Source organism: Amycolatopsis coloradensis, from assembly GCF_001953865.1.
In the GTDB taxonomy this organism is placed as follows: Bacteria; Actinomycetota; Actinomycetes; order Mycobacteriales; family Pseudonocardiaceae; genus Amycolatopsis; species Amycolatopsis coloradensis.
Genome location: NZ_MQUQ01000028.1, coordinates 1 through 114897, shown reverse-complemented (window position 1 = coordinate 114897; position 114897 = coordinate 1). Strand labels below are relative to the sequence as shown.

Here is a 114897-nt window from a genome sequence, read left to right as displayed (position 1 = left end):
CTGGGTGGCACTCGCTTCCGCGCCTACCCCAGTGACGAGGAGGCCGTCAAGGACGCGCTCGACCTGTCGCGCGGCATGTCGTACAAAAACGCGATGGCTGGGCTCGCCTTCGGTGGCGGCAAGGCTGTCATCGTCGGAGATCCGGTCCGGGGAAAGTCCGAGGAGTTGCTGCTGGCCTTCGGCCGGTGCGTGGCCGCGTTGGGGGGCCGGTTCATCACCGGGCCCGACCTGGGCACCGATATACCGGACATGGAGGTCGCTGCCCGCGTCTGCCGGTGGACGGTGGCCCTATCCCGCGAGGGAGGCGACGCGGGCGACACGTCGGGCTTCACGGCGCAAGGGCTGATCCACGCCATGCGTGCGGCGGCCAGGTACCGCTGGGGCTCCACTTCGCTGCAAGGGCGCGTGGTCGGCGTCGCGGGACTGGGTAAGGTCGGCCGCCGGCTGGTGCGACTCCTCGTCCAAGAAGGCGCGAAAGTGATCGTCGCCGACGTGCGGGCGGAGCCGGTACGTCGCGTCGTGAAGGAGTTCCCCCAAGCCATCGCCGTTGAGGACCCCGAGGCCCTGATCCGGTTCGACGGCATGGACGTCTACGCTCCTTGCGCCGTGGGAGGCGTGCTGGACACAGCCGTCGCGTCGGCCCTCACCGCGGAAGTGATCTGCGGAGCCGCCAACAACCAACTCGCTCACCCGGATGTGGAGCGCCGGTTCGCGAGCCGCGGGATGCTCTACCTTCCTGACTACGTGGTCAACGCCGGTGGCGCGATCCGCGCGGCCGGTGAAACGCTCGGGTACTCCCTGCGCGAGAGCGCGGACAAAGTGGAACAGATCTTCGATACGACGCTGCAAGTCCTGGAACACGCGGAGTCGGCGGGCATTCTGCCTGGCGAGGCCGCCGACCGGACCGCCCGCCGGCGCATCACCGCCGCGGCCGAGGATCAGGCGCGCGGGCTGGCCGATCACACGTAGCCGGCGAGGGTCGGCCCGACCTGCCCTCGCCGTGCGGCGGAAGGCACGCAAGCAGAGAGCCCCGTCCGCCACTCTCCGGGTCGTCGGGCACAACGACATCAAGGAGTCGATTCATGATTCTTGACCGGTTTCGTCTGGACGACAAGGTCGCGGTGGTGACCGGCGCCGGTCGCGGCATCGGCGCGGCGAGTGCCATCGCGCTCGCCGAAGTGGGAGCGGATGTCGTACTCGCCGCGCGCACGCAGTCACAACTGCTCGCGGTGGCAAAGGAAGTACGGAGGAGGGGGCGCCGAGCGCACGTGGTGCAAAGCGACCTGTCCGACCCGGATGCCGCAGCGGCGTTGGCCGGTAACGCCATGGACGAATTCGGCCGGCTCGACGTGGTGGTCAACAACATCGGCGGGGGTCGGCCCGGTCCGCTGGGGCGCAGTTCGACGGAATCCCTCGAAAGGGCATTCCGCTTCAACGTGTCCACCACGGACGCGCTGACGCGTGCCGCGGCTGAAGTGATGCTGCGCGGCGACGGCGGCGCGATTGTCAACATCTCGTCCGTGATCGGACGCGTCGCCGGTCGCGGGTTCCTCGCCTACGGGACGGCCAAGGCGGCGTTGACGCACTACACCCGGCTTTCCGCCGCAGATCTGTCGCCCCGAATCCGGGTCAACGCCGTGGCCCCGGGAACCGTGCTCACGTCGGCGTTGCGGAAGCTGGTCGGCGAGGGACCGATGCGCGAGCGTACCGAGGCGTCGACGCCGCTGCGGCGTATCGGCGATCCCCAGGACGTCGCGGCCGCGGTCCTCTACCTCGCTACAGACGCGAGCGCGTACTTGACCGGGAAGGTGATCGAGGTTGACGGCGGATTGCACGCGCTCAACGTCGACCTGGATCTTCCCGACCTGTGAGCGCCCGCCCACGGTGACCGCGGACCGTTCTGCTCAATCAATTTCGTCTTGTACAGCCCGATCGCAGATTCGGCTAGCGCGTCCTGAAGGGAATGTGAGGTTCTGATGCAGCAGACGGAAAGAACAACGACGACCACGCTGTGGCTGAGCTGAAGGTAGGTCCTTTGGCTTCGGCATGCAGGACCTGGTGTCAAACCGCCACGTTCTCCACGAACCCGTCGAGATCGATGTTCCCGCAGCCACCCCGGTCCCAGTCTCCCATGCGTGCGCTCATCGACGAGGTCCCCGTCGAGCACGACGTCTCCGGTACCACCGTCCAGTTGAACGCGAGGATCGTCCGATGAGCACGCCTCTCACCTCGGCAAGAATCGCCGCGACGACGGCACCGCCTTGATCACCGTGGCCGGTGAGATCGACCTGAGCAATGTCAGTACCTTCGCCCGTGCCCTCACCGAAGCCGCGCGGAGCGGCGTGACCACCGTCATCTGCGCAAGGTCGAATACCTCGACTGCGGCGCCATCAACGCGCTGTGCACCCCGTCCTCACCATCAGCGGACTCATCGGAACCGTCCACACCGAGCTGTGATATTGACCCTCCACCCGCCTTTGCTGCCTGTCGACGCCGAGTCACTTCAGCCCGTCGGCGGACCCAAGGCCCGGCCGTACTTCAGTCCGCCCGGCGGTCGTCGCGCGCCTTCTTGGCAAGCGACCTGCTGACGTAGACCAGCCCGCCGGTCAGCACCACGATGTCGTCGAAGTACACCGGGTCAGGCAACAGGTCGAACGGGAACACCGTGTACGCCAGGGAAACCCAGTAGGCGACCTTGGTCGGCACCGGCGTGCCAGGCTGATGGACCCGACGGTGCTTCCGCACCAGCTTGACCACGAGGAACAGCGCGACCAGAACGAGGGCGACGACCACGACCACGGCGACGACGCCCAGTGTCGTCCACAGAGACTCCATGTGATCCTCTCATCACCACGACCCTGCCACCGTTCACCGGCCTGACCGCGCTACGGATTTTGTTGTGCTTTTGACACCCATCAGGCGAACGAACACCTCGGCAGCCGAGAGCAAGGGCAGCATCATGTCATCCTGGCAGCTCTCACGCTGCCACCCACCTGCCTCGACCACCAGTCCCCCTTCGGACCTGTGTCAACGCCTGCCCGTACTGACCATCGACGGAGCCCGCTTTTCCGACTTCGACGGGTTCACTCGCGAGTTCTCACGGCTGCTCCGCGACCACACGTGGCGAGAAAACCTCGACGCCTTCAACGACATCCTCGGCGGAGGCTTCGGAACACCTGACGACGGCTGGGTTTTGAGGTGGCTCAACTCCGGACTGTCCCGGTCCGCGCTCGACTACGAGGCGACCCTCCGGCAACGAGAGCAGCTTCTCCTCACCTGCCACCCGTCGAACCGTCCGAACGCTGTTCGATGAAATCGTCGGGATCATTCGCGATCACGGACTCGACGGAGACGGCATCGGTCTTGAATTGCGCTGACCAGAGAGGGTGACACGCGCTCATGCTTCCTACCGACGGGCTGGACGATGTCGGGGCTCCAGGTCGGTCATCGCGCCGATCTCGGGTGGTAAGCGCACCAGGTTGGTGCCGTAGAGAACCAGGCTCGGGACCGCAGGTCCTGCATGTCCTTGTGGAAGGCGACGGTCATCGGCCGGGTCACCATCAACCGGTCCGGCGGTGCGTCGAGATGCCGTCCACGAAATGCCGTTGGGCGAGGAAGAACACGATGATCATCGGCAACGTGGTGAGCACGCTACCGGCCAGCACTATCTCCCACCGCTGTTCTCCTACCTGGCCGAACTGGTCCGAGAGGGCCTTAAGTCCGCGCGGTAGCGTGTACAACGCCGGGTCCCGCAGGTAGATCAACGGCTTCAGCAGATCCGACCAGCTGGCCTTGAGTTCGAAGACGAAGGTCACCACCATCGCCGGTTTGCACAGCGGTACAGCGATCCGCCAGAACAGCGTCCAGTAGCTCGCACCGTCGATGCGCGCGGCCTCGAAGAGTTCTCTCGGCAACCCGAGGAAGAACTGCCGCAGCAGGAAGATGTAGAACGCGCTGCCGAACAGGTTGCCCGCCCACAACGGCACCTGGGTGCTGGCCAGCCCGGCTTCGTTCCAGATCAGGTAAACCGGGATCATGGTGACCGCGCCCGGCAGCATCATGGTGGCGAGCACCAGTCCGAAAAGCGCGTTGCGCCCGGGAAACCGGAAATAGGCGAAGCCGAACGCGACCAGCGAGCTGGCCACCGTCGCGGTGAGCGCGGCGGCGAGGCTCACCGCCACGCTGTTGAACAGCCAGGCCGCCACCGGTGCCGCGCGCCAGATCTCGGCGTAGTTGCCCAACACCACCTGCTGGGGAAACAGCGCGTTGTCGAAGACCTGTTCGCCCGGTTTCACCGACGCGCTCAGCAACCAGGCGAACGGGTACAGGAACACCACCGACGCGGCCACCAGCGCCACCCACACCAGTGGCCGTCGACGGCCGCGCCGGCGCACCTCCCGCGCCGATCCGGGAAGCGGCTCGGCGGCCGGCGGCAAGTTGCTCGTGACGACCATGCTTCACCGGCCCTCGTAGTAGACGAAACGCTTGCTCAGCCGCACCTGGATCAGGGTGATCACCATGATGATCGCGAACAGCAGCCAAGCCATGGCCGAGGCGTAACCCATGTGCAGGAACTGGAATCCCTGCTGGAACAGATAGATCAGATAGAAGAGGGCGGCATCGCTGCTGTACCCGGCTGAGGACGCATTCCCGTAGAACGCCGTGTACGCCTCGTCGAACGTCTGCAACGCCGCGATGGACTGCACGATGAGTGTGAAGAACAGCGCACCGCTGATCATCGGGACAGTGATGTGCCGGAACCGGCGCCACCGTGACGCCCCGTCGAGTTCCGCGGCTTCGTACAGCTCCGGTGGCACACTCTTCAACGCGGCGAGGTAGATCACCACCGTGCTGCCGACCGACCACAGATGCATCAGCACCAGCCCCGGTTTGACCCACGCACCGTCGGTGCTCCACTGCGGCCCCTGCACACCGAACAGCCCGAGCAGCTCGTTGACCAGGCCGGCCTGCCCGTTGAACAGGAACAGGAACAGCACGCCGACGGCCACTTTCGGGGTGATCTCCGGCAGGTAGAACAGGGTACGGAAGATCCCGGCCGACCGGCGTCCCGTCCTGGCCAGCAGCGCGGCGAGCCCGAGTGAGACGGCCATCGTCGACGGTACCGACATGAGCGCGTAGACCAGGGTGTTGGTCAGGCTTTTGCGGACGTCGGGGTCCTCCATCAACTGGCGATAGTTCGCGAGACCGACCGCGGTCGGTGCCCGCAGGGCGTCGTAGTCGGTCAGTGAGAGCACGAAGCTGGCCACCATCGGGATCAGCATGAAGATCAGGAAGCCGATCATCCACGGCGACAGGAACGCGTACGCGGCCAAGGTTTCCCGGCGCCGGAAGCCCCGCGCCCACTTCCGTGTCCTCGCCCCGCGAGTGGGCAGGGCCGTGCTCATCGGGGTTGCGCTGCGAGGTCGAGTGCCCGCTGGGCCTCCGCCTGTGCCTGGCGCAGCGCGGCGGCGGGGCTCTGGGCACCGGAGAGCACCCGGTTCACCGCGTCCTGCCAGGCCGCTTTGAATTCCGCACCAGCGGGTGAGGACGGCATCGAGAAAGCCGTTTTCTGCGCGTCGAGAACCGCCTTGACAGCGTTGCCGAAAACCGGCTTGTCCTTGAGCTCGACCAAGTCGCCGAAGATCTTCTCGTCGGCGACCCGGTTCCCGGTGTAGACACCGGTGAACGGTTTTCCGGCGGCCTTGCGCGCGTCGGCCCGTGCCCGTGCGGCGGCGATCCAGGAATCCGACTTGGTCATCGTCGCGATCCAGGCGCACGCTTCCTTCTTGTGCTTGCTCGCCGCCGGAATCGCCCATGCGGAACCGGTGACCCAGTCGATCGGCGCGCCGTTCCGGTCCGTGAACGGCCGGACGGAAAGGTCGATCTGCGGCGAGTGGTTGGCCAGCACGTTGAGGTACCAGTCGTCCATTGGCCCGGCGGCGAGCTGACCGGTGGCGAACGGGTTCTTCGCGCCGAAGAAGTCAAAGGTGTCGCGGAACGCTTTCAGCTTGCCCCAGCCACCCTGCGCCTCGATCAGACCGGCCGTGTACTCCAGTATCTCGATCAGCCGCGGGTCGTCGAGATTGGCCTTGAGTCCGTCCTCGCTGAGCATCATGATCCCGTTTGCCTTGGCCCACAACGGAAGGTACTCAGGGAGCTTCGGGTCGAAACCGATCCGGGTGAGCGCTCCGCCTCCGTCGCGACCGGTGAGGACCCGGGTGAGTGTCGCCAGTTTCGCCCGGTCCGCGGTGCCGATCTCCGCCGGGTCGGCACCGGCTTGGCGCACCACCGCGTCATTGACCAAGATCAGGCGGTTGTTGTAGGACTCCGGCAGCCCGTAAAGTTGACCGCGCAGGGTCACCTCGGCCACCGCGGCCTCCCGGAACTCCCCCATCTGCACCTGGCTGTCCCGGACGCATTCGCCCAACGGCGCCAAAGTGCCCCGCGCCGCATAGGTGCCGAGCAGCTGGCGATCGAGGTAGACGATGTCCGGGGGACTCCCCGCGGCCACCGCGGCCAGGAACTGCTGTGCGTCGAAGGCGCTGCCGCCGATCTTGACGGTAGCCGGGGCGATCACCTTGTCCGCCAGCTCGGTCCGGGTCTTGGCGATCTCGTCCCCTGCCCCGAATCCCATCGTGACGAGTGTGGTTTCGCCGGTTTCGACTGTCGAACTGACTCCGCCGCAGCCACTCACCGCCAGCGCGATCACCAGCAGTCCCGCCCGCAGTCGTGCGTATCCGCCGGGCATACGCCACCTCCGCCCCATCGCCGATCAGCCAGCCCCGCATACCCGCCGACGCCGCCACTCAAACCACCTTGACGCTTGAGCCGCGGCTCAGCAGGCCGATAAGACAGCGCCCATGAAGACACACCTGGAGTACCGTGCGCCGCCACGGAACGAATTGATTGCCGGAGTCGCGAACGAACGACCTTCGATCAACGAATTTCTCGGAAAGAAAACGCATAAGTAGGTGTTTTCGGAGCGGCCTTGAGGTGTGACACTTGCAAGCTCGAAGTCACTGCGTGTCTACCCCGGTTCGGAGCCATGGCGGGGAAAACGGCCAAGTTATGTCCACGAGAGCGTCGGCCGTTCGGAACATGAAGCTCGGGCGTCGATCGAAACCACGCTGACCGATCTGTCGCCATGGCACGCGAGGCAATCCGACAGGGCCGATCCGCTCGAAGTCCTTGCGGCCGGCCACCACAACACCACCACACCCGCAGTCAGACCCGTGCTTCCTTCAGACGTAACGACCCAGGGTTTACGCGCTTAGGGAGAGGACACTCAGGTGAGTGGCACGTTCAGAACAGAGCGTGGTCCCGGACCCTGCCGGTTCAGCAGCGTGCCGGCAGGGCGTCATCCGGGTTTCAAGGCGAACCCGTGGCCGAGAACCGATCGACGGGTTTCGGCCAGCACCGCGCTGACGGTCTCGTCATCGAGTGCGTGGCTGGTATTACTGCCCGCGGCGACGATGACGTTGGCGACGTCGTGCAGTTTGACGTTGGAGTTCTGGGAGACCGTCCTCAGCGCGGTGAACGCTTCCTCGGAGGTGCAGCTACAGAGCAACCTGATCATGCCCTTCGCTTGCTCGATCACCGGCATCGTCGCCAGCGCTTCCCGGAGCTGGTCCCGCTCAACGACGGGGTCCTGACCGTTCTTCCGCATGTTTTCCTGCGCCGTCACGTCCGCTCACCTCCGCAGCAACTACTACAACTCCGCGCACGCCGTCGCCGTGATCGGCCGGTTCTCACCGGGCATACTCCTGCTCCGGGGACCGGCCTGCCCTGGGGCGGCCACGGCAGTCACCGTGCGCCCTGCCCAGAGCCGTCACACGGCGTGCGCCACGAAACAGCTCCGGGCAGGAGACCGGCCCTCAGCATGAGCTGCGGTGCCGCGGACCAGATACCACTTTCTCACCTGACTCAAACCGATCCACGACCGTTGCAAGCTCTGAGAGGGCATGCGTGAAGGTTTCGGCTGATCAGTGACCAAGCCGAGGGGTAACGAGCAACGAATAACCAGCGACTTAGGTAGGTAGCCGACGTCCGTAAACAGTGATCCACGGTCCATGCCGGACCGGCGGGGGTCGTCAGCGTGAAACACGAGGAGTAGGGATGTCCACGGTCACGGACTCGTTCGACGACTCCCTGACGTCCGGATCCTCGGCGTCCGAGCCCGTTCTCACCGTGAGAGCTGTCGGGGAACTCGGCGACATCCCAGCGATGACGAGGGCACTCGGTACGGCGACGTCCGCCCCGCCCGGCACGGCCGTCACCGTCGACCTGTCGGCGGTCACCTATCTTTCCTTCGAAGCCCTTCCGCCGCTCGTGGACCTCGTACGTCACGCTGCCGACAACGCCGTTTACCTGTGTGTCATCGCCTCCGGGCCCGTACGGCGCAAGCTCGCGCTGCTGGGACTGGATGTCGTCATTCCCCTCCGGTCCCCCACCGGATGATCACAACACCTTCCACCAAGGCCCGGTCCCGCGCCGGCTCCACCTGCATCACAGCCCTACCTGCGATCGGCGTACGTCGCTCCTGGTTCGGGGAACGGGTTCCGTTCACGCGTTACCGTCTATCGGTGTCGCTCCAGCCGGAACCGGTTTGAGGTAAACCTGGCACGTAGACCATCACCTGTGGCTTCGTGGGCTCGCCGGTAACGACCGAGAGTGCGACGTCGGCAGGCGTACCGTCGGTGATCCGCAACCTTCCCGCTCCTCGCGGACCGGCTTGTTCGACTTGGACGGGCGTGCCGTCGGTGGTATTGATGAGGAAATCGGTGGCGGCCGTGGCGGAAGGAACGCGCCGACCCGGAGCTGTTCGCGGCCAAGGCCCCGATCGCCCAGTCGTGCCCGCGTGGAGCACAGTCGGCGCCGGAATTTCTGTCGCCCTGACGCCGAGGGCATCGAGACCATGCTCGGGTTCTCCGTCTTGCTCATCTCTACCGGAAATGCTCACTTGAGCAGCAGTTGCGCGGCCACGGTCGTTCCATCGGTCCGGATCATGCCCGCCACGGCCCGCGCCCGCTCGCCGGTCTCGGCGGCCAGGGCCTTCTCGAGCGCGGCGGACAGGGATTCGGTGGTCGGCACCGGACCGTCATGGGCCACGCCGATTCCCAATTTCGCCACCCGGCCCGCCCAGTACGGCTGGTCCGTCGCCTGCGGGACGACCACCTGCGGCGCACCGGATCGGGTGGCCGTCAAGGTGGTACCCGCCCCGCCGTGGTGGACCACGGCGGCGGCCCGGGAGAACAACGCGAACTGGTTGACCTCGCCGACGACGAAGCAGTCGTCCCGTTCATCGATCAGGGCGAGGTCCGCCCAGCCGCGGCCCAGGACTATGCGGCGGCCTTGCGCGCGGACCACTTCGATGGCCACCTGGGCGACATCGGCCGCGGCGCGCATCGGCATGCTGCCGAAGCCCACGTAGACCGGCGGCGGGCCGTCGTCCAGAAACGCCGTCAGACCGGCGGACAACGGGCGCTCGTCCGGCATGATCCACGCGCCGGTCTGGACGACGTCGAAATACGACGGCTCCCGCCAGGGGTCCAGAACGGGATCCGTCGCCAGCCACGGCAGGTCACCGATGACGTAGTCACGGACGCCGTCCACCGGTGGCAGGCCGTTGACCACCCGGCTCGTATTCAGTGCGGCCCCGAACAACTCCTCGATGGTCCGCGCGTCCAAGTCCCACAACTCCCGGTTGCCGATCGGTCCCGGCGGAAACGATTTGCCCGGGTATGCCAGCGGTTCGTGATGCGGCGAAGGCAAAGTGAGTTGTTGGAAGGTCACCGACACCGCCTTGATGCCCAGCTTCTCCGCGACCGACAGCGCCCCCGCCGCGGCGGGGAGCATGCCGGTCACCACCATCACGTCGCAGCCTTCGGCGGCCTTGGTGACCGCCTCGAACTGGTCGGCGATCAGGGTGGCCGCGTACTCCGACATGGACGACGGCGGGGGCGCCGCTGCCGTCAGCGCACTCGCCGACGGACCGACCGGAACCATCGGCACCCCGATTCCGGCCAGCAGTTCCGCGAAGTCGGGCGGCGCGCACACCCGCACCTCGGAGCCGAGTTCCCGCACCCGCGTCGCGAGTCCCATGATCGGCTCGACATCCCCGCGCGATCCATACGTCGACAACAGCACACGCACTTCAGTAACTCCTATTTCCGCAGATTTCAGCTTCGGCCGGTGATTCTGCGGCAGCACCGGGGGCTTGCCGCAAGCCCCCGGACACGCTATAAGTTGACCATGGAAGGGATGAGTACGTCCTTCTTCCAACTTGAGGCCGAGCCCCTGCCACCGCGATTGACCGAGTTCGGCCTGAACGTCGCGGAAGTATGCTCGTCACCTCACGCACGCGTGCCATAGCGCGGCAGCCACGAAGCTGCGCAGGCCCGGTGCGGTAATTCTGACGTTGCCGGACCGTCTTGCAGATACAGCTTGTCGTCCATCTGCTCCACGCCGAGGGCAGGTGCGCGTCATCGAACACCCGCCGCGAAACTGCCCTTCGGAATGCCGGCACCGTGTTGATTGGACATGCGTGCATCCGGTAGCGGATGCACGCATGCGCGGCACTGAGTAGGTCGTATCGAGCGCGACGCCGTTGGGAGTTGTCAGTACGGGACGGCGATGTCGGTGGCGCTGGCGGTCTCGTAGACCACGCCGTTTTTGGTGGCGTAGTGGCTGCAGGCGACATGGACAGTGCGCAACACGGCACCGTTGGGAATCCAGGGCGTCTCGAAGTGAACGTCGATGAGTGCGCCGTCGTTCTCCGAGTCGTAGTCGCCCGTGGTGGAGCCGCCCGGGCCGGTGGCGGTGCACCGGACGTTGATGTAATCGGCGTCGCGCCGGTCGTTGCCCGGGGTGGCGAAGCGCGAGTAGCCGCGGATCTTGACCCGTTTGCCGGTCCCGTCGCTTTGGAGACCTTCGTTCTGGATTACGCCTTGCAGGATGTAGGCGGCCGTCGTGCTGCCGCCGGAGCCGCCGCCGGTGCCGGGTTCCTCAGGGTTCGGTTCGCTGATGCCCGGCAGTTGGATGGGGTCCGCCTGGGCGGGGGCGATGGATCCCAGCGACAACGCGGCGACGGCGAGAGCAGTGAAGATTCGTTTACGTGATGGACTCATGCCCGAAGCTTTACCGCACTTTTCACCATTCGCCACGGAACCCCGTGAACGGCCTCGAAAATTGCTACATTCGGACCAATGTTCGCATGCACGTGCAGCACTTATTTCGTCAAGGGAACCCACTTTCGGGGAAAGCACTCGTCAGATGCGCTTAGGGACACTGGCAGCGATTCCACCACGGGATAAATACCGTCATCTCATCGCCGCGAATTCACTCGAACGCCCGCTTTTGTGGTTGCTTCCATTCTTGCGCTGATCTTTCAACAAGACAAGAGCAGTTCTTGTCGATGAAAAACCATTCCGAATCGACCGGCGCGTGCGTGCCGCGGCCGTGGTGCCCATGCCAGCCACGGCGGCGTCGGCAACCCTGGCGTCGACGGCGTCCGACTGCCGGAAGCCAAGGCCGCAGATGGTTGCCGAACCGCGGTGCCAACACCCGGTCGGCCGCTCCGATGCGGATGCGGCAGGCACACACCACTTGCTCGTCGTCCAACGCCCGAAGTGGTTGGCACTGGCTGTGTAGCGGCCGCGGGCCTCTGGCCGCAACTGGCGGCTCCGCGGGCCGACGACAAGATACTCCTCAAACATTCACGAGACTCTACGCGACAGATTGTCGGACAATATGGCAATCTAGTAGGCGTGAGAGACCCGATCACCGGCTTGGGTGCGAGCATCCAGCGGCAGAGCACCACCGAACAGGCCGCCGAAGCCGTCCGGCATGCCATCTTGTCCGGCCGACTGCCGCCGGGCACGCCACTGCGCGAGGCCACCCTCGCCGCCGAACTCGGCGTGTCCCGCAGCACCCTCCGCGAGGCCGCCCGCACCCTCGAAAGCGAAAGCCTGGTCCGATACCAGATGAACCGCGGCATCGTCGTCGCGGAGATCACCGCGCCGGATATCGCCGACATCTACGCTGCCCGCACCGCCGTGGAACTGGCCGCGGCCGACGTCCTGACCAGGACCCGGGACCCGGAGGTCTACGCGAGCCTCACCGATCTGGTCGACCAGATCGAACACGCCTTCGCTCACGGAGACGTCACCGCCGCGCTCGACGGTGACCGGCTTTTCCACGCGACCCTGGTCGCGGCCGCGGGCAGCCCCCGGCTACGCCGCTTTCACGCGCGGCTCCACCAGGAACAGCGCCTCGCCCTGGCGTTGGCCGAGCGGTCCCGCCTTGAACTCGGCCGCACCGTAGACGACCACCGTCAGCTGCTGAACGCGCTGCACCGCGGTCCGGAACAAGCCCGGGCGGAACTCACGGCGCACCTGCAAGCCGGCGCTGCCGAACTGCAACGGCTGCTCGACCTGCTAGCCCACCGGAACGAGAGAGAGACACCTCGTGACTGACCACCGCACCGGCGGTGCCTGGGATCTGATCGTCACGCCCTGGCACCTTGACGAGCACATCCCGGCCTTCCCGATCCCCGCCACCGCGACCCAAGTCATCCGCCCAGCCCTCCCCGCCGGCCCCACCCCCGCCCGGATGAGCCTGCTGCACCGGGCCGCACTCGAAGCGGTGACCCAGGCTGCCAGGCCCCTGGTTCTTTCCGGCGACTGTCCCACCACCCGCGCGGTGGTAGCCGGACTGCAGCGCCACCATCGCGACCTGGCCGTGCTTTGGCTGGACGCCCACGGTGATTTCAACACCCCCGCGATATCGACCAGCGGTTACCTCGGCGGCATGGCACTGGCGATGCTGACCGGCCGCACGCCTGACCTGTTCGACGACACGCTCGGCCTGCGGCCCGTCCCCGATACCAGCGTCGTGCTCGCCGACGCCCGCGACCTCGACCCAGCCGAGCACGAAGCCCTCACCACCAGCCACGTCCGCCGCGTGCCCGCCGACCCCGCCGCGATCAGCTCCGCCCTCGATCAGTTCGGCCCCATTCCCGTCTACCTCCACCTCGACATCGACGTCATCGACGGCGCCCAACTGCCCGGTGCACGCTTTCCCTCCGGCCCCGGCCCCTCCCTCGCCCAGATCGAGGAATGCCTCGCCGCCGCCTGCACCACCGCCGACATCACCGCCGCCTACATCGCCTGCGCCTGGCTCCCCGAGCACGTCAATGACCAGACCAGTCGGCAGACGATCACCCGCCTCACCGCAGCACTCGGCGCCAACCTGTCGTGGCACTAATCCAGCGGCAGCTGAGCGTCCAGCCAGGCGTCCACCGCCTCGCGACCCAGCCCTGAGCAATCGTCTGGGGTCGAGCGGCGTCGATCGTGTCCCTAGCGAAGGGAGGGAGCGTCACGCGGCATGGTCGTGACTTCCGACAGGCCGATAGCGTCGGGCACGCCGTCGATCCGCACGAAGATTCCGAACAATGCGCTGGGTATGACTGGAAGGTTCTGTGCCGCCCACGTCTGAGGAGGCTTTCCAGCCATGCCCGCTCTGGTTCGTACGCTCGGCGGGATCACCGCCGCCTGCAGTGCGATGCTGCTCGCCCGCCTGGTCCCCCGCTGCGACTGGCGGTGCAACGCGGGTTCTGGCCGATATCGCCGACGCAAGAGCACCACCAGCGGAGCGATGGTGACGTCAGGACGTCCCGTATCCATCCTGCCGAAGCGATCCTCAGGACAATGGTCGAGGAAACACCGTGAGCTGGGACGTTGAGCAACCTCCTGTCTTCGGCTGTATTGTCGGGGTCGGCTGTTCCGTGCCGGTGAGCGGATTCGTGATAACGCTGTTGCACCACACAGTCTAATTGCCACCCGACGCCAGTCACGATCGAACATCGTTACGAGTGACACGCAAGGACGGCACCGTAGTAGAAATCGAGAGCTTCTATGCGCCCACCTTGGCGCGCTCGGTGGCAACCCTGTTCGGCCCGGACGTCGAGGTACGGGAAGAACACCAAGGGTTGGAAATCTACAGTTGCGCGTGATCCGCTGCGGCACTTCAGACCATTGGCGGCGAGTCAGGAACCGGTATCGCGGTGAGGTGCGGCGACCGGTTTGGACTGCGAGGAGCCCGCCTGGCGCACCACGATGGTCAGCACCACCAGTACACCGACGACCAGGAACCCGCTTTGCCAGTACACTGCCGGATCTCTCCCGGCAAGCCACTGGTGGGTGAGCAGTGGCAAGCCCTGCCGGGTTTATCGTGGCGGGCGGGTGGTACCAGGTCTGTGACCTCGTTGCTTCGTCCATGGCACCGGGATCACGAATTCACCTACAGCTCGACACCGCCCCGATCGGACCGTACGGGACGAACGTTCACTCGTCCACGCTGACGATGGGGCCCGCAGGAGGCGAACATGACCGAAGACCAGCACAGCCAGGAGACCGCGGAGCGGCATCCGAGCCCGGAAGAGCAATCAGGACAACAGCAGCAACACCCTGGTTCGGGCAAAGCCATGGATCCTCCACCGGATCACGGCGAGGAGTCCTACCGCGGCAGCGGACGATTGCTGGACCGCAGGGCCGTGATCACCGGTGGCGACTCCGGCATCGGCCGGGCGGTGGCGATCGCGTTCGCGAGAGAGGGTGCCGACCTCGTACTGTCCTATCTGGAGGAAGAACAGGAGGACGCCGAACGCACCGCCGAACTGGTGCGCGAAGCCGGTAGGCGGGTCGAACTCGTGCCTGGCGATATTCGCGACGAGCGTCACTGTGGGCACATCATCGACACGGCGGTGTCCAGCCTCGGTGGCATCGACGTGCTGGTGAACAACGCCGCTTATCAGATGAGCAGCCAAGAAGGCCTGCTCGGGATCTCCACCGAGCAGTTCGACCGTGTACTGAAGACCAATCTTTACGCGATGTTCTGGCTGTGCAAGGCCGCGGTGCCGCATATGCCGCGAGGGTCGGTCATCATCAACACGTCGTCCATCCAGGCCTCGCAGCCGTCGCCGGAGTTGCTGGACTACGCCACGACCAAAGCGGGGATCGCGAACTTCACCAAGGGGCTCGCGCAGGACTTGGCCGACAAGGGAATCCGGGTGAACTCGGTCGCGCCAGGTCCTATTTGGACACCGCTGATCCCGGCTACCATGCCGGAGGACAAGGTCGACTCCTTCGGCGAGCAGGTGCCGATGGGCCGGGCCGGCCAGCCCGCCGAACTCGCACCCGCCTACGTGTTCTTCGCTTCGCAGGAATCCAGCTATGTCAGCGGCGAAATACTCGGCGTCACCGGCGGGGTGCCCCTGACCTGAGGACGAGAGCGGCAGGGCTGGCGCGCTTCTGCGGAACACCGGATCAGCCGGGCTGGCCAGGCGCGTCAGTCCGGCGGTTCTTCGCGCGGCGAGGCGTTGGGGCGCCGCCGGGTGTCTTCGTCGTTGAACTGTTGGGGGTCGATGTCGAGGTCCGGAATTTCCGGTGTGCCCGGCGAGATCGGCTGGTCGGGGCTGAGGGGCTGGGTGGTTCCGTCCATGGCTTGCGCCTTTCTTGTGGTGTCCCAGCCTGGCTTATCCCGCCGGTGAGCGCCCGAAACGTGGCTTCCCTCGACCGGGTGGGGCGTCATGGGTCCGGCTCGCCGGAATGCGCCCATCCAGCCGACTCGACACGCCGACGAGCGTGCTCCCGTTGGTCCGTGCCGCTGGTAGATCGATTAGCCGCTGGCGCGCTGGAGCAGCGACGGTGGCGGCGTGACCGCGACCGACAGCTCGATGTATTCAGTGCCCAGCGTCGTGGCGACGACCTCGTCGGTAACCCGCTCACGATCGGCGACAGACGCGAAGGCGTGCGGTTCCGAGCGGCCAGATCGCCTCGGACCGCACGTGATACACCGACCAGGTCGATCGGTGTTGCGAAATGACGTCGACCACCACCTGCCCGGCCTCGACCGGCCGCGCGGACCCTCTTCGCGGCGAGAACCTGATCGAGGTCCTGATCGGGCAGCAGCCTCTCGGCCGCCGCCCCCGGTCAGGCCCAGGCACACGCCGTCGAACACATCCAGGGTTGGCCACGTCGGCACGCCACAGGCGCACTCGGCCCATTGGCCCTTCGGACACTCGCAGCCGCGTGATGCGCCGTTCATCGCAACCTCCGTGCCGAAGTCTTTCAAGGCGTCTTCCTGTCGACCGACCAGCGGCGCTGGCTTGACATTCTCCCAATTCCGCGTTCTGGTGCGTGCGCTATGATCACTACTATCAGCGGTGTACGCCATCGAGAACGCACATGATGAGAATGGGGCGCATTGTGGCGGTGAAACTTCGTAGCGCAATCGCATGCCTTGCCGCAGCCATTGTTTTACTGAGTGGTGACGTGGCTGCCGCACGACCGGCGGAGATTGTTCCTCCGGCGGGGTCGGCCTACTGGACTTGGGGCTGCGGCAATGTTCCCGAGTTCTGTTATTTCAAACATTACGACGCCAATCACGATAACGGAGGCTGGGGGCGAGGCTTCACGTCCACAGGATTCTACAACATCGGCGCACAAGGATACGGCGACCAGACGTCATCCATCTGGAATCGCTTCGGCAAGCCCGTCGTGCTGTACGACTGGAACTTGCACGAACGCTGCTGGATCTTCCTGTGGTACTCGACCGACGGAAACTGGGGTAACCTGCCGACGAATATCGACAACCGCACCGATGGAATCAGTGTTGGCGGAGAAATCCCGCTCGAGGGTATTTGTAAATAGAAACTATGTTGCCCGGTTCGAGGCTAGTTGACCCGCAAGTTGTTCAGACCGGCTGAGATCGCCGGTCGGATTCGCGAGCATGCCGATCACGACGGGAAAGGACCTGGGTCCCACGACCGGGAAGCGCCTGCCGAACCCTCAGGCGGATTCGGCAGGCGCGTCCTGATGGAGGTGATCAGCGCCCACGCTTGGGGCGGAGTTCCTCTGGTTCGAACAGGCCGCGTGTGTAGCTCAAGGTCTTGAAGACCCAATCGTCTTCGATGCCCTTTTTGCCGGTCTTGAGGTCGTACACGTGCGCCACATACCTGGGTTTACCTGCCATCTCTCCCTGGTCGTGAAGGCGTTCGAGTACCAGGTCGGGGCGGCTGCGACCGGGGTAGCTCGCGCTTCCGTTCAGGTTGAACGGGGCTTCGGCGCGCAACCGGTAGGTGCCGGCGTACGGGCCGAGGATTTCTGCCTGCCTGGCGGTGATGATGCGTTCGAAGATCGCGTGGATCTCCGATCCGTCCAGTCGAGCCGTCAGGCCGTTCAGGAATTTGTGCGCAGCGGATTCCTCCTCGCGCAGGGCTTTCAGCTCTTCTTCGTCGGCGCGCCCTGCGGCTACTTCCTCCGCCATGTCCTGGCGGCGCCTGGTCGCCGCTTCGGCGTTTTTCGTGGCTTCGTCGAGCTGCGCGGCCCTTTCACCGGTGTATCGCCGGTCCTCAGGCCGGGCGCGGAATTCAGCGTCGGCGTCATCGACGGCTCGCTGGATTCCGTCTCGAATGTGTTCGCGTACTCGGTTGGCCTCGTGGGCTCGCGGGATGTCCCGTTCCTTCCAGACACGGGCGTCCACCGGAAGCCCGGCCCTGGTCCGGGAATCGGCTGCGGGCTCGGATGCGGGCTCGGATGGAGACTCCTCTCGCTGACGTTCGGGCGTGGATGCCGGTTCGTCACCGGGTTCGGGTCCGGCCTCCGGCTCTTCCGTCTCCACAGACGACTGCTCCCCCTGTGTTTCCCGTTCGGGGAGCCGTTGCGGGTCGTCTGACGGCCGAAGCGGCACGACGGGTGCCAGTGGCGTGTTCGCGGGCGGGCGGTCCGGTTGTTCGGGTGTCGTGGGCGGCTCGGGAACGGCCGGGGGTGCCGGGGCGTCGAGCGGCGTCGACGGATCGGCGGGTTGTGCCGTCGGCTCATCCGGATCCATCGGTCGTCGTCCTGGAATGAAGGGATCGTCCCCCCGATCCGGGCCGCCTGGCAGCCTGGGTCGCTCCGGGGTGCCTGGCTGTTCGGTGATTTCCGGCTGGTCCGGACGGTCCGGCTGGTCAGGTGGCGTGGGTCCGGTGGTGCGAGGCGGCGCCGAGGTCTCGGTTCCCGGGTCGGGCCGGTTCCGATCACTTTCGTCTTCCGGAATCCGTGGGGTCTCAGGATCGCCTTCAGGCGGCGTCCGCTGGTCCGGCGTGTTGTCCGGAAGGCCGGGTAAGACCGGCGGGATCGGACGACCGGGGCCTTGTGGCGACTGGCCGCCGGTTGGTGGCCGGAGGGTCGGTATCTCGGTCGGCGGGGAAGGCGTCACCAGTGCCGGAGGCGCGGGTTGAGCTAGTGCCGTGGGCACGAACGGCGCCGCGGGAGCGGGAGGCGCGGCAGTGACGTGGTACTGCCCCAAGGCGTCGATCATGATCTGCAGTCCACCGATGGTGGTGAGGAGTGCCCCACCGGCCGCGACCACAGCCCCGCCGAGCGCGAGTGGTGCGCCGACGATGGCTCCCGCGCCGGTCAAGGACACGCCACCACCGGTCGCCACCGCCGCGCCACCCGCGCTCATGAGAGCGCCACCAGCGCCGATCGCGGCCATGGCTTCCGGGTTGTGGGCGATCGAGTTCGCCAGCGAAGCGGCGGCGTCCGCCAGAGCTTGATCGACACCACCGTCGTTCTGTGGTGCCCCGGCCAACACCGTCTTCGCGGTCGGCGCCTTCCCGGAAGTGACGGATCGCGGAACGGAAGCGGCGGGAATCGCTTGTGCGGTCCTCGGCCGGCCGGCGCGTTTTCGGGGTTTGTCCCGCGCAGGCTCGGCCTTCTCGTCGTCGTCGTCATCATCGGCGCTCGCGGACCGGCGATCGTTGTCATCCGGCTTCTCTTTGTCGTCTTTCTTGTCTTTCTCGCTGTCGTCGTCTCGCTTCTTCTCGTCGTCAGGCTTCTTGTCGGAGTCGGAGTCGCGGTCTCGGCGCTCCCCGTCGTCGTTTCCCCGCTCGTCGTCGCGGTCGTTGTCGTCTTCGTCCTTTCGTCCCTTGTCGCCGTCGTCATGGTCCTGCGAGGACTTCTTCGACGCACCACCGCTGTCGTCCTTCTTCGTGGTCTTCTTGGTCGGCGGCGGGGCCTTTTTCTTCTGAACCTTCACCTCGGCTTTCGCCCCGACCTTGCCTTTGGCGCTCGCTTTGAACTGGGTCGAAGCCTTTCCGCTCCCCTTGTCCGGGCCGTCGCCACGACTGCTTGGCGCGCAGCCGTCCCCTTGCACCACGCAAGGCGGGTCGGCGTGCGCGGTCCCTGCCCCGGCCAGGCCGAAGAACACCGCCAAGGCCGCTCCACCGGTCACCTGGCCGACCACACGGGGAATATCGACGCCCTTGTCCGACGGCATGCTGCTCTCCCTTGTCTCGGGTATGGACGACGGTGCGCCCGACCGGTTCAGCCGCGGTTCATCGCGGATACAACCGTGACTGTCATCGGATCCTCATAGCGCTCCTCGCATCCTTGGTCCGAACGTCGCGAAGAAGTCAGAAGGGGGCGACCAGATGTTGTTCCAGGTCCTCGGACCGCTCGAAGCCAGGACACCGGCGGGTTCGGAGCTCGCGATCAGGCCGGGCAAGCCGACCACCGTGATGACCGCGCTGCTGCTCGATCGCGGAAAGTGGGTCAGCGTGGACAAGTTGATCGATGTGACCTGGGACGGCGGGCCTCCGCCGGCGTCGGCTTGGGGGAACTTGAAGTCCTACATCTGCGGCTTGCGTACCGCCCTGTCGCCCGTGGAGAACCGCGTGCGGATCACCAGCAGGCAAGGGGCCTACCGGATCGTCGTCGACCGAGGGGAGGTAGACGTCGACGTGGTGGAACAAGATTCCGCCCAGGCCCGCGCGGCCTTGCGTTCCGGTGCGCCGCAACGGGCGTCCGAGCTGCTGACGCACGGGCTGAACCTGTGGCGAGGTACCCCCTTCGAGGGCATGCGCAGCTCCGCTGCCCACACCGAGATCACCCGTTTGGAGCGTCTCCGGACGCGGATGCGGGAAGACCTGGCCGAGAGCTGGCGCGTGCTCGGCAGACACCTCGACGCGCTGGCCCAGCTGTACGGCCTGCTCGACGAAGACCCCCTGCGCGAACACATCTGGGCTCGCTTGCTGCTGGTACTGAACGAAACCGGCCAGCGAGGCGAAGCGCTGGCCGCCTATCGCCGGGCGCGCGGAATCATCGTCCGCGAACTCGGTGTCGAACCGGGCGCGGTCCTTTCCGGCGCTCACCGCGCTGTTCTCCGGGGTGAGTCGACGCTCGACGGCGTTCCGCAGTTCTGCTGAAAATCGGATCCGGAAACGGGTGGCCGCCCGGCGTACTCGCCGGGCGGCCACTCTGTCATTTCACCGTGACCGTCGCACTCGACCAGGACGAGCCGTCCGGGCTCGACGTGCTGACGGTACGGGTCTGACCTGGCTTCATCCCCTTGCTGCTCACCGATACGTGGCCGACATGGGGGCGCTTGCCGTCGTCCTTCTTCCCGGCCTTCTCCGGATGATGCCTGTGCTTACCGGACTTGAGCTTCTTCAGCTCGCCCTTGGCCTTGCCGACTTCTCCCTTGGCCTTCTTCACCTCGGCGTTCGCCTGATCGATCAGTTTCTCCGCCTTGTCGAGCGAGCCGGTGGCCTTGTCGACGGACTCGGTGATCTTCTCGAGGTTCTTCGGTACCGCCGCGGCAGGCCCGGAGACGACGTTGACGCGCGGTGAGAGCCGGAGGATGCGGAGTTCGCGGCTGTCCGTTGTGGTGGCCGGTTTGGCGACGGCGGTCTTGACCACGAGTGGCCGCGCCGCCGGGCGAGACACCTTCTTCTTCGGCGTGCTGGCGGGAACGACTTTGGCGACCTTCTTGACAGGGGCCGCTTGCGCCGCGGGCACGACGGGAACCACGGCGGGTGGCACCACGTTCTGGACGACCGGCGCGACCGTCGATTTCGGTGCCCCGGCGGGTTTCTGCGCAGCGGCCGCGACCTGCCCGCTGGGCGCGGCGACGGCCGGTTCGTCGGCGCCCCCGAAGGCGCCGAAGGTCCACGCGCCGACGGCCGCGGTCGTCAGACCGGCCACGCCGATCACACCTGCTCGCTTGATGTTCATGAAGTTCCTCGGTTTTGTGTTGGCGCCGTGACCGTCACGGCTGCGTTTCGTCCTCGTGGCGGCGCTCGTAGAACTCTTCGGCCAGTGAGTGCCCCATCAGTCCGCCCAAGATCCCCGTGGCCACGCCGACGGCGATTCCGAGCGGGCTCGCGATCACCAGGCCGGTGGTCACCCCGAAGACGAGCGACGCGGTTCCGCCGCCGAGTCCGGTGACCGCGCTCCTCGCGAGCGGTTTGTCTTCGTGCCGCAAGTAGTAGTCGTACTCGACACGCTCGACGGGGCCGCTGTCGGGAAAGGACGGAGCCTGGCCGAGCCACACCGTCTCCGGGACGACGAGATACCGGGGCTGCGGGATGGCAGGCCGCCGCGGCGTGGCGAACTTGCGGAAGGCGGTACGGGCCGACAGTTTCGGGCGTTCAGCGAGACTGATGGTCATGGCCACTCAGTCCCGATCACCGTGCATGATCTTGACCGGCCTGTCGCGGTCCTCGCGCTTCCCGTCGTCGTCTCGCTTCTCGCCGTCTCTGCGCTTTTCGACGCTCTTGCGCAGCTTCTCGAGTTCTCCCTTGGCCTTCTTGAGGTCGACCTTGGTCTTCTCCAGCGCCTTCGCCGCCCGCTCGACCGCTTCCTCCGCGGTATCGACCGCCTTGGCCGCGTCGCGCACCCGCTGCTGGATCGGTTTCGGCGCCGGCGCGGGTGGCGGGACGACAAAGGCGGTGCGCGGGAACGGGCTGCGCGCGAGCGCTTCCGACGTGACCGCCTTCACCGAGCGCGGCTTGACCGTCGCTGCCTTCTTGACCATCGGCACCGACGTGGAAAGCTTCTTGACCGCCGGAACGGCTTTCACCGGCCGCTGCACCGGCGCCGTCCGCTCGCCGACGGAAGCGACCGGTGCCCGGACCGGCAGCACCGGTTTCACGAGCGGCGCCGGAGTCACCTGTTGCGGCGCGACGGGTGCCGTCCACGGTGTGGCCGACCGGGTTTGCGGCGCCGGCGTTTCCCTTTTCTCCGGTATCGGCGCGACCTGCGGGTTCGCGCCCTGAGCGGTGTCCTGCACCGCCTTGTCCTCGGAACGGTCGTCCACGAGCGCGTTCGCGGTGGAGGCGCCGATGGCCGCGGTGGCGAGTCCGGCGATGCCGTACACGGCGGCCCGGCGGAGATTGTTCCTCTGTTTCATCCGTCCCACCTCGTTGCTCCGGTGCGCTGTCAAGGTGCAGCGTGTGATGCGCCGGTTCAGCGGCGGTACATCGGTGGTTCATCGGTGGTTCATCGGTGGCAGGAAGCTGTCAACACCTCGCCCTCGCGTTTCCCGCGCATACCCTGGGGCGATGCGACCGGAGAACGGGGAAGCGCTCGGCGGGGGTTCGACCGGTGACGTGTTCGCGTTCGAAACCGCCGCCCGCAAAGTGTTCCCCGGCCGGCTGGACGAACGAACCCGGCTGCTCCTCGAACAGGAACTCGAGCGGCTTTCGTCCTTGGACGGGCAAATTCTCGTACCGGAGGCCGTCGAGGAGCTGCCCGACGGCCGGTGCGCACTGCGGAGCGAACTCTGCACAGGGTCACTGCCGCAGCTCGTGGGATCCGCCGGACGCCTGCCGGTTTCGGATACCCTCGTGCTCGGTTCCGCGCTCGCTTCGACACTGGCCACTGCGCACGGGGCCGGTGTCGTCCACGGCAGGCTGACCCCGGCCAACGTGCTGTTCCGCGCGTCGGGTGAGCCCGTGGTCAACGACTTCGAACACACCCCGCGGCTGGTCTTCGTCCGCGATCCGGACCACGGAAGCCACCTGCTCGCACCGGAACGAGCGGTGAGCGAAGGCGCGGATCTGTACGGGCTCGGTGTCGTGCTGTACCTGGCGTTGACCGGGGTGCTGCCGCGGCCGGACCGGCCGCCGCTGCACCGGGAGGACGCGCCGATCGACCTCCTCGCGCTCATCGAGAACCTGCTCGCGGACAGTCCGGCGTCGCGTCCGCCCGGCGCGGCAGTGGTGGCGGACGTTCTGGCCGGGCTGGCGGACGAACACAGCGCACCGGAGCCGCCCACCGGGGGCACGCCCCCGCCGATGGGTGCACCGCTCGCCATGACCGGCCCGGTCCGAAGGAGCGCGCGGTCACGGAAGCCCGGCTGGCCGATGCTCGCCGCCGGCGCCGCGTCCGTGCTCGCCGCCGCCGCGTGGATCCTCCTGCCGGGTTCATCCGACCAGGCGCCTCAGGCGCTCGCTCAGCCCACTTCTGCGCTCCCGGAGCCGATCGGCGAATCCCCGCCGCGCATCGAGCAGGCCCCGCCGATCGATCGCGGCTCAGCCGTGGAGCTGTCCTGGCGTGCGCCGCAAGGAATGGACTCCGCCGTGGTCGTCACGAGCGAGACCGGTGAGGCGAGAACCACGCTCGTCCGGCGACTGCGGACGGTATCCGTCCCCGTCGAACCGGGACGGAAGTACTGCATTCGGATTCAGGTGACCGACGCACGCGGGATCGAGGAAAGCGCCGCGTACCCCATCCGGGGCGCTGTCTGCCGGAAGTGACCCGCGGCCTGTTGTAGCGTGAACGCCGTCTCCAGCCGCGCGGTGAAGAGGGGATGGGGCCGACCCATGAGCAGTGCCTCCTGCCACGGCCCGGCCGCCATCATCGTGGCGGGCCCCGACGACACGGTCCTCAAGGTGTACCCGGGTTCGCTGGACCGCCGGACCAGAGCGGCAGTGGACCGGGAGCAGGCCGCTCTCTCGGCCGCCGCCCACGTTCGGGCGATCCTGCGAGTGGAGGAGGTCGGCGCACTCCCCGACGGCCGGACCACCTTGCTGATGCCGCGCTGCGAACGATCCCTCGCCGGACTGACCGAGCCCCTGCCCGTCCGTGACGCGCTCCTCGTCGGCGAAGCCGTCGCACGAGCCCTCGCCGCCGCGCACGCGGCCGGCGTCGTGCACGGCTCGGTGACTCCCGGGAACGTTCTGCTCCGGCACACGGGGGAACCGGTCTTAGCCGACTTCGGGGTGACGCTACGGAGAAGATTCCCCCGCGACCCGCTCCACGATCTGGAGTTCGTCGCCCCGGAGACCGTGCGTGACCAGACGATGGACGAGCGCACCGACCGCTACGGCCTCGGCGCCGTCCTGCACCTGGCCCTGACCGGGGAGTCTCCGCACCGCGCGGTCGTCGGCGAACAACCCGCCGAGCGGCTGCACCGGGTGCTCACCGAACCGGTCCCGCGGATCACCCGGCCCGACGTCCCGGGCGACCTCGCGGCGCTCGTCGCCGAACTGCTGAACAAGGACCCGGAACAACGCCCGGCTGACGCCGAAGTCAAGCTGGGCCGACTGCTGGACGCGGCTCCGCCCGCTATCCCGCTCGACCTGCCCGCCGAACCGATCCTCGTGCTGGAGCCGTCCCGGGCGGAGGCGCCGCCACGGGAGACGGCGAGCAGGAAACGGACGTACGGCGTGGTGGCCGTCGTCCTCGCAGGGGTCTGCGCGGCTGTCGCCGTGCTGTGGTTTCTCACCACCACGAACGACGACGACGCGGCGCCGCGGCCCCAGGTTCCGACGGCGACACCGGTCGCGATCACCCTCTCCCCGCCCGTCGACCGCGAAACCCACGTCGAGCTGTCGTGGACGTCCAACGCCGTGCTGGACTACGCGATCGTGCTCGCCGAGGAAGGTCGCCGGGAACCGCAGGTGATCATGGTGCAACGGAGCAACCAGCGGCGGGTCGAGGTGCGGCCGGGCCTGCGGTACTGCTTCCTGGTCCAGGGCATGAATCCCCAAGGCACCTACGAAAGCAGGCCACAGCCGATCCGCGGTGCCGTTTGCGCTCCGTGACTCAGTCGCCGCGCGGCGGGAACAGGATTCCGGCGTGCACCGCGGCACGCAGCCGCGCGCGCCACGGCCGCCTCCCGAGTCCTTTTCGGACGGTCGAGACCGAGGCCCACGCCTCATCGGCGACGTCCGGCGCGGCCCCGGACCACAGTGCGGCGTCCACCGATCGCGCCAACGCGTCCAAACCGTCCACTATGGACTTCTGCCCGAAGGCGGCGGCGGACGCGGCCAGATCGCGCACGGTCATGCCGGCGGTCACCGGGACACCGTGTGCCCGCAAGCGGTCCCTCGCTTCCGCCCAGGCGGCGATCACCCCGGCCTTGCCGTTCCGGCGCCGCCGTCGCCAAGCGCGGAAACCGGTCACGGCGGGCACACCCGCGCCCCAGAGCACCAGGAAGCCGCCGAGCCCGATCCCGGTCACGATGGCGATCGCCGCCCAATCGGTGCCGTCCACCGGTTCGTCCTCCTCGGACTCACCCGGAGGAAGTTCTGGATTCCGCAGGTTCCGCTCTGGTGGAAGCTGCGTTCGTACCTCCGCCACGGCGGCGGTGATCCCGCTCGCGGAGCCGGATCCACTCTGCTTCGCGGCACCGGCCGGATCCAGCGGCACCCAGCCGACCTTGTCCACCGCGACCTCCGGCCACGCGAGGATGTCGGCGTTGCGGACCACCCGCGCACCCTCCGCCTCGGCGCGTTCCGGCGCGCGGTAGCCGACGACGAGCCGGGCAGGGATTCCCTTGAGCCGCGCCAGAACCACATACGCGGCGGCGAACTGCTCGCTCGTGCCTCGTTTGTCGGCGAGCAGGAAACGGCTCAGTTGCGGCCAGCCGTGCCCGGTCGGCAGGTCGTCGCCGGTGGCCTGCCGGTAATTCTCGGCGAGGTGGCGTTCGAGCGCGACGGCGGTCTGGAACGACGGCCGCAGCTCCGGCAGCACCCGGTCGGCGAGTTCGTCGATCGCCGGGGGGACGGTCGCGAGGCCGCCCAGCCCACCCTGGAGCCCGGCAGCCATTCCCGCGCCCCTCAGCACATCCGCACCGACTTCGGGCTCCCACCAGGCCAGGGTGTAGTGGATCGACGGCATGGGCCGACCGGCGACCAGGGTCCCTCGTGCCTCGTCCACGAGCGCGTCGATCCCGGTGACGGAGGCGGGTGACGGCTGGCCGGGAAGCCAGGGCCCGGACGTACCGGTCAGCTCGATGGCCGCCTGCCGCCGGGTCACCGGGACTTCGATGCCCGGGCCCGGCGTGATCTCCGCCCCCATGCGCCGGAAACCGCCGCCGGGGAACCAGTTCGAGCCGTCGAAACCGTCCAGCACGGCCAGCGGCCAGCGGCGTGCCGCCGGGGTGTCCCCGGTGTAGCGGAAGACCTGCGGCGCCGGGTTCTTGCTCCGATACGCGACTTCGGAGAGCGGGCTGACGACCGAATCCTCCGTCAGCGGCACGGGTTGGTCGTCCTTCAACGAGTACGCCGGGTTCGCCAGTGGATCGGTGACGGTGAGCGCGAGCGCGCCGACGGTGCCCAGCACGACGGCGGGCATGATCAGTTTGAGCAGGCGCGGCCACGCGATGCTTCCGCCGCCTGCCAGCGCCAGACCGGCGATCGCCGCGTATCCGAGACCGGTCGCGACCGCGGCGACACCGGTCACCGCGACATAGGCCTGGCTCAGTACCAGAACGAGCAGTCCCGGCACGAGCGCGAGCAGTGGACGCCGGAGCCGGTGCAGTATCTCGATCCCGAGCACGGCGGCGACCAGGACGGCCAGCGGCACGAACGCGAGCAGCCGCGGTTCCGGCCGGGCAGGCCAAGTCGACTGGAGGGTCAGCTGCCAGCCGTGGACCGCCCCTTCGGCGAGCACCGCCACCGACTCCCCCGTCGGGATCCCGGCGACCGTGGTCCCGGGCAGCGCCGTCTCGACGACCGCGAGCAGACCCGCCACCACGGCGATCACCGGCCGCCACGGGATCAGCCGTGGTATCCGCCTGCCGAGCTCGGTGACCCCATAGGTCACCAGGACCATGGCCCCGATCGGCACCAGCAACGGCAGGAGACCGAAGACCGGCGCGAACAGCAGTCCGCCGAGCGACGCCGCGGTGAACACGGCGACGTCGCCGCTCCGCGCGGTCAGGTCACCAGGTCGTTCCACCGGCTCACCGCCTCGGCCGCGTCGGCCGCACTGATCCGGCGCGCTCGCGGCACTCCTTCGACACCGTGCACCCCGAGGCCGTCCATGCCCAGCCCGTGGGTGCCCACGCCGAGCACGAACATCGAGGAGAAATGCGGCCGGACGAGCGCGAGCCCGCGCAGTTCCGGGCCTGCCCTGCCGGTGACGACCACCAGGCAGCCACCACGGACTCCCTTGCGCGACAACGCCACGGGGATCATCGGCCGGTCCGCGGCCGGGTCCTGGCCGACTTCGGACAGCACGTCCAGCAGTCGCCGCGCGGCCTGCACTCCGCCGAAAGTGGTCAGGTCCTCGCCCGTCGAGGTGATCAGGCGACACCGATGGCCCGCCGCCGCCGCGGCGTTCACCAGCGAGGCCGCCAGCTCGGCGGCTTCTTCGAAATCGTCCCCGGACAAGACCTTCGAACGGGTGTCCAGCAGCAGCGTGAACCGCGGATGATCGGGGTCGACGTAGTCCCGCACCATCAGCTGCCCGGTCCTGGCGGTCGCTTTCCAGTGCAGGTGCCGGACCTCGTCACCGACGACGTACTCGCGCACGTCACGCAGATCCGCCGAACCGTGCAGCGAATCGTCGGTGGTCGGCCCTTCGTGATGGTGACGGGGATGTCCGGTGGCCGGCGCGCGCATCGGATGCAGTTTCGGGTAGACCCACAGTGTCGCGGTGTCCCCGGCCGGGAGTGGCCGCCGCACGAGACCGAACGGGTCCGCGCGTTCGAGGATCAACGGCCCCACGATGAACCGGCCGCGCCGCCGCGTCGGCAGCTCGTAGTGGTGGATCGCCTCGCCGCCCGGTGCCAGCGGCCGCACCGACACGGCCAGTTCGGCTCCGTGTTCCCCGTGTTCCCGCGCGGTGAACCCGGGCTGTCGCCGTGTTCCCGGATTACCGACCAGCAGCCTGGCCAGCGCCGGCCGTCCCCTTTCCACCCGGTCCGGGAACACCTCACGCCGTACCTCTACCTGCGGTCGCCGGATGGCCAGTGCCACTCCGGCGAGCAACGCGCCCGCCGCGGCGCCTGCCACGGCCCGCAGCAGCGGATACCCGGCCAGCTCGCCCACGCCGTACAGCAGCACGGCGACGGCCAGCAGTCCGGCGCCGCGTCCAGTGAGTCGCATCCGCTACTTCCAGACCAGCTTCTTCGATTGGACACTTTCGGCGCTGATCCAGACAGCGCGCCCGACGGTGCCCTGCGGGAATTCGTCGAAGGACAGTTTCCCGTCCGGACCGACCTGCCTCGACACGCTGTCGTGGACGCCTTCTTCGGTGTGGCAAGAGATCGTCAGTGTCTTGCCAGGGGTGAAGCCGGACATCACGATGTGCACGAAGGCGCAAGCGGGCGGAGAACAGCCGGTGGCCGTCGTATCGGCACCCCGGGAGATGGTGATGCTCCGGTCCGAGGGTTCGTCGCCCCGCTGTTTCGTGACCGTCACGGCCGCGCCCCGGCCCGCGGAGTTCTCGGCGAGCACGGTGACAGTGAGCGGCTGCGTGATCCCGATGTCTTCGATGAGATGCGCCCTGGCCGATCCCGCGACCCGCCGGGAACCGGCACCCGAGCCGTCGGCCCGCCGCCACGACACGTGATAGGCGGTGATCGGTGAGCCGTTCGCCGCCGCGGGCCGCCAGGTGACGTTCGCGTCGGTGTCGCCGGTCTTGATCCGGACGTTGAGGCCCACCGGCGCGCCAGGGACCTTGATGCTCGCCTGCGGGGTCACCGGGTTCGAGGCGGCGGCGGGGCCTGCTCCCGCGCGGTTGAGCGCCGACACCGTGAACGTGTAGGCCATCCCGTTGGCCAGACCGGTGATCGACGTGGTCAGAACTCCCCCGCCGACCGTCTTCTCCCCACCCGCCCAGGTGATCCGGTATCCGGTGAGCGCGGCGCCGTTGGTCGCGGCCGCGGCCCACTTCACCGACGCCGAGGCGTCTCCCGGCGTCGCGCCGACCGAACGCGGCGCGCCCGGCGGACTCGCGGGGACGGCCACCTGCGGCTGGGGTTGGGGTTGGGGCTGGGGTTTCGGCTTGACCGGTACGACCGGCCTGCCGGCAGGCTCATTCGACGCGGAGGACGGTGGAGGTGCACCTGTCGCCGTCCGGTCCGCGGGCGTTTCCGGCGTCGGAGGATTCACCGGTACCGGAGTCTCGGCCGGTTTCCGGTCCCCGGTCACCGCGACGTCGTTCACCTCACCGCCGGGATCGACCACGAGAACGTGCGCGCCGTCCGCGCCGTCGACGTACACCCGGGAATCCTGGCCCCGGACCGGCGGATGATCCGCACCGCCGGGAATCGGCCTGCTGTCCCGTTTGCGGCCGGCGCCGTCGTAGGTGGTCAGCGCGCGATTTCCCTTGTCCACCAAGGCGACCACGGAGCCGGAGGAGGCCAGCCCCACGTAGTCACCGGGTGGCAGCGGGACACTCACCGGCGCCACGGCCGGCCCGACGAGGTGCAGCTTCGCGCCGGGACGGTCCAGGATCGCCAGCTTTCCTTCCACGTCGTTGGCCGCCACGACGGCGTTGTCCGGCAGATCCACCCCGAGCCGGGCCGGATCGCCGAGCCCGGCGTTCGAAACCTTCCGCACCGTGTCGTCGGCGCTGTCCACGAAGACCGGTCCGTCCGCGGTGAGCGCCAGGGAACCCTTGTGCCTGCCCGGAATCGCGATCGGGCACGAGACGCGGACGGCGCCGGGCGCGAGTTCGCACAACAGCCCGTCGTCGATTCGATGCAGCCACAATCGCCCGTCGGCGGTCGCGACCGGGTCGCCGAGCCTGCCCCCGACCGCGATCCTCACCGCGGCGTCTCCGAGCCGGATCACGACACCCGCCTGGCGGTACACGCCGTAGGGGCCGCCCTTGGTCTCCACCGCCACCGGCCATTCGTTCGCGGGCGACGGCGTGGTCTTCTCCACCGAGAGCGTCGACTTCCCGAATTCGACGACGCTCGACGGCGGAAGCACGTAGCCGTGCGTGGGGCCCTGCGCGACCCGGCTGCCGGGCTCGAGGCCCGGCACCGGCACCTGGGCATCGGCCTGCTTGCCGGAGCCGTCGATGTGGAAGGCCGAGCCCAGCACGGAGCTGTAGAGCCAATGCCCGGTCTGCGCCAGATCCAGACCGGGCAGTGGCTTCGCCCCGCCGGTGATCGCGACGCCCACCAGCGCGACACATCCGGCCACGATCGCGGCGATCGGTGCCCGTGCGCGTAACCCTCCCGGGAGGCCCATGACTCAGACCGCGTTGATGGCGGGAGCGGGCGTCGCCGCCAGCGCCTCGTCGACGATGTCGGTGGCCGATCTCTGGTTCAGTTCGGCCTCGGCGGTCAGCACCAGGCGGTGGGCGAGCACCGGTTTGGCGATGGCCTTGATGTCGTCCGGGGTGACGTAGTTGCGGCCGTCGGTGGCCGCGATCCCCTGCGCGGCGCGTACCAGCGCGATACTGCCGCGCGGGCTGGCGCCGTAGCGGACCGACGCGTGCTCCCTGGTCGCCGCGGCCAGCCGGACGGCGTAAGAGCAGATGGCCGGGTCCAGATAGGCCTCGCGCACCTGGTCGATGGCGCGGCGCAGGGTTTCCAGAGCCACCACCGGGGAAAGTTCGTCCGGGTTGACCCGCGCGCAGTCGCTCATGATCACCCGCACTTCGGCGTCGTGATCGGGGTAGCCGACGGAGATCCGCATCATGAACCGGTCGAGCTGGGCCTCGGGCAGCCGGTAGGTGCCCTCCATCTCGATCGGGTTCTGGGTCGCGATCACCAGGAACGGATGCGGGACGTCGTGCGGTACCGAATCGACCGTCGCGCGCCGCTCGGACATCACCTCGAGCAGTGCCGACTGCGTCTTGGGGGTGCCGCGGTTGATTTCGTCGGCGAGCACGATGTTGGCGAAGATGCCACCGGGGTGGAACTCGAACTTCTCGTTGTTCTGGTGATAGACCATCACGCCGGTGACGTCGCCGGGCAGCAGGTCGGGGGTGAACTGGATCCGGTGCCAGCTCCCGCCGATGCTGCGCGCCAGGCAACGGGCCAGTGTCGTCTTCCCCAGCCCGGGGACGTCCTCGATCAGCAAATGCCCCTCGGACAGCAGTGCGGCGATGGCGAGCCGCACGACGTCCGGTTTCCCGCGCAGTACCCGCTGCACGTTTTCGGCGATCGCCCGGTAGACCCCGGTCGCTACCGGCTGGTTCATCGTGTCCCCCTCGCACCTGTGTCGCGGCCAGGATGATCCCGCGTACCGCCGGGGACCGGTCCCGTATCGGTCGTTTTCCGATCGTGCAGTGATTCGGTGGGTTCGACGCAGAGTAGCGCGTTCACCACGCGCGTCCGGCTGCTCCGAACGGGCGGTGTCGGTGTACTTCATCGCGTCCTTATCCCTTACCGGGAGGCAACGCGAGCTCGAAGATCGCCCCGCCCTCGTCCCGGTTGTAGACCCGCAGCGTTCCGCCGTGGACGTCGGCCACCCATTTGACGACGGCCAAGCCGATCCCGGTCGATCCCCCACCGCTGACGAATCGTTCGAACAACGCCGCGGCTTCGTCCGGATCGATTCCCGGGCCACGGTCGGCGATGAGCACCCTGCCGTCGAGCACGGTGATCTGGATATCGGCCTGTTCGTCCGGCGCACGACCGTGGCTCAGCGCGTTGCCGATCAGGTTCGCGACCGCGCGCCTCAGCAGCGTCGCGTCACCGTCGACACGACTCGGCACCGAAGTGATCGAAATCCGCGCACCACCGGCAGGCATGTCCTCGACGACCATTTCGACCAGTTGATCGAGCATCAGCGGCTCGATCGACAACTCGTCGACCCCGGCGGTGACCCGCGCACGCTTCGGCCACAGATCGATGATGTCGCCCATCATGGAAGCCAAGCGAATCGTCCTCGGCAGCATCTCGGCCTGTTCGGCGGGATTCCGCATCGCCGTTTCAGCCAGCGCGCGCAACCCCGCGACCGGCGTCTTGAGATCGTGCACGACCCCGTCCAGCAGTTGAGAAACGCCGTCCAGCAAAGACTTCTGCTGCTCGAGCGCGGCGGCCGCCGGCCGGATGGCCCGGCCGGCGATGACGTAACCGGCGGCGCCGAGGCCGAGTACGAGGAGCGCACACCCGCCGATCACCAGCAGCACCCATCGGTCGTGCTCCCGCAGAACCCCCTCGGCGTCGGCCACCACCACGAACGCACCCGCGACCTGCCCGCCCTGGTCCTCGACCGGATCAGCCGAGACGTACACCGGCCGTCCTTCGGCCGTGGTTTCGTAGCCGGTCTTCGACTTGTTCGCACCGGTCGCCTCGGTCGCCAGCCGGTTCAGCAGGGCGTCGTCCACGGCCACGCATTCGCGTTTGCTGCGATAGGGCACGAATTCCGGAGCGCCGCCCGGAAGGACGGCGAACTGCGGACACTGTTCGTTGACGCTGTCGGTGCCGACATAGGCGAAGACGATGGCACCGCCGTCCGCGGCGACGATCCTGGCCAACGTCGCGGCGACCTGGCGTACCTCGCTGTCGAGCCGTTGACGGCCTTGATCGGCGTCCGCCTCGATCACCAGCCACGCCAGCACCACCAGTCCCAGCGCGTTCATCGCGGTGAACAGCACCGTCAACAGGCGACGGAGCCGGCGCAACCGGCCGGTCGATGAGTCCGTCACGAGAGCCGGTACCCGACCCCGCGCACCGTCTCCACCGGGTCCGGGTCCCCCAGCTTGCGGCGCAGTCGTTTGACCACCGCGTCGACGACGTTCGCCATCGGCTCGCTTTCCAGGTCCCAGCAGTGTTCGACGAGGTCCGAGCGGGAAATCGCCATTCCCGGCCGGGTCGCGAGATATTCGAGAATGGCGAATTCCCGGTTGCTCAGCGAAAGCAGGACGCCGCCCCGCCGCACCTCGCAGCGCGCGAAATCGACCTCGAGGTCGGCGTGGCGCAGCACCGGCGGCCTGCCCGCACCGCGACGGCACAGGTTCCCGACCCGCGCGAGCAGCTCCGCCATCACGAACGGCTTGACCAGATAGTCATCCCCGCCGTGCTCGAATCCCTCGACGCGGGCGCTACCCGAATCCAGCGCCGTCAGGAACAGAACCGGCACGGTCCACCCCGCGCGCCTGCGTGCGTCGACGAACCGGACGGCGTCACCGTCGGGCAGCATCCGGTCGAACACCGCGCAGGCGGGTGGCTCCGTGACCGAAGCGAGCACATCGGCCGCCGCGGCGATCGAGCCCACGACGTCCACCGTGAACGACGCGGTCCGCAGTTCGGCGGACACGGCCAGCCGGATGTCCGCGTCGTCCTCGACGAGAAGCACCCTCGCGTTCATTTCATGGAGGTTAGCGTTCGTACCGCGGCATGGCAGCCGATCGCCCGATCCGGCAGGAACAGGACACGCGCCACCGAACTGGTTACCGTGGTGGCGTGCGGATCTTGGTCATCGAAGACGACGAAACGCTGCGATCGTCGGTGCACTCCTCCCTGCGCACCGCCGGATTCGCCGTCGACTCCGTCGGCGATCTCGGCCCGGCCGACGAGGCGCTGTTCGTCAACAGCTACGACTGCGTCGTCTTCGATCGGCTGCTGCCCGGCGGCGACGGGCTGGACTACGTCGAACGGAAGCGTGCCGAAAGCTGGGCGGTGCCCGTGCTTTTCCTCACCGCTCTCGGTGATCCCGACCAGCGGGTCGCCGGTCTGCGCCGCGGCGGCGACGACTACCTCGAGAAACCGTTCGTCATCGCCGAAATGGTGGCACGCGTGCGCAGTCTCTGCCGACGCGGCCGGGTGGCGCCACCACCGGTGCTGCGAGCGGGCGACCTCGAACTCGACACCGGACGCCACGAGGTCCGGCGTGGCGGAGTGCTCCTGAGCCTGACGCGCACCGAGTTCGCCGTGGTGCGACGCCTGCTGGAAAACGCCGGGGAGCCGGTGTCGCGCGCCGACCTCGTCAGCGCGGGCTGGGACGTGCATGCGGACCCGGCCTCGAACGTCCTGGACGTAGTGCTGTCCAGCCTGCGACGGAAACTGCTGAATCCTCCACTGATCACCACTGTGCCCAAAGCCGGCTACCGAATCGGCTGACCTCGCCCGAGCGAGCGGTGTCGAGATGGGTCCCGCACCCGCGCCGGATGGTGCTGCGGGAGGCAGGCGGCGCGGGCCGTACCCCCAGTGACCCGGCCCGCGCCCGGCATCGCGGCGATCCCCTGCGATCGCCGCGAACCCTCGCCACCAGACCATGGTGTGCCCGGGACCGGTCCCGGCGCATGGGTACCGGGACCCCATATTCCGGTGACGAGGGGTCGTCACTCTCCGGGCATCTTCGTGCGTGCGCTGAATGTGGGTGACGCACCCCCATGCGCGAGCACCGCCCGAACTGAAAGCATCACCGCCGTGACGCCCCAGCCATCGGCGACGTCCCTGCCGCTGAAGTGGTGGGTGCACGGCCAGACCCCGCGCGAACGGAAAACGGACAAGCCCGCATGGGCCGACTTCACCGAACGCGCCGTCACCACGCTTCCGCCGGAGCGCCCCCCAGTGGGTGACTGGCGTCTCGCGTTCGCCGGGGTCTTCAGGTCGTTCGTCGAGACCGCCTGCCGTGAAGCGGTTCCCCACGGCCTCGCCGACGCGGACGTCGACGCACTCCGCCGGGGCTTCGCGGCTCAGCTCGACCAGCATCTGTTCAAGCTCTCTGTCCGCACCCTGGTCCTCGAACTCCACCGCGCCCGCAAGGCCGGGACCCTCCGGGGCGAGACACCTGAGGAGCGCTTCGCGGACTTCGTACGGCAGCAATCCACTCCGGCCGGGCTCGTCCGGTTGTTCGGTGAATACCCGGTTCTGGCCAGGCTGATCGCGCAGGCCTGCCTCCACGCCGCCGAAGCCCATGCCGAGACGCTGACCCGCTTCTCCGCCGACGCCGCCGAACTGCCCTGCTCGGTCGCGGGCGGCGAACTCGGCACGCTCATCGAAGTCGCGGGCGGGATCGGCGACTCGCACGCGCGAGGACGTTCGGTCAAACTGCTCCGCTTCTCCAGCGGCTCCAAGGTGATCTACAAACCCCGCCCGTTGATCCTGCACGAACGCTTCACCGAGGTCGTCGAACAGCTCAACAAACGACTCCCCGGCCTCGAATTGCGGACCGCCGACGCCTTACCGCGCGAGGGCTACGGCTGGCTTCGGTTCGTCGAGCACCGGCCGTGCGCCGACCTCGCCGACGTCGACCGGTTCTACCGCCGCCAGGGCATCCTGCTGGCGCTCCTGCACGCGCTCGACGCCACCGATGTGCATTACGAAAACATCATCGCGAGCGGCGACCAGCCGGTGCTGATCGACATCGAGACGCTCTTCCAGCCCTCGCCCACCGTTCCGCCGGACGGCGACCCCGCGGCGGAGATGCTGGCGCGGTCGGTCCAGCGCACGTTGCTGCTCCCCCAGCTCTTCGCCGGGGAACACGGCGCCGTCGACATCTCCGGGCTGGCAGGCCGCGGCGGCAGGCTGCCCACCGACCAGGTCGAGTGGGCCGATCCCGGCACCGACCACATGCGGCTGGTCCGCGTGCCCGGCGAACTCGCGGGCGGGAACAACCTCCCGCGCCTCGACGGGCGCGACATCGCCCCGGCCGAGCACAGCGCGGCGTTGCTGGCCGGATTCCGGCTCGGCTACGACGCGATCTCCAGCGGGCGGGACGGGCTCGCCGAACATCTCCGGCGCTGCGCCGAGGACCCCATCCGGGTGCTCATCCGGCCAACGAACTTCTATTTCCGCCTGCTGGACGAGACCACCCACCCCGACCTCCTGCGCGACGCCGCCGACCGTGACCACGCGTTCGACCTGCTGGAAGAAGACTCGGCAGGCGAAGAGAAACTCCTCCGGCTCGTGCCGCACGAGCGGGCCGACCTCTGGGCGGGCGACGTCCCGATGTTCACCTCGAACCCCGGCTCGACATCGCTGCTGGATTCACGCGGCGACAGCGTGGAGGGCGTGGTAGACCGGCCGTCGCTGGACACCGTGCTCGCGAAGGTCGCGGACATGGACCCGCTCGACCAGCGCGACCAGGAATGGCTGATCTCGGCCACCCTCGCCATCAGCACGGCGACCGCCGGGCAGCACAGCGGCGGTGAAACCGTCGAAACGGCGGTGCCGAACCAGGCGCCCGACGCGGAACGGCTGCTGGTCGCCGCGTGCGGGATCGCCGATCACCTCGTCGCCAACGCCTTCTCCGACGAACGCCGCTCCAACTGGCTCGGGATCGAACTCGTCGACGACCGCTACTGGACCGTGCTGCCGATGGGCGCGGGTCTCGGCGAGGGTTACTGCGGGGTCGCCTTGTTCCTCGCCCAGCTCGCCGAGCTGACCGGGATCGCGCGCTACCGCGACCTGGCCACGTACGCGATCACGCCGCTTCCCGGCCTCTTCGCCACGCTCCGGGCCGACCGCGAGCTGGCCGCCACCGCCGGCTGCGGAGGACTGCTGGGGCTGGGCGGCGTCGCGTACACGATCGCCCGGCTCAGCACCCTGGTCGGCCTTCCCGCCGGCGACCTCATCGAGCAGGCTGTCGAACTGATGCCCGACGCCACCGCCGAGACGCCGTCCGGCTTCACGACGGGGCTCGCGGGCGGTGTCGCCTCGATGCGCTCGGTGTATGTCCAAACAGGACTGGAGACGGCGCTGGCGCGAGCGGACCGTTACACCGAGCGGCTACTCGACCGCGAACGTCCACAAGGGACGGGTTTCGCGCACGGTTCCGCCGGGATCGACTGGGTCCTGCGGGCACACGACCGGACCGGCGAAGAACCGCCCGGAAGGGCGGGCGACCGGGCGGAAAGCACCGGCGGCTGGTGCGAGGGCCTCGCGGGCGCCACTCTCGGTCTTGCCGCTCACCTGCCCGATCCCGCCAGTGCCCTGGAACTGGACCGGACCGTCAAAAGATTGTCCGACGGGGCACCCTTGCGGGATCTCAGCCTGTGCCACGGCGAATCCGGAGTCTTGGAAGTGTTGTGCGTGCTGGCGGAGAACGGGCACACTGGCGCAGCCGCAGCGGTACGGCGGCGGACCGGACATCTGTTCGCCGCCGTCGACCAGCGCGGTGCGCGCTGTGGGACCCCCGGCGCGATCCCCTCGCCAGGGCTGCTGAGTGGTCTGGCGGGCATCGGCTACGGGCTGCTGCGGCTGGGATTCGGCGACCGGGTCCCGTCCGCGCTGTTGCTCCGCCCCGACCGGCCGCATCCGGCGGCCACCATCGTTCCGACGGCAAACCGAGTATGAGGAGAAAACCCGAATGTACGAACGAGATCTGCCCGCCACCGAAGACGCCCTCGGCGCCGTGAACCTGCCGCGCGCCCTCGAGGTCGGCTCGCGCAACCACGCACTGGCGGGCAGCAAACCGCGGCTGAGCGCCAACCCGCTCGCCACTCTGTCGGGCGACCCCGGCTCGCCGTCCGTCGTCAGCCTCCTCTCCGGCGGCTGGATCTGAGAAGGTGTCACGAAGGCGGGCACGCGCCGCCCGCCTTCGTGATCAACTCTTCGCCGTAGCACGGGAATCCGCTCGCTATAGTCACGATGGTGGGGATCCGTTCGTCGCGGGTGATCGGCCGTGAGGCCGAACTGGCCGAGCTCTCCGGAGCTCTCGATCGCGCCATCGCCGGCCGTGGCGGCGCGATCTTTCTGGTGGGCGAAGGCGGGATCGGCAAGTCCCGGCTCGCCATCGAAGCGGCTTCGCGAGCGGTCGCCGCGAATATCCCGGTCCTCCAGGGCAGGGCCAGTTCGATCGGCCCGCTCGTCCCGTTCCGGCCGCTGACCCAGGCGCTGCTCTCGCACTTCCGCGGCGGCGGCCCGCCCGAGGTGGCGGAACTCGACCCGTTCATCCCGGTGCTCGCCCAGCTCGTCCCCGACTGGAGCCAAGGCGACCGGCCGCGGGAATCGGGCTCCCTGATGGTCCTCGCCGAAGCCGTGTTCCGGCTGCTGGCCGTCACCAGCCGCGACCGCGGCGCGCTCCTGGTCCTCGATGACCTCCAGGACGCCGACGCCGAAACGCTGTTCATCCTCGAATACCTCGTCGACAACCTGTCCGCGGCGCAAACCCTGTTCGTCGGCACGCTTCGCAACGAACCCTCCGACGCCCTCCACCTCGCGACCTCCGGTGCCCAGCGGATGACCTGCGCGATCCTCGAACTCGGCAGGCTCGGCCTCGCCGACACCCGCAAGCTCGCCGCGGCCTGTCTGGAGACCGAGCCGGGATATCTGCCTGCGCCGGCGGCCGAACTGTTGTGGCGCAACAGCGCCGGTCTGCCGTTCATCGTCGAGGAGCTGCTCCACGACATGGTGAACGACGGCCTGCTGGTCGAGAGCCGGGACGGCTGGCGTGTCATCGGCGAACTCCGTGCCCGCGTGCCCGCCGCGCTGGTCACCAGTATCGGCGTGCGGATGGAGCAACTCGGCGAGCAGGCGGGCGACCTGCTGTCGGTCGCCGCCATCATCGGCCGCCGTTTCCCGCTGTCGGTGGTGCAGACGGTCACCGGCACCAACGACCGGACCCTGCACAACCACCTCACCGCCGCGGTCTCGGCGAACCTCGTGACCACCGACGAGACGACGCCCGGCTGGTACGCCTTCCGTCATCCGCTGACCGCGGAAGCGCTCCTGGAGCGTCAGTCCCCGGCGCGGAAGGCGGCGCTAGCCCGTCAGGCCGCCGACGCGGTCGAGAAGCTGTATCCGGGACTGCCGGGTGATCTGTGCGCGCTCGTCGCGTCGCTCCGGTTGACCGCGTCGGACGAGCGAGCGGCGGGACGGCTGTTCGCCGAAACCGGTCGTCGCGCCCTCGACGCCGGTGCCGCCGACTCCGCGGTCACGATGCTCACCAAGGCCGTCGACCTGCTCGCCGGGGCCGACGCGGGAGATCGTGCCGAGGTGCTGGAGACGCTGCTGTACGCACTGGGACAAACCGGCCAGTTCGACCGCGCTGTCGAGCTTTCCGCCGGGTTCGGCGAGATCGGGACACTCGAACGAGCCGCCAAACTGCACACCCAGCTCGCGTGGGCCGCCTACATCGCCGGACGGCACGACGAATGCCTCGGCCAGATAGAACGTGCCCGCGCTCCCCTCGGTTCGGCGATCTCGCCAGCCCAGCAAGCCGCGCTCGACGCCGTCGAAGCGAACCTCTGGCTCGACGTCCCCGGCCGGGCCGGCACGGCGGAACGGCTCGCGCGCCAGGCGTGGAAGGTGGCCGAGGAGACCGCGCAACCGTTCGTCGTCTGCCAGGCCCTCCAGGTGCTCGGCATGCTCGCGCTGTCGAGGGACCTCACCGAATCCGAGCACTACATGCAACTCGCGCGGCGCACCGCCGAGGACAACCACCTGCACCACCTCCGCACCCAGGCGCTGGTCCGGCTCGGCGGGCATCGCGTGCTCATGACCGGCGACGAGCAAACCCTGCTGCTCGCCCGCGCCGACGCGCAACGGACCGGATCGATCACACTGCATTGCGCGGTCGATTCGGTGCGCACCATGCACGCGATCCTGCGCTGCGAGTTCGAGACCGCGCACGCGCTGCTGGAGGAGAACCTCGCCGTACTCGGCAGGCTCCGGCTGACCGCGCTGCTGCACTACGCGCATATGACCAGGGCGATGTCGGCCGGGCACCGGGCGGACCGCCCGGCGATGGAACAGGCGCTCGAGGACTTCCGGGAGAGCGGCGGCGAGAACGCGCAGGAGATGGTGCTGAGCATCGGGCTGGCGCGGGTCTTCTGCTCACTGCTCGAGGAGGACTCCGACCGGGCACGCCGGGAACTCGCGCAGGTGACCGAACTGGAGGACCGGCGGCCGAGCCGGTTCCACCTCGCCGGGCAACACGGGCTCAAGACGCTCGTCGACACCCTCGGTGGCGCCGCGTGCCCCGAAGACGGTGCCGCCGTGAGCGGGATGCGCTGGAACCGGCAGTTCGTCGAATTCGCGCACGCCGTCGAGCACGGCAGGCGCGGCGACGCGACCGAAGCCGAGCGAGCGGTGGCCGCCGCTCTGGAGACGTCGGCGCCCTATCCCTTGGCCCGGCACCTCGGCCTCCGGCTGATCGCCGAACCGGCCGCCGCCGACGGGTGGGGCGATCCGGCGGGCTGGCTCAAGCGGGCCGAAGAGTACTTCCACGGCCGGGACATCCAGGCGGTCGCTGCCTCCTGCCGGAGCCTGCTCCGCAAACTCGGCGCGCCCGTCCGGCAACGCCGGGCCGGTGTCGACCGCGTCCCCGGCGACCTGCGCGCGTCCGGCGTCACCGTGCGCGAGTACGAGGTGCTGGTGCTGCTCGCCGAGCGGATGGGCAACAAGGACATCGGCGCCCGGCTGCACATCTCCCCCAGGACGGTCGAAAAGCACGTCGCCAGCCTGCTCGCCAAGACCGGCCTCGCCGACCGTTCGGCCCTCGCCGAACACGCCGCCGGACCGCGACCTGGCATGCTGTGAGCCATGAGCGACCTCACCGTGTACGGCGCCGGCTGGTGCCCCGACGTGAAACGCAGCCGTGCCCTGCTGGACGCCAAGGGTGTCGAGTACGACTACATCGACGTCGAAGCGGACTCCGGCGCCGAAGAGACCGTGCGAGCACTGCAGAACGGTGAGCGGCGGATCCCGACCATCGTCTGGCCGGACGGCACCCACTTGGTCGAACCGAGCGACGACGAACTAACCGCGCACCTGAACCGATGACCTTGCCGGACGTCCCGGTCGGCACGAGGGTCGTCGTGCGCTACCGGATCGAAGGCGGGTTCACCGACGCGCTCGGCTACCTGCGCTCCCGCGACGACGCGGAATGCACCGTGGAGACCAAACGTGGTCTCGCGACGATCCGGCTGGCGGACATCGTGCTGGCGAAGACGGTTCCGCCTCCGCCGGCGCGGCGCCCTGCCTCCTCCATATAGCGAGTCGTCCATCCCGTCACGCGTGTCGTCCGTCCCGTCACACGTGTCGTCCCGCTGATCACGCGAACCCGCCACTCACGAGCGGGTCAGCTGAGCGGTTTGTCCAGCACGGCCTTCACATGGCTGAAGTTGTCGATCGAGTAGCGGCCGTGATACCGGCCCATCCCGCTCTCCCCCACCCCGCCGAACGGCAGGTCGGGCGCCGCGAGGTGGATGATCGCCGTGCCGAACACCAGTCCGCCCGACGACGTCTCCGCCTCGATCCGGCGCTTCGTCTCCTCCGACTCGGTGAAGGCGTACAACGCCAGCGGTTTGTCGCGTTCGTTGACGAACGCCAGTGCCGCGTCGACGTCGGGGACCTCGACGATCGGCAGGATCGGACCGAAGATCTCGTCCCGCATCACCGGGGCGTCCGGGGAGACACCGGTGAGCACGGTGGGCGCGATGTATTTCTCGTCGCGGTCCCCCTCGCCGCCGACGACCGCGATTCCGTTGTCCAGCAAGGCGGCGAGCCGGTCGTAGTGCCGGGTCGAAATGATCCGGCCGTAGGAGTCGCTGGTGGCCGGGTCCTCGCCGAACATCCCTTCGACCGCCTCGGCCAGGTGCTCCGCCAGCTTCGGACCGGTGCCACCGACCGCGAGGACGTAGTCGGGCGCGACGCAGGTCTGGCCCGCGTTGGCGAACTTGCCGTAGGCGAGCCGCTGCGCGGTCACGGCGAGATCCGCGCCCGGCTCGACGATCGCCGGGCTCTTCCCGCCCAGTTCGAGCGTGACCGGCGTGAGGTGCTTCGCCGCCGCGGTCATGACGATCCGGCCGACGGTCCCGTTCCCGGTGTAGAAGATGGTGTCGAACTTCTGCTCCAGCAACGCCGTCGTCTCGGGGATCGCCCCCTCGACGACGCGGACGCCTTCGACGTACTTCGGCAGGTGCTCGGTGATCGCGGCCGAGGTGTGCGGAGACAGCTCACTCGGCTTCACGACCGCGCAGTTGCCCGCCGCCAGCGCCCCGACCAGCGGTGCGAGCACCAGTTGCAGCGGGTAGTTCCAGGGCCCGATGATCAACGCCACGCCGAGCGGTTCGCGCACGACGCGGCCACTCCCCGGCCGCAGGGGCTGGGGGATGTCGGCGGGCTCCGGGGTCAGCCAGGAGTCCAGGTTCTCCAGCGTGTGGTCGATCTCGTTGCGCACGAGCGCGATCTCCGCGCGCTTGGCCTCGACGGCGTTCTTACGCAGGTCGGCGTACAGCGCCTTGAGGAACACGTCCTCCTGTTCGGACAGGAGCGTGCGCAACCCGATGAGCTGCGTCCGCCGCCAGGCCACCGGTTTGGTGACACCGGAACGGAAGAGTTCGCGCAGGTCATCGACTATGACTGACGCGTCGTTGCTGATCATGAAACGGAGCCTAACCGCTCACCGAGGCGATCGTCTGACGCGGCTACGTATAGGGCGTTATACGACCTTGTGGAGCCGTAGGCGTCTTGAAAGACCTCCTTCAGGACACCCCAGACACCTTCTCGCCCGCTCACTCACGCCTGCCTACCCGACCGCAAGTAGTCCTCTACTTGCGGTCGGGTAGCGGCGGGGCGTGGAGCCAATGTGGCATTGGGGACACTCAACGCCCCCAATGCCACATTGGGTTCACTCCACACCCTGCCGCAATCCCCGCGACCCGCCGCGCAACCCGCGTGAAGGCCCCCTTCACGCGGCTGAGCCGAGGGAAGGGGGCCTTCACGCGCTTCAATAGGCAGTCTCCAGCTACGGGTAACTGACCAGATTGCTCGGCGTCGTCCGCGGCGGGGTCACCGCTCCCGCGTCGTTGATCACGTGGGTGATGGTTCCCTTGTAGTTCAGCGACACCGTCACCAGGTTGTGGAACCGGACGCCGGAACGGTTCGGCACCTCGAACGCGTGGTACAGGTTCACCGCCGGGTTGTCGTTGAAGAAGCAGTAGCTGCCAAGTCCCCACGCCTCGTGTGTGGTCACGTTGTCCCCCACCTTGTAGGCGGCGTAGCCGTTGAGCCCGTTGGGACTCTTCCATCCGGCCTGATCGGGGACGTCGTACGGGATCTCGTTCTGGAAGAAGATCGTCCTGCCGTTCTGGCCGTTCCAGATCACCTGGTACTTCTGGTAGTGCTCGACGAACAGACCGGTCGCCAGCACGTTGTCGCCGTTGACGACCACGCCGGTGTCACCGGTGTTGATCGTCCAGCCGTACGTGCCCGCGTTGCCGTGGTCGGCTCGCCAGGCCCAGATGTGATCGATGATCGTGTCACGGCTGTTGACGATCAGGCTGTTCGTCGCCTTTCCCGCGAGCTGACCGCCGATCCGGAAGAACACGTCCTGCAACGTGGTCGGGTTGGCCGAGTGGTTCGCCGTCGAGCCCGCCTGGCCGACAGTGAGCAGCGACTGCGAGTTGGTCGTGCCGGCGTCGAACAGCAGGCCCTTGAGCCGCACACCGTCCACATCGGCGACCCGCATCGCGTCGACGCCGTTGTCGGGCACCAGTGTCGGGTAGCCGATGCCGAGGACGACGGTGTTGGCCTTGCTCACGTTCAGCGTCTGGTTCAGGTGGTAGACGCCGGGCGTGAAGAACAGGTTGCAGCCCTGGGAGAGCGCGGTGTTGATCGACGACGCCGTGTCCCCCGCCTTCACGACGTGGAACTGGCTCATCGGCAGCGAACTGCCCGGGGTGCTGCCACTGGCCCAGCTCGGCCCGGAAGCGTTGGTGCGCAAGGAAGGCAGAAAAACCCGGTACTTGCCGGAGCCGTCGAGGTAGAGATATGGGACGTCGCGGGACACCGGTGTGGTGCCGAGCGTCGTTTCCGGCGGGTTCGGGAACGTGTTGGCCGGGGCACCGTTCGTGCCGGAGAACACCATGTTCCAGACGCCGCCTTCCCAGCTGCCGTAGCCGCTGTCGCGGGTGTACCACTGCTGCTGCGAGATCGACGCGGTCTTACCGGAAACCTTGCTGTCGGCCGTGTATCCGCCACTGGCGAAGCCATAGCTGGCCGGGAAGAGGTTCAGGCCACCGCGGATGTCCATCCGCCGGAACGGAGCGGCCTGCGCGACGGCCCACCGGGTCGCGCCGCTGCTCGGGACGACGGCGAGGTTTTCCGCCGAGCGCCAGAAATTCTGCAGCGCCACCCCCTTGTCGGACTCGTTGAAGGCGTCGACGGTCACATCACCGTTGATCACGACGTCGCCCGGGTTCTGCCCGAGACCGGCGACGGAGGTGTAGTAGCCGACGTCGTCGTGGATCCCGCTGTAGACACCGGGTTTGAACAGATGCGCGTACCTGCGTTCGGTGAACTGCGCGGTCAGGGTGTCCTTCTGCTGGTTGAAGTCCGCGTCCAGCCGGGTCTGGATCGACTGCGCCGACATGCCGGGGTCGAAGATCCGCACGTTGGGGCCGAAGTTCGGGACGTCGGCCTGTACCGGACAGGTCGCCTGTGTCGTTCCGATGGTGTAGCTCGCCGATGCCACCGGGGAACTGGCCGAGCCCGACTTCAGCGCGATCGCGGAAACCGTGGCGGAGGCCGAGACCGTGATCGGCCCGGTGTACACAGTGGACGACGCGGTCGGCGTGAAACCGTCCACCGTGTACCGGATGGTCGCGCCCGCGGTCGCGGTCGACAACACGACCGAGCGGGCACTCGGGTAGCTACCGCCGGGCGGGTCGAACGTCGGCGCGGCGACGGTCGTGCCGCTACCACCGTGCGTGTAACCGAAGTGCGGGGTGTCGTACTGCGGCCCGCTCTTCTCGTAGGTGAACCAGTAGTCGAGCACCGTGCCGGTGGCGAGCGAACCGACGGTGTGCCGCCATGTGCCGCCGCTGTCGGCCATGCGGACGTTCTGCTGCCCCACGCCCGGAACGCCGGTGTAGTGGAGGTCGACGTACCGCGCGGTTGTCGCCGGTGTGAAGGAGAACTGCGCCTGGCTCGCGTTCAAGGACGCGGCGGTCTGGCTGTAGTCGGCGGCCGCGGCGGCGGTGGCACCGACGAGACCGGCGGCGATCAGAAGCGCGGAAAGACCGAGGGCGAGTACGCCCCGGACCCCTTTCCGTCGTTGGGGCTGCACAAGGATTCGGTTCACGTCGTGACACCTCCGGCGTTGGAAATCCACGGGCGAAGCAATTCGTTGCGCGCCACAACAAAGTAACCGTCCGTGCGATATGTCCAGATCACGCTTCGGTAACAGTGATGGTCCAAACCACTGACTGACCCGGACGGATCCACCGGATACGACCGTCCTGCCGCCCGGATACCCCCGTTCGGCCTCTTCAGGCGTCCGGGACGACGTACAGCGTCGAAGCTTCCCCACCGTGCATCGCACTCAAACTGGTCCGGCACGCCAGCAGCACTTCGCGGTTCGCGGCCGTGTCCGGCGGGACGCCGCAGCCGTCACAGGAGAGTTCAACCGATCCCGGGGCGGTCTCGTCGACCTCGACGACGACCGTGCGATCGCACCGGCGGCACCAGCGGTGCCCGGTCACGATCACGATGTGCATCGGATCGGAGATGCACTGATGCACCCAGCAGCGGTGCACGTAGCAGGTGGTCCGGACGTGCGCGCTCAGTCCGTGCTCCTCCGCCACGTCTTCGGCGGCGAGGATCGCGGCCAGCCGTCGATCGACGATCTCGCCGTACCGGTCCCGCCTTCGTGGTGGAGGTGCGGAGTCCGCCGGGGCGAGCAGTCTGAGATGAGCCCGGGAGGGTGGCGAAGTACGTAGCACCATGGGTCTCGACCTTTCGGCGTCCACGGGAAGTCATATCAGGTCACGCCGGTTTTCGCCGGAGTGACACCCGACCGGGCGACAAGGAGACCCGGGAGACCGCGTTTGTACGGACCTTGTATTCACGCTGCTCATGCTGGCCGGAAAACGGGCGAGTTCGTTCAGGAGGCAGGAATTGTTGACCAAGGTAGCCGTGCTCGCGACAGCGACCGCGCTCTCTTTCGGCGTGGCCGCACCGGCCAGCGCCGAGGTGACCGCGGCCGCGTTGCCCGCGGCCAGCATGGAAGCGGTGCTCAAGGCCGCGCAGATCGACCCGCGCCGGGCTGACAGCGCCTTGACGCCGGGCGCGAAGGACAGCGTGCAGCTGGTCGAGCAGGCGCTGGCCGCCAAGGGACTGCTCGACCAGCAATACGTCGACGGCCACTTCGGCACGTCGACGATCACGGCGTACTCCAGCTATCAGAAGTCGTTGGGGTACACCGGGCTCGACGCCTCCGGCCTGCCGGGCAAGACGTCACTCGAGAAGCTGGGCGACGGCCGGTACACCGTCACCGCGACGGTCTCGGCGGGTAGCCGCCTGACCTACCACGGCAAGACGATGAACACCCGCACCAAGGCGATGCTGGTGAAGGCGGAAGGGCTGCTCGGCAGGCAGCTCACCATCACGCAGGGCTCGTACAACCCCGGCGGCGTCGGCGCTTCGGCCGGGACGCACGACGGTGGCGGCGCACTCGACATCGGCGTCGAGGGGATGTCCTCGGCCACGCGGACCGACGTCGCGAGGAAGCTGCGTCAGGTGGGCTTCGCGGCTTGGATCCGGACTCCGGCCCAGGGTTTCGCCTACCACATCCACGCGATCGCACTGTCCGATCCGGACCTGTCGTCCGGCGCGCAGCACCAGGCCGGTGACTACTACCTCGGCTACAACGGCCTCGCCGGCCGGGGTTCCGACGACGGCCCCGCCGTCTCGCCGAAGCTCACCTGGGAGGAGTACCAGCGCGCGTGACCCGCTTCCCGGAGGCCACCTTCCGCCGAAATCGATCATCGGCGGAAGGTGGCCTTCGGGCTGTCCGGGAAGCCCCGGGTAGGCTTCGGCGCGACGGCAAAACCAGCGGGAAGGGAACATCGCGTGGAGGCTCAACCGGTCGGTCAGTGGCTCGACGAGCTGGCTTCGAAGGCCTCGACGCCCGGTGGTGGCGCGGCGGCCGCGATGAACGCCGCCGTGGGTGCCGCACTGGTCTCCATGGTGTGCAACCTGACCATCGGCAAGCCAAAATACGCCGAACACGAAGCGACGATGACCGAAGCACTGGCCAAGGCCGAAGACCTCCGCGGTCGCGCGCTCGGTCTCGCCGCCGACGACGCCGCCGCGTTCGACGCGGTGGTCTCCGCGTACAAGCTCCCGAAGGCCACCGACGAGGAGAAACAGGCCCGCAGCGCCGCGATCCAGGCCGCGCTGGTCGGTGCCGCCGACGTCCCGCTGCGTACGGCCGCCCTCGCCGCCGAAGTCATCGACGTGGCCGCCTCGATCCTCGAAGGCGCCAACACCAACGTCATCTCCGACATCGCGGTCGCCGCCTCCTCCGCCAAGTCCGCGCTCGAATCGGCCGTGGTCAATGTCGAGGTCAACCTCGCGTCGATGTCCGACGAGCAGCTGCGCAAGGACACCGAGGCCCGCCTCGCCGAGCACACCCCCGCCGCCGGGCGCGCCGACGCGCTCGTCGCCGAGGTTCGCGAGAGGATCGCCCGATGACGCTGATCGACGGGCGCGCGATCGCCGCCGCCATCACCGCCGAAGTCACCGAGACCGCCGCCAAGCTGCGTGAATCGGGCACCGCCCCGACACTGGCCGTGCTCGTGCCGACCGACGACGACGCCATCGCCTGGTACGTACGCTCGATCGAGCGTGCCGCGAAGAAGGTCGGCGTCGACTGCCGGGTGGTCCAGCTGGAGAAGCCGACCGGCGAGGACGTCACCCGCGAACTCGACAAGCTGTCCGCGGACCAGTCGGTCCACGGCATCATCTGCCAGACCCCGCTGCCCGAAGGCGTGACGCTGGACGATGTCGGCGCGCACATCGACCCGCACAAGGACGTCGATGGCGCGAACCCGGTCAGCCTCGGCCGCCTCACCGCGGGCCTCCCGACCTACGCGCCCGCCACCGCCGCCGCGGTGCTGGAGATCCTGAAGCGCGAGCAGGTCGCCCTGTCCGGCGCCCAGGTCGCCGTCGTGGGCCGCTCGACCGTGGTCGGGAAGCCCGCCGCGCTGCTGCTGCTCGGCGAGAACGCGACAGTGACCGTCTGCCACTCCCGCACCAAGGACCTCGCCGCGGTCACCAAGACCGCGGACGTCCTGGTCGTGGCGGTCGGCCGCGCGCACTTCGTCGGCGCGGACCACGTCAAACCCGGCGCCGTGGTGATCGACGTCGGCACCAACCCGACGGCCGAAGGCGGGCTCGTCGGCGACGTCGACCAGGCCGCGGTCGAGGAGATCGCGGGCTCGATCACGCCGGTCCCCGGTGGCGTCGGCCCGGTCACGACGTCGCTGCTGCTGCGGCACACCGTCACCGCCGCGCAGGCCTGATCCCGGCGCCGACGACGGCGGCCACCGTCTTCCGCACCTGCTCCGCCTCCGGGGCGGCGCCGGTGCGATCGGCAAACAGCAGATGCGTCGCGCCGATGAGCGTCGCCGCGAGCGTGTCGACGTCGGCGTCTTCGGCGATCCTGCCCTTTTCGCGTTCCGCTGTGAGGTAGCCGGCGATCATCACGGCGGCCTGCGTTAGCACCGGGACCCCGGCAGGCCACTCGCGGCGCAACCGGGCGCGCAGTTCGTCGCGGAAGATCACGAGCGGGACGATCGCGACCGCGACCGACTCGAACACCGCCGTGAGCGCCTCCGCCAGGTTATCCACGACCGTTCCGGTACCGACGGCCTTGCGAAGGCTCTCTTCGTCCAGCTTCTCGATGCGGTCCAGCACGAACTCGGCGAGGAACGCGTCGAAATCGTCGAAATGCCGGTGCAGCACGCCTTTCGCGCAGTCTGCCTCCGTGGTCACGGCACGGCTGGTGAGCCCGCTCGGCCCGTCCCGCAGCAGGACCCGTTCAGCGGCGTCGAACAACTGCGCGCGCACGGCGCGAAGAGCTACCCCGGTCGGCATACGGCTCCCTTGCGTTGACGAGTGGGCAAGTGCCCACTTAAGGTGGGCGCATGCCCACTCTACCTTCGGGGCGGGAGCCTCACCGGTATCGGCAGGCCGCGGAATCCTTCGGTGTGGACGTCGAACGCTACGACCGCACCCGGCCCGCCTATCCCCCGGAACTCATCGACCACCTCATCACCGCCGCACCGGGCCGCGAAGTCCTCGACGTCGGTATCGGTACCGGGATCGAAGCGCGCCAGTTCCAGGCGGTGGGCTGTCAGGTCCTCGGCGTCGAACCGGACCCGCGGATGGCCGAGTTCGCCCGCCGGAGCGGGATCGACGTCGAGGTCGCGACGTTCGAAACCTGGGCTCCGGCCGGCCGCCGGTTCGATCTGCTCGTCTCCGGCCAGGCATGGCACTGGGTCGACCCGGTCGCGGGCGCCGCCAAAGCCGCCGAAGTACTGCGGTCCGGCGGACTTTTCGCCGCGTTCTGGCATGTGCCCGAACCGCCGAAGGAGGTCACGGACGCCTTGACGGACGCGTACCGGCGGCTCGTGCCGGACGCCCCGATCGACCTCCAAAGTGTGCCGAAACAACCCACGGACCCGTACGGCCCGATCCTCACGGCGGCCGCCGACGGTCTGCGCGAGGCAGGCGGATTCGGCGCGCCCGAGCGAAGCCGCCACGACTGGGAACGGGTTTACACCCGCGACGAATGGCTGGACCAGCTTCCGACGTTCGGCTCGCTCACCTGGGTCGAACTCGCTCCGCGGAAGAAAATCCTCGCCGAGGTCGGCGCGGCGATCGACGGGATGGGCGGCCGGTTCACCAGCCGTTACGCCACCGTCGCGATCACCGCGGTCCGGGACTGACGGCCGGTGGCGGGAGCCGCGCCGCTCTCGCCACCGGCGTCCGTCAGGGAGTGACGGGGATGTTGGTCAGCCCGTTCACCGCCCTCGACACGGTGTTGGACGCGTAGACGACGTTGGGTCGTTCCGAGCACTTCGACGTCGACGTGATCTTGATGGCGTACTGACCGACGCCACCGAGATCGGACTTGTTGCCCCGCCAGACGTTGCCGCAGCCGTTCGGGAACGCCGGGGTGGTGCCGGGATTGTGCGTCTCGTAGCCGTTCACGAACGTCCCTGGCGAGGCGAAGGTGCCGGTGTTGTCCTCGATGACATACCCGAATCCCTTGACGTCGACCCAGGAATCGGCCGAGTTCTCCCCGGAAAGCCCTTGGCCGTCGAAGGTGTTGCCCCGGATGACGCCGCCCTCGGTGCCTTCCTTGACGTCGACGCCTTCCGCGGCGACGTACGGTCCGATGTGGTTGCCGATCACCTGGATCCGGTCACTGCGGTCGACCCCGCCGGAGTTCCCGTGACAAGCCCAGTTCGAGTTCGCCGAACCGAGGTAGACGCCCTCACCGTAACCCGCCTGCACGAGTCCGGTGTGGCTGATCGTCGAGTCGCGGATGACGCTGTCGGCCGACGAACGCCGGAAGTGCACGGCCTCCTCGTCGATCCGGTGCACCCGCACGCCGTCGATCACGGTGTGGTGCGAGTTGTCGGCCACGATCCCCTTCTTCGACTCCTGCACGGTGAAACCCCTGAGGTGCCAATAAGGCGCACCGTAGAGCCAGAGTCCGTACCCGGAATCCCAGCCCGCCGTGGGCGCCGGGCAAGAAGGCGCCTCACCCGACGGGCCGTCGTTGATCAGGACCGCCGTCGACGGCCCGGTCATCGTGATCGGCGCGCCGGCCGTCCCGGGTTTCGTGGCCACGAAAGAACCCCGGTAGGTCCCGGCGGCCAGGCGGATGGTCTGGCCTGGGCTCGCCGCGGCCAACGCCGCCTGTAGTTGCGCCGCGGTGGCCACGTCGACCACGTCTCCCGAGGGGACGCTTGTGGTCGTCGGTGGCCGGCTCGTGGTCGTGCTGGTCGGCGGAGACGTCGTGGTGGGCGGCGCCGTTCCCCCGCACGGGTTGCCGTTGACCGTGCATCCCGTCGGCACGCCCAGTCCGGTGGTGTTGAAGCCGAAAGTCGCCGACCCGCCGGGTTTGATCGTGCCGTTGAAACCGGCGTTGGTGACCTTGTAGTGCTGCCCGGTCCTGGTGAGCACCGAACTCCACGACGTCGTGATCGTGGTTCCGGGAGGCAGGTCGAACTCGATCGTCCACTGTGTGCTGTTCGCGTCCCCGGAGTTGGCCAGCGTGTACTTGCCGCCGTACCCGCTGTCCCAGACCGAACCCCGGACGAACGTGGCGGACAGGCTGGGCGCGGCCGCCTCCGCGGTGACGACGGCGCCGAACAGGCCCGCCGCCGACGCCGTGGCCGCGATCGCGGCGAGCAGTCGTTTCCTCGTCATTCCGTGCCTCCGCATTGCGTTCCGGCGATCGAGCATGCGACAGGGAGTCCCTGACCGGCGGTGTTGAACAGCCCGCGTCCCGGCCACAGCCAGCCGCCCTTGCCCGCCCCCGAGGTCATCCCGTCCTCGTCCCAGTCGGAGCCGTCCTGGGTGAGGGTGTCGTACAGCGTGTTCGCGTCGGGCTTGTAGACGAACTTCGTCGCGTCCTTACCCGCGCCGCGCAGGATCAGGTAGTCGGCGTCGACGTGGATCTCGTGGGTGACGTCGAACCGCCCGGCGGGGAAGGTGATCGTGCTCAGCTTCGGGTAACTCCCGGAGGGCGAGCAGGCGCTCTTGATCCCGTCGATCGCCGCCTGGATCCCGTTCGTGTCATCGGCACCGTCGTCGGGCTTGACGTCGTACTGGCTCGCCAGTTCCGCCGCGGTGACCTGGCAGGTGGCGTTCGGATTCACTTCACCGGAACCAGGCAGCGCGGAGCCACCCCGGTACCCGGCCTTGGACCAGTCGTAGAGCCCCGCGACCGGCGCGCGGCGATTGGCCGCGCCGACGTCGAGGCCGGTCAGCGCACCGGGACCCGGTGCCGCGCCCGCCGGCTCGGACGGTACCTGAAAGAGTGCGGCGGTGGCGACCACGGCGGCGACCACCGATAGGACGGCACGGCGAAGAGGACTTTTTCGGGACACCCGAAACCTCCGTGACGGACTGACGGAAGGTGTTGCGGCGTGTACACCCGGACCCCGTCTTTATAGTTCACGCCCCTGTCACCCGTCAACGGATGTGAACCATGTCCATGTATGTGAACTGCTATCGCCCGGCGCGGCCAAGTCCTTCACGGACCCGGAACACCCTCTCCCACCAGTCGCAAAGGGTGGGACGTGAAGGGCGCCTTACCGCGGCGCACGACAGTGCACCCAATGCGGCATTGGGGGCCTTGAGCGCCTCCGATGCGACATTGGGTGCACTCTTCCCTGCCTCAGCCGCAGCTAAGGCCGAACCGACTCAGCCGTCCCCGGTGCGGAAGCGGTCGAGCACCCGCCGCTCCCGCTTGGTCGGGCGTCCCGCGCCGCGTTCCCGTCGCGCGACCGGCACGGCGGACTCGGGCGGCGGCGCGGGCGTCCTGTCGATGAAGCAGGTCGCGGCATCGACGGCGCCGACGCGTTTCTGGATCACCCGCGTCACTTCCAAGATCCGCGTGGTGTCGTTGACCCTGGCCCGCACCTCGTCGCCCGCCACGACCGTGGTCGCGGGTTTGGCGGGTTTGCCGTTCACGCGGACATGGCCGCCACGGCACGCCGCGGCGGCGTCCGGCCGCGTTTTGGTCAGCCGGACGGCCCACAGCCAGCGATCAACTCGAGTGGACTCCACAGCCGTACATAGTGGCCCATCCACGCTCGCGATGCCCACCCACCTGGCCCGAGCTCGCGGAAAAGAATCCACGCCATTATTGCCACCCGTCCGGGCGATAGGTATAACTTGTTCTAAATCACTCAACGGTGAGGACGACCACATGAGCGAAGAAACCATGCAGAACAGTACATCAAGACGATTATCCCGCCGCGTTTTCATCGCAGGAACTGGTTCTATCTTGGGCGCCGCGGCGCTGGGCGGGACCGCATTCGCCTCTTCAGGGAACAAGCCGTCCGGGAGCACCTCGATCGCCGACGCCGCACGAGTCCCGGCGCTCGTCGTCGGTTCCGGTTACGGCGGCTGCGTCGCCGCGCTCCGGCTCGCTGAAGCGGGTGTCGACGTCCACCTCGTCGAACTCGGCATGGCCTGGGACACCCCGGGCACGGACGGCAAGATCTTCGCCAACACCACCACCCCCGACTACCGGTCCTTCTGGCTGCGGACGAGGACCAAACAGCCGCTGAGCAACTTCCTCGGCTTCCCACTGGACAAGGAGGTCCCGCGTCACACCGGGATCCTCGACGCCGAGGAGTTCAGCGGCATCACCGTCTACCAGGGCCGCGGCGTCGGCGGTGGCTCGCTGGTCAACGGCGGGATGGCCGTCACCCCGAAGCGTGAGAACTTCGGCTCGGTGCTGCCGACGGTCGACGCCGACGAGATGTACGGCGTCTACTACCCGCGCGCCAACGCGGGCCTCGGCGTCGCCACCATCGACCCGGACTGGTTCGAGACGGCCGACTGCTACCAGTACGCGCGGGTCGGCCGGAAACACGCGCAGCGATCGGGTTTCCCCTTCCTGTTCGTCCCGGACGTGTACGACTGGGACTACATGAAGAAGGAGCAGGCGGGCACGGTTCCGAGGTCCGCGCTGGCGGGCGAGATACTCTACGGGAACAACGCGGGCAAGAAGTCGTTGCAGCAGACCTATCTTCCGCGGATCAAGGCGACGGGACGCGTGACCATCTCGCCCCTGCACCGCGTCACCACGGTCACCCCCGCCTCCGGCGGCGGCTACACCGTGGTCCTGGAACAGCTCGACACCAGCGGCGCGGTCACCGCGATCAAATCCGTGACCGCGGACAAGGTCTTCTTCGCCGCGGGCAGTGTCGGCACGAGCAAGCTGCTGGTCAAGCTCAAGGCCACCGGAGCGCTGCCGAACCTCAGTAACGAGGTCGGAAGGGGCTGGGGCGACAACGGAAACGTCATGTGCGGCCGGGCCAACCACATGTGGGACGCCACCGGCGCACTGCAATCGTCCATTCCCACCGCCGGCATCGACAACTGGGCGGCGGGCGGCGCGTTCGCCGAGGTCGCGCCGCTGCCGACCGGTATCGAAACCTACGCCTCGTTCTACCTGTCCATCACCAAGAACCCCAACCGGGCGGCGTTCTCCTGGAACGCGGCCGCGAACAAGGTCGACCTCAACTGGCAGACCGCCTGGAAACAGCCGTCGATCGACATGGCGAAGACGATCTTCGACAAGATCAACGCCAAGGAGGGGACGATCTACCGGACCGACCTCTTCGGCGTGTACAAGATCTGGGGCGACCATCTCACCTACCACCCGCTCGGTGGCGCGGTGCTGGGCAAGGCGACCGACAACTACGGCAGGCTCCACGGCCACCCGGGGCTTTACGTGATCGACGGCTCGCTGATTCCGGGTAATACTTCGGTCAACCCGTTCGTCACCATTACCGCGCTGGCGGAAAGGAACATCGAAAAGATCGTCGCCACCGATTTGTGACGACGATCTTTCGAGGGCCGGGGTGGCTGCCCCGGCCCTTTCTCATATCTTCGGCAGCACGCAGACCGTGTCGATTCCCAGAACGTGGTTCAGCCGCCCGAAAGCGAGCCAGGAACCGATGCTCATGCTCAGTTCCACGATTTCCTTCTGGCTGTAGTGCTCGCCCATCCGCTTCCAGAATTCGTCGTCGATCCCGTGGTGGTCGAGCGCGTAGCGTTCGGCGTACTCGGCGGCCAGCCGAGTACGCTCGTCGAACACGTCGGTGGTGCGCCACTCGGTGACGGCGTCGGCGAACCCCTCCTCGACCTTCTCGCCGTCGCGATCGGTCCGCCAGTCCAGGCAGAAGACGCAGCCGTTGATCTGCGCGATCCGCAACCGGGCCGCCTCGAACTCACGGAGCCCGAGCGTCGTGTGCGAGTAGACCGCGAGCGAAAGTTTCGACGCCGCGACGCCGATGCCGGGCACCATCTCACCCCATACGTAGCCGATCGGGTCCTTGCCCTCGGGGATGTCGATGTTCATCGCGCGCTCCTTCCGAGCTTGCCGGTGGCCGGTCGCAACGGGACGTCGAGTGCGTCGTAGAGACCGGGTTCGGCGTCCACGAGCCAGTCGATGGCGCCGACCAGCCTGCCGACCGCGGTCGCGTTGCCGCCGGCGGACCGGTTCTCACCCTCGTCGATGGCCTCGATCGAGACCTCGATCCTGGGGCGGCCTTCGATGATCACCCGGTGCGCGCCGTCGCCGCTGGGCGGTTTCGGCCAGTCCGGGGCGCACGAGGCGTGGATGCGAGTGACGTGCTCGATGACGATGCGCGGCTCGCCGTCCACGATCCCCTGCACTTCGAAGCGGACGGCGCCCTGCGTGCCCGCCTCGAACTCGCCCATCGCCCGCGTGGTCACGGTTTCCTCGAGCGGACGGCGGTCGAGCGTCTCGCGGATCTCGTCGAGGTCGACGCCGAGACCGCGGGCGATCAGCCGCACCTGCCCGCCCCACACCATCGTCGGGACCGACGGGGCCAGCATCGGCGGCTGACAGTCCATCGGCTGCCCCATTCCGACCAGGTAGCGGACGGAATCCGGCTGGTCGTAAGTGGAGTAGTCGAAGATCTCCTGGCAGCGGACCGCGTCCACGGTGGTGCCGAGCCCGCTGATCAGCAACGGCAGGACGTCGTTGCCCCAGCCGGGATCGACGCCGGAAACGAACAGGGAACCACCGCCATCGGCGATCGCGGCGAGCACGGGTTCCCGCAGTTCTTCGGGCGCGTTGCGCTGGTCGTACAGCGCGTAGAGCGCGGGTGTCACCACCACCGCCCCGGCCCGGATCGCGCGGACGATGTCGGCCAGCGCTTCGGCGGGACGGATGTCACCGGACGCCGCGTACACCACCGCCCGCGGACCCGCCGCCAAAACCGCTTCGATGTCATCGGTCGCCGCCACACCCAGTTCACCGTCGCCACCGGCGAGCACGGCCGCGTCGCGGCCCACTTTCGCGGGATCGTGCACGAGCACACCGGTGAGTTCCAGCGCCGGATGCGCGTCGACGGCCCGGATGGAGGCGCGGCCGATGTTGCCTGTACCCCAGACAACGGTGGGAATCATGAAGTCGAGGTTAACCGAATACCGGACCGGTTCCCAGTACCGAAACAATCACGAAAGCCGCAGGTCAGAACGCCTTACTCGGCTTCATTCCAGTGGGCAACGAAAGCGTTCCGGTACGCGGAACGGACACCGTTCCCTTCGCTGAACGGCAATACCGGTTCGGCCGTTCGCCGACCGTTGTGTAGTGTGCGCTCTCGTGACGAGCCCCGAGTCGGACAGAACTTCGCCGCCGGTCATCCGGCGGCGAGTCGTCGTGTCCGGCCGGTAAGGGCCGGCTCTCTCTCGCTTCCCGGTGACCGGAGCGCTGTTCCGTGCGCCCGGCCGGGTTTCCTCCTGCCCCGCGTACGGCTTCTCCTGCTCACCTTCTGCTTGGGAGTCGTCCGTTGCCCCTGTTCGTCTATGTCCTCGGCCTTGCCGTCTTCGCGCAAGGCACCTCCGAATTCATGGCCTCCGGGCTCGTGCCCGGGATCGCCGGTGACCTGTCGGTCCCGGTGGGCGCCGCCGCCACGCTGACGTCGGCGTACGCCGTCGGGATGATCGTCGGCGCTCCTGCCATGGCCGTGCTCAGCGCACGCTGGCCTCGCCGCCGGGCGCTGGCCGGGTTCCTGGCCGCCTTCGTCGTGGTGCACGTGGTCGGCGCGCTGACGACGAGTTTTCCGGTGCTGTTCGGCACCCGGATCGTCGCGGCCGTCGTCAACGCCGGATTCCTCGCCGTCGCCATGCCCGTCGCGGCCGCCTTGGCACCACGGGGAAAGCGGGCACGCGCGACCGCGATCCTGCTGGCGGGCATCACGCTTTCGTGTGTCGCCGGTGTGCCCGCAGGAGCCGTACTGGGTGATCTCGCGGGCTGGCGCTCGGCGTTCTGGGCGGTCGCCGCGTTGTGCCTGCCCGCACTGGTTCTCGTGTTCCGTTCGGCGCCCGCCGACACCCCGCATCCGCACGAAATCTCGGTCAAACGCGAAGCGGGCGAACTGAAAACACGTCCGGTACGGCACGCGATGATCCTGGCGGCCTTGGTCAACGGCGCGACCTTCGCGACGTTCGCGTTCCTCGCGGTCATCGCGACGGACGTCGCCGGTCTTCCCACCGCGGCGGTTTCCGGATTGCTGGCGGCGTTCGGGGCCGGCGCGTTCATCGGGGTCACCGTGGCGGGCCGCGCGGGCGACGGTGGGCTCCGGCGCGGCCTGATCGTGGCGTTGTGCTCATTGCCCGTCGGCTGGGTGGTGCTGGCGGCGGCCAGCGCGCACCCGGTCGCCTTGTTCGTCGTGACCACCATCCAAGGTGGACTGTCGTTCGGGTGCGGCTCGGCGCTCGTGGCCAGGATCATGCACGTGGCACCCGGCGCGCCGACGCTGAGTGGTTCGTTCGCGACCGTCGCGCTCAACGTGGGCGCGTTCCTCGGCCCGGTACTCGCCGGTCTGGTCACGGAGTCGACCGGCGACTACCGGTACGCCATCTGGACCAGCGCGGCGATCGCCGTCGTGGCGCTCACGCGGGTGCCGAGTCGCTCCTGAACCGCGCGTGAAGCAGGAAGCGGCGTTCGCGATGGAATGCAGGAGGGACAGCCGGTTCAACCGGACGGTTTCGAACGCCCACCGCGTCAACGGACCAGGGTCGCAACACCAGCCTGTCGTCCACGATCAGGCACGGCTGCTTGACGGCCCGGAAGGTACCGGGCTCGATGAGCAGAGGTACCGGCCCATCATGGCGCATCCGCGCCGCCGACCTGGGTAACATCGGCCGGACCATGGAGATGATCACTGTCCCGGCGGGCGAGGTAACGCTTTCGGACCGGCGGACGCGACAAAGCTGGACCGTGGACGTCGCGTCCTTCTTGCTCGCGCCTGTCCCGGTCATCGGCGAGACCGGCAGGCTTCCCCTCATCGAGGTCTCGTGGCTCGATGCCCTTCGGTTCTGCAACACGCTGTCCGAACGCGAGGGGCTGGCCCCGGCGTACCGGCTGGATTCCTTGGCGTGGGACCGGTCCGCGAACGGCTACCGCCTGCCGTCCGAGGCGGAATGGGAGCACGCCTGCCGCGCCGGAACGACCGGCCCTCGCTACGGGCCGCTCGAGGACATCGCCTGGTACCGGGAGAACTCGGCGGAATCGGTGCACGACGTCGGCGGGAAGGCGCCCAACGCGTGGGGCCTGCACGACATGCTGGGCAATGTCTGGGAGTGGTGCTGGGACGTCTACGACGCCGAGGTCTACGGCGAGTACCGGGTCCTGCGGGGCGGCGGATGGTTCGACGAACACTGGAGCTGCCGGGCCTCGGTGCGGCGCCGCAGCCACCCGACCTTCCGCGTCGACGACGTCGGCTTCCGCCTCGCCCGGTCACTGTGACCCCGCCCGCGGCCCACGACGATCACACGATTGAATGGCGCCACGGACACCCGACCGGGTGTCGGACCCTGGAGGACACCGTGACCGGAACCGCTCCCCGAGACGTCGAACGCGTCTATTCCACCGCCGACGTCGTCGCGAAACTGCGCCGTCTCGCCGACGCTCTCGAGTCCGAGACCTCGTTCCGCATCCAGATTGCCGGGGAACGGTTCCGCGTCCCCGCCCGCGCGCAGTTCTCGATCGAGCACGAGCGGGGCGACGGCGAGGAAGAGGTCGAGTTCCAGCTGAAGTGGAAGATCGAGGAAGCCGACTCCGACGACGACTCCGAAGGCACCGTCGTCTGATCTTCCGTCCACACAGGACCTGCCAGGGCGGGCTCGTATTTCCGTGGCGAGCCCGCTATCGCCTTCTCTACTGTTCCCCCGGTGACCAAGACCTACGACCGCCGCGCGTTCGCCGTCGCCTACCTCGAAGCTCAGCCGGACTACTCGCATCCGTTCATCGACGACGAAGCCGAATACAACGCCCTGTTCGCTCACCGGGAGCAGCTGCTCAAGGGGCTGGAATCACTCTACGGCCTCGAGCTGACCGATGCGGGCGTCTCCGACAGGACCGACGGCTCGGTCCTTTTCATGCTGTTCCGCAGTACGGCCCGGAACCATCTGGCGGTCAAGGCATCGGGTTTCCTCGAAGGCGGATTGCTCATCAAGGTGCTGGAGCGGTCCGGACAGGGAGAACCGGTGTTCAAGTCGATGGAACGAAGCATCGACCTGCGAGAGCGGTTGTGGGAGTCGTACGTCGACACGATGGAGCTGTTGCTCGGCATCCTGCTCGGCGACCGGGCGGACGCGGTGTTCACGGCTGCCGATCTGCGTGAGATCGGAGTGGACGACACGGAGCCACGAGCCTCGTGAGCGCGAGGCACGGCAACCCGAGCCGTTAGTCCGGTTCAGTGAAACGACCGCTCCCGCGGAAAACGACGTAACGCCGCGTGCCCTCACCAAGATCTTCGAAAGAGCACCGAAACCTGATCTTGGCCGGTGCCTCACGGGGAGGAAACAGCGTGGCGTTGTTCGGCAACAATCAGAGCGCGGAAGTCGTCGCCCTTCAGCAGCAACTGGCGGCGGCGCACGCGACGATCGGGGAGTTGAGGGGCTGGGTCGGACACCTTCGCGGAGCCGAAACCGCCGCACTCGAAACCGACCTCCGCCGGTTGAAGGCAGCGGTCGAGCAAGCCAAGGCGGAACATGCCGCGCAGTCCGCCTCCCGGCAGCAACTGGCGGCCGAGCTGGAGTCTTGGCGCTCCCAGCTCGTCGAGACTCGTGAACTCGCCTTGCTCCAGCAGGTCGGCATCTACGAGTACTCGCATCCGCTCGAGGACGCGCTGGCTTACAAGGACGCGCTCAGCGAACTGCGGCTGAACATCAAGGCGGCTGCCAAGACCGACGCCGTCACTTGCCAGGTCGACTGGGCGGTCAACGGATCGGTCAAAGAGGGGCAGAAACTCGGCCGCGACATGGCCAAGTTGATGCTCCGGGCTTACAACGCCGAAGCCGACAACGCGGTCCGCGTGGTCAAACCGCATACGGTGGAATCCGTCAAGAACCGGCTGACGACCACGCGAGACACGATCAGCAAGCTCGGCACGCTGATGCGCATCACCATCTCAAGCGACTACCACCGGCTCAGGCTCAAGGAGATCGACCTGACCGCGGACCACCTGATGAAGGTCGAGGTCGAACGCGAAGTGGTGCGGGAAGAACGCGCCAGGCTCCGCGAAGAGGCCAAGGTCATGAAGGAGGTTGAGCGGGAGCGGGCACGTCTCGCCAAAGAGCGCGCCCACTACACCTCGGTCCTCGCCCGGCTCGAGGCGAAGGGTGACACCGAAGGCTGGGCCAAGGCGAAGGAACAGCTGGCCGCCGTCGATGACGCCATCGCCGGTGTCGAGCAACGAGCGGCGAACGTCCGCGCCGGCTATGTCTACGTCATCTCGAACCTGGGCGCGTTCGGACCCGACATGGTGAAGATCGGGATGACCCGTCGCCTCGAACCGATGGACCGGGTCCGGGAACTCGGCGACGCGTCCGTGCCGTTCCGGTTCGACGTGCACGGGCTCTTCTTCTCCGAAGACGCGGTCGCCCTCGAAACGGCCCTGCACCGGGAACTGGCGGCCGATCGCGTCAACATGGTGAATCCGCGGCGCGAGTTCTTCTACGCCACGCCCGCGCGGGTGAAGGAACTCCTCACCAAGCTCGGCGACGACCACATCCTCGAATACAAGGACGCCGCGGACGCCGTCGAATGGCGCGCGTCCCGCCGCGACGACGAACGCTCGCTCGCCTTGTCGGCGGTCGCGTCGAACACCGACGCGGGCGACGACGGCGACCTCTCTTCGGACGGCGACCTGACATGAGTCACCCCAACCCGTCGCAAGCGCCTCCCCGTCCCCCGTCGTGGTTCCCTGATCCTCTAGACGAGTCCCTGCTGCGGTACTGGGACGGACATCGCTGGACCTTCTACACCGCCGATCGTCCCGTACCCGCGCCTTCGGCACCTCCGCGACAGGCGCCTCAGCCCTCTCCCGCTCCGGCAGCACGCCCCGACATCGCGGCGGCACTGCGGAACGTGCGCGGAGTGCTCGTGGGTTCGATGAAGGAGGTCAATCTCCTCCCCGGCTATCTCCGGCCCGAAGAACAGGTACTCGCGCTGACCAGTGCGCAAGGCGAAGGCCAGGGTGTGCTCGCGTGCACGAACCGCCGGTTGCTCTTTCTCTTCGTCGGGGTCGTGCGCCGTCAGTTCCTCGAGGTCGACTGGAACCAGACGAAGCACATTTTCTACTCGCGGTCCACCAAGACCTTTTCGGTCTACACCACCAAGTTCATTAAGCGGGCCGTTCCGGCGTTCACCGTTCGGGTCAACAACCTCGATGACGCGAACTCCATCGCCTACGCGGCTCAGTCGGCGGCCGCGGCACCGCGGCTGGACGTCGTCTGACTCAGACGATGCCACCGTTGGCGCGCAGGACCTGGCCGGTGACCCAGCGGGCCGGGCCGTCGAGGAGCAACGCCGTGGCGGTCGGGCCGGGCGCGACCGCGTTCAGGGTGATGTCGCGACCGCGCTTTCTTTTCGGCCGGAGGCCTCGGATTTGCGGAGGTGGGCCGCTGACATGGCCGCGAGAGTGAACAGCCACTGCCGCGGCCCGGCCCGCGGAAAGCGAAAGCGCGCTTCGAGAAACCCGGCCTAACCAACCGACTTCGCGGCCGAAACCGCTTGCCCGGCGTAAGACCGTCCGAAAAGGACAGTGTGGACGAGGAGCGGGAACAGCTGGTGTGCCCCGATTCGCTCGGCCCAGCCGTCGGCGAGCGGTGAGACCTCCTGATAGGCGGCCAGTACACGGTCGAGCAGCGGGCAGCCGAACAGTTGCAGCATCGCCAGGTCGCTCTCGCGATGACCGCCGTGCGCGGCGGGATCGATGAGCGAGACCTCGACGGCGCCCCACAGGACATTGCCGTTCCACAGATCGCCGTGCAGGCGCGCCGGAGGCTCGGCCGGCCCGGCCACTTCCGGCAGCCGCGCACAGGCTCGCTCGATGACCTCGGCTTCGCCGCCGGTCAAAGTTCCATCGTCGACAGCGCTGCGCACGTAAGGCAGGACCCGGTGTTCGGCGTACCACCGCGGCCAGTCCTCCCCCGCCGCGTTCCGCATCGGGGCCAGGCCGATCCACGCGTCGGCGGGCCCGCCGGGCGGCGCCGCGCCGAACGCGGGCGCTCCGGCCGCGTGCAACGCCGCCAGTCCCCGCCCCAGCCGCTCCGCCGCGTGGTGCGTCGGACGCCCGTCACCGACCAGTTCGGTGACCAGCCACTCGTCGTCGTCCCCGCGGACCTCGGGCACCCGCACGGCATCGGCCGCACCGAGCCACCGCAGTCCCGCCGCCTCCGCGGCCGTCGCGTTCCGCGCGTGCCCCCGCTTGACGATCACGGTGTCGCCGCTGTCCAGGACCACTTCGGTCACCGCGCCCTTGAGGCGCCGCTGTTCGACGACGGCCCGTCCGGTGATCCTCGTGGCCGCCTCGGCAGGCGTCGAAACCTGGGTCATGCCCGCAACCTACCGCCGCTGATCGGGTGAACGCTCGTTGTCTAGAGTGATCAGCGGGGGAAATCCACGCGCTTTCACTTTCGAGGGGAGATCGGTCGTGCCCACACGTCCGAGAGTTCGTCATGCCGTCATCGCCGTGATGCTCGGCGCCGCGCTGGTCGGCTGCACGCCGCCGGCGAACATCGGCCAGGCCAAGAGTTCCGGCACCGTGACGTCCGGGGAGGCTCCCGCCAGCGAGCCCCCGACGACGACGCCGAAGCCGTACCTGACCACCACGCCCACGCTGGAGATCACCGGGGAAGCGGTCAAGCCCGGCACGAAGCTGAAGTTCGGCGAGCAGGCGATCATCCCGTTCTACAGCCACTACGCGAAGGGCGTCGTCGGGCTGACGGTCACGGTGGAATCGGTCAAAGCGCCCGACGCCGACATCGACGGCCTGCCGCTCAAGGACGAGGACAAGGCCAAACTGCGCGGCAAACACTTCTTCTTCGTCCGCGAAAAGCTGACGAACGTCGACGGCACCAACCTGGCCGAGGTGTACGCGCCGAACCTCAGCGCCAGGACCAAGAGCGGCGGCTGGCCGGGTTCCCTCCTGGGGATGGGGAACTCCGACGTCGCCGGCTGCGAAGACCAGAACTTCGCGCCGAAGGACTTTTCGGTCAAGGGGGCGGTCTTCGAGTCCTGCCGCCTGCACTTCGGGGTCGCGTCGGACCCGATCACGTCGCTGGCGTACACCTCGCAGCCCTACGAAAGCGCCGATTCACGAGCCGTGACCTGGCGCAACAAATAGCCCGGCGGGCTTGCCGACCTCGGTCGGGCTACATCCGGTCAATGCCCGGAATTCGCGGACGAGATGCGCCTGGTCGCTGTACCCACCCCGGTACGCGACCTCCGACCACGAGAGGGAAGACGCCCGGTTCAGCAGCGCCATCGCGCGGTTGAGCCGGGTGATCCGCCCGATCGTCTTGGGGCCCAGTCCGATCTGCTCGCGGAACCGGGCGTTGAGATGCTGTCGGCTCCAGCCGATCTCGTCCGCGAGCGTGCCGACGCGGACAGGGCCCGCCGACAACCTGTCCCAGGCGTAGCGGACGGGTGCGGCGAGTTCGAGGCCGCGAACCAGCCGCGACACGAGGTACTCGTCGAGCAGCCGGAAGCGTTCCGGCCAGCCCGCGGCCTCCGCGAGTTGCTCGGTCAGTGACCCGGGCGGCAGCAGATCGGCCGCGCCGACCGTCGAATTCGCCAGCGCCCGCAACGGAATTCCGAACAAGCCGTACGCGCCGAGCGGTGTCAAGGCGACGGCGATGCCGCGCGAACTCCCGGCCTGTTCCACGACCAGTGGCCGGTCCCGCAAACCGAGCACCGGTGAATCCGAGACCATGCCGTCCGGTCCGCGGCGGACCGGCGCTTCGAGGTCGATCGCCCAGGTGAGCACGGACAACGGCGTGACCTGCCAGGAAACCGGCTCGATGTCGGGGAGATCGTGCGCGACATAGCTCAGGACATGAGCGGCGAGGCCGGGGTGGGGTGCTCCAAGAACTCGCTCACCCGGCGCGCGGACGATCTCCCGCCGCGGCACCACGAGACTCCATCCGCCCATGCCGCCATCTTACTTTCGTTCAAGACCGGAAACGTGGCTCTGCCTAGCGTTCTCCTCATGAAGAAAACAGGGGGATTCAGAAATCCGGCGGCCGAGAAGCGCTATTTCGCCGCCTATGACCGTGCCATGGCCGAGTGCCCGGTGCCGGACGGGGTCTTCAACGTCGCGACGCGTCATGGCGTCACCCGGGTCTACCGTTACGGCGGCGACGGCCCGCCGATGGCACTGTTACCCGGGCTCATGGCGACTTCCGCCTGCTACGCGGCCTTGCTTCCCGCTTTGGCCGAGCGGCACGCGGTGTACGCGATCGACACCCTCGGCGAGGCGGGCGGCAGCGTGCAAACGGCGCCGTTCGAGGATGTTCGCGACCGTGCGGCCGTTCTCGACGACGTCTTCGAGAGCCTGGGGCTGACCGCGGTGCACCTCGTGGGTGGTTCGACCGGTGGCTGGCACGCGGTCAACCAGGCGATCCACGCACCCGGCAGACTCGCGTCCCTCGCGTTGCTGGACGCGACCACCGTTTCGGCGCCGTTCGCCCGCGAAGTGTTCTGGTACGGCGCGGCCGCGGCCGTGCTCGACAGCGAACGCCGGTGGCGGCGTTTCCTCATCTGGTCCGCCGGGGAGGACATCTTCGACCAGCCCGCCGCGCAGCTGGTGCTCGCCGGAATCCGGTCGTACCGCGCGCGGATACCGTTCCAGGTTCGCCCGAGCGAGGAGGCACTGCGGTCCATCGAACTGCCCACGCTGGCCCTGTTCGGCGGACGCAGCGCCGTGCACGATCCGGCCGCCGCCGCCGCCCGATTCGCGAGTCTGCTCCCCCACGCCGACGTCGAGATCCTGCCCGGCGCCGGGCACTACCTCTATCTCCGGCCGGAGGATCGCGACCTGATCATCGACCGTCTCCTCAAGTGGGCGGCCTAGGCAGCCCGCGCACCGGAACCGCGGCGCGCGGCGACCAGGCTGGCCCGGCACGCGACGATCAGGCGGGCCGAGGCGGCGCTTGCGCCGTGGCCGCACCGGGGACAGGACATCGTGACGGCACCGGACAACTCGTCGACGGATACGGTCAGCGCGGTCGCGCACGAACGGCACCAGCGGTGCCGGGTGATCGGGTTGACGTGCAGCGGGGACGCGACGCACTGGTGGATCCAGCGGCCGTGCACGTGGCAGGTCAGGCGGTCGTCCGGGGACAGGCGGCCGACGTCTTCCGCGTCGTCCTCCATCGCCAGCAGAACCGGCAGGGGGCGGCTCACCGGGTTCAGCCGCGTGGTCGAGGCCAGTGTCGTGGTGTTCATCGCTTTCTCCTTCCGGCTCTTATCAGGACGTCGAATGGAGAACGCCAGATACGACACAGCCGGGCGACTTTCTTTCGAAGATCTTTCCCGGCCTCACCCTGGCGGGTGAATTGATCTTGGTCGAGGCCAAACCGGGTCAACGACGCGTATCTTTCCGATCATGACGACCACCCTCGTTCCACTGTCCACTTCGGACGGTCATGGGGGCGACTACCTGCTGCTTCCACCTGCCGGAGGTCTCCTCGGCACCCTCGGCCCGCTCGCCGCCGCGAGCGACGCGGACGTCTGGGGCGTCGAATATCCCGGGCACGGGGAACGACTCGCGGAGACTCCGGCGGCGTCCGTCGAAGAACTGGCCGCGCGGCTGGCCGACGAGACGACGACGGAGTGGTTCTCCCGCGCCGTGGTGATCGGCTTCGGGATGGGCGCCTTCGTCGCGATGGAAACGGCTCGACGGCTGGACGCCGCACCGGGCGCGTTGGTCGTCGTGGACGCGTGCGCCCCGCAGCGGCGCTCCCCCGGCAAGAACGCCAAGGCGGGAGCGTCGGCCATGGGCCGGGTGTTCGGCCGCACCGGGCTTACCCCGGTCGCGGGCTACCGCGACTCGCCCGAGAGCTGGGAGTACGCGCTGGACCTGCTACTCGGCGACCTCCAGCTGCTGAACGCCTATCGCGGACCCGCCAGGACGCGGCTCGCGTGCCCGATCGCGGCGATACGCGGCACCGACGATCCCGCGTTCGCTTCGGGCGACGACGCCACCGGCGGATGGCGGATGTGGACGTCCGGTCCGTTCGTGGGACGCGTCGTCCCCGGCGGGCATCTCGGCGTTCTCGAAACCGGCCGGGAGGGGGAGTTCTGGGCCCGGATCCGCCGTCTGGAGGCCGCCTTCCTCGGCGTCGAGCCGGAAGTCGCTTAGCCAGGTGGCACGCCGGTGACGTCATCCGGCGGTCACCGTGGCGGGTCGTACGACAGGCTCAGCGCGCCCCGGTGAGGTGTTCGAGCGCCAGCTGGGACAGGCGGATGAACCCGTATCCGCGTTCGGCCGCCTTGTCCGGGTCGAAGTCCTCGAACGTCGAACGGTCGGCCAGCAGGTCCGTTGCCGTCTCGCCCTCGTTGAGCGTCGGTGTCGCCAGCTCCGGGACGAGGGCCGCGTCGAGGGCGGCGCGCACCTCGGGGTCGACACGGAACGCGCGGGCGCGTTCGGCGAACAGCAGGTAGCTGGCCATGTTGGCCTCCGCGCTGGCCCAAACGCCGTCCATGTTCTCCGTGCGCGGCGGTTTGTAGTCGAAGTGCCGCGGCCCGTCGTAACCGCCGTGTTCCAGCAGGTCGACCAGGAAGAACGACGACAGCACGTCGCCGTGGCCGAACACCAGGTCCTGGTCGAAGCGCGGGCCGCGCTGGCCGTTCAGATCGATGTGGAACAGTTTGCCCTGCCACAGCGCCTGCCCGATGCCGTGGACGATGTTGAGCCCGGCCATCTGCTCGTGCCCCACCTCGGGGTTCACGCCGACGATCTCGTGGTTGTCCAGCGTGGAGATGAACGCGAGCGCGTGCCCGACGGTCGGCAGCAGGATGTCGCCGCGCGGTTCGTTCGGCTTCGGTTCGAGGGCGAGCCGGAGACCGTAGCCCTGGTCGATGACGTACTGGGCGAGGAAGTCGATGCCCTCGCGGTAGCGGTCCATCGCCGCGCGGACGTCCTTCGCGGCGTCGGTCTCGCTGCCTTCGCGGCCGCCCCAGAGCACGAACGTCGGCGCGCCCAGTTCGGCCGCGAGGTCGAGGTTCCGCAGCACCTTCCGCAGCGCGTAGCGGCGGACGTCGCGGTCGTTGCTGGTCAGGCCACCGTCCTTGAAGACGGGGTGACTGAACAGGTTCGTCGTCACCATCGGGACGACGAGGCCGGTTTCGGCGAGCGCGGCCTGAAACCGCTTCAGATGCCGCGCACGTTCGGCGTCGGCCGCCCCGAAGGGGACGAGGTCGTCGTCGTGGAAGGTGATGCCCCAGGCGCCGAGGTCCGAGAGGCGGTGCACGGCTTCGACCGGATCGAGCGGGCCCCGGCTGGCCGGACCGAACATGTCGTTCGCCTGCCAGCCCACGGTCCACAGCCCGAAGCTGAACTTGTCCTCACGCGTCGGTGCCTGAGTCATCACGCCTCCACCAATTAGTTCGATGCCTGAACTTATCGACGCGCACCCTGGCGGGTCAAGGCTTTCGTTCAGGCATCGAACGAATACAATCGCGCGATGATCGGCACGCGTCCGGCGGGACAGCACACCGTGCGGCGGCACAACGCCGCCCTCGTCCTCGGCGCGATCGCGGACGGGCCGGGAACTTCACGGGCGGGACTCTCCACCGCCACCGGACTCACGAAGGCGACCGTGTCGAGCGTGGTCGACCGGTTGATCGCGGCGGATCTCGTGGCCGAAGGCGAGCCGGAGCGGCGCGCCGGACCGGGACGGCGCGGCACCGTCGTGTCGCTCTCCCCCACCGGGCCGCACGGGCTCGGCATCGAGATCGGTGTCGACTACCTGGCTTCGTGCCTCGTCGATCTGACCGGTGCCGTCCGATTCGAGGAGGTCCGGTACGCGGACAATCGGACACCGCGTGTTTTCCAGCGCGTGTCGGCGTTCCTGCACAAGGCGCGCAAGCAGGCGGAGGCACTCGGCATATCCGTCGGCGGTGTGGGCATCGCGGTTCCGGGCCTGGTCGAATCCGGTCTCGTGCGCCTCGCCCCCAACCTTGGCTGGCGCGACGTCGACCTCGCGGACCGGCTCGGCGAGACCTTCACCGTCGCCAACGAAGCCAACTTCGCCGCGCTCGCCGAACTTTGGCACGGCACCGCGTTGCCCGATTTCGTCCACGTGTCCGGCGAAATCGGGATCGGCGCGGGAATCGTGCTGGACCGCGCCCTGTTCGAGGGCGTGCGTGGCGCCGGCGGCGAGATCGGCCACCTGCCCGTGGCGCCCGACGGCCCGCCGTGTTCCTGCGGCGCGAACGGCTGCCTGGAAAGAATGGCCGGACAGGACGAGATCCTCCGGCTGGCGGGCGCGGAGACGGTCGACGACCTGTTCTCCGCGCTGGAATCGGGAAGCGCCGCGGCGCTCACCGCCGTCTCCACCGCCGCGCGTCATCTCGGTCTCGGACTGTCCACTGTGGTCAATCTGATGGACGTCCCCGCCGTGGTGCTAGGCGGAACCTACGCGCGGCTGGAACCGTGGCTGCGTGAGCCACTCCTCGCCGAGCTGGAACGCCGAGTACCCAGCACGACGTGGTCGCCGGTGCGCGTCGTGCCCTCGGCGCTCGGCACGGGGGCCGCCGTCCGCGGCGCCGCCTGCTCGGTGGTCCGCGGCATCCTCGCGGATCCCGAGCACCATCTCACGACTCACTGGCCATCCGATCAGGACGCTCGGGGTCGGTGACCCCTGGCAACGAGGGCTCGATGGCCTGCGCGCGCTCCTCGATGTCCGCACGCCGGACACGACGGGCGTAGGCGATCAGTTCGTCGCGATCCGCGTGCGGGAGCCAGCCCTGCTCGCAGCCGGTCTCCAGCCGCACGAGATACCGCACCAGCTCGACCGACTCGGCGCCGAAATCCCGCATGCGCCGCGTCAGCAGCTCCGCCGCGCCGAGGTAACCGTTGTTCCAAGCGTGGACGGCCAGCAACTGCGCCGTCGCGGCGAGGATGTCGCCGAGGTGGAACCCGCCCTCCGCGGCGAGATGCCCGGCGAGCCGGAAACTGCGTCTGCCCTCGCCGACCGGCCCCTCCTCGCGAATCGCTTCGAGCAGTGCCCCGACCTGCCGCGTCAGGTAGTCCTGACCCGCGCTCTCCACAGTCACCGCAGTCCTCCGCCCAGTCGCCGTGAATCGTAGGGAAGTGTCAAGGGGAGGTACGTCGGATACATCGAATGCCGAACCGTTATCACCCGAATGGGCTTGCCGGTGGTGCCTCCGGTCGGCAGGGTGCCACCGCTCCCACCCTCGAACCCGCCTGTACTCGGCGCGGAGACTGAAGGCGTTACAGCGGCCCCATGCCTCATTGGGCACCCGCCCGGGAGACGGGTCGCGAAAGCCACTTTGGGGACATCAGGTGTCGCGAAAGTGGCTTTCGCGACACCCGGAAGGGCCGACGCGCTGCCCCGCAACAGAGGACTAAACGCGGGGAGCGGCGCCCGCCTGTTCCTCGAAGATCAGCCAGGTCCGGGTCGACCGCACTCCGTCCAGTGCTTGCAGCCGTTCCAGGACGACGTCCCGCAGCGACGCGTTGTCCGGCGTCCGCACCAGCAGCAGGATGTCGAAGTCGCCACCGACCAGCGACACGTGCTCGACGTACGGGATCTCCCGTAACTCGGCCGACATCGTGCGCCACGACGTCTGCTCGACGGTGATGAGGATGTACGCGCTCGTCCCGAGTCCGGCCCGCCGAGGGTCGATTTGGGCACCGAAGCCAGTGATGACGCCTTCGGATATCAGGCGGTCCAGGCGAGCGTAGGCGTTGGTGCGCGAGATGTGCAGCCGCTCGGCCAGCGCGCGGACGGCGAGCCTGCCGTCGGCGGACAGTGCGGCGAGGATCGCGCGGTCGATGTCGTCAAGGGCAAGGACCGTTCGTCCCAAATCGGATCCGTGAGCCACGCCACTTGTGGACGGTTGGCGCGGCTGAACCGATTCTTCGGACAGTTTGTCGCTCATTTCGCCTACCTCTTGAACACCAGGACGCCGGAAACCACGATCTCAGCATCATATGTCTGCGAAAGGTGGGTGCTGCGCATGTCGCGGGAGACCTCAGCCGCCGCGTTGCTGCCGTCACCGGTCCCGGTGCGGTTCCTCGCCGAGGACGGCACGCGCGTCCACGAGCACGGCGACTACGCCGAGCCGCCCGCCGACCGGCTCGTCGAGGCCTACCGGCTGATGGTGCTCGGCCGCCGGTTCGACGTGCAGGCGACGGCGTTGACCAAGCAAGGCCGCCTCGCGGTCTACCCGTCGAGTGCCGGCCAGGAGGCCTGCCAGGTCGCAAGCGCGCTCGCCCTCACCGAGGCCGACTGGCTCTTCCCCACCTACCGCGACTCGGTCGCGCTGGTCGCCCGCGGGCTCGAGCCGGGCGAAATCCTGACGCTGCTTCGCGGTGACGCGCACTGTGGCTACGACCCCGCCGAGACCCGTGTCGCTCCCCAGTGCACCCCGCTGGCCACCCAGACCCTCCACGCGGCCGGGCTCGCGCACGCGATGCGGCGCCGGGGCGAGGAGGCCGTCGCGTTCGCGCTCATCGGGGACGGCGCCACCAGCGAGGGCGACTTCCACGAGGCGCTCAACTTCGCGGCCGTGTTTAAAACGCCTGTGGTGTTCTTCGTGCAGAACAACGGGTTCGCGATCTCGGTGCCGTTCGAGAAGCAGAGCGCCGCGCCCGCGCTGGCCTACAAGGGCGTCGGTTACGGCGTCCGCTCCGAACAGGTCGACGGCAACGACGCCGTCGCGGTCCTTTCGGTGCTGGATGACGCCGTCTCGCACGCGCGTGCCGGGCTCGGGCCGGTGCTGGTCGAGGCGCACACCTACCGGATCGACGCGCACACCAACGCCGACGACGCCACCCGCTACCGCGACCAGGCCGAGGTCGAGAAGTGGCGCGCGGCCGACCCGGTCCGCCGTCTGGAGACCTACCTGACCGCCGCGAACCTGGTGACCGGCAACGACATCGAGCGATTCCGTGCCGAGGCGGAGACGTTCGCGGCCGGAGTACGCGACACGCTGAACGCGGACGTGGAGCCGGATCCGATGTCGTTGTTCGAGCACGTGTACGCCGTTCCGACCCGTCAGCTCGCCGCTCAGCGGGCGCTGGTGGCGGCCGAACTGGAAGCCGTGGAGGGCTGATGACCGAGATCTCGATGGCCCAGGCGCTCAACGCCGCCCTGCGCGACGCCGTCAAGGATGACGACCGCGTGCTGATCTTCGGCGAGGACGTCGGCCCGCTCGGCGGCGTGTTCCGGGTGACCGACGGCATCACCGCCGACTTCGGCGAGGACCGCTGTTTCGACACCCCGCTGGCGGAATCCGGCATCGTCGGTTTCGCGGTCGGGATGGCGATGGGCGGGTTCCGCCCGGTGGTCGAAATGCAGTTCGACGCCTTCGCGTACCCCGCGTTCGAGCAGATCACGTCACACGTCGCGAAACTGCGCAACCGCACCCGCGGTGCGCTGTCGCTGCCGATGGTCATCCGGATCCCCTACGCGGGCGGGATCGGCGGCGTCGAGCACCACTGCGATTCGAGCGAGGCCTACTACACCCACACCCCCGGCCTGCGCGTCGTCACGCCCGGCACCCCTCAGGACGCTTACGACCTCCTGCGCGACGCGATCGACTCACCGGATCCGGTGATCTTCCTCGAACCCAAGGGCCGCTACTGGTCCAAGGAAGCCGTCTCCTTCACCCGCGACAACGCGCCGATGGACAGCGCGGTCGTGCGCCGCGAGGGCAAGGACGTCACGCTGATCGCGTACGGCCCCATGGTCGCCACCGCGCTGGAGACCGCGGAGGCCGCGACCGCCGAGGGCTGGGACGTCGAGGTGGTCGACCTCCGGTCGCTGAACCCGTTCGACGACGAGACCGTCACCGCTTCGGTGCGCCGCACCGGTCGCGCGGTCGTCGTCCACGAGGCCGCCGGGTTCGGCGGCTACGGCGCCGAGGTGGTCGCCCGGGTCACCGAGCAGTGCTTCCACCGGCTGCACGCACCCGTCCTGCGGGTCACCGGACTCGACATTCCTTATCCGCCACCGAAACTGGAACGTCATCAGCTTCCGGACGTCGACCGGATCCTGGACACCGTCGCCCGGTTGCAGTGGCACGACGAACCGGCGGTGGCCGGTGCCTGACTTCCTGCTCCCGGACCTCGGCGAGGGGCTGACCGAGGCGTCGATCGTGAACTGGCTCGTCAAGGAAGGCGACACCGTCGGAGTCGACCAGCCCGTCGTCGAGGTGGAGACCGCGAAGGCCGCGGTCGAGGTACCGGTGCCGTTCGCCGGCGTCGTCACCCGCCTCCACGGCGAGCCCGGTCAGTCGCTGCCGGTCGGCGCTCCCCTGCTCACCATCGGCCCCGGCTTCACCGAACCCGGCGTGACGACCGCGAGCGAGGGCAGCGGCAACGTCCTCATCGGCTACGGGACCATGACCACGACACGGCGCCGCCGGACCCGCACCGCCGTCGAACTGCCCCCGAAGGCGCCCGGCGTCATCTCGCCGTTCGTCCGGAAAATGGCCTCGGACAACGGGATCGACCTGTCGCGCGTCACCGGCAGCGGCCCGGGCGGCATCATCCGGCGCGCGGACGTCGAGGCCGTGCTCACCACCGCCGTCCCCGGACCACGGGAAGGTGAGAAGCGAATCCCGCTGACCGGGGTCCGCAAGGCCGTCGCCGACAAGCTGACGACGTCGCGGCGTCAGATCCCCGAGGCGACGGTCTGGGTCGACGTCGACGCGACCGGACTCGTGGCCGCGCGGAAGTCGCTCAACGCCTCGGCACCCGATCGTTCGGTGAGCCTTCTCGGCCTTGTCGCCCGGTTCGCCGTGGCGGGGCTGCGGAAGTACCCCGAGTTGAACTCGCGGGTCGAAGGCGACGAAATCGTCCAGCTTCGGGACGTCAACCTCGGTTTCGCGGCACAGACCGACCGCGGTCTCGTCGTGCCGGTCGTCCGCGACGCGGGTTCACTGTCCACAAGGGAGCTTTCGGCCGCGATCGGCGAGCGGACCGCCCAGGCCCGGGAAGGAAAGCTCGGACCGGCGGGGCTCACCGGCGGGACCTTCACGGTGAACAACTACGGCGTGTTCGGGGTGGACGGCTCCGCCGCGATCATCAACCATCCGGAGGCGGCCATCCTCGGCATCGGCCGGATCATCGACCGAGCCTGGGTCGTCGACGGCGCGCTGGTGGCGCGAAAGGTCTGTGAGCTGACGCTGGCGTTCGACCACCGGGTCTGCGACGGCGGGACCGCAGGCGGTTTCCTGCGGTTCGTCGCCGACTGCGTCGAGTCGCCGGTCACCGCGCTCGGGGACCTCTGAGCGACTCGTACAACTCCCGGTTGTGATCCGCCAACGTTCCGTTGTTCGACTTCGGGGACCCGGCTTGCTTTGATCTCACGAGTGAGTGGGAGATCGCTGGGGCGACGGTTCGGCTGGCTTTGGGCGGCGTACGCGGCCAGTGCTTTCGGCACCAGGTTCGCGTTCGACGCGTTCAGCCTCATCGCCATCGTGACGCTGGGGGCGGGCACGACCGAGGTCTCGCTGCTGGTCGCCGCCGGTCTCGTCGTGGGGGCGGTGGTCGCGCTGCCCCTCGGTCCTTGGGTCGAGTTCCGCCGCAAGCGGCCGGTGATGATCGCGATGGACCTCGTCCGTTGCGGGGCGCTGCTGACCGTCCCCTTGGCGTACGCGCTGGGACTGCTCGGTTTCGGCCAGCTTCTCGCCGTGTCGGTGATCGTCGCCGCGGCCGACATCACCTTCCTGGCCGCCGGCGGCGCGTTCCTGAAATCGCTGGTGCCCCGGGAGGATCTTCTCGTCGCGAACGCCAGGTTCGAGTCCACCACCTGGACCGCGACGGTGCTCGGCCCGCCGCTCGGCGGTTTCGCCGTCGGCCTGTTCGGACCGGTGATCACGGTCGCCGCCGACGCGGTCAGCTACCTGCTTTCGGCTGCCGGGATCCGTGCCGTCGGCGGCTCGGAACCGGCACCCGCGAAACCGGACGGGCCTCGGCTGAGTGGCCGCGATCTGCGGGAAGGCTGGCGGTTCATCCTCACCCACCCGACGTTGCGGCCCCTGTTCGTCAACACGATCGTGGTCAACGGCCTGATCATGGCGACCGCTCCGCTGCTCGCCGTCCTGATGCTCGGACAGCTCGGCTTCACGCCGTTGGAGTACGCGATCGCCTTCGCCGTGCCCTGTCTCGGTGGACTGATCGGGGCGAGACTTTCCCGGCGGGTGGTGCCCCGGTTCGGCCGGGACAGCGTCCTCTTCGTCTCCGGGTGGCTGCGTGTCTGCTGGCCGGTGGGGCTGGTCTTCATCCATCCCGGTGTTTCGGGGCTGATCCTGGTCATCGTGGTCGAATTCGCGCTGATCACCTGTATCGGGGTGTTCAACCCGGTGCTCGCCACCACCAGACTCGAACTGGTGCCCGCCGACCGCGCGGCGCGCACGCTGTCGGCCTGGTCGATCGCGGGCAAGCTGTCCACCGCGGCCCTGACCGCGCTGTGGGGTCTGCTCGCCGCGTTCACCGGCCCGCGTGCCGCCGCCGGCGTCGCCGGCGTTCTCATGCTCGCGACGCCGCTGCTGCTCCCCCGAAAGCGTCGGACCCCTGTGCCAGTATCGGCGCATGACGATCAAGAGAGTGGTTCCCGACCTCGAGACTCAGTCAATTGAGCAGGCGAAAGCCTTCTATGTCCAGGTGCTCGGCTTCGAGGTCGTGATGGACCAGGGCTGGATAGTCACCCTGGCGGACCCGGATCGGCCGGAGGTGCAGCTGAGCCTGATGACCCATGACGAGACCGCGCCCGTCGTCCCGGTCGCCTCGATCGAGGTGGACGACGTCGACGCGCGGTACGCGGCGGCCAAGGCCTCCGGCGCGGAGATCGTGCACGAACTGACCGACGAGGAGTGGGGTGTCCGGCGGTTCTTCGTCCGCGATCCCGGCGGCCACGTGGTCAACGTGCTGTCCCATCGGTGAGGCGTTCGGCCCAGTTCGTTGACCCTGACGGCGGGTTTCATCGAAATTTCATGACGCATCCCTAACGTTCCGACACGCACCGTAGTCGAGCGGAAGGGAATGATGAAGGTGAAGAAACTCAGGGGGGTCCTGGCGGCGGTCGCGCTGGCCACCGGGCTGATCGGCGCCATCGCGCCGTCGGCCCAAGCCGACCAGGCGCGCTACTACATCCTCGTCGGCGGCACCTGTGACGGTGCCGCGACCGTGTACAACGACGCCTGGTTGCGGGGCGGGATCCGGAAGGTGGTCCACTACCCGGCGGGGGCCGCCGGCGCATCCAACTGCGACCAGACGCCGATGGACCAGAGCGTCGCCCGCGGGCACGAAGAAGCCCGCCGCGTCGTCCAGAGCTCCTTCGACGAGAACCCCGGCGCGGAGTTCACCGTCGTCGGATACTCGCAGGGCGCGCTGGTCGCGAACCTGGTGCTGAACGACATCGCCGACGGCAGGCTCGCGGTGGACAAGTCGCGGTTCAGGGCGAAGATCTTCGCCGACCCGATGCAGCCCGTCGGTCCGCCGGGGCGCGGGATCAGCGCGGTACTCCCTCCTGGCACCGGGGCCCCGTCGCCGTTCGGCGGCTACGTGTCGTTCGGTCCCGGCCGCACCGATTTCGGCGGTATCCCGTTCATCCGCTACTGCATCGAGACCGACGGTGTCTGCCACTTCGACACCTTCGAAGCGCCTGGCGGGTACTTCGCGCAGCACCTTTGTTACCAGTGGGCCCGTCCCGCCGATCACCGCTCGATCATGGAGGACACGATCGCGGACGGTGTGTACACCAACGGTTCACACGCGCTGCCGCGACAGAACTGCCGTCCGCCGCATCCCGCGCCGTGACCCGGTGAAGACCGCTGCTCACCCGGCGCCCGATCGCCGGGTGACAGCGGATCGAGCGATGGCCCGCCCACAGTGTCGTGGGCGGGCCATCGTCGTTCTCCCGGTTTTCCGTGGAATCGGAGGAAGCTGGGCCGAGACCGACCAGTTTCCGGCGACGGCGGTGTCCATTCTTCCGAGGGACACGACACGAGGAAGGAACCGGACATGGGGGCGGACGAGCTGCTGAGCTTGGCCAAGACCGGGGACGGCGAGGCTTTCCGCGACCTCGTCGCGCCGTACCACCGTGAGCTGCAGGTGCACTGCTACCGCTTCCTGGGCTCCGTGCAGGACGCCGAGGATCTGGTGCAGGAGACGTTGCTGGCCGCGTGGCGCGGGATCGGCACGTACGAGGAACGCGCGTCCGTGCGGACCTGGCTGTACCGGATCGCGACCAACCGCTGCCTCAACGCGCTGCGGGCGGGCGGGCGCCGCCCGCACGACCACGCGGCCCACCGACCGGAGGTCCCGTTGCCCGAGCCGTCGCGCCGCCGCCCGGAACCCAGCTGGCTGGAGCCCTACCCCGACGTCCTCCTCGACGGGATCGCCGATCAGGTGCCCGGCCCGGAGGCGCGCCACGAGGCAAGGGAGTCGATCTCGCTCGCGTTCCTGGCGGCACTTCAGCAACTTCCGCCGAGGCAGCGGGCCGTACTGGTGCTGCGGGATGTCCTCGGGTTCCGTGCCGCCGAGGTGGCGGGGATCCTCGACACCACCGAGAACGCCGTGACCAGCGCACTGAACCGTGCGCGTTCGGCGCTGGCCAAGGAGATGCCCGACGGCGGACGTGAGACCGCTCCCCTGCCCGATTCGCCGCGGGAACGCCGGATCGTCGACGAATTCACCCGCGCCTTCGAGACCGGCGACGTCGCGGCCATCGTGGCGCTGCTGACCGACGACGCGTGGCTGACCATGCCCCCGCTTCCCTTGGAATACCAGGGCCCCGACGCCGTCGGGCACTTCCTGGCCACCGTCGCGCTCTGTGACGGCCGCCGGTACTCGCTGATCCCGACCCGCGCGAACGGTCAACCCGCCTTCGGCTGCTACCTCCGTGATCCGAGGACGCCGATCGGGCACGCGCACGGGGTGCTCGTGCTGGAACTGGCAGGTGACCGGATCACCGCGATGACCCGGTTCCTCGACAACTCACTGCTCGCCGCTTTCGGGCTTCCCCGCTCGCTGCGCGGCTGATCCCCGCCCTGTCCCGTACCGATCGAGGAGGAACCGATGACCGACCTGAACACCCGAGCCGAAACGCTCCGTGCCCTGCACAGCGGGGAAATGCTCGTCCTGCCGAACGTCTGGGACGCGGCGAGCGCGGAAGTCGTGGCGCAAGCGGGTTTCCCCGCGATCGCCACCGCCAGTGCCGCCGTGTCCGCGATGCTCGGCTATCCCGACGGCGAAGGCGCGCCATGGCGGGAGATGTTCGCGGCGGCGAGCCGGGTCGCCCGCGCGGTCTCGTTGCCGGTCACCGTGGACGCGGAAGCGGGCTACGGCCTGGCACCGCGGGAATTCGTGGACCGGCTGCTGGAGACCGGCGCCGTCGGCTGCAACCTGGAGGACACCGATCACCGGACCGGCGAGCTGATCGATGCCGGCGCGCATGCGCAGCGGCTCGCGGACATCCGCTCGGCCGCGACCGGGGCGGGCGTCGCGATCGTCGTCAACGCCCGGGTCGACGCGTTCCTCGGTGACCGCAGGATCCCGGAGCCGGAAAGGCTTGCCGAGGCCATCCGGCGGGGCAGGCTCTACCGGGAAGCCGGAGCCGACTGCGTGTACCCGATCGGGATGCGACGCCGGGACGACGTCGCCGCACTGGTCACCGAACTCGCGTGTCCGGTGAACGGGAACGTCGGCGAGGAACTGGATGTGGCCGCGCTCCGGGCACTCGGCGTGGCACGGGTGTCGTACGGTCCGCGCTTCTACCGCGCGGCGCTGGAGGGTTTCCGGGCGGCCATCGGGAAGCTGTAGCTGCGAACGCCCAGGCCGGGATAGTCGCGATTCGGGTTAGGGCCAAGAGTGTTCTAGGTACCTGCGGCAGGCGACTTGGAGCACTCGCGGGGAGCCTCATTAGCCCCACCGGTCACGATGAGGGCGCGTGAAGGCCCCCTTCCCTCGGCTGAGCCGAAGAAACGCGACCTTCACACCTTCCCCAGTCCAGGAAGGACCCCTTCCTGTACCTAGGCGCAGGCAAGGGGGTCCTTCCTGTACTTCAAGCGACCACGGCGCCGGGACCGGGAGTGTCCGGGTGGCCGTGAGTCGCGATTCGGGCTAGCACACGAATCACCACAGCCGTCACTTGCAGAACGCGGTGTCCACAGTGGCCATGACGGCCTTGCCACCCTTCTCGACGTCACCGAAGGTGCCTGGCATCGCGGTCACCGCGAGCCCGACGGTGCGGCCGTCTTCCGTGGCCCCACCACGGGTTTCGAATCCGTGGATGTCCCCGCCGTGTCCCCAGTACACGCCACCGCAGCTGAGCGGGTTGCTCATCAGGCCGAGGCCGTATTTCGTTCCCGGGAACAGGGGCGCGTCGACCGTCTTCCGCATTTCGGCCAGCTGCGCGGCGGGCAGAAGCCTGCCTTCGAGCAGTACGCGGAAGAACTCGCCGAGGTCGCTGGGCGTCGAGATCAGCTGCCCGGCGGCACCGCCCCAGGACGGGTCCAGTTCGGTCGCGTCGATCACCTTGCCGGTGGCGGCGTTGCCGATGGCGTAACCCCGCGGATGCCGTCCCTGGATCGTCTGGTCGCCGACCTGCGGCCAGTAGGTGTGCTTCAGGCCCGCCTTCTTGATCACACGTTCGGTGATCTGCTCCTGGACCGGGCGTCCGGTCACCTTCTCGATCAGCATGCCCGCCAGTAGATAGCCGGTGTTGCTGTACTCCCACTTCGTGCCGGGCGCGAACTTCGCCGGGTGACTCAAGGCCGCGGCGAGCAGTTCGTGGTTCGGGACATACCGGTGCTGCACCTGCTCGAAGTTCTCCAGCCCGAGGTACTCGGTGTAGTTCGGCAGCCCGCTGGTGTGCTGCAGCAGATGCCGGACGGTGATCTTGGTGGCGTCGATGCCTTCGCCGCGCACGATCCCGGGAAGGTACTTCTCGATCGGCGCGTCCAGTTCCACCTTTCCTTCGGCCACCAGTTGCAGGACCGCGACCGCCGTGAACGTCTTGGTGTTGCTTCCCGCCCGGACCGTGCCGTCCCGGGGAACCGGGACCTGGCGGTCGATCCGTGAGGACCCCGCGACCAGCGACGCCGTACGCCTTCCATCGGTCACGTAGGCGAGCGCGGCCGGGAACTTCTCTTGGCGCACCAACGAGTCGAGGCCCTTCTGCAGCTCGGTGCCCCTGGCCGGGGCCGCGTCCGCCGCCGTGGTCGACGCGGCGCCCATCAGCCCCGCCACCGTCAGGACCACGACACCCTTGCGTACCGTCATTCGCACTCCTTGCTCGAACGGATCGATGCCTACGATCCTGGTCGGATCGGGCACGAAGATCAGGAGTGCTGGCTGCCGAATCACGGGTAGCGCCTGCGCTACCCATTCGCTCCCGCGAATATTTTTCGGACCAGAATTCGTCCCACCATTGTCCGCACGGGATACGGCTGGCTAAGGTCAGTTCGGTAAGTGGACTAGACCACCCGAGGCCGGGAGGCGACGATGCCCCTCGACGAACAGCAGACCTGGGCAATGCTGCGAGAGCTGGATGAACCCGGCCACTGGGAGGTGCCGCACGACTTCGACGGACCGGCCGAACGTGCCCGGTTCGAGCGAATGGCCGAACGGCTCGGCCGCCGATTCGGCTGCACCTGCGAAGTCGACCGCCATGTCCGGGACGCCAGCCACCTCGGCAGGATCGTGATCCCGGCGAGCGCGACCCCCGCACGGGACCAGGTGACCGTCACGATCAGCAATTTCGGTGGCCTCGTCGCGGTGACTTTGGGGAATCCGGGCAGCTACGACGAAGAAGAGGAACGAGAGTTCTTCCCGGCACCGGTGCGAAAACAGGTCGAAGACGAACTGGAAGCGCTCGGCTACCTGCCCGTCTCCGAACACCCGTTGTGGACCAAGTACACCGGGATCAGCGGATTCGACGCCCTCTATCCCCCGGATCGGCCGCCGTCGTGGTGGGACCGGTTCTTCGACTACCTCTAAGCATTGCTCGGCGCGAGCACGCCGGCGAGTTCCGCCGCGTTCGGCGCGCTGACGAGCGCCTCGTCGAACGGGAGCCGCGCACCGGCGAGTCGGCACGTACTGGACGCTCAACCTCGGCTGGCTGGTCCTCACCGCGGTCGCCGTCGTCGGAGTGCCGACAGGATTCGGTGTCGTGCCCCTCCCGGAGAAAGGCGTCCGACGATATCCTGGTCGTGGGTGAGGAATCGTGGCCGTGGTGCCGGACTTCGTGGGAAAGCAGGCGCTCGACGCCTGGCTGTCGGGGCACGACGCGGGCTTGACGCTGCAAGGCCCCGATCCGGACAGCCCGTGTCCCCTCCTGAACGGCCAGTCGTCGCGCAAGCACCGGCGGCGGGGACATGCCTGCCGCGGTGGAGTGTGGTGACCGTCTGGATCGCGGGCGGCGGCGACCCCGCCGGCGTCCGCGAGCCGCGGCGGCCGCTGCCGGACCTCCTCGAAGACACCGGGGAAGCCGATCACAGGGCGTGATCGGAGTCGTCCGGGGCGCTCGATACCCTGAGTGGATGACGTCGCAGAAAACCCCTCAAACCATGAAGCCCGCGACAGCGGCGAAGAAGCTGGGTGTGTACCTCGAGGCCACCCCGGCGGAGTTCCAGGAGGGTGTCGTCTCCCGCGACGAGCTGAACGCGCTACAGGCCGAACCGCCCGAGTGGCTGCGGGACCTTCGCCGCAACGGGCCGCACCCGCGTCCGGTCATCGCGGCGAAGCTGGGCATCTCCATCAGCGGCCTGGCGCGTGGCGGGATCACCGACGCCCTCACCACCGAGCAGATCGAAGAGATCAAGACCGCCGCCCCGGATTGGCTCCAGCGGGAGCGCGAGACCCATGCCGAGGTCCGCAAGGAAGAGGCGCGAGTCAAGGCCGCCCGTAGCGAGAGCTAGCCCCTGCGGCGGGGCTTCCCGCGGTTGGGGGCGCCGCGCTGCCCGGCCGCCTTCCCGGACGGCGGCTTCCGGCCGCCGGTCTGGGGGCGCTTGCTCTTCGCCGGTTTCTCCTGGGGCTGCTGCCGTCCCCGGGTGCTGTTGACGGTCCGGCCGCGAACGATTCCGATGAACTGTTCCATCAGGTCGGAGGTCTCTTCGTCCGGCCAGGACAGCGCGACGCCGGATTCGGGCGTGCCGGAGATCGGGCGGTAGGTCAGGTCACGCCGGTGGTGCAGCCGCGCGAGCGACTGCGGGACGACCAGGAGCCCGACGCCTGCGGCGACCAACTCGATGGCGTCCGCCGTGGTGGGGGGGCGCTCCAGCGCGGGCTTCCCCGGCGGCCGCTCCCAGTCCAGCGTGTCGTCGAGCGGGTGCAGCACGACGTCGTCGGCGATGTCGTCGACGGAGACCTCGTCCCCGGCGGCGACCAAATGGTCCTTGGGGGCGACCACGACGGTCGTCTCGGTGTAGAGCGGGATCGCGTGCAGCCCCTCGCGATCGATCGGGAGCCTCAGCAGGACGGCGTCCACCTCGCGCTCGCGGACCAGCGCGGCGGCTTCGGCCGCGGTCGTCTGGACGAGTTCGAGCGGGACACCGGGCGACCGCTCGTTCCAGATCCGGACCCACTTCGAGGGCGTCACGCCGGGGACGTACGCGAGCTTGAAGGAGAGAGGTACGTCCGGGCCGGTCATGGGGCCAAGGTTACCGGGCGTGATCCGTGGGAGCTGAAGGGGACTTTTCCCGCATGCGATGCGAGGAAAGCGCCCTTCAGCTGCCCGGCTACGGAGTCCAGGCCGCCGAGACCGCTCCTCGGGGAAGTCGAGCACACGGGTCGACGGTGACCCGTGTCACTCGTAAGGACGATGCCAGATTTACATCGTTGGTACAACGTTGTAAATCCGCCGTTCGCGCCGCTAGGCTGTGCCGGATCTGTGCCGGATCTCTCAGAAAGGAGCGAGGGTGGCCACGCTCAAGGACGTCGCCAAGCTTGCGGGCGTCTCGGTCAAAACCGTGTCGAACGTGGTCAACGGCTACGACTTCGTGAAGCCGGAGAACCGCAAGCGGGTCGAGGAGGCACTGGCGTCGACCGGCTACCGGCCCAATCTCGGTGCCCGCAACCTCCGCCGCGGCCGCACCGGGTTCCTCGGGCTGATGCTGCCCGAATTGAGCATCCCGTATTTCGGCGAACTCGCGGGCCTGGTGTTGCAGGCGGCGCAGGAGCACGAATGGAACGTCCTCATCGAACAGACCCTCGGCACCAGGGAGCGCGAGCGCAACGCGTTGTCCGCGCTGGGCCCGCATCTGATCGACGGGGCGATCATCAGCCCGGAAGCCTTGCATACGGACGATTTCGGCGATCTGGCGCCGGGCGTGCCGCTGGTGATGCTCGGCGAGCACGTCGTCGACGTCCCGATAGATCACGTCGGCATCGACAACGTCCAGGCCGCCCGGATCGCGGTTCGGCACCTGATCTCCCTCGGCCGCCGCCGGATCGCCGCGATCGGCGCGCATCCGCAGCGCCACACCGCCGCGCAACGGCTGGAGGGTTACCACTTCGCGCTCGAAGAGGCAGGCGTCGCGCCCACGCCGGAACTGGTCCTGCCCGCGCTGCGCTACCACCGCGCCAACGGGGCCGAGGCGATGGCGCATCTGCTCGCGCTGCCGGAGCCGCCCGACGCCGTCTTCTGCTTCAACGACCTGCTCGCCATCGGTGCGCTGCGAGCCGCCGCCGAGCGGGGCGTCCAGGTGCCGTCGGACATGGCGATCGTGGGCTTCGACAACAACGAGGAGAGCGCGTACAGCCTGCCCTCACTGACGACGATCGCCCCGGACAAGGCGGCGATCGCGCAAGCGGCGGTCGATCTGCTGCGGCGCCGCATCGCGGGCGGGAGCGACCTCGCCCCCGAAGACGTCCAGACGCCTTTCTCGCTGGAGATCCGGAACAGCACGATCGCCTGACTCCGCGTTTCGTCCTCTGGTTGCGGTAGTTCGTCCCACCAACTACCGCAACTAGAGGACGACTTGCGGAAGGCCGGCGCCACGACCGACCGCCTCTCCCGTCGACGGCCAAGTCGTGGTGTCCGTGGTGCGCACGAGGTCCTGGAGCACGGCGTCGAACGGGACGGGTACACGGGTGAGTATCGGTCGGCGGCGTGCCTCGCGGCCGCGTCGGCGCCGGGCACGACCAGCCGGTCGCCCTCGGTGGGCGTGCCCCGCGGGGCGAAAGTCAGCCCGTACCGGGGACTGGATCGGTGTGCCGTCCAAGCCGACGGCTCTCGTCTCGACCGCGAGCGACTGGCCGTAGGTGTCGAACACGGCGGCGAGTTCCCATTCCCGGATCCCGGTTGTCAGCAGGACTTCCAGCGGCGGTTTGTCCACCGGAAGGCGGAGTTGAACCGTTCTCGAAGCTCGCGCCGAGGGTGAGCGGCAGGGCCAGCGCGGCGACGTGAACGCCAGCACCGTCAGTGTCGGGCGGAGAAAGGTGCGCACGATCAGGCTCCGTACTCGGCGCGTCGGCGGAACATGGCGGCGAGCATCGCGGGCACCATCAGCACGTGCCCGGCCGTCATCACCGTCGACCCGGACACCAGGCCGGTCCAGAAGAACGGCAGGAAGAGCAAGTAGGGCAGGTACATCGCGGCCGACATCTCCGCGATCGAAGCCCAGCCGTGGCGCCGGATCCGCATCCACGACGCCATGCCGAGCGACATGTTCGTCGCCATCACCAGTGCGCTCGCGGTCACGTTCTCCGCCAGGCCCGGCCACAAGAACGACCAGACCGGTTCGAGGACGAGCATCCCGGCCACCATCGCGAGGAGCATTTCCACGGCGTGACGGACGAAGTGCAGGACGGCCCTATTACGGGTCTTCGGTTCGGTCGTGTGCTTCATTCCCGGCTCCCTCGATCGGTTCGACGGGAGCAATATTCGGGCGCGACAAGGCATATCGGCAGGTGCCGGAAGTCACGGTCGGGGTCATGTGACCTGTCAGAACAGGCCGAGTTCCCTCGCCCGCAAGGCCGCCTGGGTCCGGTCCCGCACCTGGAGTTTGGCCAGCACGCTCGTCACGAGATTCTTCACCGTGCCCTCGGCGAGGAACAGCGTTTTGGCTATCTCCCGGTTGCTGTGGCCCTTGGCCAAGAGCCGGACCACTTCCAGTTCGCGATCGGAAAGCGGTGTCGTCAGCGGTTGGGCGCGTATCGTCTCGGCAGGCAACTGCGCCACCCTGGCGACGAGTTTCGCCGCCACCGACGGTTGCAGGACCGACTCACCGCGCTTGGCCGCGACCAGCGCCTCCACCAGCCGCGTGGACGAGACGTCCTTGAGCAGGTAGCCGACGGCGCCCGCCCTCAGCGCGGCGAACACGTCCGCGTCGTCGTCGAACGTGGTCAGCGCCAGCACGCGCACGCCGGGTTGCTCGGTCCGTAACCGGGTGGTCGCCGCGATCCCGTCCAGCACCGGCATCCGCAGATCCATCAACGCGACGTCGGGACGCAGTTCGGCACAGAGCCGGACGGCCTGGTCGCCGTCGCCCGCTTCGCCGACGACCTCGATCTCCGGCTGGACTTCCAGCAAGGTCGCCAGTGCTTCGCGGAACAAAGCCTGGTCGTCGACGATCAGAACGCGAACGCTCATCCCGGCACCTCCACGGAGAGCGTCAGGCCGTTCCCCTCGTCGGAGTCGACGCAGACCTGCCCGCCGAGCCCTGCTACTCGCTCTCGTAACCCGACGAGCCCGAACCCCTTGCCCGGCGGGGAATCCGCAGCGAGCCCGAGACCGTCGTCGCGGACTTCGAGCCGGACCCGATCGGTGACGGCGTAGTCGAGCACCACGGTCGCCGCCTTGGCCCGCGCGTGCTTGCGCACGTTGGTCAGTCCTTCCTGAGCCGCTCGGAACAGCGACTCTTCCACCTCGGCGCGGGTGCCCCTCGCCGTCCCCTTGACCTCGAACCCGGTCGGCACACCCGCCGCGGACGCCTCGTCCGCCAGCGCCCGCAACACGTCCGCGAGCGGCTCGGAGCGGGGCTCCCGCAACGCCGACACCGACCGGCGGACCTCCGCCAGCGCCTCCCGAGACTGGTCCTGCGCCTTGGCGAGCATCCCGTCGGCCCGTTCCGTGTCTCCGGTGCCGATCACCGCGCGGGCGGCCTGAAGCATCATCTGCACGACCGTCAGATGATGGCCGAGGCCGTCGTGGATGTCGCGTGCGAGCCGGTTGCGCTCCTGGGTCGTCGCGAGTTGTTCGGCCTGGGCGGCGTAATCGCGAAGCCGTTCATGCGCCTCGGCCAGTTCCGCCCGCGCTCGCTTCTCCCGGACGACCAACTCGGCCACGACGGCGGCGAACACCATGACCGCCAGCGTCCCGAGCCCTTCGCGGAGTCCGTCCAACGGCGACATCGGCAAGTGGATCAACGGGATCAGCACCGCGACGCCGAACGCCACGGGCAGCGGCAGCAGCAAAACGGTGTGGCAGACGAGGACCACGAGAAGCAGGATCGCCCCGACAGCGGCACCCGAAAGCGAGAACAAGGTGAAGCCGAGCGGTAACTGAACGCAGACATACGCGATCGCGAGGGCACGTCCGCGCTTCTGGACCCAGGGGAAGCCGACGATCGCGATCGCCGCGTAGACCAGCCCGACGACGAGCGTCGGCAGCACGAGCGTCTCGTAATCGGCCGAGCCGAGGGGCAACGTCACGTACGCGACGAGGGTCAGCACGGCCAGGGCCCGGTTCACGGACCCACAATAGTCGCAAGTCGTCCTCTGGTTGCGGTAGTTGGCGGGACGAACTACCGCAACCAGAGGACGAAACGCGGGAGTCAGGCGGTCTTGGTTGTGTCACGCTCCGGCCGTCGCCGTCCTCGGTCTGCTCGTGGCCTTCGGGATCCGCTCCCGGTGGCGCGATCAGCCCTCTGCTCGCGGGCCGGGACCCGTCTCGCGGACGACGCGATAACGTGGATTCGCGCTCACCCGGGACTCCACCTCGCCGGGCAGGCCATCGAGCGCCGCCTGGATGGCTTCGAGACGGCCCGCGGTGTCCGACGTCTCCTCGAAATGCCGGTAGTCCGCCTCGCTCGCCCAGCTCACGAGGTTGAAGACCCGCGTCCCGTCGATACTCGCGTGGAACCGTGCCGAGACGTAGCCCGGGTAGAACCGGACCCAGCGGTCCTGGATTTCGGCGAAGGCGTCCACCAAGGCCGCCTGGGTCTCGGGCCCGTCCACCGCGTACTCGATGATCGAGTAGAAACCCTGGTCCTCACTCATGTTCACTCCTTGAAGTCGATGTCCCCAGCCTGCACCCTCGACTTAAGTGGAGATCAAGAGCGACCCGGCGTGGGCACATTGCTCCGGCCGGCCCTGGCCAACGGGCAGCCGGTCGACAAGGATCACCCGATGCGCGACAGCAAGACGTTCGACCTGATCGCCCGGGGCGGGCTCATCTGTTACGCCGTCGTGCACCTGCTCGTCGCGTGGCTCGCGACGCAGGTCGCCCTCGGTGACAAGGCCAAGGCGGACAAGGCGGGCGCCTTGCAGGTGGTGGTCGCGGAAGGCGGCGCGTGGCTGCTGTGGCTGATCGCGGCCGGCCTCGCCGTACTGGCGTTGTGGCAGCTCAGCGAGGCGCTCACCGGGCACCGGCACGTGAAGGCGCGGCGGCGGACGGTCCGCAGGATCGTCAGCGGGATCGAAGTCGTGCTGTACGGGCTCGTCTCCTACAGCGCGGTGAAGATCGCCATCGCGGGCGCTGACGACGGACAAGGCTCGATGGTCGCCGACATCCTCGCGCAGTCCTACGGTCAGGTTCTGGTGACCGTCGCCGGGATCGCCGTCGTCGCGGTGGCGGTGTTCCTCGCCCAGCGTGGGTTCCGGAAGACGTTCGTGCGGGAACTCGACTTCGGCAGCGCCTCCGCACCGACCCGCACCACGACGATCCGGTTGGGCCAGGTCGGCTGGGTCGCGCTCTCCGCCGCGTACGGAACCATCGGCGTCCTCACGGTCATCGCCGCGGTCACCTTCGACCCCGCCAAGGCGAGCGGACTGGACGCCGCGCTGAAGACACTGGTCGCGCAGCCCTACGGCGGTCCGATGCTGCTCGCGCTCGCGGCCGGGATCGCCGCTTTCGGTGCCTTCGCGCTGCTGGACGCCCGATTCCGTAAGATCTGATCTGCCCGGCACGCCGACCTGTGGCACGGTGAGGGCCGTCTGGAGGTCGTGATGGCAGGTGTGGTCGAACGGATCCGCGAGCAGGGCGAGGACGGTCGGCAGACGCGGATCGTCGAGGTGCTGGTGGAGGCCTTCGAAGACCTCATACGCGCGGACGCCGACGCGTTCCGCCGCAAGTTCCGGAAGATGGCCGCCGCGCCGTTCGCCTTCTACCGCGGTTCGGCGTGCCTGTTCTACGCGGACATGGCGCATGAGGCCGACCCGTGGGCGAACGACGAGACCAGCCGGGTGTGGATCCAGGGCGACCTGCACGCCGAGAACTTCGGCAGTTACATGGATTCGTCCGGGACCCTGGTGTTCGACGTCAACGACTTCGACGAGGCCTACCTCGGCTGCTTCACCTGGGATCTCAAGCGGCTGGCGGCCAGTGTCGCGCTGCTGGCGTGGAGCAAGGCGATCTCGGACGACGACATCGAGACGCTGATCGGCACCTATCTTCGCGCCTACGTGAAGCAAGTCCGCGAGTACGCCGACCGGCCCGGCGACGAACTCGTCAGGCTCCAGCTCGACAGCACCGAAGGCATCCTGCACAACGTGCTGCTCCGGGCCCGGCTGAAGACCCGGATCGATCTGCTCGACGAAGTGACCACAGTGGAGGATTACGACCGCAGGTTCCGGCACGGGCCCGGCGTCCGGGTCCTGGAGAAGGCGGAGCGCGAGACCGCTGTCACCGCTTTCGAGTCCTATTTGGACACCATCCCGGAGAACAAACGGTTCGGCAGCATCACCTACCGGGTCAAGGACATCGTCGGCCGGACCGGGTTCGGCATCGGCTCGGCCGGGCTGCCCGCGTACAACATCCTCGTCGAAGGACGCACCCAGGCTTTGGAAAACGACGTCGTCCTGTCGATGAAACAAGGGAATGTCGCGGCGCCCAGCCGGATCGTGGCCGATCAAAGCATCCGCGACTACTTCACCAACGAGGGCCACCGCACCGCCGTTTCGCAGCGTGCCTTGCAGGCGCACGCGGATCCTTGGCTCGGGTACACGGAGATCGAAGGGACCGGGTTCGTCGTCTCGGAGCTGTCGCCCTACGTCGACGACCTGGACTGGTCGGATCTGACCGAGCCGTCGGAGATGCGGCCGGTGCTCGACTACCTCGGCCGGGCCACCGCGAAAATGCACTGCGTGTCCGATTCGGACTCCGAGCAGACACTGGTCGGTTTCCAGAGCGAAGCGGCCATCGCCGGGGTGATCGGTGACCGCGAGAACGAGTTCGTCCGCACACTGACCGAATTCGGGATGGCTTACGCCGAGCAGTCACGGGAGGACCACCGGTTGTTCGTGGACGCCTTCCGCGGCGGGAAGATCCCCGCAGTCCGGCCTGCCGCGGAGAGCTGACCGGACGACGGGGAGCGCGTCACTCGCGGAGGCCGATCGCCTCGATCGGCTTCGCCAACAGCGCCACCCTCGTGGACAGGCCGAGGGAGACCAGGCCGAGCAGGATCGCCCCGGCGACGACCCCGCCGAACACGGCGATCGGGCCGGACGGCAGCGGCGTCCCTCGCAGTCCGAGATTCAGCAGTACCAGGGGAATCCCGGCCACCACCGTGCCGAGCAGGGCCGCGACCCCCACCGTCGCCAGCGCTTCGAACCGCATCATCCGGATCACCTGGCGCTTCGTGGTGCCGATCAGCCGCAGCAACGCGAACTCCCGCGACCGCTGCGCCGTGCTCATCACCAGTGTGTTGGCCACCGAGATCACGACGTAGCCGAGGATCACGCCGACCGCGACCAGGTTCACGTAGAACTGGGCCTGCTGCTGGCCGCCGGCGGGCGCGGCCACCGCCGATCCCGGCGTCACGGCCAGCCCCGGATAGCGGACGGCGAGGTCGCGCAGCGCGGCGGTCACCGTCGCGGCGTCGGCGGTGGGTTCCTGCCGCACGAGCACCGAGTCGTCCATCCGGTCACCGGTATGCGCCCTCGCCACGTCGATCGGCAGCACGTAGCGGCCGAACGCCTGATCACGGGTGTAGGTGGCGACCAGGCGCAGCTTCGCCGGAGCGCCGTCAGCGAAGTAGAACTCGACCTCGTCGCCGATCTTCTTCTCGTACCAGCCGGCTTCCGATTCGCTCATCGCCACGGTGTTCCCGGTCAGGTCGGTGATCTTGCCCGACACGACGCCCAGTTCCACGTTCCCGCGGACCTGCGCGCCGTCCAGTCCCTGCGCCGGGTACCGCTCGACGCGCAGGCTTTCCTGCTCTCGCACCGTGTTCATCACCTCGGTGCGCACGACCGGAGTCGCGGCGGCGACACCGGGGACGCGCCGCGCGGCCTCGGCGACCTCCGGGGACAGGCCGCCGGTGGCACTGGCGAGCACGTGGTCCGCGGTGGTCGACTCGACGGTCTCCTCCTGCCGCGCGGCGGCCGCGGAGGTCTGGCTGTAGAACATCGTCAGCGCGAACGAGACCGCGAGCATCACCGGCGTCACCGCGGCGGCGAGGCGTCGCGAATTGGCCTGGCTGTTCGCGGCGGCCAGGTAGCCGCTGATCCGCGAAATCCGGTTGAGCACCGGCGCGATCAGCTTCGTCATGAACGCGACCACCTTCGGGCTGACCACGGCCAGCCCGATCACGATGATCAACGACGAACTCCCCGAGGCCGCGAGCCCGGCGTCCCCGCGGAGGAAGATCGGGACCAGCGAGCCGCCGAGACCGGCCACCACCAGCGCGCAGCCGACGATGAGCCGCACGCGGCCGAGTTCACGCCGCTCCACCGCGGCCTCGCCGAGCGCCTCCACCGGGCGGATCGACGACGGACGCCGCGAAGCCGACCACGCGGCCAGACGAGCCGTGCCCAGGCCGAGTACCAGCGCGACGACGAGCGGGATCGGGCTGAGCGCCAGTTCGAAGTCCGGCGGGATCACGCCGATGGCACCGAAGGCGTTCCTCAGGCCGAAGCCCACCGCCACGCCGAGGCCGCTGCCCAGCACTCCGGCGACCGACGCGACCAGCATCGTCTCGGCACCGATGAGCTTGCGGATCTGCTGGGGCGTCGCCGCGATCGCCCGCAGCAACGCGAACTCCCGGCGGCGCTGGTTGATGACCAGTGCCAGTGTGCTGGCCACGACGAACACCGCGATCAGGAGTGCGAAGCCGCCGAAGGAGCCCGCGAGCGCCATCAGCAGCATCCGGGTCTGGCTGACGTCGAGGAATTCGACCGTGCTGCGCTCGACCCCGGTCGTCACCGTCACCTTGTCGGTGCCGACCGCGTCGCTGATCCGGTCGGCGAGGTCGCCCGGCGTGACACCCGGATCCGCCAGCACGCCGATCGCGTGCACCTGGCCGGGGGTCCCGGCGAGTTCGGTGGCCTTCTCCGGCGAGAAGAACACCGAGGACTGCCGGGAGAGGCCGTCACCCGATTTCGGCGCGGCGATCCCGGAGACCCGGAAGTCCACCGGGGTCGAACGGACGGCGATCTTCACGCGCTGCCCGACGGCCACACCGCTCCGGGCGGCCAAGTCGGCGTCGAGGACCACCTCGTCGGGACGCGTGGGCGCCTCGCCGTCACGCAGTGAGAAAGGCGCCAGCGCGGCGGCGTCCCAGTTGTGCCCCAGCGACTGGCCACCCTCCGGCCCGGTGAGCGGACGGCCGTCGGCCGTCACGACATTGGCGGGGAAGCTCTTCTCCGCCACCACGCCGCGGACCCCCGGCACCGCGGAGATCTTCCCGGCGAGCGTCACCGGCACCGAGGCCTGCTCCCCGACCTGCTGGCTTTCCATCGGGCCCGCCCCGGGCGGGTCGACAGTCTGCTGTCCGCCGACGACGACCGCCGCGTCGGCGTACCGCTGCGTCGGAACCCCCGCCCGCAGCCCGGATTCCATCAGGATGCCGCAGCCGGCGACCAGCGCCGTCCCGCAGAGGATCGCGATGAACGCGCCGATGAAGCCGCTCAGGCGGGTCTTCGTCGTCTGCCATGCCAAATCCCACATGACGTCACCACTCCCCGAGGTGGGTCATGCGCTCGGCGACGCGTTCCGGCGTCGGCTGCGAGAGGTGACCCGCGAGCTTGCCGTCGGCCAGGAACAGCACGCCGTGCGCGGCCGACGCCGCGACCGGGTCATGGGTGACCATCAGCACGGTCTGCCCCATGTCGTCCACAATGGAGCGAAGGAGGTCGAGAACCTGCCGCGCAGTGCGGGTGTCCAGCGCTCCGGTCGGCTCGTCGGCGAGGACGACTTCCGGTCGCGTGATCAGCGCGCGGGCGATCGCGACGCGCTGCTGCTGGCCGCCGGACAGTTCCGACGGGCGGTGTTCGAGCCGCTTCGCGATCCCGACGCCTTCGACGATCTCGCGCATCCACTGCGGGTCGGGCTTCTTCCCGGCCAGCCGCATCGGCAGGGTGATGTTCTGCAAAACGTTCAGCGAAGGCAACAGGTTGTAGGCCTGGAAGATGAACCCGATGCGGGTCCTCCGCAGCTCAGTGAGCGCTTTCTCCTTCAGCCTGCCCAGTTCCGTGTCCCCCAGCAGCACCCGTCCCGAACTCGCCCGGTCCAGCCCGGCCGCACAGTGCAGGAAGGTGCTCTTGCCCGAACCCGACGGCCCCATCACCGCGGTGAACGTGCCTCTGCGCACCTCGACGGTCACCCCGTTCAACGCCGTGACCGCGCCGTCACCGGATCCGTAGACCTTGCTCACGGATTCCAGTTTCAAGGCGCACGCGCCCCCTGCATTCATTGGTTCCCCTTAACGGTGGTGATCTCTCCTGTCTGAACCTACGGCCGTCAAGGGATGGAAACGATCCCGCGTGAGGGAAGACTCGTGGTAGCGCTGGCACCACCACGAGCCATGGCCGGTGAAGCAATCGCCCAGCCCAAAGTCGGGTCCATTGTGCCTCTTATCACTACTGGCAAGCCCCTGACCGCATCCTCAAGCATGATCGAGGCCATACCCGCGTTCCTTGAACGCATTCGTGAGGAATGCGCTCCGACCACAGTGGACCGATACGTCGTCACGCGAAGACACCATCCTTGACGAAAGGCAGCCTTGGAAAGCGATCAGGTCTCCGCCCCGGCCATCGCGATCCGGGACGCACTCACCGCGGACGTGCCCCTGCTGGCTCAGGCGGACTCACTGGCCGCGGCCGGGCACTCCGGCAGGCACGCCGAGATCCGGCACTGGGTGACCACCGCCGACACCCGGATCGCGCACACCCGCGGGCGGATAATCGGCTACTGCGTCACCGAACGCGCTTTCTTCGGTCAGGCCTTCGTCACGATGCTCATGGTCGCCGAGAACACCCGCGGCCTCGGAGTCGGCGCCCGCCTGCTGCTGGACGCGCAACAGCGCCGGGCCACCCCCAAACTGTTCACCTCCACGAACCTGTCCAACCAGCCCATGCAGCGGCTCCTCACCCGCCTTGGCTGGCAGTCCGCGGGAATCGTCTACGGCCTCGACGACGGAGATCCCGAGCTGTTCTTCCTCGCCCCCGCGAAGACCCAGCTGCCGTGAAGCCTCTCGTTCACCCCGGCGGACAACGCACTGTCACACGCGAAGGTCAGGCGGCGGGTCGGATTCGCGCCGCCTCGACTATCGGGTGGTCAGTCGCCCTTGGCCAACCGGTCGTTGATCCGGCGGGCCAGATCGGCGGTGAAGCCCACGGCAGGCACGGTGTGACCGAGAGCGGCGAGGATCACGTCGAGATGGGTGTCCACCATGGCTTCGATCAACGTGGTGAGTGTCGCGGTGGTGGATCGGGCCCGGCTCCACCCCAGCGCGGCGGTGCCTATTCCGACCAACACCGCGGGGTACCAAGAGATCCCGAGGCCGAGGTACAGCACGCCCCAGCCGACGAGCCTGGTGGCCGACCTGAACTGTGCTTCGGCCGCCTGCACCGGAGTACGGACCGTTTCCGGGACCAGCAACCACAAGCGCGGCCACACCAAGCCCAGATCGAGTCCGTGGTACTGCCCGGCGATCCGGGCGTTCAGCAGCCGGAACCGCTCACCGATCCAGGACGGGTGTTGTGGACGGTAGGCGGATACCGGCTCCACCCCCGCCCTGACCGCCGCCCGGTCGAACAGCCTGCCGCGCAAGGCCACCAGCCCCCGCGCGAGCCGGCTCGCCGGTCCGCGCCACGGTCTGGTCCAGACCGCCTCGGCCAGGCTGCCGACCGCCTGCGCGGCCATGGCCGCCGCCGTGGCACCGACCAGCAGGAAGACGGCCACCGCCGCGACCGGCAGGCGCGGCGCCTCCCGCACGATCCAGCCGGCAACCGAGGCAAGGTCGAACGCGGAGCGGTGGCCCAGCCGGACCGCGCACACCGCCGCGGCGACGAACAACGCCCCCGGCAGCACGAGAGTCGCGACCCATCGCTCGGCGAGTTTGCCGCTCAGCGACGACAAGAAGGGGTTCACGGCATCGCGCCCGTCGGCAGCATCGGCTCGTCGTCGAACAGGGCGCACACGGGCGGGTGCCCGTCGTCGTCCCGATGGTCGTGGCGTGAGCACACCTTGCGCGGGCAGCCGTAGTCGCCACGCCCGGTCCGTGGCACGCGAGCGCTTCGTGGGGTGGGGTACACAGGCATGCTGTCGGGAGTGCCCGCGCTCCTGGTCGGCTCCGCCGACTCGGCGTCCAGCAGGTCGAACTGCCTGCACGCGTCCAAGGCCGAACCGCCCTCTCGCACTCGGGAGGCGGCGCGTTCGAGCCTGTCGGTCCATCGGCCGGCGATGGCGGCCCGGCGCAGATCCGGCATGACGGTGCACCACAGAACGAGTGCTTGTCCCTCGTCGAATACCGCCACGTCGCCCCTCCCTTGTGCCATCCTGGATCGTCTACCGCACCGTAGTGGGTGGCGAAGGAGGAGTGGACATCTCGCTCTGGGAACGCATCCGCCGTTGTCTGGAAACAGGCGAGGCCGACGAGGTCACCACACCCGCCGCCGTGGCGGACGCCGCTCGCCTGGTCCTGCCTGCCATCGGTACCGGTCTGCCTCCCGAGATGCTTCGAGAACTCGGAATGCTGCACTGGCTGCGGCATTGCGCCCTGCCGCCGGGCAGCGTCGGGCCTGATATCCAGATCTGCACGGAACTGTTCGCCCCGCTCGCCGAATCCTTTCCGGGCGTAGTGCCACCGCCGGTGCTCAGCTGGCTTCAGGAGAACCACTATCCGGGACTCACGCCCGTGGAACTTGGGCCTTTCTACGCGTCGGTGATCACCGATGCCGCTTTGGCGGCCGCTGATCCCGTCCTGACCGACCTGGGGGCAGCCGCATGTCGCGCCGCCGTCGACGTCGGCAGCGAGGTCGACCGTCCGGCGCACCGGCTCAACCTGATGGTGCTGTTGCATCAGCGCTTCGCATGGACGACCGCCGAGGCGGATCTGGACGACGCCATCGCGGCAGGCCGCGCGGCACTCGAGCCGGCCGGGCACCCCCTAGCCGCGGCGGTCCGGTTTCCCCTCGGGGTCGCTCTGCTTACCCGGTTCGGCATCCGCGGGCAGGAACGGGACCTCACCGACAGCACGGTGCTCCTGCGCGAAGCTGCGTCGTCTCTGCCGCCCGGCGACCCGAATCGCGTCGCCTACCTGTCGCAGTTCGCCGTGGCCTTGGAGACCCGGTGCGATATCGGCGGTCCGCTCGCCGTGGTCGAGGAGTACATCGAGGTGACCAGGGAAATTCTCGCGAGCTGCGCTTCGGATGACCCGGCATTCGGTGAAGCGCTCCTCTTGCGAGGCAGCGCCCTGCGGGTCAGGTTCGTCCGTACGGGGAATCCCGCCGACATCGCCGATAGTGTCCGATACCTGCGGGAGACGCTGAGGAGCCTCCCCGAGGGCAGCGAGTCGCATGTCCCCGCGCTGCTCAACCTCGCAGGCTCCCTCCAGACCCGGTTCGCGTATGCCTCGGCCTTCACCACACCTGGCGGTGGCGACGAAGCCGACCTGGCCGAAGCCATCGCACTGGCCAGGGAGGCCGACGCGGCCATCGGAGAAGGCCACCCGCTGAGGTGGGCGGTCGAGGCCACGCTGGCGACTGTGCTGCGAGCCGGCAACACGGACCCTGCCGAGGCGATAAGGGCGGCGAGAGCGACCTTGGCGGGACTGCCCGCGGACAGTCCGCTTCGCGGGACCGCGCTGCTGTCGCTCGGTGAGTCACTTCGCCGCCAATACCAGGCAACCGATGACCAGGAGGTCCTCCGGGAAGCCGTGGACGTCCTTCGTGAGGCGAAGACGGCCGGCGCGGGCGGTCCACTCGGCCGGGCACCGATGCTCACGGCCCTGTCGATGGTGCTGTATGAGGCGATCAAGCTGGCGGGCACCGACGGTGCGATCGATGAAAGTGAGCTCGATGAGGCCATCGAGACAACGAGAGCGGCAGCGCAGGGCATGCCCGGTGACACGGTGATCCGTGGCCAGCAGCTCTGGCAGCTGGCGGAACTGCTGCGGTGGCGCTTCTCGCGCACAGGCCAGGCGACGGACCTTGACGAGCGGATCGAGACGCTGCGGGCGACGGTGCCACTGGCTCCCGGCGCCCCCGCGTCGACGCAGTGTTTGTCCGCCCTCTCGGGCGCGCTCAGCGTCCGGTACGCCCGGAATCCGGACCCAGCCGACCTCGACGAGTCCGTCGCCGCGTTGTGCCGGGTCGTCGAGACCCTGCCCGCGGACGGCCCCGAACTGCCCGGCCTGCAGGCGGACACCGCGTTGGCGCACCTGCAACGCTTCGAAGCCAGGGGCGAGCCCGCCGACAGGGAGACGGCGACCCGGCTGATCCGTTCAGCGCTCGCCGCTACCGGCGCGGACGACTCGAGTCGTTATCGGATGCTCGGCATTCTGGCCGCGATATCAAACTCGACGGCCACCTCGGAACGCGACCCCGAGAAGCTGACCGAAGCCATCGAAACCTGCTACGCGGCAACGCCACCCGGCGCGGTCCCGACGGTGGCTGTCACCCTCACCCTGAGCAACGCGCTTACGTCCCGCTACGAGAACACCGGTGCCCAAGCGGACCTGGAGGCGGCCGCCACGACACTGCGGGCCGCGTTGGCGCATGCCACCGGAATGAACCGGGCCGTGCTCGTGAACAACCTCATCCAGGTGCTTCGCATCCGTTATTACCGCCATGGCGACAAAAACGCACTGACCGAGGCGATCGACACCGGTAAAGCGGCACTTCGGACCAGCCCCGATGTGGTGCTGCTGGCGGGAAATGTCGCGGCCGCACAGACCGACCGATACGAGTGGGCCCGCGACCCCGCCGATCTCACCGAGGCCGTCGACGCGCTGCGGTCGGTGCTCGGCCGGGCCAGGGCGGACAATCCGGACCTGCCGACGCTCCGGTTCTATCTCGGCCACGCCCTGCGAGTCCGCTTCCAGGCCATGGCCTCCACCGCCGATCTGGACGAGGCGATCGCGGTGCTGCGGTCCGGTCTCGCTTCGTCCAGATCGCGCGACCAGACGGTCCACTTCAGCCTGCTGCTCGGAACCGCACTGTCACTTCACGGACAGTGGTCGAACGACCCGGCCGCGCTCGCCGAGGCGAGCGAACTGCTGGAAGTCGCGGGTGATGGGCTACCAGTGGCGAACCCTGGCCGGATCACGGCCGAGGTCTTCTTGGCGAACACGCTCCGCCTGCGTTTTCTCAACTCGGGAGAAGAGCCTCTGCTCACCGAAGCGATCGAAATCGGCAGAGAGGCCCTCGCCCACACCCAGGACGAGGAGGTTAACCGGGCGTACACGCTGATCATGCTGGGCACCCTGCTGACCCTGCGGTTCGATCGGACCGGCGACCTCGAGGTGCTGGCAGAGTCGATCGAGGTGCTGCGCCGCGGGGTGGCCGCCGCGGGCACGAACAACGCGACAACGGCGAACGCCTTGTCCGAGCTGGCGTACGCACTGCGTGGCCGGTACAGCGTCCTGGCGGAGCGCGCCGATCTGAACGAGGCCATCGCGGCCGCCGAGCGCGCCGCGACCCTGCCGGGCACGACACCGACCGAACGGAGTGTTCATGTCACCGCACTGGCCCTTGGCCTGCTGACCAGATCGCTGGCCACCGGCGATCTCGACGACCTCGACGCCGCCGTCGACTTGGGCCGCGAGGCCGCGAGCGCGCCCAACTGGTACGTCGCCTCGGCGGTCAACCTGATGACGCTGGGGCTGGCACTGTGGTCCCGGTTCGATCGGACCGGAACGGTTTCCGACCTCAATGCCGCCATCGACGCGTTGTTCGAGGCGGCGGAGGGCGCCCACCCCGGGCACACGATGCGGCCCATCATGCTGACCAACCTGTCCAACGCGCTACGCACGCGGGCGGGTCTGCTCGGCTCGGCCGCCGACCTCGACGCCGCCGTGGACGCCGGACGATCGGCCGCCGCCGCCGCGCCGGCGGACCACCCGGCGGTGTCGATATGCCTGATGAACCTCGGGACCGCGCTGCACATCCGGTACCTGGAAAGGCGCGACACCGCGGACCTCGACGCCGCGGTCGCCGCCCTGAACGAGGCGATGGACCGCAGCACACCCCAGAGCTCGAACCGGAGAGAGATCCTGATGAACCTGGCGGGGCTGCTGCGCACCCGCCGTGACCGGCGCCCGGACCGGGACGCACTGGACCGGGCCGTCGCACTCGTCCGGGAGGCGATCGCGATCACCGACGTGACGCACTCGATGTACCCGCTGTGCGTCCTCAGCCTTTCGACCGTGCTGCACACCAGGTACGACAGCGGTGGTGACGACGCGGACGCGGCCGAGTCGATCGAGTCGGCCCAACAGGCCATCGACAGCATGGCCGCCGGTGACCCTCGGATAGCGGTGGCCTGGGTGACGCTGGGAAGGCTGCACGAGCGCAGGCGTGTCGAAGGCGGGGACGGCTTCGACGCCGCGGTCGCCGCCTACCGAACAGCGGTCGAATCTCCCGCCACGGCACCGACGTATCGGGCGGCCGCGGCCAGATTGTGGGCCGAGTCGGCTGTCCGGCACCGCGACTGGGCCTCCGCGACGGAGGCGTTCGGCGTCGCTGTCGCGCTGATGCCCCAGGTGGCCTGGCACGGCGTCGAACGCGACGCACGCGAGCGCAGGCTGACGGTGTGGGAAGGCCTGGCGAGGGCGGCCGCCGCCGCGGCGCTGGAGGCCGGTGACCCCGGCCGGGCCGTGGAACTGCTCGAGCAAGGCCGCTCCGTGTTGTGGTCTCAGGCGTTGCAGACCAGGGACGACCTGTCGATGCTGCGGGAACGTGACCTCGCGTTGCACGATCGGCTGCGCGCCGTGGCGACGAAGCTGGCGGCCACGGCCTTGCCCGACATCCCGGAGGCCGCCGTCACGACCGATCCGTGGAGCGACCCGAGCCAGCGCACGCAATCCGACCGGATCAAGCTGGCCGAGGACTGGGACCGGTTGCTCACCGAAGCACGCGCCTTGCCCGGACTGGAATACCTACTGCGGATCCCGCCGCTGACCACCTTGCGTGAGGGTCTGCCTGACGGCCCCATCGTCCTGCTCAACGTCGACGAAGCCCGATGTGACGCCTTGATCGTGCACCGGGACCGCGACGTCGAGCAAGTTCCGTTGCCCGATCTGTCGTATGTGGAGGCTGGGCGACGGGCAGAGGGGTACCTGCGGGCGTTGAAGCTGCTGGAAAATCCAGGCGGGCCAGGCGATTTCGCCACCACCGGCGCCAGGCAAACGGTGCACGCGACCCTGGAATGGTTGTGGGACACCGTCGCCGATCCGGTGCTGACCCGGTTGGGCTACACCGGCCACGACGAGCCGTTGCCACGACTGTGGTGGTGCCCCACCGGATCACTGACCCTGCTCCCGCTGCACGCCGCCGGTTACCACGACCCGGCCGACACCCCCACCGGACGCACGGTGATCGATCGCGCGGTGTCGTCCTACACGCCGACACTGCGTGCGCTGGCGAAGGCGAACATCGCCGACGCTGTCGAGCCCGCCGACCGACGTGTCCTCGTGGTCGGCATGCCGGAGACCCCACCAGTTCCAGGCACGCCGGACATGTGCCCGCTGCCTTGCGCCCGCGCGGAAGCCGAGTTCCTTTCTCGCGCGCTCCCCCTCGGTCGCACGTCGCGGGTCGCCGACACCGCCACCCACGCCGCGGTCATCGCCGACCTGCGCACTCACGCCGTCGCACATTTCGCCTGCCATGGCGGACAAAACCTGCGACAGCCGGCAACGGGCAGTCTCTACCTGTGGGACAAACCACTGACCGTGCTCGAGGTCGCGGAACTGGATCTCGAGCACGCCGAACTCGCCTACCTGTCGGCCTGCAGCACGGCGATCGGAGGCACGACCCTGCCCGACGAGGCCATCCACCTCGCCGCGGCACTCCAGCTCGCGGGTTACCGCCAGGTGATCGCCACCCTGTGGACCATCACGGACCGGACCGCGGTCGAGGTGACCGAGATGATGTACACCGGGCTGCTCGGGCCTTCGGGCCTGCGTCTCGACGGCACCGCCCAGCTGCTCCACCGCACCGTGCGTGCCTTGCGCGACTCGGCTCCCCGCAACCCGGCCATCTGGGCCTCATACGTCCACTTCGGACCGTGAACGACGGAGCCTGACTCGACCCGCGCATCGTGGTCCGGCTCGTTTTCGTCCTCTCATGCCGCGATGTGACCGAGCCGGGCGTACCGGATGAGTTCAGGCTCGGTTCTCCGTGGCTAGGTCGTCGATGATCCATCGCAAGGCGCTTACTGCGTTCGAGTACCGCGGGTACCTCGGGCTCTGGCTTGACTCGGGCTCGCAGCCCACTACGGACCCAAGCAACCCGTGCCCCGCCGCCAGTCGACTTGCGAGCGCTCGCCGCGGGCCCTTGACCGCGATGAGCACGCTCACCGGCACCTCCACGCAGCCGAGGCTGGGCAGCGCGACCAGGCCGAGCAGGAAGAAGGAGATCGACAGCGTCCCGCGCGTCTCGTCCGGAGCGGCGACCGGTCCGTACTCCGGGGCACGCCGCGTTCCGGCTCCCGGGACCGGGTGGGAGACTGTCCGGGTGATCACCCGGCTCCGGTCCTGTTGGTCCGCGATCCGGTACCTGGCGGTCGGCGCGGCTTCTTCGGTCGTCGATTGGTTCGTTCTCGTCGGCATGCTGTTCGTGCTGCTGATGTGCCCGTTCGGTGTCGGGATCCCGGCGGTGCCGTACGCGCTCAAGCTGATCAGGTACCCGGTCAACTTCGAACGCCGTCGCGCCGCGCGCCTGCTCGACGAGCCGATCCCCGAGCCGTACCGGTCCGGGAACCCGGTGACCGACCCGGCCTCGCGACGGGACCTGGGGTGGCTCGTTTTCCACGCCGCCACCGGTTTCGTCATCGGCATCTTCGCCATCGCCTTTCCGCTCGGCGGGCTCCGGCAGGTGGCCACCGCGTTCATCTGGCCGATGATTCCCGGCGGGGTGGAAAGTTCACTCGGATTCCTCGTCACCTCGTGGCCGCTGGCCGCACTCAGCCTGATCACCGGTGTCGGCATGATCGCCCTGATATTCCTCTACCCCCGGCTGGCCCGGTGGCAGGCGTCCGTCGCGCGCAAGCTGCTCGCTCCCGCCCCCGGTGTCGTGCTGACCGACCGCGTCGTCGAACTGGCTGCGTCGCGTGCCGCCGCGCTGGAGGCGCACGGCGCCGAACTCCGGCGGCTGGAACGGGATCTGCACGACGGTACGCAGGCGCGGATCGCCGCGGTGGTATTGCAACTGGGGATCGCCGATTCGCTGTTCGACAAGGATCCTCAGCGGGCCAGGGAGTTGCTGGGCAAGGCGCAGGACACCGCGACCGGCGCGCTGGCCGAGCTGCGCAGCGTCGTGCGGAGCATCTACCCGCCGCTGCTGACCGATCGCGGCCTCGACGGCGCTGTCACGGCGCTGGCCGATCGCTGCCCCGTTCCGTGCACAGTGGCCGTTCTGAGCGACAGCCGCCGTCCCGCCGCGGTCGAGGCGGCCGCCTACTTCGTCGTCGCGGAGATGCTGGCCAACATCACCAAACACTCCGGCGCCGAACACGCCTGGATCACGCTCAACGGCAACGCCGACACCCTGCTCATCGAAATCCGCGACGACGGTCACGGCGGCGCCGACGAATCGGGTGGGTCCGGCCTGTCCGGGATCCGCAAACGTGCGGAAGCGTTCGACGGGACCTTGCAGTTGTCCAGCCCCGCCGGTGGGCCGACCGTACTGAAAGTGGAGTTGCCATGCGGGTCGTGATCGTCGAGGACGACGCGCTGCTGCGCGAAGGCCTGGTGATGCTGCTGAACACGTCCGGCATCGACGTCGCCGCGGCGGTGGACGATGTGGACGAGTTTCTCGAACTGGTCACCGAAGACCGACCTGACGCGGTGATCACCGACGTCCGGCTGCCGCCGACCCACACCGACGAAGGACTCCGTGCCGCCGTCAAGGCGCGGAAGATGCATCCCGGGCTGCCCGTGCTCGTGCTGTCCGCACACGTCGAAACCGGCTACGCGGCGGAACTCCTGGCCGACGGCAAGGGTGCTGTCGGGTACCTGCTCAAGGAACGCGTCGGGAAGGTCGAGAAGTTCCTCGACGCGCTGGACCGGGTCGTCAAGGGCGGGACGGCGATGGATCCCGAGGTGATCACCCAGCTCATGGCGCACCGCCGGGCGACCGATCCGCTCGAAGGGCTGACCGCGCGGGAGCGCGAGGTGCTCGGGCTGATGGCGGAGGGCTACAACAACACGACCATCGCCGAACTGCTGGTGGTGAGTGACGGCGCGGTGCACAAGCACATCCGGAACATCTTCGCGAAACTCGGGTTGCCGGAGGACAGCGGGCATCGGCGGGTGCTGGCGGTGCTGGCCTACTTGGGCGGAAAGGGCTGAGCGCGAGTCCTCTCTCAGGTACATGAAGGACCCCTCATGTACTCGCGAAGGCGCGAAGGTCGCGTTTCCTCGGCTGAGCCGAGGGGCCCGGCAAAGTCGCAGAGCTGCTGGTCAGCGCTGTTCCGGGTACCCGGATGTGACACCGCTGGCGCCCGCAAGGGTCGAACGGGAAGGATTTCGGACGGTGAACGTCCGAAATCCTCCCCGCTCGGGGTCTCCGCAACCGGTATGTCCCCCATCCTCGATCGTCAGCCTCACACGGCGACAAAGAGCTGCCTGACCTGCAAGACCTCGACTTCGCCGGGGCCCTCCGCACGCACTGTCGCGGTGACTGGTGGTGCCACTGAGGCTCAAGGTGGCGTTCCGGATCCGCCTCTTGGCCCTCACCGCCCCATCACTCGCGACACGTCCGCTGGGGCTGAGGCGGCTGTTCGCCCCACGGACCGTAAGTGGCGCTCAAGGGTTTCGGACACCAGAACGGTAGCGCCAGCACCACCCCGCGACGGAGGTCACTCCCCTGTTCCGCCTCCCCGCCGTTCCATAGCGTCTTTCCCATGAACGACACCAAAAACGCCGGCGGCACGATGGTCACCGCCTCTCTCTGGCTCGTCTTCCTCGTCAGCGCCGCCGCCAACGCGATCGGACAGTTCGCGGGGATGGACTGGACCCTCCGCATGATCGCGGGAGGTGTCTCGGTCGTCTGCATCGTGCTTCTGGTGATCCGTTACGTGGCACGGCGCCGAAGCTAGACCTTCGGTGTCGCACGCACTCCGTGGTGCAGGTACGGCTCTCCGGTCGGCAACGTGTAGAAGGTGACCGGCATCCAGGTCCGCGCGCCCGGTTCACGGCAGACGTAGAGCGAGTCGGTCACCGGGACCAGGTCGAACTCCTGTGTCTTCTCCGGCACGAGTTCGGCCAGCGGTCCCGTGGCGCTCTGCCGGAGCCGGAGTCCGTCCCCTTCGGACAGCACCTCCATCGTCACTCCGGCCCGTTCGTAAACACCGACGTGCCTCGAACCGTCGACGGTGACCGGTGTCGCGGGCGGCTCCAGCGGCCGCGGCATCGCCACGTCGGCGAGTTCGGCGAAGATCTCGCGGTACAACTCCTGGAACAGGTCGCGGGTGTTGCCGCCGTTGGTGAGCAGGGTGACGGCGAGCCCTTGATCGGGCAGCAGCCGCAGGAACGCGGACTGGCCGATCGTGTTGCCGTCGTGGCCGATGACGCGCCGTCCGCTCCAGTCGTCGCGGATCCAGCCGAGACCCCAGGAGTCCCCGAGGGAGTGCTTCTCGGGGAGGTCGGCCTGTTTCTCGGCCATCGCGGCGACGGACGCCGTGGTCAGGATCCGCACACCGGACGGCGTCAGTCCGCCGGTCAGGTGCAGGCGCGCGAATCCGAGCACGTCCTTGGTGGTCGCGGTGATCAAGCCCGCCGGACCCATGTTCCTCGGCAGGCCCCAAATCGGTGCGGGCCGCGGCTCCTCGTCCTCACCGGCGACGTGACCGACGGCGGCGCGGAACATCAGCGCTTCCTCGGGCAGCGTCACGGTGTGGGTGAGGCCGAGCGGAGTGAACAGTTTCTCCCGCATCGCCGAGTCCCAGGTCTGCCCGGTGAGCTTTTCGATCACCCGGCCCATGAGCACGAAACCCGAGTTGCAGTAGGAGAAGGTCTCGCCGAGCGGATGGTTCTGCGCGGCCTGGTCGAGGATTTCGACGTAGCGCTCGAGACAGTCGTCGCCGCGCCCGGTGTCGGTGAAGACGTCGCCGTCGATCCCGCTGGTGTGCGTCAGCAGATGCCGCATGGTCACCTGTTTGGCGACGTCCGGATCGGCCAGCCGCAGTTCGGGGACGACGTCGGAGATCGGCGCGTCCAGGTCGAGGAGCCCTTCGTCGACCAGTTGCATCACCACGGTCGCGGTCCACACCTTGGAGACCGAGCCGATCTGGAACACCGAGTCCTCGGTGACCTCGACCCCGGTCGCGGTGTTGAGTACACCGAACGAAACGTGCGCCTCCGCACCGTCCACGATCCGCGTGATGCCCAGCGCCGCACCGGGGACGCGGTACTTGCGCGCCAGTTCGGCCAGGCGCCGCCGCCAGTGCGCCGCCTCGATCGGCACTCGGGACACCCCGTCGGCCGGGGCCGCGTACTGCTCGACCCAGTCGAGGACGCGCCGGTTGAAGTCGAGGCGGTGCGAGGGCGGGCCGTCGAGGATGAACAGATGCGAGGCGCCCGGATACAGCACCAGCCGGGTCGGGACGCCACGCGCACGCAGGGCGCCGAACCACTGCTCGGCCTGGCCGACCGGGCAGCGCTCGTCTTCCGCGCCCTGGATGACCAGGGTCGGCGTCCGGACCTGGTCGACCCTGGCGAACGGCGAGAACTTCGCGTAGTCCCGGGACGGGTCGCCGATCTCGCGGACGGCCAGGTAGTACCCGGCGTCGGAGGTGCCCTCCATGCTGGTCAGGTCGCTGACCACGCCACCGGAGACGGCGGCGGCGAAGCGGTTGTCGCGGCTGGTCAGGTAGCAGGTCATGAACCCGCCGTAGCTGTAGCCCGCCACAGCGAGCCGGTCCGCGTCGGCGATCCCTTCGGTGACCAGGTGGTCCAGCGGTTCGAGGAAGTCGGCGGCGTCGGCGACACCCCATCCGCCGACGGCGCCCGTGAAGAAGTCCTCGCCGTAGCCGTCGCTGCCTCGCGGGTTGAGCAGCAGCACCGCCCAGCCTCGCGCGACGAGTGCCTGGTGGTACAGGTGGATCGAGTCGGCCGCGCCGTTCCAGGCGTTGTGCGGGCCGCCGTGGATGTCGAGCAACAGCGGCGAGGCCTCCGGCTTGGCGGGATTACGCAGCAGCCAGCCATGGACGACCGTGCCGTCCGCGATGGCGAATTCCCGCTCTTCGTGGCGGAACAAGTCCACCTCGGCGACCGAGGCGCCGTGCTTCGTCCGCACGTCGACGGCGCCGGTGTCCTGATCGACGACGGCGATCTCGCCGAACGAGGTGGCCGTGGTCATGGCGACCACGATCCTCCCGTCCGCGGTGTCCATTCCGGACACGACGCGGTCCGCGCCTGCCAGCACCGCGCGCGGACTTCTGCCGTCGGTGTCCACTGTGTACAGATGGGTGCAGCCGCGGTCACGGACGCCGAACAGCACGGAAGCACCGTCCGCGGTCAGCTTCGGCAGCGCGCCGGGATAACCGGCACCGCCGGACATCACGTTCCGGTCCAAAGTGGACGTCAGATCGACGGCAACGCCACCGTCGAGCGGGACCCGCAGCAGCCCGATGTGGCCGACTTCGGTGTCAGCCCGGCCGGTCACCAGGAGTTCGCGCCCGTCGGCGGTCCAGGCGACCGTACCCACCATGCCGTTGCCTGAGCCGATCAGTCGCGGCTCGGAAGCCTTCGTGGTCACGTCGAGAACGTAGGCGCCGGAACGGAAGGTCAGGTCCGCGTCGGCGTCCAGTCCGGCCGAGAAGGCCAGGTGCGTGCCATCGGGCGACCAGGCTGGATCACCGGCGTGCCAGTCGCCGAAGGTGACCTGCCGGACTTCCCGCGTAGCGACGTCGAGGACGTGCAGATGCTTGCGGATGGTCTTGATCAGCCCGGCCCCGTCGGCCTTGAAGTCCAGCCGGTCCGCCACCACGGAAGCGTTCGACGCGGGTTCACCACCCGCCAGGTCGACAGCCGCCGAGAACGCGATTTTGCCGCCGTCCGGGCTCCACACCGGAGCGCCCGCCCCGAGCGGAAGCTCGGTGATCCGTTCGGCCTCACCGCCCGACGACGGCAGGAACCACACCTGCGGCGGGCCGTCTTGTGCCCGCAGGAACGCGATCCGGGTGCCGTCCGGCGCCCAGTTCGGTGCCATGTCAGAGATTCCGCGGGTGAGCTGCCGCGCTTCACCGCCGGTCGCGCCGACCTCCCAGAGCGTGTACTCGTTCCGGTCTTCGTCGCGGTTCGCGGTACGCAGGACGTAGACGATCCGGTCGCCGTCCGGTGACAGCGCGGGCTGGCTGGGGACGGCGATTCCGTACAGGTCGTCGAGACCGAGACGTCGGGTCATGATGCGGTCGCTCCTCGGGGGATCGTGAGCCGGCGGCTCTCGTTTTCGCTGAAATGGCAGGCCGCCGCGTGACGTCGGTGTGCCGCGCCTTCGGCTGGATCAGCCTGGAGGCAGAGCTCGCGGTCGGCGCGGACGAGCGGGCCGACCGGGCAGCGGGTGTGATACCGGCATCCGGACGGCGGGTGGTGCGGATCGGCGGGTTCGGTGTCGGCGGTCACCTCGTCCGCGCCGGTGTCGAACAGCGACGTGTGGGCAGAAGGTGCCGCGGCGAGCAGGTCCCGGGTGTAGGGATGCTGGGGATCGGTGAGCACCTGCTCCGCCGGGCCGACCTCGACGATCCGGCCGAGGTACAGCACGGCGACGATGTCGCTGAGATAGCGGACGACGGCGAGGTTGTGCGAGATGAACAGCATCGACAGGCCGAGCCGCCGTTGCACGGACCGGACGAGGTTGAGCACCGCGCCCTGCACCGAGACGTCGAGCGCGGAGGTGATCTCGTCCGCGATCAGCACCTCCGGCCGCCCGGCCAGCGCACGGGCGAGCGCCACCCGTTGCCGCTGGCCGCCGGACAACTGCCCTGGCAGATGACCGGCGCGCTCGGGATCGAGGTTGACCAGCTCCAGGAGCCGGGCGACCTCGTCCCGCCGCGCGTCGCGACCGGAAAGGACACCGCGTGGGATCGCTTCCGTGATCGACTCCCCGATACTCATCCGGGGGTCCAAAGAGGAATACGGGTCCTGGAACACCATCTGCAACGGACGGCGCCGGGGCAGCTTCGAGACGTCCACTCCGCCCAGCAGGACCCGGCCGGAACTGACCGGTGACAGCCCGACGGCGGCGCGGGCCAAAGTCGATTTCCCCGAGCCCGACTCACCGACGAGCCCGACGACCTGTCCGGAAGGGACGGTCAGCGCGACGTGGTCGACCGCGGTGAGACCACGCCGCCCGCCGTACCGCACGCTCACCGCGTCGAAGACGAGATCGCTCATTCCGCACCTCCGGCGGTCACGGTTTCCTTGGCGGGCAGGGAAAGCGGCGCCGGGTGCCAGCACGCGACGCGATGTCCGGGTTCGACGCGTTCCAGCACCGGGTCTTCGAGACGGCATCGGTCGGTCACGGCGGGACACCGGTCGGCGAAGGCGCAGCCGGAAGGCACGCGATCCGGCTCCGGCGGACGACCGGGGATCACCGCGAGCGGCGCGTCCCGATCGGTGTCCAGGTCGAGCGTCGCGGCCAGCAGCGCCCGCGTGTAGGGATGCCGCGGCCTCCCCGCCGACGGCAGATCCTCGACCACCCGGCCCGCGTACATGACCAGCATCCGCTCACACGTCTGCGAAACGACCGCGATGTCATGGCTGATCAGGATGATCGCCGTGTTCCGCTCCGACCTGGTCTGCGCCAGCAGGCGCAGCAGCTGCCGCTGCACGGTGACGTCCAGCGCCGTGGTCGGTTCGTCGGCGATGATCAGCCGCGGGTCGCCCATCAGGCCCATGCCGATCATCGCGCGCTGCCGCATCCCACCGGAGAACTCGTGCGGGTACTGCTTCGCCCGTCGTTCGGCGGCGGGGATCCGCACGGCACGCAACCGGTCCACGGCCCGCTCGAACGCCTTGGCGCGCGGAAGGCCCTGGTGTTGTTCGGCCACCTCGGCCAGCTGACGGCCGATTCGCCTGGTCGGGTTGAACGAGGTCATCGGATCCTGGAACACCATCGCCAGCGACGTGCCCAGCAAACCGCGCAGGTCCCGTTCCGAGGTGGTCAGCAAGGGTTTCCCGGCGAATTCGAGCCGGTCCGCGGTGACCACGGCCGGCGCCTCGACCAGCCGTGACACCGCCAGCCCGGTCAGGCTCTTCCCCGAGCCCGACTCGCCGACGACACCGATCGCCTCGCCCGCGCGGACGGTGAAACTCACCCCGCGCACCGGGACCGTCCAGCCCGCCGGACGCGGGAACGCCACTTGGAGGTTCTCCACCACCAGGACGGCGTCGTCACGATCCTCGACGACGTCCTCCCGTGCCGGAGTCACCGGTCGCGGCGCGAGCCTCCGCGAGCCGGTGCGGACCCCGATCACCCCGGCCACCGTCTCCCCCACCAGGTTGAACGCGAGTCCCGCGACGACCACCGCGACACCCGGCGCCAGCGCGGCCGCCGGATTGACGTAGATCCCGTTGAGTCCTTCGCCGAGCAGCCGTCCCCAGTCGTATTCCGGTGCCTGCACACCGATTCCGAGGAACGACAACCCGGAGAACGCCAGCAGGCAGGCGCCCGCGCCGATGGTCGCGTTCACCACCAGCGGTTCACCGATGTTGGGGAGAATGTGCCGGACCAGCAACCGGATCCGGCCGACGCCGGAGATCCGCGCGGCGGACACGAAGTCCTGGCCCGCCACGGAGGCCGACAGCGTCTGAGCCAGCCGCGCGAACGCCGGGGCCAGCGCGAAACCGACCGCCAGCACCGCGCCGTGGGTACCGACTCCGAAGATGACCGAGAAGAACAGGACCAGCAACAGCCCGGGGAACGCGACCGCGATGTTCACCGCCGACGTGACCAACCGGGCGGCGGGCCGCGGCAGCAAGGACGGCAGAGTGCCGAGGACGAGCCCCGTCACCACACCGATCACCGTCGCGAGCAACGCCAACAGCACCGAAAGCCGGGTCGCCACCAGGACACGGAAGAGGATGTCGCGACCGAGGTCGTCGGTCCCCAGCCAATGCGCCGCGGACGGGCCTTGGCCGATCGCGTCGGTGTCGATCGCGAAAGCGTTGTCGTGCCACAGGATCGGAGCCAGCACCGCGAGTCCGAGCACCACGACGAGCAGCGTCGCCGAGAACGCGCCGACCGGGGCGCGCAGGGCCGCGAACCATTTCGCGTGCCGATTCACCATCTCAGCTCTCCCGGATCGTCGAGCGCGGATCGAGGACGGCCAGCAGCACGTCCACCGTCAGATTCACCAGCAGTACCCCGGTGCCGTAGACGAGCACAATCCCCTGCACCAGCGGATAGTCCTTCTGGAGGATCGACTGCGCGATGGTCGAACCGAGACCGGGCCAGGCGAACACGTTCTCCACCAGCACCGTCCCGGCGACCATCCCGGTCAGCATCAGCCCACCCATGGTCAGCGTCGCGGTCAGCGCGTTCGGCAGCGCGTGCCGGAGGTAGACCAGCCGCGCGGGCAACCGTTTCGCCCGCGCGGTGCGGATGAAGTCGTTACCCAGCACGGAAAGCGTCTCCACCCGGACGATGCGGGCGAGTACCGAGGCCGGGCCGAGCGCCAGCGCGATCACCGGGAGCACGAACGAACTCGCGTCGGCGTTCCCGGCGACCGGGAACCAGCCGAGCCGGACCGCGAAGAACGCGACCAGCGCGACCGCCACCAGGAACTCGGGAATGGCCGCGAGCAGCACACTCGTCGAGGTGAACGCCAGTTCACCGCCCCGCCGCCTGCCACCGCGGGTCAGCACGGCGAACAGGACGCCCAGCGGGATCGCGATCACGATGACCACCGCGAAGGCGGGCAACGCCAGTTGCAGGGTGGCGGGCAGCCGGTCGCCGATCACCTCGGAGACCGGCTGCCCGCTCGTCATCGACGTCCCGAAGTCACCGGTGAACAGCCCGCCGAGGTAGTGGACGTACTGCAGCCACAGCGGATCGTCGAGGCCGAGGGCCTCCCGTCGCGCGTTCACCAGTTCCACCGGCGCGGTCAGGCCGAGCGCGGCCCGGACCGGGTCGCCGGGGATCAGCTGGATCATCAGGAACGCCGTGGTGATCAAGACCCACAGCGAAACCGCGAACCGGCCGAGGCGACGCACGGCGAACGAGAGCCACGGACTTTCGCGCAACCCCGCCGGGGCGACCGCGACCGCCATCAGCCGTACATCCGGATCGACGACGGCTCGACCGAGCCGAAACTGACCTTGAATCGCGCGTTGCTGCCGAAGGTCGGGATGACCGAGTTGACGTAGGGCACGACGTCCAGCCGCTCGATGAGCGCCGTTTCCGCGGCCAGCCAGGTCGCGCAACCGGAGTCACCCGGCAGCTTCGCCGCCTCGACGGCCTGCGACACGTACCGCTGGTTCTCGATATGCGCGAAGTTCGTTCCGGCGGGCGGTTTCGGTCCCGAGACGAACGGGACGGCCTGGCTCGGCAACAACAGGGTCACCGGCGCGAGCGAGATGTCCCACTCACCGGTGTCGAAGAGCACCTGGCTGGTCCCCGGGCTGTCGAGGCCCTTGAGCGTGACCTCCGCGCCGGCGGCCTTCCATGACTGCTGCATCAGTTCGGCGGAGGGCGCCATCGTCGGCCCCACCTGAGTGCCGTAGATGGCGGTCAGCGCGAGCCGCTTGCCGTCCTTGACCCGCACGCCGTCCGCGCCCGGCTTCCAGCCAGCCGCGTCGAGACCGGCCTTCGCGGCGGCGACGTCGAACGTGGGAAGTTTCCCGCTCACCGCGTCACCGGAGCACGCCCTGGGCTCGGTGGTGACCATTCCCTGGCTGGGCGCGCCGGAACCGCCGGTGAGCACCTTGCCGATCTGGGGCAGGTCGAGGGCCTGCACCAGCGCGCGGCGAACGGCGAGATCGGCACCCGGTCGACCGGGCCCCTGGTGGAAGAACATTTCGCCGATCGGCACGACCTGTTCGCCGTGATACAGCTTCTGGGCGCGCAGGCGCTGCTGGTCCTGACCGGTGATCCTGGCGCCGTTGAGTTCACCGGACAGCAGCAGGTTCGCGGCGGTCGTGGTGTTCTGGATGATCCGGAAGGTCACCTTCTCCGGCAGGCCGGGCTGCTCACGTTGCCACTCCCCCGGTCCCCACGCGTAATCCTTCCGCCGGGTGAGGGTGTAGTGGTCGTTCGGCACGATTTCGGTCATGGTGTACATGCCGGTGCCGTACTTCCCCTTGGCCAGCGCCTGCCGGTCGGTGACGCCCTTGCCGCAGACGATCGGCAGGCCGCCCACGTTGCGCAGCAGGAACGCGTCCGGCGCCCCGCTGGTCACGGTGATCGTCCTGGCCGTGTCGTCCGCGGCCGCCTTGGTACCCGGCGCGATCGCGAGCCCGGCCATCGGGGACTTGTTCGCGGGATCGCCGATGAAGCCGATGTTCGCCGCCACGCCGCTCGCGGTCAGCGGCGTGCCGTCGTCACAGGTGACCCCGTTCCGCAGGGTGAAGGAGGCCGTGGTCGTGGTGGCCTCCCATTTCTCGGCAAGCCCCGCGATCGGTTTCCCGGTGTCGTCGAGGTTGATCAGGCTGTCGTAGAGGTAGCGGCCGATGTCCAGCGCGACCGCGAGCACGGTCATCGCCGGGTCCAGCGCTCCCGGGTCGGTGCCGATCGCCATGGTGAAGGTCTTGCCTTCGACCGGTTTCTGGTTCGCGGTCCGGTCCTGTCCGGATGGCGTCGTCCCCCCGCACGCGCTCACGGTCAAGGCCACCACGCTCGTGATCGCGGCGGTGAGCCGGGCTTTCTTCATGCGGTTCTCCTACTGGGTCGCGCTCTACGCGCGGAGGTGGGCAACGGCGAGGCGGGCGGCCTCACCGATGGCGGAATCGACCGCGGGCTGGCGGTCGGCGAGGGATTCGGCGCGGGTGAACACCGCGACGGCGTACCGGCGACCGTCCACATCGGTCACCACACCCGCTTCGTTGCGGACGGCGGGCAGCGTCCCGGTCTTCGCCGCGATCGTCACCCCGGCCGGGAAACCGGACGACATCCGATGCGGCCAGATCTGCTGGGCCATGATCGTCCGGACGCGTTCACAGGCGGCTGGATCACCCGCGCGGTCGGTCCAGATCGCGTCGAGCAAGGTGGTGATCTCACGCGGGGTCAACGACGTGGTGCGTTCCGGATCGACCACGGAGAGCTTCCACAGCTGTTCCTCACTGGCTCCGGCGAGCACGGCTTCCAGGTCGTCGTCCGGTTTCGCGCCGAGGTCGGAGAGCACCGAGGCGAACAGGTCCTCGCAGCAGCCGACCAGCCGTGTCCTGGCGAGTCCGAGATCGGCAAGCACCTGATCGACGGCCGCTTGCCCGACCCGGTGGTAGATCAGGTCGGTGGCGGCGTTGTCGCTCATCGTCAGCATGAAATGCGCGAGATCGCGCCAGCTCATCTCGACGTCGTCGGCGCAGCCGGCGGTGCCGATCCCGCCGATGCGGTACCGGGCGGTGACGCGGGTCCGGTCGGTCTCGTCGAGCCTGCCCGCGGCCACCTCCCTGGCGAAGGCGACCGCCACCGGGATCTTGAACACCGACGCCAGCACGACCTGGTCGTCCGCGCCGACGCCGACTTCGGGACCATCGGAGACGCCGACCTCGCGGGCGTGCACGAACCCGCGCGCGCCCGCCCCGGCGAAGACCGCCTCGATCTCGTCGGCGATCGCCGTCACCGGCTCACCCGCCGGTCGGCGCGTCCGGTGTGGACGTACAGCGCGCGCCCGTCGCCGTCGTCACCGACGAAGGCGTGCGGCATGTGCAGGCCCAGCCCGTCGTGTTCGACGACCAGGGTGTCGCCCTTGTAGCCGAGGAGCCTGCTCTTCTCCGGGCCCGTTCCCAGATCGGCGAAGACGCCCTTCGGTGTGCGTTCCAGCCACAGAGCGCCTTCGTCGTCCTGGCTGACGACGATGTCCGCCACCTGCGACGAGTACTCGCCCACGTAGCGAGCAGGGTCGGCCGGGACCTCCGCGGCGTTGGGCTCCGGCAGCGGCGGGACCTCGACGCCCGCCAGCTCGCCCAGCACCTTCCGGAAGATGTCCAGGTAGAGGTGCATCGGCTTGCCGCCGTTGGTCAGCAGCGCCACCGCGACGTTGCTGCCCGGCACCACCCGCAGGAACGCCGACTGGCCGATGGTGCCGCCGTCGTGGCCGATCACCGGGCCGCCCTCCCAGTCGAAGATCATCCAGCCGAGTCCCCATGCCCCGCCCATCAGGCCGAGGTAGGGCAGTTCGACCTGCCGCTCCCACATGGCGCGCGCGGTTTCGGGCTCGAGCACCTGGGTGCCGTCGTCCGCGCGGCCTTCGTTCAGATGCATGCGCACGAAGGTGAGCAGGTCGCGCGGGCGCATCGCGAGATGCGAACCGGCGGGGACGTTCGAGCGGGTCAACGCCCAGACAGGCGCGGCGACCGGCTCGTCGTCCGGCGTCGGTCGCACGTGGCCGATCGCCGCGCGGTACCGGATGGCGTCGTACGGTCCGGCGGCGGCGTGGGTCAGCCCGAGCGGCGCGAAGAGGTGCTCGCGCAGGCAATCGTCGTAGGACTTGCCGCGCAGGACTTCGACGATCCTTCCGAGCACGCAGTAACCGGCGTTGTTGTAGGAGAACATCTCTCCCGGCGGGAACAGCTGGGGAACGTCGGACAGCGTCGCCACGAGCTTCGCCACACAGTCGTCGCCCTGCCCGGTGTCGGTGAAGATGTCGCCCTCGAAACCGGACGTGTGACAGGTCAGCTGCCGCACGGTGATCCGCGACGCGGCGTCGTCGTCGGAGAGGACGAACTCGGGAAGGTAGTCGCGGACCGGCTTGTCGAGGTCCAGCCTGCCCTCGTCGACCAGCTGCATCGCGAGAGTGGTCGTCCACACCTTGGTGATCGAACCGATCTGGAAGACGGAATCCACAGTGGACTCGACGCCGGTCGCCTTGTTCACCACGCCTGCCGCGTGGTCGATCACCTCGCCGTTCGCGAAGACCGCGACGGCCGCGCCGGGCACCTGGTGTTCGGCCAGCAGGGCGGGGAGGTTCTGTTCGAGCCAGGTATCGATTTCGGAGAGTTTCGACATGGGCATCCTCGTCCGTGGAAAGGGTGGACCGGCAGTTCCCGGAATGCTAGGACGGTGACGGGCGTCACCGGTTCGTGCGGAACGACGAGAGCGGCGGGAAAATTCATCCGGGCGGACGAATCATTCGCTCCCGGCCTCGGGAAGCCTGAGCCATTCCACCGCCTGCGCGGCGGCGAAGCCGATGAACGCGTCCCGCTCCGGCACCCGCGACCGCGCGTCGACGGCGTCGGTGAAAATCCCTACCGCGTAACGGCCCCCATCCGGATACTCGACCACGCCGACCTCGTTGCGCACCGACGGCAGCGTCCCGGTCTTGCCGCTGACGCGGACCCCGTCGTCCGGGAAGCCGGACCGCAGCCGATGCGGCCACACCTGAAGCTCCATCCAGCGCCGGACGTCCGCGCACGCGGTCGGCGAAGCGGCCTCGTCACGCCAGAGCAACCCGAGCAGCCGGGTGATCTCCTCGGCGGTCGTGGCGCAGGTATGCGCCGGTCGCAGCGCGCGCAACGCCCTAATCTGCTCAATCGACAACTCGGACAGCGCCTTTTCGTCGTCCTCGTAGGAGATTCCGAGGTCTTCCCCGATGCTGCCGAGTACCTCACCGCAGTCCTGCGGAACGGTGGTGTGCTCGAAACCGAGACGCCGCAACGTCTTCTCCGTCGACTCCTTGCCGACGCGGGCGAGGATGAGATCGGTGGCGACGTTGTCGCTGATCCCGATCATCAGGATCGCGAGGTCATACCAGGACATCGTGATCCCGTGCCGGAAGGTGGCCAGGCCGTACGGGCTCGGTGTGGGGTGCCCCGGCGGGATGGTGATCCGCTCGCCGAGATCGAGCACGCCGTCGGCGGCCTGCCGCGCCAGTTCCAGCGCGATCGGGACCTTGAAGACCGACGCCGTCACGACAGGGGCGTGTTCGTCGACGCCGATCCGCCGGATGCCGTCGATCTCGGCCGCGTGCAGCCGGACACGGACTCCTACCTCTTCGGCGCGGTCGTTGATCGTTTCGATGACTTCGGACGCGGTGGGCATGGGACTCCTGTCCAGGTGGAGGGGAAAGCACCGGCGGTGCCTCACGTGCTCGCCCGGGTGCTGATCCGGGTGTCGCGAAAGCCACTTTCGGGACATCTGATGTCCCGAAAGTGGCTTTCGCGAC

The 114897-nt window shown here is 68.7% G+C and carries 104 protein-coding genes and 2 pseudogenes (1 of these 106 only partly in view); 53 read left to right on the top strand and 53 right to left on the bottom strand.

All coding sequences use genetic code 11. The annotated features are described in order from the left end of the window. Positions 1–969, top strand: the 3' portion of a protein-coding gene (locus tag BS329_RS37640; protein ID WP_076167845.1) for a Leu/Phe/Val dehydrogenase. The gene continues 141 nt to the left of window position 1, outside the view; 969 of the gene's 1110 nt are visible here — the last part of the coding sequence; its start codon lies off the left edge, out of view; it ends in the stop codon at positions 967–969. A gap of 113 nt (positions 970–1082) precedes the next feature. After that, the gene (locus BS329_RS37635) at positions 1083–1871 is read left to right on the top strand and encodes an SDR family oxidoreductase (protein WP_076167843.1); all 789 of its coding nucleotides are present in this window, start codon (positions 1083–1085) and stop codon (positions 1869–1871) included. A gap of 667 nt (positions 1872–2538) precedes the next feature. Here the strand turns inward: BS329_RS37635 and BS329_RS37630 are convergent. After that, a complete protein-coding gene (locus BS329_RS37630; RefSeq protein WP_076167841.1) occupies positions 2539–2835 on the bottom strand; it encodes a YkvA family protein in 297 nt (98 codons plus the stop codon). A 124-nt stretch (positions 2836–2959) separates the two neighbouring features. On the opposite strand from BS329_RS37630, the gene BS329_RS37625 reads away from it, so the two are divergent. After that, complete coding sequence (locus tag BS329_RS37625) at positions 2960–3313, top strand: barstar family protein (protein ID WP_084750732.1); 354 nt, start codon at positions 2960–2962, stop codon at positions 3311–3313. Between the two features lie 247 nt (positions 3314–3560). Here the strand turns inward: BS329_RS37625 and BS329_RS37620 are convergent, their stop codons facing one another. From BS329_RS37620 to BS329_RS37605, 4 genes are all read right to left on the bottom strand, one after another. Next, positions 3561–4454, bottom strand: coding sequence for a carbohydrate ABC transporter permease (locus tag BS329_RS37620; protein WP_084750729.1), 894 nt, complete (start codon positions 4452–4454; stop codon positions 3561–3563). Positions 4455–4457: 3 nt separating this feature from the next. Then, positions 4458–5405, bottom strand: a complete 948-nt coding sequence (locus tag BS329_RS37615) for a carbohydrate ABC transporter permease (protein ID WP_076167839.1) — start codon at positions 5403–5405, stop codon at positions 4458–4460. Next, on the bottom strand, positions 5402–6748 hold the full coding sequence (locus BS329_RS37610; protein WP_076167837.1) for an ABC transporter substrate-binding protein: 1347 nt from the start codon (positions 6746–6748) through the stop codon (positions 5402–5404). Before BS329_RS37610 ends, BS329_RS37615 begins: the two co-directional genes overlap by 4 nt. Before the next feature lie 609 nt (positions 6749–7357). Further along, positions 7358–7684: an ANTAR domain-containing protein gene (locus tag BS329_RS37605; RefSeq protein WP_244197450.1), complete on the bottom strand. Its 327-nt coding sequence runs from the start codon at positions 7682–7684 to the stop codon at positions 7358–7360. Between the two features lie 431 nt (positions 7685–8115). Here BS329_RS37605 and BS329_RS37600 point away from each other — a divergent pair, with 431 nt between their 5' ends. Next, positions 8116–8457 (top strand): STAS domain-containing protein, encoded by a 342-nt coding sequence (locus tag BS329_RS37600; protein ID WP_076167835.1) that lies wholly within the window; start codon positions 8116–8118, stop codon positions 8455–8457. 498 nt (positions 8458–8955) lie between these two features. Here BS329_RS37600 and BS329_RS37595 read toward each other — a convergent pair whose 3' ends face one another. After that, a complete protein-coding gene (locus BS329_RS37595; protein WP_076167833.1) occupies positions 8956–10152 on the bottom strand; it encodes a glycosyltransferase in 1197 nt (398 codons plus the stop codon). A 464-nt stretch (positions 10153–10616) separates the two neighbouring features. Continuing rightward, entirely contained in the window at positions 10617–11162 is a 546-nt protein-coding gene (locus BS329_RS37590) for a hypothetical protein (RefSeq protein WP_143253371.1), read from the bottom strand. Positions 11163–11765: 603 nt separating this feature from the next. On the opposite strand from BS329_RS37590, the gene BS329_RS37585 reads away from it, so the two are divergent. The 3 genes from BS329_RS37585 (at position 11766) to BS329_RS43635 (ending at position 14011) form a co-directional block, all read left to right on the top strand. Next, on the top strand, positions 11766–12473 hold the full coding sequence (locus BS329_RS37585; protein WP_076167829.1) for a GntR family transcriptional regulator: 708 nt from the start codon (positions 11766–11768) through the stop codon (positions 12471–12473). Continuing rightward, entirely contained in the window at positions 12466–13263 is a 798-nt protein-coding gene (locus BS329_RS45310; RefSeq protein WP_076167827.1) for an arginase family protein, read from the top strand. The genes BS329_RS37585 and BS329_RS45310 overlap by 8 nt, the downstream gene beginning before the upstream one ends. 607 nt (positions 13264–13870) lie before the next feature. Then, positions 13871–14011: a hypothetical protein gene (locus BS329_RS43635; protein ID WP_158075874.1), complete on the top strand. Its 141-nt coding sequence runs from the start codon at positions 13871–13873 to the stop codon at positions 14009–14011. A gap of 33 nt (positions 14012–14044) precedes the next feature. Here the strand turns inward: BS329_RS43635 and BS329_RS45305 are convergent, their stop codons facing one another. Beyond that, positions 14045–14167: a DUF6766 family protein gene (locus BS329_RS45305; protein WP_279628248.1), complete on the bottom strand. Its 123-nt coding sequence runs from the start codon at positions 14165–14167 to the stop codon at positions 14045–14047. Positions 14168–14383: 216 nt separating this feature from the next. Between BS329_RS45305 and BS329_RS37575 the strand changes: the two genes are divergently transcribed. Continuing rightward, positions 14384–15280, top strand: coding sequence for an SDR family oxidoreductase (locus BS329_RS37575; RefSeq protein ID WP_076167825.1), 897 nt, complete (start codon positions 14384–14386; stop codon positions 15278–15280). A 65-nt stretch (positions 15281–15345) separates the two neighbouring features. Here the strand turns inward: BS329_RS37575 and BS329_RS43630 are convergent, their stop codons facing one another. Continuing rightward, the gene (locus tag BS329_RS43630) at positions 15346–15498 is read right to left on the bottom strand and encodes a hypothetical protein (RefSeq protein WP_158075873.1); all 153 of its coding nucleotides are present in this window, start codon (positions 15496–15498) and stop codon (positions 15346–15348) included. Between the two features lie 755 nt (positions 15499–16253). Between BS329_RS43630 and BS329_RS43100 the strand changes: the two genes are divergently transcribed. Beyond that, positions 16254–16709: a hypothetical protein gene (locus BS329_RS43100; protein ID WP_208619352.1), complete on the top strand. Its 456-nt coding sequence runs from the start codon at positions 16254–16256 to the stop codon at positions 16707–16709. Positions 16710–16884: 175 nt separating this feature from the next. Here the strand turns inward: BS329_RS43100 and BS329_RS43625 are convergent, their stop codons facing one another. Further along, complete coding sequence (locus BS329_RS43625; protein WP_076167823.1) at positions 16885–19320, bottom strand: hypothetical protein; 2436 nt, start codon at positions 19318–19320, stop codon at positions 16885–16887. A gap of 154 nt (positions 19321–19474) precedes the next feature. Here BS329_RS43625 and BS329_RS37565 point away from each other — a divergent pair, with 154 nt between their 5' ends. After that, positions 19475–20248, top strand: a complete 774-nt coding sequence (locus BS329_RS37565) for an AfsR/SARP family transcriptional regulator (RefSeq protein WP_076167822.1) — start codon at positions 19475–19477, stop codon at positions 20246–20248. 55 nt (positions 20249–20303) lie between these two features. Here the strand turns inward: BS329_RS37565 and BS329_RS37560 are convergent, their stop codons facing one another. Genes BS329_RS37560 through BS329_RS37550 form a run of 3 tightly spaced genes read right to left on the bottom strand, consistent with a single transcriptional unit; the run spans position 20304 to position 22233 of the window. Next, positions 20304–21056: a hypothetical protein gene (locus tag BS329_RS37560; protein WP_076167820.1), complete on the bottom strand. Its 753-nt coding sequence runs from the start codon at positions 21054–21056 to the stop codon at positions 20304–20306. A gap of 34 nt (positions 21057–21090) precedes the next feature. After that, a complete protein-coding gene (locus BS329_RS37555) occupies positions 21091–21492 on the bottom strand; it encodes a hypothetical protein (RefSeq protein ID WP_143253367.1) in 402 nt (133 codons plus the stop codon). 6 nt (positions 21493–21498) lie between these two features. Continuing rightward, positions 21499–22233 carry a hypothetical protein gene (locus tag BS329_RS37550; RefSeq protein ID WP_076167817.1) on the bottom strand — a complete coding sequence of 245 codons (735 nt, stop codon included), beginning with the start codon at positions 22231–22233 and terminating at the stop codon, positions 21499–21501. 151 nt (positions 22234–22384) lie between these two features. Between BS329_RS37550 and BS329_RS37545 the strand changes: the two genes are divergently transcribed. After that, positions 22385–23581, top strand: coding sequence for a serine/threonine-protein kinase (locus BS329_RS37545; protein WP_076167815.1), 1197 nt, complete (start codon positions 22385–22387; stop codon positions 23579–23581). Between the two features lie 66 nt (positions 23582–23647). Further along, positions 23648–24871: a protein kinase domain-containing protein gene (locus BS329_RS37540; RefSeq protein WP_076167813.1), complete on the top strand. Its 1224-nt coding sequence runs from the start codon at positions 23648–23650 to the stop codon at positions 24869–24871. Position 24872: 1 nt separating this feature from the next. Here the strand turns inward: BS329_RS37540 and BS329_RS37535 are convergent, their stop codons facing one another. The 6 genes from BS329_RS37535 to BS329_RS37510 form a co-directional block, all read right to left on the bottom strand. Then, entirely contained in the window at positions 24873–27011 is a 2139-nt protein-coding gene (locus tag BS329_RS37535) for a transglutaminase TgpA family protein (protein WP_244197449.1), read from the bottom strand. After that, a complete protein-coding gene (locus BS329_RS37530; RefSeq protein WP_076167811.1) occupies positions 26990–28162 on the bottom strand; it encodes a DUF58 domain-containing protein in 1173 nt (390 codons plus the stop codon). The genes BS329_RS37535 and BS329_RS37530 overlap by 22 nt, the downstream gene beginning before the upstream one ends. A 3-nt stretch (positions 28163–28165) precedes the next feature. Further along, the gene (locus BS329_RS37525) at positions 28166–30259 is read right to left on the bottom strand and encodes a fibronectin type III domain-containing protein (protein WP_076167809.1); all 2094 of its coding nucleotides are present in this window, start codon (positions 30257–30259) and stop codon (positions 28166–28168) included. A gap of 3 nt (positions 30260–30262) precedes the next feature. Beyond that, complete coding sequence (locus BS329_RS37520) at positions 30263–31216, bottom strand: AAA family ATPase (protein WP_076167808.1); 954 nt, start codon at positions 31214–31216, stop codon at positions 30263–30265. A gap of 178 nt (positions 31217–31394) precedes the next feature. Then, entirely contained in the window at positions 31395–32669 is a 1275-nt protein-coding gene (locus tag BS329_RS37515) for a sensor histidine kinase (protein ID WP_076167806.1), read from the bottom strand. Further along, positions 32666–33331: a response regulator transcription factor gene (locus BS329_RS37510; protein WP_076167804.1), complete on the bottom strand. Its 666-nt coding sequence runs from the start codon at positions 33329–33331 to the stop codon at positions 32666–32668. The genes BS329_RS37515 and BS329_RS37510 overlap by 4 nt, the downstream gene beginning before the upstream one ends. Before the next feature lie 95 nt (positions 33332–33426). On the opposite strand from BS329_RS37510, the gene BS329_RS37505 reads away from it, so the two are divergent. The 6 genes from BS329_RS37505 to BS329_RS37480 all read left to right on the top strand — a co-directional run bounded on the left by BS329_RS37505 (position 33427) and on the right by BS329_RS37480 (position 40904). Beyond that, complete coding sequence (locus tag BS329_RS37505) at positions 33427–34083, top strand: response regulator transcription factor (protein WP_076167890.1); 657 nt, start codon at positions 33427–33429, stop codon at positions 34081–34083. A gap of 309 nt (positions 34084–34392) precedes the next feature. After that, positions 34393–37263, top strand: a complete 2871-nt coding sequence (locus BS329_RS37500; RefSeq protein ID WP_076167802.1) for a type 2 lanthipeptide synthetase LanM family protein — start codon at positions 34393–34395, stop codon at positions 37261–37263. Positions 37264–37276: 13 nt separating this feature from the next. Continuing rightward, on the top strand, positions 37277–37471 hold the full coding sequence (locus BS329_RS37495) for a hypothetical protein (RefSeq protein WP_076167800.1): 195 nt from the start codon (positions 37277–37279) through the stop codon (positions 37469–37471). 89 nt (positions 37472–37560) lie between these two features. Then, the gene (locus BS329_RS37490) at positions 37561–40449 is read left to right on the top strand and encodes an ATP-binding protein (RefSeq protein WP_084750740.1); all 2889 of its coding nucleotides are present in this window, start codon (positions 37561–37563) and stop codon (positions 40447–40449) included. Positions 40450–40452: 3 nt separating this feature from the next. Further along, positions 40453–40692, top strand: a complete 240-nt coding sequence (locus BS329_RS37485; protein ID WP_037311823.1) for a glutaredoxin family protein — start codon at positions 40453–40455, stop codon at positions 40690–40692. Beyond that, positions 40689–40904 (top strand): putative acetyltransferase, encoded by a 216-nt coding sequence (locus BS329_RS37480; protein WP_076167796.1) that lies wholly within the window; start codon positions 40689–40691, stop codon positions 40902–40904. The genes BS329_RS37485 and BS329_RS37480 overlap by 4 nt, the downstream gene beginning before the upstream one ends. Positions 40905–40990: 86 nt before the next feature. Here BS329_RS37480 and BS329_RS37475 read toward each other — a convergent pair whose 3' ends face one another. From BS329_RS37475 to BS329_RS37465, 3 genes are all read right to left on the bottom strand, one after another. After that, positions 40991–42295, bottom strand: coding sequence for an aldehyde dehydrogenase family protein (locus BS329_RS37475; protein ID WP_076167795.1), 1305 nt, complete (start codon positions 42293–42295; stop codon positions 40991–40993). 363 nt (positions 42296–42658) lie between these two features. Then, positions 42659–44995: a chitobiase/beta-hexosaminidase C-terminal domain-containing protein gene (locus tag BS329_RS37470; protein ID WP_076167794.1), complete on the bottom strand. Its 2337-nt coding sequence runs from the start codon at positions 44993–44995 to the stop codon at positions 42659–42661. 187 nt (positions 44996–45182) lie between these two features. After that, a complete protein-coding gene (locus BS329_RS37465; protein WP_076167792.1) occupies positions 45183–45638 on the bottom strand; it encodes a hypothetical protein in 456 nt (151 codons plus the stop codon). 172 nt (positions 45639–45810) lie between these two features. Here BS329_RS37465 and BS329_RS37460 point away from each other — a divergent pair, with 172 nt between their 5' ends. From BS329_RS37460 to BS329_RS37450, 3 genes are all read left to right on the top strand, one after another. Further along, on the top strand, positions 45811–46641 hold the full coding sequence (locus BS329_RS37460; protein WP_076167889.1) for a peptidoglycan-binding domain-containing protein: 831 nt from the start codon (positions 45811–45813) through the stop codon (positions 46639–46641). Positions 46642–46764: 123 nt separating this feature from the next. Further along, complete coding sequence (locus tag BS329_RS37455; protein WP_076167790.1) at positions 46765–47388, top strand: cyclodeaminase/cyclohydrolase family protein; 624 nt, start codon at positions 46765–46767, stop codon at positions 47386–47388. Next, positions 47385–48218, top strand: coding sequence for a bifunctional 5,10-methylenetetrahydrofolate dehydrogenase/5,10-methenyltetrahydrofolate cyclohydrolase (locus BS329_RS37450; RefSeq protein ID WP_076167788.1), 834 nt, complete (start codon positions 47385–47387; stop codon positions 48216–48218). The genes BS329_RS37455 and BS329_RS37450 overlap by 4 nt, the downstream gene beginning before the upstream one ends. Here BS329_RS37450 and BS329_RS37445 read toward each other — a convergent pair. After that, on the bottom strand, positions 48199–48792 hold the full coding sequence (locus BS329_RS37445) for a TetR/AcrR family transcriptional regulator (protein ID WP_076167787.1): 594 nt from the start codon (positions 48790–48792) through the stop codon (positions 48199–48201). The genes BS329_RS37450 and BS329_RS37445 overlap by 20 nt on opposite strands. Before the next feature lie 113 nt (positions 48793–48905). Here BS329_RS37445 and BS329_RS37440 point away from each other — a divergent pair, with 113 nt between their 5' ends. Next, the gene (locus tag BS329_RS37440) at positions 48906–49646 is read left to right on the top strand and encodes a class I SAM-dependent methyltransferase (protein ID WP_076167785.1); all 741 of its coding nucleotides are present in this window, start codon (positions 48906–48908) and stop codon (positions 49644–49646) included. Positions 49647–49689: 43 nt separating this feature from the next. Here the strand turns inward: BS329_RS37440 and BS329_RS37435 are convergent, their stop codons facing one another. From BS329_RS37435 to BS329_RS37425, 3 genes are all read right to left on the bottom strand, one after another. Next, positions 49690–51138 carry a cellulose binding domain-containing protein gene (locus tag BS329_RS37435; protein WP_084750720.1) on the bottom strand — a complete coding sequence of 483 codons (1449 nt, stop codon included), beginning with the start codon at positions 51136–51138 and terminating at the stop codon, positions 49690–49692. Further along, on the bottom strand, positions 51135–51782 hold the full coding sequence (locus BS329_RS37430) for a glycosyl hydrolase family 28-related protein (protein WP_244197448.1): 648 nt from the start codon (positions 51780–51782) through the stop codon (positions 51135–51137). Before BS329_RS37430 ends, BS329_RS37435 begins: the two co-directional genes overlap by 4 nt. 355 nt (positions 51783–52137) lie before the next feature. Further along, positions 52138–52503 carry an RNA-binding S4 domain-containing protein gene (locus BS329_RS37425; protein ID WP_076167782.1) on the bottom strand — a complete coding sequence of 122 codons (366 nt, stop codon included), beginning with the start codon at positions 52501–52503 and terminating at the stop codon, positions 52138–52140. A gap of 220 nt (positions 52504–52723) precedes the next feature. Here BS329_RS37425 and BS329_RS37420 point away from each other — a divergent pair, with 220 nt between their 5' ends. Beyond that, a complete protein-coding gene (locus tag BS329_RS37420; protein WP_076167780.1) occupies positions 52724–54289 on the top strand; it encodes a GMC oxidoreductase in 1566 nt (521 codons plus the stop codon). 42 nt (positions 54290–54331) lie between these two features. Here BS329_RS37420 and BS329_RS37415 read toward each other — a convergent pair whose 3' ends face one another. Then, complete coding sequence (locus BS329_RS37415) at positions 54332–54811, bottom strand: carboxymuconolactone decarboxylase family protein (RefSeq protein WP_076167778.1); 480 nt, start codon at positions 54809–54811, stop codon at positions 54332–54334. Then, a complete protein-coding gene (locus BS329_RS37410; protein ID WP_076167776.1) occupies positions 54808–55887 on the bottom strand; it encodes an NAD(P)H-dependent amine dehydrogenase family protein in 1080 nt (359 codons plus the stop codon). The genes BS329_RS37415 and BS329_RS37410 overlap by 4 nt, the downstream gene beginning before the upstream one ends. 383 nt (positions 55888–56270) lie before the next feature. On the opposite strand from BS329_RS37410, the gene BS329_RS37405 reads away from it, so the two are divergent. From BS329_RS37405 to BS329_RS44945, 7 genes and pseudogenes are all read left to right on the top strand, one after another. Further along, positions 56271–57401, top strand: coding sequence for a Cmx/CmrA family chloramphenicol efflux MFS transporter (locus BS329_RS37405; protein ID WP_076167775.1), 1131 nt, complete (start codon positions 56271–56273; stop codon positions 57399–57401). 233 nt (positions 57402–57634) lie between these two features. After that, positions 57635–58231 carry a formylglycine-generating enzyme family protein gene (locus tag BS329_RS37400; RefSeq protein WP_076167773.1) on the top strand — a complete coding sequence of 199 codons (597 nt, stop codon included), beginning with the start codon at positions 57635–57637 and terminating at the stop codon, positions 58229–58231. An 80-nt stretch (positions 58232–58311) separates the two neighbouring features. Further along, the gene (locus BS329_RS37395) at positions 58312–58575 is read left to right on the top strand and encodes an amphi-Trp domain-containing protein (protein WP_076167887.1); all 264 of its coding nucleotides are present in this window, start codon (positions 58312–58314) and stop codon (positions 58573–58575) included. Positions 58576–58656: 81 nt separating this feature from the next. Then, positions 58657–59145 (top strand): hypothetical protein, encoded by a 489-nt coding sequence (locus BS329_RS37390; protein WP_076167772.1) that lies wholly within the window; start codon positions 58657–58659, stop codon positions 59143–59145. A gap of 149 nt (positions 59146–59294) precedes the next feature. Further along, positions 59295–60644 carry an SNIPE associated domain-containing protein gene (locus BS329_RS37385; protein WP_076167770.1) on the top strand — a complete coding sequence of 450 codons (1350 nt, stop codon included), beginning with the start codon at positions 59295–59297 and terminating at the stop codon, positions 60642–60644. Continuing rightward, positions 60533–60766 (top strand): annotated as a pseudogene (locus BS329_RS45435) (DUF2510 domain-containing protein); the annotation flags it as partial. The gene BS329_RS37385 and the pseudogene BS329_RS45435, both read left to right, overlap by 112 nt. A gap of 114 nt (positions 60767–60880) precedes the next feature. Further along, positions 60881–61225: a PH domain-containing protein gene (locus BS329_RS44945; protein ID WP_244197452.1), complete on the top strand. Its 345-nt coding sequence runs from the start codon at positions 60881–60883 to the stop codon at positions 61223–61225. Positions 61226–61471: 246 nt separating this feature from the next. Here BS329_RS44945 and BS329_RS37370 read toward each other — a convergent pair whose 3' ends face one another. Then, positions 61472–62326, bottom strand: coding sequence for a fructosamine kinase family protein (locus tag BS329_RS37370; RefSeq protein ID WP_076167765.1), 855 nt, complete (start codon positions 62324–62326; stop codon positions 61472–61474). A 97-nt stretch (positions 62327–62423) separates the two neighbouring features. Between BS329_RS37370 and BS329_RS37365 the strand changes: the two genes are divergently transcribed. Beyond that, positions 62424–63116, top strand: a complete 693-nt coding sequence (locus BS329_RS37365) for a hypothetical protein (protein ID WP_076167764.1) — start codon at positions 62424–62426, stop codon at positions 63114–63116. Here the strand turns inward: BS329_RS37365 and BS329_RS37360 are convergent. Beyond that, entirely contained in the window at positions 63087–63923 is an 837-nt protein-coding gene (locus BS329_RS37360) for a helix-turn-helix domain-containing protein (RefSeq protein WP_076167762.1), read from the bottom strand. The two genes, BS329_RS37365 and BS329_RS37360, sit on opposite strands and share 30 nt — an antisense overlap. 57 nt (positions 63924–63980) lie before the next feature. On the opposite strand from BS329_RS37360, the gene BS329_RS37355 reads away from it, so the two are divergent. Then, entirely contained in the window at positions 63981–64844 is an 864-nt protein-coding gene (locus tag BS329_RS37355) for an alpha/beta fold hydrolase (RefSeq protein ID WP_076167760.1), read from the top strand. Here BS329_RS37355 and BS329_RS37350 read toward each other — a convergent pair. Further along, complete coding sequence (locus BS329_RS37350) at positions 64841–65218, bottom strand: hypothetical protein (protein ID WP_076167759.1); 378 nt, start codon at positions 65216–65218, stop codon at positions 64841–64843. The genes BS329_RS37355 and BS329_RS37350 overlap by 4 nt on opposite strands. A gap of 160 nt (positions 65219–65378) precedes the next feature. Between BS329_RS37350 and BS329_RS37345 the strand changes: the two genes are divergently transcribed. Next, positions 65379–66134, top strand: a complete 756-nt coding sequence (locus BS329_RS37345; RefSeq protein ID WP_076167757.1) for a thioesterase II family protein — start codon at positions 65379–65381, stop codon at positions 66132–66134. Between the two features lie 58 nt (positions 66135–66192). Here BS329_RS37345 and xylA read toward each other — a convergent pair whose 3' ends face one another. Beyond that, entirely contained in the window at positions 66193–67362 is a 1170-nt protein-coding gene (gene xylA / locus BS329_RS37340; RefSeq protein WP_076167755.1) for a xylose isomerase, read from the bottom strand. Between the two features lie 96 nt (positions 67363–67458). Here xylA and BS329_RS37335 point away from each other — a divergent pair, with 96 nt between their 5' ends. Next, entirely contained in the window at positions 67459–68634 is a 1176-nt protein-coding gene (locus tag BS329_RS37335; RefSeq protein ID WP_076167754.1) for an ROK family transcriptional regulator, read from the top strand. Here BS329_RS37335 and BS329_RS37330 read toward each other — a convergent pair. Continuing rightward, positions 68591–69052 carry a hypothetical protein gene (locus BS329_RS37330; RefSeq protein ID WP_076167752.1) on the bottom strand — a complete coding sequence of 154 codons (462 nt, stop codon included), beginning with the start codon at positions 69050–69052 and terminating at the stop codon, positions 68591–68593. The genes BS329_RS37335 and BS329_RS37330 overlap by 44 nt on opposite strands. Before the next feature lie 312 nt (positions 69053–69364). Beyond that, positions 69365–69844: an Lrp/AsnC family transcriptional regulator gene (locus tag BS329_RS37325; protein ID WP_076167751.1), complete on the bottom strand. Its 480-nt coding sequence runs from the start codon at positions 69842–69844 to the stop codon at positions 69365–69367. A 135-nt stretch (positions 69845–69979) separates the two neighbouring features. Between BS329_RS37325 and pdhA the strand changes: the two genes are divergently transcribed. The 8 genes from pdhA to BS329_RS37285 all read left to right on the top strand — a co-directional run bounded on the left by pdhA (position 69980) and on the right by BS329_RS37285 (position 77792). Continuing rightward, positions 69980–71077 (top strand): pyruvate dehydrogenase (acetyl-transferring) E1 component subunit alpha, encoded by a 1098-nt coding sequence (pdhA, locus tag BS329_RS37320; RefSeq protein ID WP_076167885.1) that lies wholly within the window; start codon positions 69980–69982, stop codon positions 71075–71077. After that, positions 71077–72075 carry an alpha-ketoacid dehydrogenase subunit beta gene (locus BS329_RS37315; protein ID WP_076167749.1) on the top strand — a complete coding sequence of 333 codons (999 nt, stop codon included), beginning with the start codon at positions 71077–71079 and terminating at the stop codon, positions 72073–72075. Before pdhA ends, BS329_RS37315 begins: the two co-directional genes overlap by 1 nt. Next, positions 72068–73258, top strand: a complete 1191-nt coding sequence (locus BS329_RS37310) for a dihydrolipoamide acetyltransferase family protein (protein ID WP_076167747.1) — start codon at positions 72068–72070, stop codon at positions 73256–73258. Before BS329_RS37315 ends, BS329_RS37310 begins: the two co-directional genes overlap by 8 nt. A gap of 81 nt (positions 73259–73339) precedes the next feature. After that, positions 73340–74608 carry an MFS transporter gene (locus BS329_RS37305; protein ID WP_076167746.1) on the top strand — a complete coding sequence of 423 codons (1269 nt, stop codon included), beginning with the start codon at positions 73340–73342 and terminating at the stop codon, positions 74606–74608. Then, positions 74562–74912 (top strand): VOC family protein, encoded by a 351-nt coding sequence (locus BS329_RS37300; protein WP_076167744.1) that lies wholly within the window; start codon positions 74562–74564, stop codon positions 74910–74912. The genes BS329_RS37305 and BS329_RS37300 overlap by 47 nt, the downstream gene beginning before the upstream one ends. A gap of 102 nt (positions 74913–75014) precedes the next feature. Then, entirely contained in the window at positions 75015–75788 is a 774-nt protein-coding gene (locus tag BS329_RS37295) for a PE-PPE domain-containing protein (RefSeq protein ID WP_076167742.1), read from the top strand. A gap of 204 nt (positions 75789–75992) precedes the next feature. After that, positions 75993–77012 (top strand): sigma-70 family RNA polymerase sigma factor, encoded by a 1020-nt coding sequence (locus BS329_RS37290; protein WP_076167740.1) that lies wholly within the window; start codon positions 75993–75995, stop codon positions 77010–77012. Positions 77013–77048: 36 nt separating this feature from the next. After that, positions 77049–77792, top strand: coding sequence for an isocitrate lyase/PEP mutase family protein (locus BS329_RS37285; RefSeq protein ID WP_076167739.1), 744 nt, complete (start codon positions 77049–77051; stop codon positions 77790–77792). Positions 77793–78116: 324 nt separating this feature from the next. Here the strand turns inward: BS329_RS37285 and BS329_RS37280 are convergent, their stop codons facing one another. Continuing rightward, positions 78117–79253: a serine hydrolase domain-containing protein gene (locus tag BS329_RS37280; RefSeq protein WP_076167883.1), complete on the bottom strand. Its 1137-nt coding sequence runs from the start codon at positions 79251–79253 to the stop codon at positions 78117–78119. A 222-nt stretch (positions 79254–79475) separates the two neighbouring features. Here BS329_RS37280 and BS329_RS37275 point away from each other — a divergent pair, with 222 nt between their 5' ends. The 3 genes from BS329_RS37275 to BS329_RS37270 all read left to right on the top strand — a co-directional run bounded on the left by BS329_RS37275 (position 79476) and on the right by BS329_RS37270 (position 80890). Further along, positions 79476–79970, top strand: a complete 495-nt coding sequence (locus tag BS329_RS37275) for a hypothetical protein (protein ID WP_076167737.1) — start codon at positions 79476–79478, stop codon at positions 79968–79970. Between the two features lie 226 nt (positions 79971–80196). Further along, the gene (locus BS329_RS43620) at positions 80197–80373 is read left to right on the top strand and encodes a hypothetical protein (RefSeq protein WP_158075872.1); all 177 of its coding nucleotides are present in this window, start codon (positions 80197–80199) and stop codon (positions 80371–80373) included. Positions 80374–80539: 166 nt separating this feature from the next. Continuing rightward, the gene (locus BS329_RS37270; protein ID WP_208619353.1) at positions 80540–80890 is read left to right on the top strand and encodes a DUF5997 family protein; all 351 of its coding nucleotides are present in this window, start codon (positions 80540–80542) and stop codon (positions 80888–80890) included. Here BS329_RS37270 and BS329_RS37265 read toward each other — a convergent pair. Further along, complete coding sequence (locus tag BS329_RS37265) at positions 80887–81621, bottom strand: LysR family transcriptional regulator substrate-binding protein (RefSeq protein ID WP_076167734.1); 735 nt, start codon at positions 81619–81621, stop codon at positions 80887–80889. The two genes, BS329_RS37270 and BS329_RS37265, sit on opposite strands and share 4 nt — an antisense overlap. 268 nt (positions 81622–81889) lie before the next feature. On the opposite strand from BS329_RS37265, the gene BS329_RS37260 reads away from it, so the two are divergent. Further along, positions 81890–82888, top strand: coding sequence for a LacI family DNA-binding transcriptional regulator (locus BS329_RS37260; RefSeq protein WP_076167732.1), 999 nt, complete (start codon positions 81890–81892; stop codon positions 82886–82888). 111 nt (positions 82889–82999) lie between these two features. Here the strand turns inward: BS329_RS37260 and BS329_RS37255 are convergent. The 5 genes and pseudogenes from BS329_RS37255 to BS329_RS37235 form a co-directional block, all read right to left on the bottom strand. Beyond that, a pseudogene (locus BS329_RS37255) lies at positions 83000–83325 on the bottom strand (DJ-1/PfpI family protein); the annotation flags it as partial. Positions 83326–83421: 96 nt separating this feature from the next. Further along, entirely contained in the window at positions 83422–83820 is a 399-nt protein-coding gene (locus tag BS329_RS37250; RefSeq protein ID WP_076167731.1) for a hypothetical protein, read from the bottom strand. A gap of 96 nt (positions 83821–83916) precedes the next feature. Next, positions 83917–84564 (bottom strand): response regulator, encoded by a 648-nt coding sequence (locus tag BS329_RS37245; RefSeq protein ID WP_076167729.1) that lies wholly within the window; start codon positions 84562–84564, stop codon positions 83917–83919. After that, a complete protein-coding gene (locus BS329_RS37240) occupies positions 84561–85664 on the bottom strand; it encodes a sensor histidine kinase (protein ID WP_076167728.1) in 1104 nt (367 codons plus the stop codon). Before BS329_RS37240 ends, BS329_RS37245 begins: the two co-directional genes overlap by 4 nt. Before the next feature lie 168 nt (positions 85665–85832). Next, a complete protein-coding gene (locus tag BS329_RS37235; RefSeq protein WP_076167881.1) occupies positions 85833–86192 on the bottom strand; it encodes an antibiotic biosynthesis monooxygenase in 360 nt (119 codons plus the stop codon). Between the two features lie 69 nt (positions 86193–86261). Here BS329_RS37235 and BS329_RS37230 point away from each other — a divergent pair, with 69 nt between their 5' ends. Both BS329_RS37230 and BS329_RS37225 read left to right on the top strand, forming a co-directional pair. Continuing rightward, positions 86262–87089, top strand: coding sequence for a DUF1206 domain-containing protein (locus BS329_RS37230; RefSeq protein ID WP_244197446.1), 828 nt, complete (start codon positions 86262–86264; stop codon positions 87087–87089). 51 nt (positions 87090–87140) lie between these two features. Next, positions 87141–88490 carry a DUF2252 domain-containing protein gene (locus BS329_RS37225; RefSeq protein WP_076167725.1) on the top strand — a complete coding sequence of 450 codons (1350 nt, stop codon included), beginning with the start codon at positions 87141–87143 and terminating at the stop codon, positions 88488–88490. A gap of 19 nt (positions 88491–88509) precedes the next feature. Here BS329_RS37225 and BS329_RS37220 read toward each other — a convergent pair whose 3' ends face one another. Further along, a complete protein-coding gene (locus BS329_RS37220; RefSeq protein ID WP_084750717.1) occupies positions 88510–91080 on the bottom strand; it encodes an ABC transporter permease in 2571 nt (856 codons plus the stop codon). 4 nt (positions 91081–91084) lie between these two features. Then, the gene (locus BS329_RS37215; RefSeq protein WP_076167723.1) at positions 91085–91825 is read right to left on the bottom strand and encodes an ABC transporter ATP-binding protein; all 741 of its coding nucleotides are present in this window, start codon (positions 91823–91825) and stop codon (positions 91085–91087) included. A gap of 309 nt (positions 91826–92134) precedes the next feature. On the opposite strand from BS329_RS37215, the gene BS329_RS37210 reads away from it, so the two are divergent. Next, entirely contained in the window at positions 92135–92599 is a 465-nt protein-coding gene (locus tag BS329_RS37210; protein ID WP_208619351.1) for a GNAT family N-acetyltransferase, read from the top strand. Between the two features lie 89 nt (positions 92600–92688). On the opposite strand, the gene BS329_RS37205 is transcribed toward BS329_RS37210, so the two are convergent. Both BS329_RS37205 and BS329_RS37200 read right to left on the bottom strand, forming a co-directional pair. Then, positions 92689–93504: a hypothetical protein gene (locus BS329_RS37205; RefSeq protein ID WP_076167722.1), complete on the bottom strand. Its 816-nt coding sequence runs from the start codon at positions 93502–93504 to the stop codon at positions 92689–92691. Further along, entirely contained in the window at positions 93501–93890 is a 390-nt protein-coding gene (locus BS329_RS37200) for a hypothetical protein (RefSeq protein ID WP_084750714.1), read from the bottom strand. The genes BS329_RS37205 and BS329_RS37200 overlap by 4 nt, the downstream gene beginning before the upstream one ends. A gap of 62 nt (positions 93891–93952) precedes the next feature. Between BS329_RS37200 and BS329_RS37195 the strand changes: the two genes are divergently transcribed. From BS329_RS37195 to BS329_RS37175, 4 genes are all read left to right on the top strand, one after another. Beyond that, entirely contained in the window at positions 93953–99643 is a 5691-nt protein-coding gene (locus tag BS329_RS37195; protein WP_076167718.1) for a CHAT domain-containing tetratricopeptide repeat protein, read from the top strand. Between the two features lie 445 nt (positions 99644–100088). After that, positions 100089–101288 carry a sensor histidine kinase gene (locus BS329_RS37185; RefSeq protein WP_076167715.1) on the top strand — a complete coding sequence of 400 codons (1200 nt, stop codon included), beginning with the start codon at positions 100089–100091 and terminating at the stop codon, positions 101286–101288. Continuing rightward, complete coding sequence (locus BS329_RS37180) at positions 101276–101923, top strand: response regulator (RefSeq protein WP_076167714.1); 648 nt, start codon at positions 101276–101278, stop codon at positions 101921–101923. Before BS329_RS37185 ends, BS329_RS37180 begins: the two co-directional genes overlap by 13 nt. Before the next feature lie 554 nt (positions 101924–102477). Then, a complete protein-coding gene (locus BS329_RS37175; RefSeq protein WP_076167712.1) occupies positions 102478–102672 on the top strand; it encodes a hypothetical protein in 195 nt (64 codons plus the stop codon). On the opposite strand, the gene BS329_RS37170 is transcribed toward BS329_RS37175, so the two are convergent. The 8 genes from BS329_RS37170 to BS329_RS37135 form a co-directional block, all read right to left on the bottom strand. Beyond that, positions 102669–105980, bottom strand: a complete 3312-nt coding sequence (locus tag BS329_RS37170) for a serine hydrolase (protein ID WP_076167710.1) — start codon at positions 105978–105980, stop codon at positions 102669–102671. The genes BS329_RS37175 and BS329_RS37170 overlap by 4 nt on opposite strands. Then, positions 105977–106969 carry an ABC transporter ATP-binding protein gene (locus BS329_RS37165; RefSeq protein ID WP_076167709.1) on the bottom strand — a complete coding sequence of 331 codons (993 nt, stop codon included), beginning with the start codon at positions 106967–106969 and terminating at the stop codon, positions 105977–105979. Before BS329_RS37165 ends, BS329_RS37170 begins: the two co-directional genes overlap by 4 nt. Then, positions 106966–108864: a dipeptide/oligopeptide/nickel ABC transporter permease/ATP-binding protein gene (locus BS329_RS37160; RefSeq protein WP_076167707.1), complete on the bottom strand. Its 1899-nt coding sequence runs from the start codon at positions 108862–108864 to the stop codon at positions 106966–106968. The genes BS329_RS37165 and BS329_RS37160 overlap by 4 nt, the downstream gene beginning before the upstream one ends. 1 nt (position 108865) lies before the next feature. Beyond that, positions 108866–109846, bottom strand: coding sequence for an ABC transporter permease (locus tag BS329_RS37155; RefSeq protein WP_076167705.1), 981 nt, complete (start codon positions 109844–109846; stop codon positions 108866–108868). Continuing rightward, positions 109846–111444 carry an ABC transporter substrate-binding protein gene (locus tag BS329_RS37150; RefSeq protein ID WP_076167704.1) on the bottom strand — a complete coding sequence of 533 codons (1599 nt, stop codon included), beginning with the start codon at positions 111442–111444 and terminating at the stop codon, positions 109846–109848. Before BS329_RS37150 ends, BS329_RS37155 begins: the two co-directional genes overlap by 1 nt. Before the next feature lie 24 nt (positions 111445–111468). Beyond that, on the bottom strand, positions 111469–112356 hold the full coding sequence (locus BS329_RS37145; RefSeq protein WP_076167702.1) for a serine hydrolase: 888 nt from the start codon (positions 112354–112356) through the stop codon (positions 111469–111471). Next, positions 112353–113741, bottom strand: coding sequence for a serine hydrolase domain-containing protein (locus tag BS329_RS37140; RefSeq protein ID WP_076167700.1), 1389 nt, complete (start codon positions 113739–113741; stop codon positions 112353–112355). Before BS329_RS37140 ends, BS329_RS37145 begins: the two co-directional genes overlap by 4 nt. A gap of 120 nt (positions 113742–113861) precedes the next feature. Continuing rightward, a complete protein-coding gene (locus tag BS329_RS37135) occupies positions 113862–114773 on the bottom strand; it encodes a serine hydrolase (protein WP_076167699.1) in 912 nt (303 codons plus the stop codon). Between the last annotated feature and the right edge of the window lie 124 nt (positions 114774–114897).

What these genes read in the sequence shown, in the direction of transcription:
- BS329_RS37345 (WP_076167757.1), top strand. Translation starts at nt 65,379, where the DNA reads ATGACGACCACCCTCGTTCCACTGTCCACTTCGGACGGTCATGGGGGC.
- BS329_RS37445 (WP_076167787.1), bottom strand. Translation starts at nt 48,792, where the DNA reads ATGCCGACCGGGGTAGCTCTTCGCGCCGTGCGCGCGCAGTTGTTCGAC.
- BS329_RS37300 (WP_076167744.1), top strand. Translation starts at nt 74,562, where the DNA reads ATGACGATCAAGAGAGTGGTTCCCGACCTCGAGACTCAGTCAATTGAG.
- BS329_RS37165 (WP_076167709.1), bottom strand. Translation starts at nt 106,969, where the DNA reads ATGAGCGATCTCGTCTTCGACGCGGTGAGCGTGCGGTACGGCGGGCGG.
- BS329_RS37625 (WP_084750732.1), top strand. Translation starts at nt 2,960, where the DNA reads ATGTCATCCTGGCAGCTCTCACGCTGCCACCCACCTGCCTCGACCACC.
- BS329_RS37540 (WP_076167813.1), top strand. Translation starts at nt 23,648, where the DNA reads ATGAGCAGTGCCTCCTGCCACGGCCCGGCCGCCATCATCGTGGCGGGC.
- BS329_RS37615 (WP_076167839.1), bottom strand. Translation starts at nt 5,405, where the DNA reads ATGAGCACGGCCCTGCCCACTCGCGGGGCGAGGACACGGAAGTGGGCG.
- BS329_RS37550 (WP_076167817.1), bottom strand. Translation starts at nt 22,233, where the DNA reads ATGAAACAGAGGAACAATCTCCGCCGGGCCGCCGTGTACGGCATCGCC.
- BS329_RS37545 (WP_076167815.1), top strand. Translation starts at nt 22,385, where the DNA reads ATGCGACCGGAGAACGGGGAAGCGCTCGGCGGGGGTTCGACCGGTGAC.
- BS329_RS37280 (WP_076167883.1), bottom strand. Translation starts at nt 79,253, where the DNA reads ATGACGGTACGCAAGGGTGTCGTGGTCCTGACGGTGGCGGGGCTGATG.
- BS329_RS43625 (WP_076167823.1), bottom strand. Translation starts at nt 19,320, where the DNA reads ATGCCGTCGGACAAGGGCGTCGATATTCCCCGTGTGGTCGGCCAGGTG.
- BS329_RS37415 (WP_076167778.1), bottom strand. Translation starts at nt 54,811, where the DNA reads ATGAACATCGACATCCCCGAGGGCAAGGACCCGATCGGCTACGTATGG.
- BS329_RS37355 (WP_076167760.1), top strand. Translation starts at nt 63,981, where the DNA reads ATGAAGAAAACAGGGGGATTCAGAAATCCGGCGGCCGAGAAGCGCTAT.
- BS329_RS37335 (WP_076167754.1), top strand. Translation starts at nt 67,459, where the DNA reads ATGATCGGCACGCGTCCGGCGGGACAGCACACCGTGCGGCGGCACAAC.
- BS329_RS37215 (WP_076167723.1), bottom strand. Translation starts at nt 91,825, where the DNA reads ATGAATGCAGGGGGCGCGTGCGCCTTGAAACTGGAATCCGTGAGCAAG.
- BS329_RS43100 (WP_208619352.1), top strand. Translation starts at nt 16,254, where the DNA reads ATGGGGCGCATTGTGGCGGTGAAACTTCGTAGCGCAATCGCATGCCTT.
- BS329_RS37575 (WP_076167825.1), top strand. Translation starts at nt 14,384, where the DNA reads ATGACCGAAGACCAGCACAGCCAGGAGACCGCGGAGCGGCATCCGAGC.
- BS329_RS37555 (WP_143253367.1), bottom strand. Translation starts at nt 21,492, where the DNA reads ATGACCATCAGTCTCGCTGAACGCCCGAAACTGTCGGCCCGTACCGCC.
- BS329_RS37620 (WP_084750729.1), bottom strand. Translation starts at nt 4,454, where the DNA reads ATGGTCGTCACGAGCAACTTGCCGCCGGCCGCCGAGCCGCTTCCCGGA.
- BS329_RS37485 (WP_037311823.1), top strand. Translation starts at nt 40,453, where the DNA reads ATGAGCGACCTCACCGTGTACGGCGCCGGCTGGTGCCCCGACGTGAAA.
- BS329_RS37525 (WP_076167809.1), bottom strand. Translation starts at nt 30,259, where the DNA reads ATGGGCCTCCCGGGAGGGTTACGCGCACGGGCACCGATCGCCGCGATC.
- BS329_RS37220 (WP_084750717.1), bottom strand. Translation starts at nt 91,080, where the DNA reads ATGTGGGATTTGGCATGGCAGACGACGAAGACCCGCCTGAGCGGCTTC.
- BS329_RS37370 (WP_076167765.1), bottom strand. Translation starts at nt 62,326, where the DNA reads ATGACCCAGGTTTCGACGCCTGCCGAGGCGGCCACGAGGATCACCGGA.
- BS329_RS37290 (WP_076167740.1), top strand. Translation starts at nt 75,993, where the DNA reads ATGGGGGCGGACGAGCTGCTGAGCTTGGCCAAGACCGGGGACGGCGAG.
- BS329_RS37435 (WP_084750720.1), bottom strand. Translation starts at nt 51,138, where the DNA reads ATGACGAGGAAACGACTGCTCGCCGCGATCGCGGCCACGGCGTCGGCG.
- BS329_RS44945 (WP_244197452.1), top strand. Translation starts at nt 60,881, where the DNA reads ATGAAGGAGGTCAATCTCCTCCCCGGCTATCTCCGGCCCGAAGAACAG.
- BS329_RS37350 (WP_076167759.1), bottom strand. Translation starts at nt 65,218, where the DNA reads ATGAACACCACGACACTGGCCTCGACCACGCGGCTGAACCCGGTGAGC.
- BS329_RS37135 (WP_076167699.1), bottom strand. Translation starts at nt 114,773, where the DNA reads ATGCCCACCGCGTCCGAAGTCATCGAAACGATCAACGACCGCGCCGAA.
- BS329_RS37295 (WP_076167742.1), top strand. Translation starts at nt 75,015, where the DNA reads ATGAAGGTGAAGAAACTCAGGGGGGTCCTGGCGGCGGTCGCGCTGGCC.
- BS329_RS37600 (WP_076167835.1), top strand. Translation starts at nt 8,116, where the DNA reads ATGTCCACGGTCACGGACTCGTTCGACGACTCCCTGACGTCCGGATCC.
- BS329_RS37160 (WP_076167707.1), bottom strand. Translation starts at nt 108,864, where the DNA reads ATGGTGAATCGGCACGCGAAATGGTTCGCGGCCCTGCGCGCCCCGGTC.
- BS329_RS37475 (WP_076167795.1), bottom strand. Translation starts at nt 42,295, where the DNA reads ATGATCAGCAACGACGCGTCAGTCATAGTCGATGACCTGCGCGAACTC.
- BS329_RS37275 (WP_076167737.1), top strand. Translation starts at nt 79,476, where the DNA reads ATGCCCCTCGACGAACAGCAGACCTGGGCAATGCTGCGAGAGCTGGAT.
- BS329_RS37285 (WP_076167739.1), top strand. Translation starts at nt 77,049, where the DNA reads ATGACCGACCTGAACACCCGAGCCGAAACGCTCCGTGCCCTGCACAGC.
- BS329_RS37610 (WP_076167837.1), bottom strand. Translation starts at nt 6,748, where the DNA reads ATGCCCGGCGGATACGCACGACTGCGGGCGGGACTGCTGGTGATCGCG.
- BS329_RS37180 (WP_076167714.1), top strand. Translation starts at nt 101,276, where the DNA reads ATGCGGGTCGTGATCGTCGAGGACGACGCGCTGCTGCGCGAAGGCCTG.
- BS329_RS37245 (WP_076167729.1), bottom strand. Translation starts at nt 84,564, where the DNA reads ATGAGCGTTCGCGTTCTGATCGTCGACGACCAGGCTTTGTTCCGCGAA.
- BS329_RS37360 (WP_076167762.1), bottom strand. Translation starts at nt 63,923, where the DNA reads ATGGGCGGATGGAGTCTCGTGGTGCCGCGGCGGGAGATCGTCCGCGCG.
- BS329_RS37175 (WP_076167712.1), top strand. Translation starts at nt 102,478, where the DNA reads ATGAACGACACCAAAAACGCCGGCGGCACGATGGTCACCGCCTCTCTC.
- BS329_RS37150 (WP_076167704.1), bottom strand. Translation starts at nt 111,444, where the DNA reads ATGAAGAAAGCCCGGCTCACCGCCGCGATCACGAGCGTGGTGGCCTTG.
- BS329_RS37630 (WP_076167841.1), bottom strand. Translation starts at nt 2,835, where the DNA reads ATGGAGTCTCTGTGGACGACACTGGGCGTCGTCGCCGTGGTCGTGGTC.
- BS329_RS37635 (WP_076167843.1), top strand. Translation starts at nt 1,083, where the DNA reads ATGATTCTTGACCGGTTTCGTCTGGACGACAAGGTCGCGGTGGTGACC.
- BS329_RS37495 (WP_076167800.1), top strand. Translation starts at nt 37,277, where the DNA reads ATGTACGAACGAGATCTGCCCGCCACCGAAGACGCCCTCGGCGCCGTG.
- BS329_RS37315 (WP_076167749.1), top strand. Translation starts at nt 71,077, where the DNA reads ATGACCGAGATCTCGATGGCCCAGGCGCTCAACGCCGCCCTGCGCGAC.
- BS329_RS37410 (WP_076167776.1), bottom strand. Translation starts at nt 55,887, where the DNA reads ATGATTCCCACCGTTGTCTGGGGTACAGGCAACATCGGCCGCGCCTCC.
- pdhA (WP_076167885.1), top strand. Translation starts at nt 69,980, where the DNA reads ATGTCGCGGGAGACCTCAGCCGCCGCGTTGCTGCCGTCACCGGTCCCG.
- BS329_RS37510 (WP_076167804.1), bottom strand. Translation starts at nt 33,331, where the DNA reads ATGAACGCGAGGGTGCTTCTCGTCGAGGACGACGCGGACATCCGGCTG.
- BS329_RS37565 (WP_076167822.1), top strand. Translation starts at nt 19,475, where the DNA reads ATGTTGTTCCAGGTCCTCGGACCGCTCGAAGCCAGGACACCGGCGGGT.
- BS329_RS37250 (WP_076167731.1), bottom strand. Translation starts at nt 83,820, where the DNA reads ATGAAGCACACGACCGAACCGAAGACCCGTAATAGGGCCGTCCTGCAC.
- BS329_RS37170 (WP_076167710.1), bottom strand. Translation starts at nt 105,980, where the DNA reads ATGACCCGACGTCTCGGTCTCGACGACCTGTACGGAATCGCCGTCCCC.
- BS329_RS37155 (WP_076167705.1), bottom strand. Translation starts at nt 109,846, where the DNA reads ATGGCGGTCGCGGTCGCCCCGGCGGGGTTGCGCGAAAGTCCGTGGCTC.
- BS329_RS37520 (WP_076167808.1), bottom strand. Translation starts at nt 31,216, where the DNA reads ATGAACCAGCCGGTAGCGACCGGGGTCTACCGGGCGATCGCCGAAAAC.
- BS329_RS37450 (WP_076167788.1), top strand. Translation starts at nt 47,385, where the DNA reads ATGACGCTGATCGACGGGCGCGCGATCGCCGCCGCCATCACCGCCGAA.
- xylA (WP_076167755.1), bottom strand. Translation starts at nt 67,362, where the DNA reads ATGACTCAGGCACCGACGCGTGAGGACAAGTTCAGCTTCGGGCTGTGG.
- BS329_RS37265 (WP_076167734.1), bottom strand. Translation starts at nt 81,621, where the DNA reads ATGACCGGCCCGGACGTACCTCTCTCCTTCAAGCTCGCGTACGTCCCC.
- BS329_RS37225 (WP_076167725.1), top strand. Translation starts at nt 87,141, where the DNA reads ATGGCAGGTGTGGTCGAACGGATCCGCGAGCAGGGCGAGGACGGTCGG.
- BS329_RS37530 (WP_076167811.1), bottom strand. Translation starts at nt 28,162, where the DNA reads ATGCGACTCACTGGACGCGGCGCCGGACTGCTGGCCGTCGCCGTGCTG.
- BS329_RS37400 (WP_076167773.1), top strand. Translation starts at nt 57,635, where the DNA reads ATGGAGATGATCACTGTCCCGGCGGGCGAGGTAACGCTTTCGGACCGG.
- BS329_RS43630 (WP_158075873.1), bottom strand. Translation starts at nt 15,498, where the DNA reads ATGGACGGAACCACCCAGCCCCTCAGCCCCGACCAGCCGATCTCGCCG.
- BS329_RS37465 (WP_076167792.1), bottom strand. Translation starts at nt 45,638, where the DNA reads ATGGTGCTACGTACTTCGCCACCCTCCCGGGCTCATCTCAGACTGCTC.
- BS329_RS37235 (WP_076167881.1), bottom strand. Translation starts at nt 86,192, where the DNA reads ATGAGTGAGGACCAGGGTTTCTACTCGATCATCGAGTACGCGGTGGAC.
- BS329_RS37560 (WP_076167820.1), bottom strand. Translation starts at nt 21,056, where the DNA reads ATGAACATCAAGCGAGCAGGTGTGATCGGCGTGGCCGGTCTGACGACC.
- BS329_RS37270 (WP_208619353.1), top strand. Translation starts at nt 80,540, where the DNA reads ATGAAGCCCGCGACAGCGGCGAAGAAGCTGGGTGTGTACCTCGAGGCC.
- BS329_RS37480 (WP_076167796.1), top strand. Translation starts at nt 40,689, where the DNA reads ATGACCTTGCCGGACGTCCCGGTCGGCACGAGGGTCGTCGTGCGCTAC.
- BS329_RS37140 (WP_076167700.1), bottom strand. Translation starts at nt 113,741, where the DNA reads ATGTCGAAACTCTCCGAAATCGATACCTGGCTCGAACAGAACCTCCCC.